Source organism: Leucobacter sp. UCMA 4100 (assembly GCF_027853335.1).
Taxonomy (GTDB): Bacteria; Actinomycetota; Actinomycetes; order Actinomycetales; family Microbacteriaceae; genus Leucobacter_A.
Genome location: NZ_JAFEUS010000002.1, coordinates 1,834,947 through 1,950,289, shown reverse-complemented (window position 1 = coordinate 1,950,289; position 115,343 = coordinate 1,834,947). Strand labels below are relative to the sequence as shown.

101 protein-coding genes and 1 tRNA gene (2 of these 102 cut by a window edge) are annotated in these 115,343 nt (G+C 63.2%); 32 read left to right on the top strand and 70 right to left on the bottom strand.

The window, feature by feature from the left end:
- The 7 genes from JSO19_RS09140 to fepB form a co-directional block, all read right to left on the bottom strand.
- Nucleotides 1-1,060: the 5' portion of a SpaH/EbpB family LPXTG-anchored major pilin gene (locus tag JSO19_RS09140; RefSeq protein ID WP_270911250.1), read on the bottom strand. It extends 413 nt beyond the left edge of the window; the window shows 1,060 of its 1,473 coding nt (coding positions 1-1,060); it begins with the start codon at nt 1,058-1,060; its stop codon lies beyond the left edge, outside the window.
- 186 nt (nt 1,061-1,246) lie between these two features.
- Nucleotides 1,247-3,655 carry a choice-of-anchor K domain-containing protein gene (locus tag JSO19_RS09135; RefSeq protein ID WP_270911249.1) on the bottom strand — a complete coding sequence of 803 codons (2,409 nt, stop codon included), beginning with the start codon at nt 3,653-3,655 and terminating at the stop codon, nt 1,247-1,249.
- Between the two features lie 518 nt (nt 3,656-4,173).
- Nucleotides 4,174-5,004, bottom strand: a complete 831-nt coding sequence (locus JSO19_RS09130) for a siderophore-interacting protein (protein WP_270911248.1) — start codon at nt 5,002-5,004, stop codon at nt 4,174-4,176.
- Nucleotides 5,001-5,876 (bottom strand): ABC transporter ATP-binding protein, encoded by an 876-nt coding sequence (locus tag JSO19_RS09125; protein WP_270911247.1) that lies wholly within the window; start codon nt 5,874-5,876, stop codon nt 5,001-5,003. Before JSO19_RS09125 ends, JSO19_RS09130 begins: the two co-directional genes overlap by 4 nt.
- 15 nt (nt 5,877-5,891) lie before the next feature.
- A complete protein-coding gene (locus JSO19_RS09120) occupies nt 5,892-6,938 on the bottom strand; it encodes a FecCD family ABC transporter permease (RefSeq protein ID WP_270911246.1) in 1,047 nt (348 codons plus the stop codon).
- Nucleotides 6,935-8,020 (bottom strand): FecCD family ABC transporter permease, encoded by a 1,086-nt coding sequence (locus tag JSO19_RS09115; protein ID WP_270911244.1) that lies wholly within the window; start codon nt 8,018-8,020, stop codon nt 6,935-6,937. The genes JSO19_RS09120 and JSO19_RS09115 overlap by 4 nt, the downstream gene beginning before the upstream one ends.
- Before the next feature lie 19 nt (nt 8,021-8,039).
- The gene (gene fepB / locus JSO19_RS09110) at nt 8,040-9,038 is read right to left on the bottom strand and encodes a Fe2+-enterobactin ABC transporter substrate-binding protein (protein WP_270911243.1); all 999 of its coding nucleotides are present in this window, start codon (nt 9,036-9,038) and stop codon (nt 8,040-8,042) included.
- Nucleotides 9,039-9,147: 109 nt separating this feature from the next.
- Here fepB and JSO19_RS09105 point away from each other — a divergent pair, with 109 nt between their 5' ends.
- The gene (locus JSO19_RS09105; RefSeq protein WP_270911241.1) at nt 9,148-10,659 is read left to right on the top strand and encodes a helix-turn-helix domain-containing protein; all 1,512 of its coding nucleotides are present in this window, start codon (nt 9,148-9,150) and stop codon (nt 10,657-10,659) included.
- A 25-nt stretch (nt 10,660-10,684) separates the two neighbouring features.
- Here JSO19_RS09105 and JSO19_RS09100 read toward each other — a convergent pair whose 3' ends face one another.
- Nucleotides 10,685-11,860 carry a hypothetical protein gene (locus tag JSO19_RS09100; RefSeq protein ID WP_270911239.1) on the bottom strand — a complete coding sequence of 392 codons (1,176 nt, stop codon included), beginning with the start codon at nt 11,858-11,860 and terminating at the stop codon, nt 10,685-10,687.
- Between the two features lie 97 nt (nt 11,861-11,957).
- Nucleotides 11,958-13,574, bottom strand: coding sequence for a putative Ig domain-containing protein (locus JSO19_RS09095; RefSeq protein WP_270911237.1), 1,617 nt, complete (start codon nt 13,572-13,574; stop codon nt 11,958-11,960).
- Between the two features lie 322 nt (nt 13,575-13,896).
- Between JSO19_RS09095 and JSO19_RS09090 the strand changes: the two genes are divergently transcribed.
- Together JSO19_RS09090 and JSO19_RS09085 are read left to right on the top strand one after the other, a co-directional pair.
- Nucleotides 13,897-14,277 carry a DUF5684 domain-containing protein gene (locus JSO19_RS09090; RefSeq protein ID WP_270911235.1) on the top strand — a complete coding sequence of 127 codons (381 nt, stop codon included), beginning with the start codon at nt 13,897-13,899 and terminating at the stop codon, nt 14,275-14,277.
- 55 nt (nt 14,278-14,332) lie between these two features.
- The gene (locus JSO19_RS09085; RefSeq protein WP_270911234.1) at nt 14,333-15,148 is read left to right on the top strand and encodes an alpha/beta fold hydrolase; all 816 of its coding nucleotides are present in this window, start codon (nt 14,333-14,335) and stop codon (nt 15,146-15,148) included.
- Between the two features lie 5 nt (nt 15,149-15,153).
- On the opposite strand, the gene JSO19_RS09080 is transcribed toward JSO19_RS09085, so the two are convergent.
- On the bottom strand, nt 15,154-16,083 hold the full coding sequence (locus tag JSO19_RS09080) for a carbon-nitrogen hydrolase family protein (RefSeq protein WP_270911233.1): 930 nt from the start codon (nt 16,081-16,083) through the stop codon (nt 15,154-15,156).
- A gap of 81 nt (nt 16,084-16,164) precedes the next feature.
- Here JSO19_RS09080 and JSO19_RS09075 point away from each other — a divergent pair, with 81 nt between their 5' ends.
- A complete protein-coding gene (locus tag JSO19_RS09075; RefSeq protein WP_270911232.1) occupies nt 16,165-17,082 on the top strand; it encodes a LysR substrate-binding domain-containing protein in 918 nt (305 codons plus the stop codon).
- Nucleotides 17,083-17,247: 165 nt separating this feature from the next.
- Here the strand turns inward: JSO19_RS09075 and thrC are convergent, their stop codons facing one another.
- Nucleotides 17,248-18,702, bottom strand: a complete 1,455-nt coding sequence (gene thrC / locus JSO19_RS09070) for a threonine synthase (protein ID WP_270911231.1) — start codon at nt 18,700-18,702, stop codon at nt 17,248-17,250.
- A 160-nt stretch (nt 18,703-18,862) separates the two neighbouring features.
- On the opposite strand from thrC, the gene JSO19_RS09065 reads away from it, so the two are divergent.
- Both JSO19_RS09065 and JSO19_RS09060 read left to right on the top strand, forming a co-directional pair.
- Nucleotides 18,863-19,246: a zinc ribbon domain-containing protein YjdM gene (locus JSO19_RS09065; protein WP_270911230.1), complete on the top strand. Its 384-nt coding sequence runs from the start codon at nt 18,863-18,865 to the stop codon at nt 19,244-19,246.
- A gap of 68 nt (nt 19,247-19,314) precedes the next feature.
- Nucleotides 19,315-20,067 (top strand): TIGR00645 family protein, encoded by a 753-nt coding sequence (locus JSO19_RS09060; RefSeq protein WP_270911228.1) that lies wholly within the window; start codon nt 19,315-19,317, stop codon nt 20,065-20,067.
- Nucleotides 20,068-20,154: 87 nt separating this feature from the next.
- Here JSO19_RS09060 and JSO19_RS09055 read toward each other — a convergent pair whose 3' ends face one another.
- Entirely contained in the window at nt 20,155-21,885 is a 1,731-nt protein-coding gene (locus JSO19_RS09055; RefSeq protein ID WP_270911227.1) for a choice-of-anchor A family protein, read from the bottom strand.
- A 312-nt stretch (nt 21,886-22,197) separates the two neighbouring features.
- Between JSO19_RS09055 and JSO19_RS09050 the strand changes: the two genes are divergently transcribed.
- On the top strand, nt 22,198-22,773 hold the full coding sequence (locus tag JSO19_RS09050) for a GNAT family N-acetyltransferase (RefSeq protein ID WP_270911225.1): 576 nt from the start codon (nt 22,198-22,200) through the stop codon (nt 22,771-22,773).
- 73 nt (nt 22,774-22,846) lie between these two features.
- On the opposite strand, the gene JSO19_RS09045 is transcribed toward JSO19_RS09050, so the two are convergent.
- Both JSO19_RS09045 and kynU read right to left on the bottom strand, forming a co-directional pair.
- Nucleotides 22,847-24,238 carry an amino acid permease gene (locus tag JSO19_RS09045; protein WP_270911223.1) on the bottom strand — a complete coding sequence of 464 codons (1,392 nt, stop codon included), beginning with the start codon at nt 24,236-24,238 and terminating at the stop codon, nt 22,847-22,849.
- Between the two features lie 40 nt (nt 24,239-24,278).
- On the bottom strand, nt 24,279-25,550 hold the full coding sequence (kynU, locus tag JSO19_RS09040; protein WP_270911221.1) for a kynureninase: 1,272 nt from the start codon (nt 25,548-25,550) through the stop codon (nt 24,279-24,281).
- A gap of 220 nt (nt 25,551-25,770) precedes the next feature.
- On the opposite strand from kynU, the gene JSO19_RS09035 reads away from it, so the two are divergent.
- Nucleotides 25,771-26,232, top strand: a complete 462-nt coding sequence (locus JSO19_RS09035; protein ID WP_270911220.1) for an Lrp/AsnC family transcriptional regulator — start codon at nt 25,771-25,773, stop codon at nt 26,230-26,232.
- Nucleotides 26,233-26,322: 90 nt separating this feature from the next.
- Here the strand turns inward: JSO19_RS09035 and JSO19_RS09030 are convergent, their stop codons facing one another.
- Together JSO19_RS09030 and glpX are read right to left on the bottom strand one after the other, a co-directional pair.
- Nucleotides 26,323-27,123 (bottom strand): CPBP family intramembrane glutamic endopeptidase, encoded by an 801-nt coding sequence (locus JSO19_RS09030; RefSeq protein ID WP_270911218.1) that lies wholly within the window; start codon nt 27,121-27,123, stop codon nt 26,323-26,325.
- 32 nt (nt 27,124-27,155) lie between these two features.
- Nucleotides 27,156-28,139 (bottom strand): class II fructose-bisphosphatase, encoded by a 984-nt coding sequence (gene glpX / locus JSO19_RS09025; protein ID WP_270911217.1) that lies wholly within the window; start codon nt 28,137-28,139, stop codon nt 27,156-27,158.
- Between the two features lie 156 nt (nt 28,140-28,295).
- Between glpX and fbaA the strand changes: the two genes are divergently transcribed.
- A complete protein-coding gene (gene fbaA, locus JSO19_RS09020; RefSeq protein ID WP_270911216.1) occupies nt 28,296-29,324 on the top strand; it encodes a class II fructose-bisphosphate aldolase in 1,029 nt (342 codons plus the stop codon).
- Between the two features lie 18 nt (nt 29,325-29,342).
- A complete protein-coding gene (locus JSO19_RS09015) occupies nt 29,343-30,185 on the top strand; it encodes a DUF6264 family protein (protein WP_270911214.1) in 843 nt (280 codons plus the stop codon).
- A gap of 308 nt (nt 30,186-30,493) precedes the next feature.
- On the opposite strand, the gene JSO19_RS09010 is transcribed toward JSO19_RS09015, so the two are convergent.
- From JSO19_RS09010 to galU, 3 genes are all read right to left on the bottom strand, one after another.
- Nucleotides 30,494-31,609 (bottom strand): hypothetical protein, encoded by a 1,116-nt coding sequence (locus tag JSO19_RS09010; protein WP_270911212.1) that lies wholly within the window; start codon nt 31,607-31,609, stop codon nt 30,494-30,496.
- 89 nt (nt 31,610-31,698) lie between these two features.
- Nucleotides 31,699-32,283 (bottom strand): GNAT family N-acetyltransferase, encoded by a 585-nt coding sequence (locus tag JSO19_RS09005; RefSeq protein WP_270911210.1) that lies wholly within the window; start codon nt 32,281-32,283, stop codon nt 31,699-31,701.
- A gap of 5 nt (nt 32,284-32,288) precedes the next feature.
- Nucleotides 32,289-33,191 (bottom strand): UTP--glucose-1-phosphate uridylyltransferase GalU, encoded by a 903-nt coding sequence (gene galU, locus JSO19_RS09000; RefSeq protein ID WP_270911209.1) that lies wholly within the window; start codon nt 33,189-33,191, stop codon nt 32,289-32,291.
- 61 nt (nt 33,192-33,252) lie between these two features.
- On the opposite strand from galU, the gene JSO19_RS08995 reads away from it, so the two are divergent.
- The gene (locus JSO19_RS08995; RefSeq protein ID WP_270911208.1) at nt 33,253-33,843 is read left to right on the top strand and encodes a 5-formyltetrahydrofolate cyclo-ligase; all 591 of its coding nucleotides are present in this window, start codon (nt 33,253-33,255) and stop codon (nt 33,841-33,843) included.
- 96 nt (nt 33,844-33,939) lie between these two features.
- Here the strand turns inward: JSO19_RS08995 and JSO19_RS08990 are convergent, their stop codons facing one another.
- The 7 genes from JSO19_RS08990 to JSO19_RS08960 form a co-directional block, all read right to left on the bottom strand.
- Entirely contained in the window at nt 33,940-35,091 is a 1,152-nt protein-coding gene (locus JSO19_RS08990; RefSeq protein WP_442915703.1) for an IS30 family transposase, read from the bottom strand.
- Nucleotides 35,092-35,245: 154 nt separating this feature from the next.
- Nucleotides 35,246-35,458, bottom strand: a complete 213-nt coding sequence (locus tag JSO19_RS08985; protein WP_270911207.1) for a hypothetical protein — start codon at nt 35,456-35,458, stop codon at nt 35,246-35,248.
- 1 nt (nt 35,459) lies between these two features.
- Nucleotides 35,460-39,476, bottom strand: coding sequence for a DUF4011 domain-containing protein (locus tag JSO19_RS08980; protein WP_270911205.1), 4,017 nt, complete (start codon nt 39,474-39,476; stop codon nt 35,460-35,462).
- 198 nt (nt 39,477-39,674) lie between these two features.
- Entirely contained in the window at nt 39,675-40,964 is a 1,290-nt protein-coding gene (locus JSO19_RS08975) for a uracil-xanthine permease family protein (protein WP_270911203.1), read from the bottom strand.
- A gap of 126 nt (nt 40,965-41,090) precedes the next feature.
- Nucleotides 41,091-42,512 (bottom strand): NAD(P)/FAD-dependent oxidoreductase, encoded by a 1,422-nt coding sequence (locus JSO19_RS08970; RefSeq protein ID WP_270911201.1) that lies wholly within the window; start codon nt 42,510-42,512, stop codon nt 41,091-41,093.
- Between the two features lie 47 nt (nt 42,513-42,559).
- Complete coding sequence (locus tag JSO19_RS08965) at nt 42,560-42,733, bottom strand: HPP family protein (RefSeq protein ID WP_270911200.1); 174 nt, start codon at nt 42,731-42,733, stop codon at nt 42,560-42,562.
- Nucleotides 42,734-42,750: 17 nt separating this feature from the next.
- Nucleotides 42,751-43,506: a CYTH domain-containing protein gene (locus JSO19_RS08960; RefSeq protein WP_270911199.1), complete on the bottom strand. Its 756-nt coding sequence runs from the start codon at nt 43,504-43,506 to the stop codon at nt 42,751-42,753.
- Nucleotides 43,507-43,603: 97 nt separating this feature from the next.
- On the opposite strand from JSO19_RS08960, the gene mscL reads away from it, so the two are divergent.
- Nucleotides 43,604-43,990 carry a large conductance mechanosensitive channel protein MscL gene (mscL, locus tag JSO19_RS08955; protein WP_217133877.1) on the top strand — a complete coding sequence of 129 codons (387 nt, stop codon included), beginning with the start codon at nt 43,604-43,606 and terminating at the stop codon, nt 43,988-43,990.
- A 26-nt stretch (nt 43,991-44,016) separates the two neighbouring features.
- Here the strand turns inward: mscL and JSO19_RS08950 are convergent, their stop codons facing one another.
- From JSO19_RS08950 to JSO19_RS08935, 4 genes are read right to left on the bottom strand one after another with little or no spacing between them, the layout of a single operon-like run.
- Nucleotides 44,017-44,187, bottom strand: coding sequence for a hypothetical protein (locus tag JSO19_RS08950; protein WP_270911198.1), 171 nt, complete (start codon nt 44,185-44,187; stop codon nt 44,017-44,019).
- A gap of 53 nt (nt 44,188-44,240) precedes the next feature.
- The gene (locus tag JSO19_RS08945) at nt 44,241-45,230 is read right to left on the bottom strand and encodes a M56 family metallopeptidase (RefSeq protein WP_270911197.1); all 990 of its coding nucleotides are present in this window, start codon (nt 45,228-45,230) and stop codon (nt 44,241-44,243) included.
- Complete coding sequence (locus tag JSO19_RS08940; RefSeq protein ID WP_270911196.1) at nt 45,230-45,628, bottom strand: BlaI/MecI/CopY family transcriptional regulator; 399 nt, start codon at nt 45,626-45,628, stop codon at nt 45,230-45,232. Before JSO19_RS08940 ends, JSO19_RS08945 begins: the two co-directional genes overlap by 1 nt.
- Nucleotides 45,625-46,191, bottom strand: coding sequence for a hypothetical protein (locus tag JSO19_RS08935; protein WP_270911195.1), 567 nt, complete (start codon nt 46,189-46,191; stop codon nt 45,625-45,627). Before JSO19_RS08935 ends, JSO19_RS08940 begins: the two co-directional genes overlap by 4 nt.
- A gap of 181 nt (nt 46,192-46,372) precedes the next feature.
- On the opposite strand from JSO19_RS08935, the gene JSO19_RS08930 reads away from it, so the two are divergent.
- Nucleotides 46,373-47,068 (top strand): DsbA family protein, encoded by a 696-nt coding sequence (locus JSO19_RS08930; RefSeq protein ID WP_270911194.1) that lies wholly within the window; start codon nt 46,373-46,375, stop codon nt 47,066-47,068.
- On the opposite strand, the gene JSO19_RS08925 is transcribed toward JSO19_RS08930, so the two are convergent.
- Together JSO19_RS08925 and JSO19_RS08920 are read right to left on the bottom strand one after the other, a co-directional pair.
- Nucleotides 47,058-47,921, bottom strand: coding sequence for a cytochrome c biogenesis CcdA family protein (locus tag JSO19_RS08925; RefSeq protein WP_270911192.1), 864 nt, complete (start codon nt 47,919-47,921; stop codon nt 47,058-47,060). The genes JSO19_RS08930 and JSO19_RS08925 overlap by 11 nt on opposite strands.
- Before the next feature lie 4 nt (nt 47,922-47,925).
- Nucleotides 47,926-48,618, bottom strand: a complete 693-nt coding sequence (locus JSO19_RS08920) for a DsbA family protein (protein ID WP_270911191.1) — start codon at nt 48,616-48,618, stop codon at nt 47,926-47,928.
- A 174-nt stretch (nt 48,619-48,792) separates the two neighbouring features.
- On the opposite strand from JSO19_RS08920, the gene JSO19_RS08915 reads away from it, so the two are divergent.
- The 3 genes from JSO19_RS08915 (at nt 48,793) to JSO19_RS08905 (ending at nt 52,029) form a co-directional block, all read left to right on the top strand.
- The gene (locus JSO19_RS08915; protein ID WP_270911190.1) at nt 48,793-49,440 is read left to right on the top strand and encodes a hypothetical protein; all 648 of its coding nucleotides are present in this window, start codon (nt 48,793-48,795) and stop codon (nt 49,438-49,440) included.
- A gap of 100 nt (nt 49,441-49,540) precedes the next feature.
- Nucleotides 49,541-50,260 (top strand): YcnI family copper-binding membrane protein, encoded by a 720-nt coding sequence (locus JSO19_RS08910; RefSeq protein ID WP_270911189.1) that lies wholly within the window; start codon nt 49,541-49,543, stop codon nt 50,258-50,260.
- 2 nt (nt 50,261-50,262) lie between these two features.
- Nucleotides 50,263-52,029, top strand: coding sequence for a copper resistance CopC/CopD family protein (locus JSO19_RS08905; protein WP_270911188.1), 1,767 nt, complete (start codon nt 50,263-50,265; stop codon nt 52,027-52,029).
- Between the two features lie 54 nt (nt 52,030-52,083).
- Here JSO19_RS08905 and JSO19_RS08900 read toward each other — a convergent pair whose 3' ends face one another.
- Nucleotides 52,084-54,996 carry an aminotransferase gene (locus JSO19_RS08900; RefSeq protein WP_270911187.1) on the bottom strand — a complete coding sequence of 971 codons (2,913 nt, stop codon included), beginning with the start codon at nt 54,994-54,996 and terminating at the stop codon, nt 52,084-52,086.
- A gap of 119 nt (nt 54,997-55,115) precedes the next feature.
- Between JSO19_RS08900 and JSO19_RS08895 the strand changes: the two genes are divergently transcribed.
- A complete protein-coding gene (locus JSO19_RS08895) occupies nt 55,116-55,580 on the top strand; it encodes an Lrp/AsnC family transcriptional regulator (protein ID WP_270911186.1) in 465 nt (154 codons plus the stop codon).
- Between the two features lie 7 nt (nt 55,581-55,587).
- Here JSO19_RS08895 and JSO19_RS08890 read toward each other — a convergent pair whose 3' ends face one another.
- The 3 genes from JSO19_RS08890 to JSO19_RS08880 all read right to left on the bottom strand — a co-directional run bounded on the left by JSO19_RS08890 (nt 55,588) and on the right by JSO19_RS08880 (nt 58,667).
- The gene (locus JSO19_RS08890; RefSeq protein WP_270911185.1) at nt 55,588-55,977 is read right to left on the bottom strand and encodes a nuclear transport factor 2 family protein; all 390 of its coding nucleotides are present in this window, start codon (nt 55,975-55,977) and stop codon (nt 55,588-55,590) included.
- Between the two features lie 19 nt (nt 55,978-55,996).
- Nucleotides 55,997-58,015 (bottom strand): NADPH-dependent 2,4-dienoyl-CoA reductase, encoded by a 2,019-nt coding sequence (locus JSO19_RS08885; RefSeq protein ID WP_270912127.1) that lies wholly within the window; start codon nt 58,013-58,015, stop codon nt 55,997-55,999.
- Between the two features lie 79 nt (nt 58,016-58,094).
- Nucleotides 58,095-58,667 carry a PadR family transcriptional regulator gene (locus JSO19_RS08880; protein ID WP_270911184.1) on the bottom strand — a complete coding sequence of 191 codons (573 nt, stop codon included), beginning with the start codon at nt 58,665-58,667 and terminating at the stop codon, nt 58,095-58,097.
- Nucleotides 58,668-58,811: 144 nt separating this feature from the next.
- Between JSO19_RS08880 and JSO19_RS08875 the strand changes: the two genes are divergently transcribed.
- From JSO19_RS08875 to JSO19_RS08860, 4 genes are all read left to right on the top strand, one after another.
- Nucleotides 58,812-60,380: a long-chain-fatty-acid--CoA ligase gene (locus tag JSO19_RS08875; RefSeq protein ID WP_270911183.1), complete on the top strand. Its 1,569-nt coding sequence runs from the start codon at nt 58,812-58,814 to the stop codon at nt 60,378-60,380.
- 88 nt (nt 60,381-60,468) lie between these two features.
- Nucleotides 60,469-62,925, top strand: a complete 2,457-nt coding sequence (locus tag JSO19_RS08870) for an HAD-IC family P-type ATPase (protein ID WP_270911182.1) — start codon at nt 60,469-60,471, stop codon at nt 62,923-62,925.
- A gap of 50 nt (nt 62,926-62,975) precedes the next feature.
- A complete protein-coding gene (locus JSO19_RS08865) occupies nt 62,976-63,599 on the top strand; it encodes a TetR/AcrR family transcriptional regulator (RefSeq protein ID WP_270911180.1) in 624 nt (207 codons plus the stop codon).
- Nucleotides 63,600-63,830: 231 nt separating this feature from the next.
- Nucleotides 63,831-66,608, top strand: coding sequence for a LuxR C-terminal-related transcriptional regulator (locus JSO19_RS08860; protein ID WP_270911179.1), 2,778 nt, complete (start codon nt 63,831-63,833; stop codon nt 66,606-66,608).
- Here JSO19_RS08860 and JSO19_RS08855 read toward each other — a convergent pair.
- The 16 genes from JSO19_RS08855 to JSO19_RS08780 form a co-directional block, all read right to left on the bottom strand.
- Entirely contained in the window at nt 66,601-67,395 is a 795-nt protein-coding gene (locus JSO19_RS08855) for a hypothetical protein (RefSeq protein WP_270911177.1), read from the bottom strand. The two genes, JSO19_RS08860 and JSO19_RS08855, sit on opposite strands and share 8 nt — an antisense overlap.
- Nucleotides 67,392-68,123: a hypothetical protein gene (locus JSO19_RS08850; protein WP_270911176.1), complete on the bottom strand. Its 732-nt coding sequence runs from the start codon at nt 68,121-68,123 to the stop codon at nt 67,392-67,394. Before JSO19_RS08850 ends, JSO19_RS08855 begins: the two co-directional genes overlap by 4 nt.
- A gap of 11 nt (nt 68,124-68,134) precedes the next feature.
- On the bottom strand, nt 68,135-68,734 hold the full coding sequence (locus tag JSO19_RS08845; protein ID WP_270911175.1) for a hypothetical protein: 600 nt from the start codon (nt 68,732-68,734) through the stop codon (nt 68,135-68,137).
- A gap of 1 nt (nt 68,735) precedes the next feature.
- Nucleotides 68,736-69,341: a signal peptidase I gene (locus tag JSO19_RS08840; RefSeq protein WP_270911173.1), complete on the bottom strand. Its 606-nt coding sequence runs from the start codon at nt 69,339-69,341 to the stop codon at nt 68,736-68,738.
- A 71-nt stretch (nt 69,342-69,412) separates the two neighbouring features.
- Nucleotides 69,413-70,015 carry an alternate-type signal peptide domain-containing protein gene (locus JSO19_RS08835; RefSeq protein WP_270911171.1) on the bottom strand — a complete coding sequence of 201 codons (603 nt, stop codon included), beginning with the start codon at nt 70,013-70,015 and terminating at the stop codon, nt 69,413-69,415.
- Nucleotides 70,016-70,084: 69 nt separating this feature from the next.
- Nucleotides 70,085-72,226: a vWA domain-containing protein gene (locus JSO19_RS08830; RefSeq protein ID WP_270911170.1), complete on the bottom strand. Its 2,142-nt coding sequence runs from the start codon at nt 72,224-72,226 to the stop codon at nt 70,085-70,087.
- Nucleotides 72,227-72,425: 199 nt separating this feature from the next.
- Complete coding sequence (locus JSO19_RS08825; RefSeq protein WP_270911169.1) at nt 72,426-74,225, bottom strand: sigma-70 family RNA polymerase sigma factor; 1,800 nt, start codon at nt 74,223-74,225, stop codon at nt 72,426-72,428.
- A gap of 308 nt (nt 74,226-74,533) precedes the next feature.
- Nucleotides 74,534-77,956, bottom strand: coding sequence for a DUF7507 domain-containing protein (locus JSO19_RS08820; RefSeq protein ID WP_270911168.1), 3,423 nt, complete (start codon nt 77,954-77,956; stop codon nt 74,534-74,536).
- A 357-nt stretch (nt 77,957-78,313) separates the two neighbouring features.
- Nucleotides 78,314-79,831 (bottom strand): SpaH/EbpB family LPXTG-anchored major pilin, encoded by a 1,518-nt coding sequence (locus JSO19_RS08815; RefSeq protein WP_270911166.1) that lies wholly within the window; start codon nt 79,829-79,831, stop codon nt 78,314-78,316.
- 116 nt (nt 79,832-79,947) lie between these two features.
- Nucleotides 79,948-80,829: a class C sortase gene (locus JSO19_RS08810; protein ID WP_270911164.1), complete on the bottom strand. Its 882-nt coding sequence runs from the start codon at nt 80,827-80,829 to the stop codon at nt 79,948-79,950.
- Nucleotides 80,830-81,269: 440 nt separating this feature from the next.
- Nucleotides 81,270-81,345, bottom strand: a tRNA-Arg gene (locus JSO19_RS08805).
- Nucleotides 81,346-81,400: 55 nt separating this feature from the next.
- A complete protein-coding gene (locus tag JSO19_RS08800; RefSeq protein WP_270911163.1) occupies nt 81,401-81,721 on the bottom strand; it encodes a transcriptional regulator in 321 nt (106 codons plus the stop codon).
- Nucleotides 81,718-82,638, bottom strand: coding sequence for a hypothetical protein (locus tag JSO19_RS08795; protein ID WP_270911162.1), 921 nt, complete (start codon nt 82,636-82,638; stop codon nt 81,718-81,720). Before JSO19_RS08795 ends, JSO19_RS08800 begins: the two co-directional genes overlap by 4 nt.
- Before the next feature lie 120 nt (nt 82,639-82,758).
- A complete protein-coding gene (locus JSO19_RS08790; RefSeq protein ID WP_270911160.1) occupies nt 82,759-83,517 on the bottom strand; it encodes a C40 family peptidase in 759 nt (252 codons plus the stop codon).
- 140 nt (nt 83,518-83,657) lie between these two features.
- Entirely contained in the window at nt 83,658-85,007 is a 1,350-nt protein-coding gene (gene gdhA / locus JSO19_RS08785) for an NADP-specific glutamate dehydrogenase (protein ID WP_270911159.1), read from the bottom strand.
- A gap of 47 nt (nt 85,008-85,054) precedes the next feature.
- On the bottom strand, nt 85,055-85,750 hold the full coding sequence (locus JSO19_RS08780) for a metal-dependent transcriptional regulator (protein WP_217133809.1): 696 nt from the start codon (nt 85,748-85,750) through the stop codon (nt 85,055-85,057).
- A 99-nt stretch (nt 85,751-85,849) separates the two neighbouring features.
- On the opposite strand from JSO19_RS08780, the gene serC reads away from it, so the two are divergent.
- Nucleotides 85,850-86,965 (top strand): phosphoserine transaminase, encoded by a 1,116-nt coding sequence (gene serC / locus JSO19_RS08775; RefSeq protein WP_270911158.1) that lies wholly within the window; start codon nt 85,850-85,852, stop codon nt 86,963-86,965.
- Nucleotides 86,966-87,069: 104 nt separating this feature from the next.
- On the opposite strand, the gene JSO19_RS08770 is transcribed toward serC, so the two are convergent.
- Both JSO19_RS08770 and JSO19_RS08765 read right to left on the bottom strand, forming a co-directional pair.
- The gene (locus JSO19_RS08770; RefSeq protein WP_270911157.1) at nt 87,070-87,708 is read right to left on the bottom strand and encodes a DUF3027 domain-containing protein; all 639 of its coding nucleotides are present in this window, start codon (nt 87,706-87,708) and stop codon (nt 87,070-87,072) included.
- The gene (locus JSO19_RS08765) at nt 87,692-88,069 is read right to left on the bottom strand and encodes a cold-shock protein (RefSeq protein WP_270911156.1); all 378 of its coding nucleotides are present in this window, start codon (nt 88,067-88,069) and stop codon (nt 87,692-87,694) included. Before JSO19_RS08765 ends, JSO19_RS08770 begins: the two co-directional genes overlap by 17 nt.
- Nucleotides 88,070-88,256: 187 nt before the next feature.
- Between JSO19_RS08765 and JSO19_RS08760 the strand changes: the two genes are divergently transcribed.
- Genes JSO19_RS08760 through JSO19_RS08750 form a run of 3 tightly spaced genes read left to right on the top strand, consistent with a single transcriptional unit; the run spans nt 88,257 to nt 92,031 of the window.
- A complete protein-coding gene (locus JSO19_RS08760; RefSeq protein WP_270911154.1) occupies nt 88,257-88,526 on the top strand; it encodes a hypothetical protein in 270 nt (89 codons plus the stop codon).
- Nucleotides 88,527-88,534: 8 nt separating this feature from the next.
- Complete coding sequence (locus tag JSO19_RS08755) at nt 88,535-90,361, top strand: helicase-associated domain-containing protein (RefSeq protein WP_270911153.1); 1,827 nt, start codon at nt 88,535-88,537, stop codon at nt 90,359-90,361.
- 11 nt (nt 90,362-90,372) lie between these two features.
- Nucleotides 90,373-92,031, top strand: coding sequence for a DNA repair helicase XPB (locus JSO19_RS08750; RefSeq protein WP_270911152.1), 1,659 nt, complete (start codon nt 90,373-90,375; stop codon nt 92,029-92,031).
- Here JSO19_RS08750 and JSO19_RS08745 read toward each other — a convergent pair.
- Complete coding sequence (locus tag JSO19_RS08745; RefSeq protein ID WP_270911150.1) at nt 92,010-93,482, bottom strand: sensor histidine kinase; 1,473 nt, start codon at nt 93,480-93,482, stop codon at nt 92,010-92,012. The two genes, JSO19_RS08750 and JSO19_RS08745, sit on opposite strands and share 22 nt — an antisense overlap.
- Nucleotides 93,483-93,492: 10 nt before the next feature.
- Nucleotides 93,493-94,188: a response regulator transcription factor gene (locus JSO19_RS08740; RefSeq protein WP_217134017.1), complete on the bottom strand. Its 696-nt coding sequence runs from the start codon at nt 94,186-94,188 to the stop codon at nt 93,493-93,495.
- 123 nt (nt 94,189-94,311) lie between these two features.
- Here JSO19_RS08740 and JSO19_RS08735 point away from each other — a divergent pair, with 123 nt between their 5' ends.
- Complete coding sequence (locus tag JSO19_RS08735; RefSeq protein WP_270911149.1) at nt 94,312-95,529, top strand: MalY/PatB family protein; 1,218 nt, start codon at nt 94,312-94,314, stop codon at nt 95,527-95,529.
- 580 nt (nt 95,530-96,109) lie between these two features.
- Here JSO19_RS08735 and JSO19_RS08730 read toward each other — a convergent pair.
- Genes JSO19_RS08730 through JSO19_RS08720 form a run of 3 tightly spaced genes read right to left on the bottom strand, consistent with a single transcriptional unit; the run spans nt 96,110 to nt 98,123 of the window.
- A complete protein-coding gene (locus JSO19_RS08730; protein WP_270911148.1) occupies nt 96,110-97,249 on the bottom strand; it encodes a UDP-N-acetylmuramate dehydrogenase in 1,140 nt (379 codons plus the stop codon).
- Nucleotides 97,246-97,677 carry a MaoC/PaaZ C-terminal domain-containing protein gene (locus JSO19_RS08725; RefSeq protein WP_217133790.1) on the bottom strand — a complete coding sequence of 144 codons (432 nt, stop codon included), beginning with the start codon at nt 97,675-97,677 and terminating at the stop codon, nt 97,246-97,248. The genes JSO19_RS08730 and JSO19_RS08725 overlap by 4 nt, the downstream gene beginning before the upstream one ends.
- A 2-nt stretch (nt 97,678-97,679) precedes the next feature.
- A complete protein-coding gene (locus JSO19_RS08720; protein ID WP_270911146.1) occupies nt 97,680-98,123 on the bottom strand; it encodes an FAS1-like dehydratase domain-containing protein in 444 nt (147 codons plus the stop codon).
- Between the two features lie 247 nt (nt 98,124-98,370).
- Between JSO19_RS08720 and JSO19_RS08715 the strand changes: the two genes are divergently transcribed.
- Together JSO19_RS08715 and JSO19_RS08710 are read left to right on the top strand one after the other, a co-directional pair.
- Complete coding sequence (locus tag JSO19_RS08715) at nt 98,371-100,137, top strand: acetyl/propionyl/methylcrotonyl-CoA carboxylase subunit alpha (protein WP_270911144.1); 1,767 nt, start codon at nt 98,371-98,373, stop codon at nt 100,135-100,137.
- Nucleotides 100,138-100,155: 18 nt separating this feature from the next.
- Nucleotides 100,156-101,454: a hypothetical protein gene (locus JSO19_RS08710; protein WP_270911143.1), complete on the top strand. Its 1,299-nt coding sequence runs from the start codon at nt 100,156-100,158 to the stop codon at nt 101,452-101,454.
- Here the strand turns inward: JSO19_RS08710 and JSO19_RS08705 are convergent.
- The 8 genes from JSO19_RS08705 to JSO19_RS08670 all read right to left on the bottom strand — a co-directional run bounded on the left by JSO19_RS08705 (nt 101,378) and on the right by JSO19_RS08670 (nt 108,164).
- The gene (locus JSO19_RS08705) at nt 101,378-101,914 is read right to left on the bottom strand and encodes a hypothetical protein (protein WP_270911142.1); all 537 of its coding nucleotides are present in this window, start codon (nt 101,912-101,914) and stop codon (nt 101,378-101,380) included. The genes JSO19_RS08710 and JSO19_RS08705 overlap by 77 nt on opposite strands.
- Nucleotides 101,914-102,522 carry a hypothetical protein gene (locus JSO19_RS08700; protein WP_270911140.1) on the bottom strand — a complete coding sequence of 203 codons (609 nt, stop codon included), beginning with the start codon at nt 102,520-102,522 and terminating at the stop codon, nt 101,914-101,916. The genes JSO19_RS08705 and JSO19_RS08700 overlap by 1 nt, the downstream gene beginning before the upstream one ends.
- Nucleotides 102,512-103,174 (bottom strand): hypothetical protein, encoded by a 663-nt coding sequence (locus JSO19_RS08695; RefSeq protein WP_270911139.1) that lies wholly within the window; start codon nt 103,172-103,174, stop codon nt 102,512-102,514. The genes JSO19_RS08700 and JSO19_RS08695 overlap by 11 nt, the downstream gene beginning before the upstream one ends.
- 20 nt (nt 103,175-103,194) lie before the next feature.
- Nucleotides 103,195-104,175, bottom strand: coding sequence for an LLM class flavin-dependent oxidoreductase (locus JSO19_RS08690; RefSeq protein WP_270911138.1), 981 nt, complete (start codon nt 104,173-104,175; stop codon nt 103,195-103,197).
- A 50-nt stretch (nt 104,176-104,225) separates the two neighbouring features.
- Nucleotides 104,226-104,609, bottom strand: a complete 384-nt coding sequence (locus JSO19_RS08685) for a cupredoxin domain-containing protein (protein WP_270911137.1) — start codon at nt 104,607-104,609, stop codon at nt 104,226-104,228.
- Nucleotides 104,606-106,063, bottom strand: a complete 1,458-nt coding sequence (locus JSO19_RS08680; RefSeq protein ID WP_270911135.1) for an NAD(P)H-quinone dehydrogenase — start codon at nt 106,061-106,063, stop codon at nt 104,606-104,608. Before JSO19_RS08680 ends, JSO19_RS08685 begins: the two co-directional genes overlap by 4 nt.
- A 72-nt stretch (nt 106,064-106,135) precedes the next feature.
- Complete coding sequence (locus JSO19_RS08675) at nt 106,136-106,810, bottom strand: response regulator (protein WP_270911133.1); 675 nt, start codon at nt 106,808-106,810, stop codon at nt 106,136-106,138.
- On the bottom strand, nt 106,788-108,164 hold the full coding sequence (locus tag JSO19_RS08670) for a sensor histidine kinase (RefSeq protein WP_270911132.1): 1,377 nt from the start codon (nt 108,162-108,164) through the stop codon (nt 106,788-106,790). Before JSO19_RS08670 ends, JSO19_RS08675 begins: the two co-directional genes overlap by 23 nt.
- A 156-nt stretch (nt 108,165-108,320) precedes the next feature.
- On the opposite strand from JSO19_RS08670, the gene JSO19_RS08665 reads away from it, so the two are divergent.
- The 4 genes from JSO19_RS08665 (at nt 108,321) to JSO19_RS08650 (ending at nt 112,985) form a co-directional block, all read left to right on the top strand.
- The gene (locus JSO19_RS08665; RefSeq protein ID WP_270911131.1) at nt 108,321-109,214 is read left to right on the top strand and encodes an ABC transporter ATP-binding protein; all 894 of its coding nucleotides are present in this window, start codon (nt 108,321-108,323) and stop codon (nt 109,212-109,214) included.
- Nucleotides 109,211-110,308, top strand: coding sequence for an ABC transporter permease (locus JSO19_RS08660; RefSeq protein WP_270911129.1), 1,098 nt, complete (start codon nt 109,211-109,213; stop codon nt 110,306-110,308). The genes JSO19_RS08665 and JSO19_RS08660 overlap by 4 nt, the downstream gene beginning before the upstream one ends.
- A 114-nt stretch (nt 110,309-110,422) precedes the next feature.
- A complete protein-coding gene (locus JSO19_RS08655; RefSeq protein WP_270911128.1) occupies nt 110,423-111,226 on the top strand; it encodes a purine-nucleoside phosphorylase in 804 nt (267 codons plus the stop codon).
- Nucleotides 111,227-111,677: 451 nt separating this feature from the next.
- Complete coding sequence (locus tag JSO19_RS08650; RefSeq protein ID WP_270911127.1) at nt 111,678-112,985, top strand: flavin monoamine oxidase family protein; 1,308 nt, start codon at nt 111,678-111,680, stop codon at nt 112,983-112,985.
- 65 nt (nt 112,986-113,050) lie between these two features.
- Here the strand turns inward: JSO19_RS08650 and JSO19_RS08645 are convergent, their stop codons facing one another.
- The 3 genes in view from JSO19_RS08645 to JSO19_RS08635 are tightly spaced (each overlapping or abutting the next) and all read right to left on the bottom strand, a layout consistent with a single transcriptional unit that may run on beyond the window.
- Nucleotides 113,051-114,226, bottom strand: a complete 1,176-nt coding sequence (locus tag JSO19_RS08645) for an acetyl-CoA C-acyltransferase (RefSeq protein WP_270911126.1) — start codon at nt 114,224-114,226, stop codon at nt 113,051-113,053.
- A complete protein-coding gene (locus JSO19_RS08640) occupies nt 114,223-114,873 on the bottom strand; it encodes a CoA transferase subunit B (protein WP_270912126.1) in 651 nt (216 codons plus the stop codon). Before JSO19_RS08640 ends, JSO19_RS08645 begins: the two co-directional genes overlap by 4 nt.
- Nucleotides 114,870-115,343, bottom strand: partial view of a CoA transferase subunit A gene (locus JSO19_RS08635; protein ID WP_270911125.1) — the 3' portion only. Its footprint extends 249 nt past the window's final position; only the last 474 of its 723 coding nucleotides appear in the window; its start codon lies off the right edge, out of view — the gene reads right to left on this strand; its stop codon occupies nt 114,870-114,872. The genes JSO19_RS08640 and JSO19_RS08635 overlap by 4 nt, the downstream gene beginning before the upstream one ends.

Sequence of the window (115,343 nt, the reverse complement as noted above, 5' to 3'; positions counted from 1 at the left end):
CATCGGTCTCGAAGACCTTGAACTCAGCACCCTGAAGCGGCAGCTTCGAGCGTGAATCGTCGTGCTTGAAGATCGACAGCTGGCCCCAGTAGGTGTAAGGAACCTTCTCGCCGGGAACGGTTGAACCGTTGAACTCGCTCGAGTAGTCGTCGTTCGGTACTGAACCGTCGCCAACCGAGTTAACCGAGGTCACGAGGCGGATCGACAGGTTCTCGCCCATCGCCTTGTCGAGTTCGGCAAGGCCGTCCTTGGTGAAGTTCCAGGTCACACCATCGGTGTCGACGGTGTAGTGAGTGCCCTCAGTGAGGGTGGTGCCGTTCACCGAAAGAGCCGAGCTCTCGTAGCCGAGGCGGCTATCGAGCACGTCACGCACCGAAGCGGTGGTGAAGGTCTCGTTGTTGTTGAGCGTTGGCACGGGAACCGTGATGTTCCAGGCAACGTTGTCGCCCACGACGAGATCTTTCTGATCGGTCTCAATCGTCTTCGAGGGCAGATCCATGATCTGGTTCTTCGGGTCGGCCACGACGTTGTAGTTCCAGCCGTTGCCGTCACCGGTCTCGGCGGTAGGAATCGAAACGTAGAAGCTCGGCACCGGCGACACAATGTTGTGCGAACCGGGGTCGGTTTCTTCGACGAAGTAAATGCCAACGGCGAGGTCGAACGTCGTGGTGCCGTCAACGGTGCTCTGCACTGCAGCTGGCTTCACGAGGCAGAAGTCACCCTTCGGAGCCACGGGGGCGCTGTCGAACAGAGCCTTGAGACCCTTCCACTGAGACGCGTCGGTGAGGTCGAGCGGTGAACAGGTGTCGCCGCTCTTCGTGCCCACCTGCGAAACGGTGAACTCGACGCCGTCGAGCAGGTTCGCTGGGTCTGGGGTTTCGCCCGCGCCAACGGGTGAGCCCGAGTACTTGTTGATGGTCAGCGTGCCCTCGGTGGGAGCGTCACGCTGGTCTGGCCCCACAGCCGCGTGTGCAGCTGTTCCAAGCGCGACAGTACCCGCAAGTGCGAGAGCCGTTGTGCCGGTTAATGCAAGGAGCCGACGGAGAGAGTTTCTCTTCATTGTCTTGTATTCCTTTTCTTTCTGTGAGTTCTGCGGCGTGCGAGAGCACGCTGTAGACAGTGAGGTGGCTTTCGTTTTCGTGCATGCCAGGAGAAGCCGGGCAGGCACGAGAGTCAAAGTGAAACGGGGAGGGGCTGCAGCGCAGCCCCGGCGGGGCAAGAGACGCCCCGCCGGGCGAACGAGGAACTAAGCCCTCGCCGCGCGCAGCTTTCGTCGGTATAGAGCTGCAACCGCAAGCCCGCCGAGTGCGGTCACGGTCATGCCCGCGATCGAGAAGGCATCACGCCCGATGCCGCCGGTCAACGGAAGCGTCGGCCCCACCATGGGGTGGTTGACGAGACCGCCGAGGTCGAAGGTCAGTGAGGGCGTTTTGGCCGTGATCTCGAACTCAATCGGGTTGCTCAGCCGGTAGTAGCCGGCGGGAGCCTTCACCTCGGTGAGCGAATACTTCCCGAAGGGCAGACCCGAGATTCGAAACTCGCCGCTCTTGACGTCTCGGTCGACGCCATCGCAGTTATCGCTGTCGCAGTCATCGATCTCGAGGGCCTTGCCCGAGGGCAGCTTGAACTCGTGAGCGAAGCTGTCGGGACCGGTGAGGGTCCACTCCGAACCCCCGAGACGGTTGCCCGTCACGTCGGTCTTACGCCAAACGACCGCCCCGAGCTGGCGCTCAGTGCTGTTCGTCACGGTCACACGCTTCGTATCGCCCTTTGCGACGACAACGGGACCATCGATTGCTGGCGCTGACCAGAGCCACGAGGTATTGGGCAGTCCTGAGGCTTCGCCCGCTGGAAGATCCGCCTCGGTTACCGAACATTCGGCACCCACCGGAATCTGGTTCGCTTTCGGCATGCCCGCGGCAGGCTTCAGCTCTGCCGGGCCTGCCCCGGTCGTCGACCAGGTGCCCGAAGCAACAGTCTTGCCCTTCAGCACACACTGGTAGTTGCCCTTGAAGTTGACGCCATCAGCGCTGTCAGGAACAGATTCGTCGAAGGCCTTCACGATCTCGAGCGCGCCCGTTTGGTACACGTTCTTCACGGTACACACGACCTGCTGACCGGCAGCAACCGTGACCTTCTCGTTCTTCGCGTCGACCGGTGCGCCCTGCTTTGTGACGCACGACCACCCGTCGGCCATCGCGTAGCCAGCCGTCGTGTTCGGGTTGTTCGCCTCTTCAGCGAGGGAGTAGGTGCCAGCGATCACACGCCCATTGACACCGCTCTTGCCCGTGAGCTTCTCGCTCGCGGTAGCGCCTTGGCCGCTCGCTGAGAGGGTCCAGTCTTGCGGGGTCGCGACGGGCGCGGTCTGCCCGGTGCTGTCTACCTGCTTCACGAGCGTGAGCTCGGCCGTCGGAATGTAGGTGTTGGTGTACGTACACGTGATTGGCGCGTTGACCGCGTTATCGGTCGTCACCTTCGGCCGAACCACGAGCTGCCCCGTCGCCAGGTTCGTCGTGATGCCCTGCACCGGTTTGCCGCCACCGTCGAGGCACTGAATATCAGTGAGCTTCCAGTCGGCGGGCAGCGGAGCCTCGGTCACCGTGAGGGTTTCGCCCGAGTTATAGGGGGCTTTACGGCTCGCTCCGTCAGTGAGTGAGAAGTTCGGCGTTGCCGCCCAACCCGAACCCGCGAGCGTCGATGCCGCGGTGAAACCGAAGGTTGGTTTGCCGGCCGGTGCTCCGTACGGAGCCTCAACCTTCTTAACAATCGTCAGGTCACGGACCTGCTCAACCGAAGCGTAGAGGCAGCCGTAGGTGGTTCTGGTCTCGGTCGTGCGGAAGAGGTTCTTCACGCTGCCAAGGTCGGTCACGATGGGCTCGCAGACATTCTGTCGATTGGGCTCCCGGAAGCCGTGCACGACGAGGGTGTACGTGATGCCGTTGTGCTGGAACGTCTGATCACTGATCTGGTTCAGGAAGTCAACGAGGTCATCGTTGTTGGGGTGCGTCTCAGGCCTGTCATTATTGGGGGTCTCATGCAATCGCCACTGATAGTGCAACTCCATACCCATGAAGAGGATCTGCATTTCGCCGCGGAACCAGCTGTTGCTGAGCCCTGCGACTGGGTTGTTGAGGTGCGCCATGCGCCCGAGGTTAAAGATTTGGCCGACCTCAAACGAGGTCACATTTGCCGGGGCGAATCCGAGCGCGCTCTGCTGGTTCAGGTCAAGCCTGCCACTACTGTTGAGCCCCTGGTTGCCTCTGCCGTGAGCCGAATACGCCGTGCTCCCGCTGTTCACCCAGCCAGAGTAGCCGTCGCTGTACGAGTTCCAAGATGTGCCCCGGATACCGTTTCCATTGTCAATGCTGCCGCTCGTCGTCGTGTTGGGTGCGACACCGTAACGCACCTGATCGGCGCCGTTCGGCTTCGCGTTGCCCCATTGGCCCGAGTAGCCGGTGTGGTACGCCATACGAGCTTGAACCCCGGTTGCAGGAATCGAAACCATGGCCCGCGGCACTGCCGCCGCGAGTTCTGCCGCGATGGGCTCGGCCGATGCGGGCTGTACCGTTTCTGCCTGTCCAGGCTGACCTGCCCGGCCTGCCTGTGCGGGTGCGCCACCCGCTTCGGTGCCAAACGCTGGCACCGAAGGAGCCACCGCAAAGCCGCCAATAAGCGCGGCAATGAGCGCAGTTTTTAGGCGTGTTCGTTCCCCAAATTTTCGTTTCTTTATCAACAAAAAGAAATCCCCTTTCTTTATCAACAAAAAGAAATCCCCTTCATTTCCCCACGGAGAAACTTACAAGGGAGAGAAGGCTAAACTACAATTGTTTGCTTATTCCATGCTACAAACATGCCTTAAATGCCGCATTCGCTGTGCTTATGCGACAAGTGTCTGATTGTTGCGGGCTTCTGGCCTCGAAATCGGGCGGTTTCTGAGCCCGGCTCGTGCGCGCTGTCAGGCGCGGCCACTTTCGGAGCCCGTGTGGTCACTTTCACGCGCTCTGTGGTCAAAAAGTGTCGAATTTCTCTCGATTTTCGACACTTTTTGACCACACGATGAGGGCGGATCGGCGCGAGCCGGTCACGAGGGCGAGTTGACGACGCGGGCGGGCGAGGCGAGGCGGCGCCGCGGGCCAGCCGACGACGCGGGCGATGCGCGAGCGCGCGCGAACCCTAAATCGCGAGCGCGAGGTCGTCGAGCTCGGTCACCGTACCACCTGAGGCGAGCGCCTCTTCGTACGCGGCGAGGCGGCGCTCGTCGATCTGCGTGTTCGTGGTGTTCTGCTTCCAGTATCCGAAGACAGCAACGTCGTCTTTCGTGAGGCCGACGGTCTTGCGAAAGAACGAGCGAATCTGCTTCATCTCGTCGCGCTCGCCGGCGCCCCAGACGACGACGTTCGAGGGATCCTCGAGCGTTTCAAGCTGAGCGCCGAAGCCGTTCCCGGGAGCGATGCGCGTGAGGTTCAGGCCGGGAACGACGGGAAGCTCAGCGAAGGCGACCTCGTCATTGGTGGCGATCCACCCGCGGCCGGGAAGCTCACCCTCGATCTGATCGAGAATTGCGTAGATCGCGGGAATCGAGGTGGCATCGGCAAACAGTACCGTCGAGCGGCCGTTTGACTCGGGGAACGTGAAGTGCGGGCGCGGGCCACCAAACGAGACGGTGTCGCCGATCGCGAGGCTTGCCAGCCAGCGCATCATGGGGCTGTCGGCTCCGTGGCGCACGACGTCGACGTCAACCGTCTTGTCGGCCTCGTTGAACGAGCGCACGGTGTACACGCGCGACTCAGAGCCGAAGCGCTCATCAAGGTAAAAACGCATGGCAACGTTGGGACGCTGCCACAGAGCATCGTCGTCAAAGCCGGGAACGTGCAGAACAATGCGGGCGAGCTCTGGCGTCACGTCGTTGATCTCACGCACGGTTGCGGTGTCGAGCTGCAGGCCACTGTTGTGGTCGTCAGACTGGATCGCGCTGGTCTTGTGCAGTGGTGTTGACTCGGTCATACGAGCTCCTCTTCTGCCATGGGCGCCTGGCCCTCGGCGGTCGATGTGGTGGTTCGGTCGGCAGCCGCACGCAGGTCGCGCGGCACGATCAGGGGTCGTCCCGTTTCGGGGTCGGCGATGACGAGCGCTTCAAGGTCGAAGACGTCGCGCAGGAGCTCTGGTGTGATGAGCTCGTCGGGGGTTCCGTGGGCTACGACAGCACCGTCGCGCATCGCGACGATGTGGGTTGCGTAGCGCGCGGCAAGGTTTAGGTCGTGCAGCACGGCGACGAGAGTTCGACCGCTCTCGTGCAGCCGCGAGCAGAGGTCGAGCACGTCAATCTGGTGGGCGATGTCGAGGTAGGTGGTCGGCTCATCGAGCAGCAAGACTGGCGTGTCTTGGGCGAGGGCCATCGCGATCCACACCCGCTGCCGCTGCCCGCCACTCAACTCTTCGACGAGGCGATCGGCGTGCTCGAGCATGCTGACCTCGGCGAGGGCGCCCGTGACGGCGGCTTCGTCGCTCGCACTCCACTGTTTGAAGATACTCTGATGTGGGTTGCGACCCCGCGCGACCAGGTCGGCGACCGTGATGGCCGAGGGGGTGACGGGTGCCTGCGTGAGCGTCGCGATCGTGCGCGCGATCTCTTTGGGCCGCATGCCCGCGAGGTCGAGCCCGTCGAGGGTCACCTGCCCCGATACCGGGCGGATCATTCGCGACAGCGCACGCAAGAGCGTCGATTTGCCACAGCCGTTCGGTCCGATGATCACGGTGAACCCGTTCGGCTCGATGTCGAGGTTCAGGTCGGTTGCGATCGTGGCAGAGGGATAGGCGAGCGTGAGCGCCTCAGCCGTCAGTCGAGAGCCTTGCGTGGGGTTCGCGGGGTTCTTCATAGTTCTTTCGGTCTCCTAGATGCGCCGCGCGAGCAGCCAGAGCAGGTATGCGCCGCCGAGCACGCTCGTGATGAGGCCCACGGGGGTGCGCATACCGATGTCGAGGTTTTGGGTGAGCAGGTCGGCGGCGACGAGCAGGAGCGCTCCAACGAGGGCCGAGAGCCCCACGAGCACGCCGGGCACCTGCACGAGACGTCTCGCGATCTGCCCAGAGGCAAACGCGATGAAGGCGATGGGCCCCGCCGCCGCCGTCGCAACGGCGGCGGCCATGACGGCGAGCAGCAGCGCAATAAATCGGGTGCGCTCAACACGCACACCGATCGCGGCGGCGCTGTCGTCGCCCATCTCGATGAGCGCAAGGTCACGGCCGAGCCAACCGAGCAGCGGGGCAAGAACCGCGAGGGCGATGATCGTAGCGGTGGCGTGTTGCCACCCACGCCCGGTGAGCGATCCCGCCGACCAGAGCTGCGCGAGCATCGCGTCGGTCACGTTGGCCCGCGCAATGAGCAGCGACGAAAGGGCGCTGACGACCGCGCCAACACCGATACCGACGAGCACGAGCCTGAGGCCTCCCGTGACGCCATCACGGCGGGCGAGGAAGTAGACGATGAGCGCGGTGACGAGGCCGCCGATCACCGCGGCGATAGCGGTTGCGAGCATTCCGCCCCGCAGCACCACGATTTGAAAGACCGCGCCGGTTGCCGCACCCGAGGTGAAGCCGATGATGTCGGGCGAACCGAGCGGGTTCTTGGACAGTGATTGAAAGACCGCGCCGCTCATGCCGAGGAGGGCTCCCACGCACAGCGCGGTGAGGGCCCGTGGCATGCGCCTGCCGAGCACCGAACGACTGAGCGACGGCCTGGCCTCTCCCGTGAACACCGAAACGAGTTCGGGCACGCTGAGTGGTTTGGTGCCGAGCATGATGGTCGCGACGATGAGCGCGAGCAGAATCGCACCGACGATCGCCGAGACGGCAAGCACGCGGGGGCGCACGCGAAGGGTGAGGCCACGGCGGCCGAGCACCGATCCGCTCACAATGCTTGGCTGGCGCACCGCGGTCATAGTGCCGACACCTTGCGTGAGCGCACGAGGGCGACGAAGAGTGGGCCACCAAAGAGTGCTGCGGCGATGCCGGTTTGCAGCTCTGAGGGCGCCGTGATGAAACGGCCGAGCGTGTCGGCGGTCACGAGTAGGGTTGCCCCAATGATCGTTGCGGCAGGAAGGAGGCGATGATGCTCATTGCCTGAAGCAAAGCGGGCGATGTGGGCAGCGCCAAGCCCGATAAAGCCGATGGGGCCGGCGGCAGCGGTTGCCGCGCCTGCGAGCAGCACGACGGCGAGCGCCGCGGCAATGCGGGTTGAAAGGATGCGCGTGCCGAGCGATGCGGCGACGTCGTCGCCGAGCGCGATCGCGTTGAGCGGCCCCGCGAGTAAGAGTGCGAAGGTAATGCCCACGAGCACGAATGGCACGACGGTGGCAATCACGTCGAAACCTCTGCTCTGCAGTGAGCCGATTGACCAGAATCGAAAGGTGTTGAAGGCGGCCTCGTTGCTCAAGACCACCATTTGGGTGAGCGCACCCAAAACGATACTCACGGCGGTGCCGGCGAGGGCGATGCGAACCGGACTCGCGGCGTTACCCCGTGCCGTGCCTAACAAGTAGACGACCACCGCCGCTACCGCGGCACCGAGAAAGGCGAACCAGATGTAGCCGCGCGGAGTCGTGATGCCAAACAGGCTCATCGCGATCACGACGAACAGCGAGGCTCCCGCGTTAATGCCCAAGATGCCGGGGTCGGCGAGGGGGTTACGCGTAACCGATTGCATGAGTGCGCCCGCAAGCCCGAGCGCGGCCCCCACGATGATGCCGAGCACGATGCGAGGGAGGCGCGACTGCACGATCACAAGGTGATCGTTGTTCGAGGGGTCATACGAGAAGATCGCCTCAATAACCGCCGAGGGGGCAATCGGGTTTGAGCCGAAGCCCAAGCCAGCGACCGCGGCGACGAAGAGCAGCAGCAGGGTCACGACCATGACTACTGCGGTGCGGCGCGCGGGAGCCCGGCGCGAGCCGGGGTGTGCACCCGTACCCGAACCCACACCGGGCCCTGCCCCGCGGCCGCTGCCGGCCGCACTCTTCGACACGACGGTCACTGGCTACCGACTACTTCGAGAAGGTGTCGACGACGAGCTCTACCGTCAGCTTCGCGCTGTAGTAGTCGAGCCTGAACGCCTGGGTTCCGAGTGAGAACACCCGATCTTCGGCAACGGCAGGCTGGTTTGCGAGCAGCGGATCGGCGCTGAAGTCACCGACCGCGTCGCCGCCGCCCATCGCCACGACGAAGATGCTCTTGGCCTTTGCGAGGCCGTTGGCCATGTTCTCGCTCGTGAGCACGTCGATCTCGCCGCCCTTTTGGCCGTCGGCTTTGAGGTCCTGGTCAACCTGCTCGTAGGTGAAGCCGAGCGACTGAATGAGCTGAGCCTGCGGGCTCGTCGGGGTGTACGCCCAGGCGCCCTCGGCACCCATGTACACGAGGCCGGTCACGGGCTGCTCGGGCAGCTCGATCTTCTTCGCCTCACCCGCGACCCACTCGTCGTACTCTGCGAGCACGTCGGTCGCCTTCTGCTCGAGGCCGGTGATCTTGCCGAGCTCGGTCGTGAGGTCTTGCCACGTGTCGTTGCCGTAGTCGAGCAGCACGGTCGGGGCGATCTCTGAGAGCTGGTCGTAGGCTTCGAGCGTTGCGTCGCCGCCATTTGACGAACCAATAATGAGGTCGGGCTCGAACTGATCGATCGCGTCGATATCGAGGGTCAGGTTGCCGTAGGCCACCTCGACGCCACGCTCGTCGGCAACGTCGGCCCACTGCGTGAAAAAGCCCTTGTCGTCGGTGAGCGGGGTGGGCGCAGCCGCACCCGTTGCGACGAGAGGTGCCTCGAGCGCGAGCAGGCTGCCCGTGATCGAGGGCGAGGTTGAGACGATGCGCAGCGGCTTCTCGTCAATCGTGGTCTCGCCCGCCTCGTGGGTAATCTCGCGTGGCCATTCGCCCTCGGCTTCGGTCGCGGGAGCGGTGTCTTCAGCTGCTTCGGGGGCAGCGGTGCCACAGCCCACGAGCAGCAACGCGGCGGCCGCCGCAGCGAACATTGCCGGCAGTGTTTTTGCCATACGATATGGCCCTTTCTTGAGGTACGGTTCTTCAGTCGCGGCACAGGGGCACGCGATACCATCAAAGTTAGCTAAGCCTTACCTAGATCAGTTGATTGAAAGTGACAACGTGTTACCAGCCTCAACCCACGCGCCCGTCCTGCTTGACGAGCCCGCGCTCTATGCCGTGCTCGTGGGCGAGGCGACCGTTCGCGTGGGGCAGGCTACTCACACTGTCACCGAGCGAAGCGGCCTGTACGTGGCGGCGGGTGAGACCGTTCACGTTGACCCGAGGCCAGGAAGCATTGTTATTCCCGTTCCTTCGGTAGGCGTTCGCGCCGCGTCGCACACTAACGTCACGATTCGTGACGAAGAGTGGCCTGGCCTCGTACACGCCTTTACCACCTCGCTTGGCCATCTCGATGGCCCAGGGGCTCCCGTCGAGGTACACGGAGACGTGACTGAGGGCCTCGCCGCCCCTACCCCACCCCGCTCGCCAGAGCTTCGCGCGCTGGCCGATGCGTTCATCGCGCACCCCTCGTCAGATATCGCCACGTGGCTCGCAGAAACCGCTCCCGGGTGGAGCAGGCGCACCGCACAACGCCGCTTCGTCGCCGAAACCGGGCTCACGATCAGCGCTTGGCTGCGCCGCTCCCGCGTGCACCGCGCGGCGCAGCACCTCACCGAGGCACGAGACCTTGAGTGGATCGCCCACCTCGTCGGCTACCAGAGCGTCGCGGGCTTCATTCGCGCCTTTGCCGACGAAGCGGGCATGACCCCTGGGCAGTGGAGAAGCGTCAGAATGAACAGCGACGCCGCCAGCGCAAGGCTTGTCTTTCGCGATACAGCTACCGAGCATCGGCAGCGCACGTGGACCCGCGTGAACGGAGCCCACGTTGCCGTCTGGGCCGCCGTGGGTGAGGCAACGCTCTGGGTTCGGGGCAAGGCGATCACGCTTTCTGAGGGAGAGGCCGCAATCATTCCAGCGGGAATGCCCAATGCGCTCGAGATTCCCGAGGGATCGCTCCTTATCCCCGTAGGTTTTCGGTCTGGGGTAACCGGCGGCCTCGGGGTCACGACGCGCGCTGCAATGCTCGGCCCACTCGGCTCGCTCGCCTCGGGCGACACCGGCATCGAAACGATCGCTTCGATGCTCGCCGCGTACACGAGTATCGGGGCGGTCGACGTGCACCCCGACCGCGGGTTCGCTACGGTACTCGCTGGGTCAGCCTTGCAAGGCGATGACAACGACGACGCGCTCCTTGCGAGCTTCGCGAGCTTCTGCTCCAAAGCACCCGACGTCGAAACCTCCATTGCGGCCCGGCACCTCGGCTGCAACGAGCGCACACTGCACCGTATCGTGGCCGACAAGACGGGCGAGGCCCTCCCCGCCTGGCGCAGGCTCTCACGCATGACCGGTGCGCGAAACCGTCTTGGCGAGGGCGCACGCCCCTCAGAGATTTCACGCGACCTCGGGTACGCACACCTGCCTGCGTTCAGCCGCGCATTTCGAGAGGTGCACGGAGCAAGCCCTGCGAGCCTTGATGTGCCGAACTTGCTCTTCTCGCGAGGAGCCTGGGGCCGTTGGGCCCCAACGCCGCGAGTGAGCGCCCGTAACGCCTCTGACGCCATCAGCTCGTAGCGCAGAAGCAGGCAGAGCACTGCAGCTACTGCTCGGTGAGCGTCACCTCGCCGCTCCCATCACCCGCAAACGCAACCGAATACTTTCGGTAGTCAGTCTCGAGGCTGCCGCCAATCTCAACGGCGCCGCTCTTTTCGAGTGATGGGCCCGTTTCGTCATCGACCTCGATAAACCCACGGTTGAGGTACATGCTGAGCGATGTGAGGTCATCGAGCCCAGCGTCGCTCGCGGCTTTCTCGGCCCCGGGTAGCAGAGCCGCCCAGGCAATATCTCGCACCGAAAATTGCTCACCCGCAGTTTCGGGCTGTATCGAGGCGGGGCCTTCGTGCGAGACGACGCCACCACGGTAGATCCATACATCGGTGTCTTGCGAGCCCGCGGCGACCGGAGCGGTGTAGTGCACGTAATCATGAGTGACTACAACAGAGACGGCATTGTCGTGGCCGGTTTCGCCGGTGAGCGCTTCGATCGCACGCTCAAGCGTGGCTGGCTGCATGACATCGGCCGTTGCCTCGCCGCGCTGCCAAGCCTCAATCGTGTTCATGGCTCCCTCACGGTATGGCAATATGACGAGCGCGGCCGCAGCAAGCAGTGCGAGAGCGTAGAGCCCGATGCGCCAGGGGCGACCCTTCGCGCCCGTACCCAAAAGCGGCTGCGTGCGTTTGCCTTCTGGCGTCAGCTGCTCCTTTCCCGGGACGCGAACCGGCCCCGCGGCAGAGGCATCAGGCACCGCAAGCTGGCCCAGTTCGTCATGCAATGCGCTGTCGTCGAGCAGTGCCACGTCTGGCTCACCGTCGGCAAGCACCGCGACCTCGTGCACGCTGCCCGGCTGATACCGCGGCACGTCAGTGACCCGAACGACCCTGCGGGTTTCGGTGCGGTACGCGGCTGCATCGCGTGGCTGAACCGTGAGCGTGAGCACGCACACGGGCTGGTCATTAATCTGCGTGCCGGTCTGCTGCAGACTGTCAATGCGCGCACAGCCAACCCTGCCCGCCTGTTTCGCCGCGAGCACGGTTTTGGGCGAGGGAACCGCCACGGCCGTGGCCGATCTCGCGACAAGCAGCAGCGTGCCGCACAGCACAGTTACACAGAGCCCAACGGGAATTGCCCAGACCGCACCAGCCGGCGGGCCGACAACCTGAACCACGAGGCCGCCGAGGCCGAGACCGATGCCGATGAAAGTGAGTAAGCGAAGCACGCGTAAGAGTTTAAGGGCCGTTTTATGGCGAAAACAAGCAACACGGCCGGTTCTCTGCGCAGAGAACCGGCCGTGTTGCTTCGAGAAGCTGCCTCGCTTATGCGATTGGCTTGCGTCGCACAAGCAACGCCATACCCGTCAAGACGACGGCACCGGCACCGGCGAGCAGCCACGCTGGCAGAGCACCACCGGTATTTGGCAGCTCAGGGCCTGGGGTAACCGGAGGCTCTGGCTTTACCGGTGGGTCTGGATTGACCGGCGGATCGGGATTCACCGGCGGGTCAGGATCAACCGGAGGGTCAGAATCAACCGGCTTTTCGCCAACGGTTACTGAATACTCGGCTTCAACACGGTTGCCGTGCTTATCGGTCGCCAACACCGTCAGGGCAAAGACTCCCTGCTCAGTGGGCACCCCAGAAAGCAGGCCGTCTGGGCCGAACTCAAGCCCCGGCACCTCGCCCGCGAGCAGCGTGTAACGATTTGTTTCGTCACCGATCGCCTCATCGTTGATGAAGCCCTCTGTGGTGGTAAACGCAAATGAGTAATCGGTTTCCAGGTGACCGGCGACAGGATCGTCATTCACGAAGGTAGCCCGCTCAACAGGGTACGTAATCACCGCCGAAAAAGGAGGGCCGTTGGGAACAATCGGTTTCGAAACGCCAACTTTAACAGAAGTGGCATTGTCGGCGAGATCGCGCCAGATTGCCCCTTCGCCGTCTTCTGTTGCCTCGGCAAGATCAGAGATGGCTTGTCGCTGGCCATATGCCATTGAGAAGCTGTCGGCCACGTCAATCTTGGTGTATTCATCAGCGCCCTCGGGCACCAGCACCGGTGCGCCGGTGACCTCTTGCGCCTGGAAGCCGACTGTTCGGAGCTTTGGCATCGTCTCAATGTACGAGAGATCACTCACGTGGTTGCGGTTGATGTTGAGTAACGTGAGCTCTTGCTTGCCCTCGAGCGGCTCAATGGTTTCAATCTGAGCGCTCGAGGCACCTACTGAGTTCAGCCCCGCTACGCCACGGAGTGGTTCAAGGTCAGACACTCCGGTGTTTTGGAAGTTGATGTCGGTGAGAGTGGTAACCCCGGTCAACGGGTCAAGGGTGGTCACCTTGGTATAAGCGACTTGCAACCACACCAGCGCGGTGTTGCCACGGAGCCCTTCAAGTGATTCAACCGCGGTGCCGTTCAGCTCAAGCCAGTTGATCTGAGGAATCGTCGAGAGCGACGAGATGTCACTGAGCTCCGGGTTGTTGCTCGCCTTAATCTGGGCAAGAGCCGGCAGGTTTCGCAGTGGCTCAAACGTTTTAATGTTGTTGTTCTGAACGTGTATGCCCTGCATACGCTCGGCATACTCAAGCCCGGTGAGGTCTGTAATGCCTCGCCCCTCACCGTCGAGCCAGTAAAGGTGCCGCACATCGCCAACCGTCAGCGTTGCTTCATCGGAGTGGGTGAGACGACTCACAACCCTTTTGAGCTCCGGATCAGGCATGTACACGAGTTCATCATCGCCCATGCGTGTCGTGGGCTCAGGGAGCTTCTCGGGCTCCAGCTCTTTTTGTAAAGCATCATTCTCTGGAATTGCCACATCGTCAGGCCCGATACTCGTGAACGTCGGCGCTTCTTCGCCGGTCGCGTGCGCTCCTGATAGCGGCAGCCCAAAGCCGCCAACCGCTAGGCCGGCGACAAGCAGTGCAGCGCTCGAGAGCGCAAGCATTTGCTTGCCTAGAGGCCTTTAGACCGACAACGGTATATGCTTCATGCAGTTCCTCTCCTGAATACCACAGACGGCAGAATCTACAGACAAGAATCGATGACCGTCTACCTCAACTATCGCATAGTTACGAACTGAAATACTAGGGGCGCAGCGCGTACCTTCGCCAAAAACGCACGCACTTCTCGACGCAAGTCGCGTAGGCGCTCTGGGGCGGTTGCGGCTTGGCGCGGGAGGTCTTCCCACCTCTCCATATGTGAAGCCCGGGGGCGCCAGCGGTATACAGCCCTGTAAGCAGCACGCCCAACGCTCTAAGATAAGAGGCATGAACAATGCCGAAGAGCTCTTCACCGCAGCCACCATCACGAGCTTCTCGGCTGTTGGCCTCGCTTTTTACATCCTGCTGGCAATCGCCGTCTGGCGCGTCTTCTCGAAGGCTGGCTACGCCGGAATTCTCGCGCTGATTCCCATTGTCAACCTCATTATTCTGGTGAAGATCGCCGGCTACTCAGGCTGGTTTGTCCTGCTCTACCTCATCCCCGTGGTCAATGTCATCATCGCAGCATTTGTCGCGGTGAGGGTGGGCGAGAACTTTGGCAAGGGCCCCGTATTTTCAATTTTCCTGCTCTGGCTCTTCCCCATCATCGGGTACTTCATCGTGGGTCTCGGCAACGCGACGTACCGCGAGCCGGTAGCCCGTTACTAACACAAGCGCTGGCGCACCCCACGGAGAAGTCAGAGGCACGGGGTACATTAGACCTGTGACCTCAGCCAGCTCTTTTTCCATTCATTCCACGCTCATTCACGAGACCCCGAGCGCGGCAAAGCGCCGTGTCGTCTTCTTGCACGGCCTCTTTGGGCGGGGCAAGAACTTCACCCGAATCGCAAACGCTTTGCTCCCTGAGGCAGAGAGCCTGCTCGTCGATCTCCCGAATCACGGCCAGTCTGAATGGACGGCCGACCTCAGCTACGAAGAGCTCGCTGACCTCATCGCCGGGCATATTCGAGAGACCAGCGGCGAGCACCTTCCCATTGACCTCGTCGGTCATTCAATGGGCGGCAAGGTCGCCATGACCCTTGCGCTGCGACATCCAGAGCTCGTGCGCCGGCTCGTGGTGATCGACATTTCACCCACCAATGCGATCTCAGGCCGAGGCCAATTTGAACATCTGCTTGGCTCGCTGGCCACCATTAACCTTGCGACGCTTGAAAAGCGCACCGACGCTGCAGCTCAACTGAAACCGCTCATTCCCGACGACGGAGTGCGGGGTTTCCTGCTCCAAAATCTACGCAGGGGTGATGAAGGCTTTGCTTGGGAACCGAACTTACACCTTCTGCGCGCAAAGCTGCCGACCATCATGTCGTTTCCCGAGGTGGGCGACGCCAATTACACCGGCCCCGTGCTCTGGGTGGGCGGCTCAGAGTCGCACTACATCAGCGACTCCGACGAGCCGACCATGCGCTCGCTCTTTCCCAAAACCATCCGCATGACGGTGCGCGGGGCTGGCCACTGGGTCCATGCCGAGAAACCAGAAGAGGTCATCGCAGCGCTGCGCGGGTTCCTGCTGAGCGAGTAGCTGCCTCACTTTCCAGAGAAAACGGTGCCCTCGTTGGCGCGAGTATTGACCGTCAATTCAAAAACGTCTGGCCTGCCATAGTGCCCCGTCGTATCAAGATCAAAGTGACCCCGTGTGCGCTGACTCAAATCAATGTCGGCATACAAGATGGTCTCCTGCTCGTAGACGGGGCCAGCAAGCACCGTTCCAAGCGGATCGATGATCACGCTTCCTCCTCGAATCAACCAGTTCTCTGTGCCCACGTGAGCCCCAAACTCCACTGTTTCGGGGTACGCCGACTTCGGCACCGCCTGGCAGGCCGCCAGAACAAAGGTCCGGCCCTCGAGCGCAATGTGCGTCATCGTCGACTGCCACACGTCACGGTCGTCAACCGTTGGCACACAGTAGAGGTCAACCCCTTTGGCGTACATTGTCTGACGAAAGAGCGGCATGTAGTTTTCCCAACAAATAGCGGTTCCCACTCGGCCAGCAGCACTGTCGGCAACGTCGAGAGTCGAGCCGTCGCCGAACCCCCAGATGAGACGCTCACTCGCTGTTGGCATGAGCTTTCGATGCTTACCGACGAGCCCCTTTTCGGGGTCGATAAGGGCAGCCGCGCAAAACAGCGTGTTGCCGTGGCGTTCTATGAGCCCCATCACAACGAACACTCCGGTATCGCGAGACGCCTCGATCAAGGCAGCAACCTCGCATCCGTCGAGATCAACGGCGGCAGCAACGTATTGCCGATATTCCTCACGACCAGCCTCAGTTCTCGTGCCTACCACCGTGTCAAAGCTCGATCCTTTCGGATACCCACCAATGAAGGCTTCGGGAAATACCGCAACCGCTGCCCCGCCAGCTCCAGCATCACGAATCAGTGATTCAGCCTTTTCGACCGTTGCCTGTGTATCGCCAACGACCGGGCTCGCCTGCACGACAGCTACTCTGCTCATCATCGTCTCCTTATGACCTGTGGCACCAAGCGTAACTTCTCTCCTCTTCCAACATCACCAATATTGATAGGTATCATGAGGATCATGAACGTGAACGATTTGCGCAGCATCGACCTCAATCTGCTCGTCGTCTTTCACGTGCTCATGCAAGAGCGCAACGTGACCAGGTCAGCGGCGAAGCTCAACCTCTCGCAGAGCGCGGTAAGCGCCGCTTTGGCAAGACTCAGAGCCACCACCGACGACCCACTCTTTGAACGCTCACAAACGGGTATGCAGCCAACGGCAAGAGCGCTCGAACTTGCAGGGCCAGTCGCACTCTCGCTCGGTAACCTCGCCAAAACGCTTGCACCGAGCACGGCATTTAACGCACAAGACTCACAACGCACGTTTCATCTGGCTATGTCAGACGACATTGAAACGGTGATTGCTCCCTGGCTCCTCGAACAAAGCTTGGCCGCCCAGTGGGGCGTGCGCTTCGCATTTCACCAAACGCACTCACATCGATACGCCGAGTCGCTCAGTGACCCAACGATCGATCTCGTGCTCTGTGCAACGCCAGCCGAGATTGGCGTGGCAACGATCCGCACACAAACGCTCTTTACGGGAGGGTACTGCTGTCTCTTCTCGCCAACACAACTTGCCGCCGGCACCCCACTCAGCGAGCAGATGTTTCGCGAGGCAACGCACCTGCGGGTTTCCCACACGGCACAGCGGGGCTTTATCGACGACCTACTCGAGTCGTCTGGCATTCAGCGAAGCGTTCCCGTCTCGCTCAGCCACTTTGCGGGAGTGACCGCGGTGCTCGCGAACACACCGACGCTCGTGACGATGCCCGATTACGCGGCGAAGGCACTCGCGAACGCGGCTGGCCTCACCACCTCGCCGACACCGATCGCGACCCCGCGATTTACCGTCTCGATGATGTGGCGGGCAACCAACGAGTCAGCACTCGATCACGTGTGGCTGCGGGAAACGGTCGCGGGGTATTCGCCAGCTAAGTGATATGCCATCACTTTTAGACGAGAACAGAAAGCAGGCCCGCGAACGTTCACTCAAAACATGTCATTCGCACACACCAGCTTTCACTGACGAAGAATTCACCGGTCACGCACGCAGCCGTGTCTCGGCGCCTGAATCACCGGCCTCTTCCGGGGAGGCCAGCCCCAACTACTGGGTCGCGTTGGCCTCGATAAACTGGCGCAGAGCAGGAGCATCATTAGGCATCTCGGTGACGCGCTGCGGCAGCTCAAGCAGCCCCGCGAGGTGCTCAGGCATGCCCAGTGCAATACCGGTGGCCTCAAGCACGATCTCAGGGAACTTCTCGGGCTTGGCCGTCTCGAGCACCAGCATGGGAACATCGGCTTCAAGGTACTCTGACGCAACCTTCACGCCATCGGCAGTGTGCGGATCGATGATGGGCCCGCCAGCCTCGTGTACCTCACGGATGGTCTGCACGCGGTCTTCGTGGGTGCTCGTGCCGCTCACGAGGCCGAACTCAGCTTCGAAGCGGGGCAGCTCCTCAGAGAGATCGAGCTCACCGGTTGCGTCAAGCTTGAGCCATACCTCGGCAAGGCGCTGCGGATCGCGACCGAGCACGTCAAAGATGAAGCGCTCGAGGTTTGACGCCTTCGAAATGTCCATCGATGGGCTCGATGTCGCATGAGTCTCGGCCGACGAACGAGGGCGGTAGATACCGGTGCGGAAGAACTCGTCAAGCACGTTGTTCTCGTTCGCGGCGAGCACCAGGCGGTGAATGGGGAGTCCCATCTGCCGTGCGTAGTGGCCTGAGAGAATATTGCCGAAGTTGCCTGACGGGACCGTGACAGAGATACGGTACGTCGCACGCTCTTCGGCGCTCACCGCGTCGGTTGCGCGCAACCAAGCCCAGAAGTAATAGGCGACCTGAGCGCTGATGCGACCGAGGTTAATTGAGTTGACCGTACCAAGGTTGTAGGCCTGTTTGAAATCGAGGTCACCCGACACGACCTTGAGTAGGTTCTGGCAGTCGTCAAACACGCCCTCGACCGCAATATTGTGAATGTTTTCGTCGGCGAGTGAGTACATTTGGGCACGCTGGAAATCGCTCATACGGCCCTGCGGTGAGAGCATAAACACCGAGATGCCCTCTTTGCCACGGAGCGCGTACTCGGCTGCCGAGCCGGTGTCGCCCGAGGTTGCACCGATAATGTTCAGCACGGTGCCCTTGCGTGCGAGAGCGTATTCCATGGACTGCCCGAGATACTGCATGGCCATGTCTTTGAACGCGAGGGTTGGCCCCTCGCTGAGGCCCACCAGCGTCAACGCGCCGGGCTTAACGGGAGTGTTCGATTCGAAGCCGAGGGGCACCAACGGCACCACGTCGTCGGCCACAAACTTGCCGTGCCCGTACGCGTCACGACACATGCGGCCAAGATCGTCACGGTCGATATCGGTGGCAAAAAGCGCGAGTACCTCGGCAGCGAGATCGGCGTAGTCAAGCCCTCGCCAGCTCTCGAGCTGTGTGGCTGTCACCTCTGGCATCGTGGCCGGTACCGCGAGGCCACCGTCGATAGCGAGCCCTTCAAGAAGCGCTTCACTGTACGAGATGGGCTGCATGCCGCCGCGAGTCGAAATGTATTTCACCGATACTCCTTATAGCTTTCCACCCATTCTATTAGCAGAACCTCTCACCCAAGGCGGCATACCTTCGCAGCAACCTGCGCAAAACACGGCATCACCTCTTCGCTCAGTGTTAAAGTGACGATGGCTGTGCCAGCCAGAACCCTAGCGAAAGAATCGTGCCGTGACTGACACCGTTGATCCTGTACTTCCGCCCTGCCCCGAGTGCCAGAGCGAATATACCTATGAGTCGGGAGCGCTCCTCACCTGCCCCATGTGCGGCCACGAGTGGGCTGTGCCTCAGGCTGGCGATGCTCCGGCTGGAGAGAACGGCGACGCCTCAGTAACGCGCGATGCGGTCGGCAACATCTTGAACGATGGCGACGACGTGACGCTCGCGAAGTCAGTGAAGATTGCCGGTGGCGGCGGTGGCACCATCAAGGCGGGAACCAAAGTGCGCGGTATACGCCTCACCGCTGACAAGGGCGACGGCCACGACATCGACGCCAAAATCACCGGAGTTGGCCGCCTGCAGCTCAAGTCGAGCGTCGTCAAAAAGATCTCGTAGCCACGCATGCCCCGCGTGGGGCCAAACTCACAGCCTGAACTGCCAATGCGCACCATACGATATTGCTTGTGAATCGTCAGACTACTCAGCATTCTCAAGAACCGCACCGCGCTTCAGGCCCGAGCGCCGCATCGCGCACCCTCGCAGGGTTTATCTTTGCGAGCCGTTGGCTCCAGGCTCCTCTGTACCTCGGCCTCATAATCGCGCAGGCGGTGTACGTCGTGCTCTTTTTCGTCGAGCTGTGGCATTTGCTGCACAAGGTGATTCTCGAGGGAACCATCTCAGAGACCGATGTCATGCTGAGCGTGCTCGCGCTCATCGACATCGTCATGATCGCCAACCTGCTCATCATGGTGATCATTGGCGGCTACGAAACCTTCGTGTCAAAGATTCGCGTTACGGGCCACCACGACGAGCCCGACTGGCTCTCGCATGTGAATGCCAACCTGCTGAAGGTGAAGCTTGCGATCTCGATCATCTCGATCTCTTCGATCCACCTGCTCAAAACCTTTATCGAGGTTGGCCGTATGGAAGACGGCCTCGTCTTCGACGCCAAGGGCAATGTCATCTACTCGAGCGAGGGCGTGTTCTGGGAGGTCATGATTCACCTTGCCTTTATCGTCTCGGCCTTGGCACTGGCGTGGATCGACCGCATGAGCCATCACGCGCCCGAGGCTCCCGCGGCTCCCGTCGCCCCAGCAGCGATTCCCGTGACGGTGTTGCCCGCAGCGACGCTACCGACTGCTCCCGCCCCCGCTGACCCAGCACATCAGTGCTCGTGCGGACATGCGGCTGAGAACGGCCAAGAAACCGGGCGCTGACCCCACCCGCTAACAACGAATGCCCCTTGTCTCACGTGATACAAGGGGCATTCGTTGTTCTTAGGCGTTCACAGGCCCGAGGGCGTTCTACTCGTGCGAGTGTCCGGCGTTGCGTTTACGAGCGACGACGACGGTCGCGAAGCCCACAACGAGCAAGGTGAGCGCTCCCGCGACAAGGCCAGCAGCCGGTGCGCCACCGGTCGCTGCAAGCCCCGACACGCTGTCGTTGGGCTGCGTAGTTTGCTCGGCACCGGGCACTTCAGGATTCGTTTGCAGCGGATCGGCCGGAGTCTTCGGCTCAGCTGGCTCGTTCGGCTCGGCTGGCGTGTTTGGCTCGGCCGGCTCATTCGGGTTGGTCGGCTCGTTCGGATCCTCTGGATCAGCCGGGTTGCCCGGCTCAGGAATGACTGGGCTTTCGCATGTCACCTTGTGAAGAATGATCCGCATGGTTGCGCTCTTCGCGTCGGCCGAAAGCGTCCATCCCTGTGCCTCAGCAAGCAGCGCGTTACCCTTCACCGTTGCGGTCACGGTCACGGTCGCGCCGGCCTTCACTTCGCCCTCAACTGAGAAGGCAACGCCCGCGGTCTTCACGAACTCGATGACCGGGTCAGCGATCTTGCCATCGTTGAGGCAAACGGCGTGAGTGATCTTGGGCGTTACGAGGTCGATCAGAGGTTCCGGATCGACGGGATCGACGGGATCAACCGGGTCGACAGGATCCACTGGGTCAACCGGATCAACGCTCGGGGGCACAGGTTTGCATGAGAAAACGTCACTGTCGAGGAACGGGAACGCGTGGAACTCGCTGCCCGCGCCCTTGTGCTCAAGATCACCCGCGACCCAGATGCGCCCGTTCGTACCGGGTGCATTCATCACGGTCGAAGAAGCGGGGTTCGCAACGAGCACTGTGCCCGGGAACTGCGCTCCGGTGCCGATCGTCACGGCGGTGGCATCGGGAATGTTCCATAGGAGGCGCTGGGTGAGCGCTCCGAACGCTGCCGCGTCAATGTTGCCGGGATCCATGGGCGTGCCGTTCTCCTTGAGCATCGACTGAAGCCCGAAGTGCGCAGTTTCGCCCGTCACGTTAACCACGACGATCGCCTCTGGGTCAATACCCTCGTACTGCAGCGAACCCATGTTCGTGAGCTCGTCCTGGGTCACGGTAAAGACCTGACGGTTCGTGGTGCCGTCGCCCACGAGCACGAGCCGGTCACCCACCGTGTTGGTGCTTCCGGTCGCTGGCATCGCCGCGTACTTTGCCGACTGCTGCTGCAGGTGCACGCCGACCTGCGCCCAATCGCCCAGCGCTTCGGTTTTACCGAGGCCCGAACGCACTTTACCCCCGTTGGCGTCGACCCCTGTTTCGGGTGGCGTGAGGGCTCCACCCACACGCACGTTGCCGCCGATACGGTCGCCGAGCAGAATACTGCCCGACGCGATGGTCATGTCGCCGCCAACGACGAGCATGTCGCTCATCGGCTCAGGGGTCATGAGTGACCCAGCACCAACGACGCCCATGTTGTACTTCGTACCGCTGTCGAATGTTGCGTCGCCCTCGACAACGAGCAAGCCCTCAAGCTCTGCACCCTTGGAGTACAGAAAGTTGCCTCCCACGTACACGTTGGCTTGCTTGTCGACAGGAAATTTCGGCTCACCGGTCGCGATGCCAGACCCATCGGGAATGCACACGGTGCGAGCCGATGCTGGCTCGGTCGTTACCGCCGGTGCGGCGCTTGCCGCGACTGGCACAGCGACGAGCGTAGCGCCCGCGAGAAAGGCGGCGCCTACCGCCTTTGAAAGCATGCTTGAAACAGACATGCAGAACCCCCAATTCTGCGCAGTACAGGTACTGCGACGTACGATTCCCCTCGATACCACTTGCCGCGAGGGCGTTTCTCTCGACGCCCGGCCTACGGCAACCCCGCATAATCTAGCGAGGAACCACAATGTGTTCAAATCGCGGTAACTCATTTTGATTATCGAACCTAAAATGAACGGCGTTTCGAGACTTTCTTAGAGAAATGGCACAGAGAGAGCCGAAAAATGGGGTTCCTGGTGAACGATGTTGACGAAACGCATTTTCCTGTGAATCATGCCAAGCGGGTTCTGTACCCTTGAAACAGAAACATCATGACGTTTTCACACCGGCTGAGCGACTCCGCCTCGCTTGAGCTTATGACCCCAGAGTGCACACCCGACATCTACGACCTCACCCGCACGAATCACTCGCGCCTGCGCGAATGGGCAGCATGGGCACAGGACGACCCGACCTTCGAGTGGGCAACCGCCTACGTGCACGGAAGGGTCGAGGCGTACTTTCAGGGCAACGCCGTTCCGTGCGTCGTGTATGAGAGCGGCAAGGCCGTTGGGTGCATCGAGCTGCGCATCGACCAGGACCGTGCGATCGGCGACATTGGCTACTGGCTCGACGCAGCCGCCGAGGGTAGAGGCCTCGTCACGCGCGCCTGCAGAGCCATGATCGAACACGGCAAGAGCCTCGACCTGCAACGCTTCGAACTGCGCATTGCGACCGAAAACGAGCGTAGCTCTGCGGTCGCAGAGCGGCTCGGCTTTGAGCTCGAGGGCGTACTCAAACAGACCACTCCAGTGCAGGGACGCCGCCTCGACACGGGGCTTTACGCGCTGCTCGTTGGCGACGAAACCAGTGAGCCGGTTGCCCAGGTAGAGGCCGCACCGGCGGCCTAGCCGGGATCCGCCACACTCGCGCAGAGGGCCCGGTGCTGAATCAGCACCGGGCCCTCTGCAGCGCGCTCACCGGTTATTCGGCAGCGCTCGCTTGCTTTGCGCGGCTTTTCTTCGCTCGCACGATCACGTACCCGATGAGGGTTACCACGAGCATGAGCGCGCCGAAGGGCAGGGTGGCCCTGAACTCGTCGGTGAAGTACGTCGAGAGCGCGATCGCCAGCATGAGACCGGCACCGAAGTAGGCACCAATGCGTGAGCCCGGGATCTTGTACGAGAGCGTCTCGCCGTCGCGGGCCACACGCCTGCGAAACGCGATGTGCGTCACGAAAATCATGAACCACGTAAACATTGCACCAAACATGGAGATGGCGAACATCATCGTGAAGGCCTCACCCGGGAAGAGCACGTAGATCACGGTCGCCACAGCAATACCGATGCACGACAGCACGAGCGCGTTGATCGGGGTGCCGTTGCCGGCGACCTTGCCGAGTGCGCGCGGAGCCTCACCCGCGCGGGCGAGCGAGAACATCATGCGGGTCGAAATGTAGAGCTGGCTGTTCATGGCCGAGAGCGCGGCGATAATCACGACGAAGTTCAGGATCGAGTCGGCAAACGGGATGCCGATGACCTGCATGACCGTCACGAAGGGACTCCCGCCCTCGAGGATCTCTGACATGGGCGCGATCGAAACGATGAGCGACAGCGTCAAGAAGTAGAACACGACGAGCCTGAAGATCGTGGCTTTGAAAGCCTTCTTGACCGCGCGTTCCGGCTCTTTTGCCTCGCCTGCCGCGACCGCGATCATCTCGATACTTAGGTAGCTGAAGATCGCGACGATGACGCCGAACCACATGCCCGAGATGCCGTTGGGCATGAACCCTCCGTCAGCACCCCAGTTCTGGAAACCATACTCCTGCTTGCCCGCAAAAAACACGAGCCAAGCGGCGACAATGATGAAGGCGAGAATAGCAAACACCTTGATCGCCGAGAACCAGTACTCAAGGGTCCCGAAGCTCTTGACGTTCATCGCATTCACGCCGACGAGAGCTCCCGAGAACACGACCACCCAGACCCACGGCGGAACTCCGGGGAACCAGAACTGCATGTACTCACCGACCGCCGTGACCTCGGTGCCGACCGCGAGCACGATGCACAGCCAGTACATGTAGCGCACCAGAAACCCGTAGACCGGGCCGAGGTAGTGCTCGGCGTAGGCGCCAAATGATCCCGAGGTCGGGTGTTTCACCGTCATCTCGGCGAGCACGCCCATGAGCATGAGCGCGATCGCGCCACCAATGAGGTAGCTCACGATCACGCTCGGCCCGGCGAAGCCGATGGCAAACTTGCTGCCCAAGAACAGCCCCGTGCCAATCGCTCCACCGAGCGCGATCATGCTGAGCTGACCCGCGGTCAGGCTCTTTTGCAGACCGATCTCGCGGGTCTGAATATCACTAAATTCTTTCATCAGTTATCCTTCTTCATTGAAGTTCCCCCCGAAACTCTGGTTAGGTTACCGCGCCGCGAACCTGGAATTCGGGGGCGCGCCACAGCTCTTCGTCAAGCACTCGGCGAAGCATCTCGACCGCATCCCAGACATCGGCGTAGCCAAGGTACAACGGGGTGATGCCGAAACGAAGCACCTCGGGCTCGCGGTAATCGCCCACCACGCCGTTGGCAATGAGCGCCTTCATGACAGCGAAGCCCTCGGGATGCTGAATACTCACGTGGCTGCCGCGCTCAGACGTTTCACGCGGAGTCACGAGCGTCAGCGGGTGATGCGCGAGCCGCTCTTCAACGAGGCGAATAAAGAGCGAGGTGAGGTTGAGTGATTTCTCACGAAGCTGCTGTTGATCGACGCTCAAGGCGATATCGATGCCGCACTCCATCGTGGCGAGCGAGATGATGGGCTGGGTTCCGGTGAGCAGCTTACGGGCGTCGCTCGCGGGGGTGTACGCAACGTCCATCTCGAAGGGCTCGCTGTGACCCCACCAGCCAGACAGTGGCTGGCGCGCGCGGGCGAGGTGATCTCCAGAGACCCAGATGAACGCGGGCGACCCCGGGCCACCGTTCAGGTACTTGTAGGTGCAGCCCACCGCGAAGTCTGCGCCTGCCGCCTCGAGGTTGATGGGAACCGCGCCGACCGAGTGGCACAGATCCCAGATCATGAGTGCGCCGGCCTCGTGTACCGTCTCGGTCACAGACTTCATGTTCCACAAGCGACCGGTGCGGTAGTTCACCTCGGTCAGAAGCACGACGGCAACGTCGTCGTTCAGCTCGCCCTCGAGCGACGCAAGATCGTCGATGAGGCGCAGCTCGTAGCCCTGATCGAGCATCTCGATGAAGCCCTCGATCATGTAGAGATCTGAGGGGAAGTTCTCGCGCTCAGAAATGATGACGCGACGCTCGGGAGCGTCTTCACGCTGCAGATTGATCGCGGCGCCAAGCGCTTTGAACACGTTAATCGAGGTGGTGTCGGTCACAACGCAGCCACCGTCGGTGCCACCCACGAGACGAGCAATCTTTCGGCCGAGACGCACGGGAAGATCGAACCAGTCGTTCGTGTTCCAGCTTTCGATGAGATCGGTGCCCCACTCCACCGTGATCACCTGCTGCGCACGAGCCGGCGCGGCACTCGGCATCACCCCGAGCGAGTTGCCATCGAGGTAAATCATGTCGGCGGGAATCGTGAACTGCTCACGAAATGAAGCAAGCACGTCAGCCTGGTCGGCTTCGACGCAGTGCTCACGGGTTTCGATAGCGCGAATGTCGATCGTCATCGTTTCTTCTTTCTCTCGGGAAAGGAAAGACCGCGCGACCACTCGTGAATCTCACACTCACTCGCCAATCGGCACGCTTCGTTCCCTTCGTTGCGACTCAGCTTGCGCTCAATGATTCTGACAAACAATAGCCACTTTGCAAACAGAACAGTAAAATATTCGAAAATAGCATGGATCGTTTTAATTTTTATCGAAGCATCGCAGCAAAAGAGGGCGCCGCATGAGTACTTTTCCACTCACCGAGATCGACCGCAAGATCATCACCGAGCTTTCCACCGATGGCAGGCTTCCGTACAAGACGCTCGCAGAACGGGTTGGCATTGCCACCTCGACCTGCCACAGCCGCGTCCAGGCACTCGAAAAGCGCGGGGTGATTCGCGGGTATCGGGCCGAGATCGATCCACTCGCAGCGGGCCAGCTCGTGAGCGCCCTCATCCTCATCGGAGTGCACCCCATGCAGCGTAGCCTCGTGCCCGTCATCGCCGAGGAGCTGCGCGCAATACCCGGCGTGCAGCAGGTCTTTCTCATTGGCGGCGACAAAGACCTCATCGTTCACGTGAGTACCGAGAGCGTGCATTCGCTGCGCAAGCTCATCGCAGAGCACATCGCCTCGAAGGAAACGCTCACCCAAACGCAGACGCAGATCGCGTTCGAGCACCTGACCGGGGTCGCACCACTCTAAGGGGTGTTGGTACTCAGCTGCGGATCGGCTTGCCCGCGGCCGGCTGGTCTCGCGGTGGCAAGGCGCGCGATCCGCCGCACACTCCCGTCGTTACCCGAAAAACTGCGGCCACCAGGCCACCGCGAGCGGATACCCCACGAAGCTCACGATGTCGAGCAGCCAGTGGGCGACAATGAGCGGCACGATGCGCCCCCAGCGGTGGTAGGCCCAGCCGAACACGAGGCCCATGATGACATTGCCGATGAAACCGCCAAAGCCCTGGTAGAGATGGTAGCTGCCGCGCAAGATCGCGCACGAGACGATCACGACCCACGGGGCGACGCCGAGCTGTTTGAGTCGATAGAAGAGGTAGGCGACGACCACGAGCTCTTCGGTCAGCGCCGCTTTGAGCGCCTGCAGAATGAGCACCGGCACCGTCCACCAGTAGGCATTCAGCGAGGTGGGAACGACCTGCAGGTTGAGGCCGATCACGAGCATCGTCACGTAGAACGCCAGCCCCGGCACTCCGATCGCCGCGGCGAGGGCGAAACCGCCGCCAACCTCGCGCAGGCGCTCGCGGGGTGTTCCACGTGCAACGCCCAGCGCCCCCATGTGTGGCCGGTGCTCCCGCCACGTCAGCCAGACGACCAGCGCGACCGGGGCAAGGCCAAACACGAACGACAGCAGTTGCATCGTGAGGTCGAAGCCCGGCCGGTCTGAAAGCGGCCGGTTGATGTGCATCTGCTGCGTGTTGAGCGCCGCCTCGCGCGTGGCAGCCTCGATGAGCTGCACGATCGCGTATACGCCAGAGGCCCCGAACGAGAGCGCGAGAACAATCGCGATCTCGAAGCGGAGCCTCGCCCGTGCGTACGGGGTCAGGGGTTCAGAAGCCGACGCTGGTGCAATCTGCATCGTGAACCCCCGCGTGTAGTTGGTGTGTCGGCTTAGGCCCAGGGACGGGGTACCGAGTCGGTCGTAACGTAGCGGATCGTGCCCGAGTACGAGCGCATAACGACGCTCTCGGTGCGCACGAAAGGCCCGCGGCGCTTAACGCCGTCAAGGAAGTCAGACTGCGTGATGCCGGTCGCGACAAAATAGGTGTTCTCGCTCGCAACGAGGTCGTTTGCCTCGAGCACGCGATCGAGGTCGTGGCCCGCGTCGATTGCTTTCTGGCGCTCGTCGTCGTCGATGGGCTTCAGGACGCCCTGGATCATGCCGCCCAGCGCCTTCACGGCGCACGCGGTGATGATGCCCTCGGGGGTTCCGCCGATGCCGACGCACATGTCGACCGAGGTGTCCCACTCAGCGGCGTTGATGCCCGCGGCAACATCGCCATCCATGAACAGGCGCACGCCGGCGCCCGCATCGCGAATCTCTTGAATGAGCTCAGCGTGGCGCGGGCGATCGAGCACGGCAACGCGAATATCAGAGGTATCGACGCCCTTCGCCTTCGCGAAGGCGCGAACGTTCTCGCTCATCGGCTTACGAATATCGACAACGCCGACACCCGCTGGGCCACAGACGAGCTTGTCCATGTAGAAGACGGCCGATGGGTCGTACATCGATCCGCGATCAGCAACGGCGATCACCGAAACCGCGCCGGGGCGACCCTCGGCGGTCAGGCGCGTGCCGTCAATCGGGTCAACGGCCACGTCGCAGGCGGCACCCATGCCGTTGCCAACGCTCTCGCCGTTGTAGAGCCAGGGAGCATCGTCTTTTTCGCCCTCGCCGATGACGACCGTGCCGTCCATCGAAACCGTCGAAAGGAAGCGACGCATTGCGTCGACAGCGGCGCCATCGGCCGCATTCTTGTCTCCACGCCCCACCCAGGGAGTAGCCTGCACAGCAGCAGCTTCAGTCGCACGCACGAGCTCCATCGCGAGGTTGCGATCTGGCTGAAGTGGGCTCAGGGTATTGAGGGTGTTCATTTCGGAAAAACTCCTTAGCGAATCGGATGCCCTCTAAGGGTACGCCATTGACACCTGAAGTTCGCAGTTCTCCCGGCTAAACTGTCAGATATACCGGCCTTTCGGCCAACCCAAACGGCCTGAGGGCCACCCACGGTGCATCAATAAGGAGATTCAGTGGCAGTCGCAACCCCCGAGCAGTATGCAGCAATGATCGATCGCGCGAAGGACCAAGCCTTCGCTTTTCCCGCCATCAACGTTTCAAGCTCACAGACCCTGCACGCGGTGCTTCAGGGACTGACCGAGGCTGGCTCTGACGGTATCCTGCAGGTCTCAACCGGTGGCGCCGACTACTTTGCTGGCCACACCACGAAAAACCGCATCGGTGGCGCCATCGCCTTCGCGAAGTACGCCGAAGAGGTCGCAAAGGGCTACCCCGTGACCGTCGCGCTGCACACCGACCACTGCCCCAAAGAGAACCTCGAAGGCTTCCTGCTGCCCCTCATTGAGGCGAGCGAGGAGCGTGTACGCGAGGGCGGCGTCGCTTACTTCCAGTCGCACATGTGGGACGGCTCAGCGATTTCACTCAAAGAAAACCTCGAGATCGCCTCGCAGCTGCTGCCACGCATGAAGGCCATCGACTCGATTCTTGAGGTCGAGATTGGCGTCGTTGGCGGCGAAGAAGACGGCGTGAGCCACGAGATCAACGACAAGCTCTACACGACCCTCGACGACGCTGCCGCCATGGTCGACGCGCTCGGCCTCGGCGAGCAGGGCCGCTACATGACGGCCCTCACCTTCGGCAACGTGCACGGCGTATACAAGCCGGGCAAGGTCGAGCTTCGCCCCTCACTCCTCAAAGATATTCAGGACGGGCTCCAGGCCAAGTACGGCACCGGCGACAAGCCACTCGACCTCGTCTTCCATGGCGGATCGGGCTCAAGCGCCGAAGAGATCGCCGAAGCTGTGCGCAACGGCGTAATCAAGATGAACATCGACACCGACACCCAGTACGCGTTTACCCGCGGTGCGCTGCACGAGATGTTCACGGGCTACGAAGGCCTGCTGAAGATCGAGGGCGAGGTCGGCAACAAGAAGCAGTACGACCCCCGCGCATGGGGCAAGAAGGCCGAGGCCTCAATGGCTGCCCGCGTCGTTGAAGCGGCACAGCAGCTCGGCTCGGCCGGCAACTCAATCACCGCGTAACGCTTAAGGAGCAGCATCATGAGCGATCAGCAGCCCACCCCAGAAGAGCAGGCCAGCCAGGCGACGACCGGGGCTCCGGTCTCGGCCGAGCCTGTGGCGCCGACGGCGCCCGCAGCTCCTGCAGCACCGGCGGTTCCGGCAGCTCCGGCGGTTCCGGCAGCTCCCGCAGCGACTCCGGCTTCGGCGACTGCGCCAGCGCAGCCGCGCTACGGTGAGATGGCTCCCGAGGGATGGGTCTCGCCGGTCGCAACCCAGCAGAGTGGCACCTCTGGCGCTGGAGGCGCGGCAGGGGCTGGATCCGCTGGAGCTCCGCGCACCCCCGGCGTTCCGCATAATCTTGGCGTCGGTTCAGGAGCCGGGCAGCAGGCCCCTGCGGCAGCCCCCGTGGCGCCGAACGCGACCACGGGCGGGCCCGGTGCACCCCAGGGAGCACCGCTTCCACAGGGCCAGAAGAAATCGAGCTCGACCGGCGACAAGATCGTGACGATCATCCTGCTCGTGCTCGGAGCCTTCTCGGCAATGCAGTTTGCCCTCGGAATGCTCACCCTTGGCTCCCAGCTCGAGATCATCGGCGAAGCGCTCGGGGCCGAGAACCTCGAGATCCCCTCGTCAATCACGGTCATCCAGTCAATCGGTGCACTGCTCATGCTGTCGATCTATGCGGTTGCCCTGCTCTGGAGCATCCAGCGCCTGCGCCGCGGCAAGCTCACCTTCTGGGTTCCGCTCTCGGCTGGCGTGCTCGCCCTGATCGCACTGTTCGTCGTGGCGACGATCGCTATCGTCATGGTGCCCGAGCTGCTCGAATACTCAACACCAGAAAATGTCGAGCTCCTGCTCGACCAGTTGGGACAGAACGCGTAGCGTTCCTCACCCACTGCCGTGCGAAGGCCCCGCCCCCTCTTCAGGGGTGCGGGGCCTTCGTGTATGTGCTGGGCTGTGCTAGCGGGCTGGCTGCCCGGCCTGCGCTGCCAGGGGCCGGGCGCCTCCGAGCACCAAATTGTTTGCACTTTTGGGGCGAAAACACCCGAATTTAGGCAAAAAGTGCAAACAATTTGCCGGGGACGCGGGGCGCCGGCCGGAGGCGGGTGGGCAAGCGAGGCCGGCAGGTACATGAACCGGCACGCGCATGAAACAGCAGGCACATGAACCGAGCCAGCCGCAGCCGACCGTTAGCTCACGTTGCGGCGGCGGCGCAGCGCGTCTGCAATGTTGGGCGCACCCTGGGCGGTGTCGCCGACAACACCCATCGAGCGCAGGCGCTCCTGGGCAGCGAGGCGCTTGGTCTTCGCCTCAACGTCGAGCATCGGGCGAGAATCGCGCTGCGCCTCAGCGGTTGAGCCCGCGCCCGAAGCGGCAGCCCCGGCGGCACGAGCGGAATCTGCAGCCCCAGCAGCGGGAACGGCAGCGGCGCTAGCCGGAGACTCGCTCGGGGTGGCTGATGCGGGGCGATCCGCGGCGAGGTTTTCAGCAGCGGCGCCAGCCGTGCGGGGCTTCAGATCGCCCTCGCGCAGCAGGATCGAGTTGGTCTGATTCACGCGTTCAGAGGGCTGCGAGACCTGCTTGCGGGCCTGCGACATTGCCCTCGCGCGCTCGCGCTGGGCGCGGGCACGGGCTTGCTGGGCGAGGTACTCTTCGTGCGAGGTGTCAGGCTCGGGAGCTTCGGCCTCGAGGTCGAGCAGCGGCTGCTGCGGGCGGGCGGCAGACTGCACTGGTGCCGGGGCCTGCTGGGTCTGCTTCGCGGCCTTGCCGGGAGCCAGCACAACGAGCGTCGTAAGCCCGAGCCCTGCCGAGGCGAGCGCAACAAGCAGGGTTGCCGGGCCGAGCCCGCCGATGGCCATGCCGGCACCGATGAGAATGCCGACCAGGCCGAGCACGGTCGCGAGGGCAGCCACGAGCCGCACCGGCTTCAACCGGGGGTGGCTCAGCTTGGCGCTTCTCAGCTGTGCTTTCTGCATGGCGACTTCTCTCTTGAGCTCGTATTCGGCGAGGCGGCCGGCGGCACGCAGCTTCTCTTGCTCGATTTTCTCTGCTGCGGCCTCCTGGCTGCGCATTTGCTTTAACATCTTCTGGTGCTGCAACGCAGTTTTGGCGGTGGCCTCGACGACGTGCTCTTCGGGCAGTTCAGAGGTCTCGGCAATCATGCGTAGCGTGCGCTGAATGTGGGCGGTATGTTTCTCGGCCGCGCGATACTGACGATTGCGCGACCAGGCGGGAATCAACACCACGACCCAGAGCAGCGCGAGCACCACGAGCAGAAGCCCTCCGCCAAACACGCCGCTATCCATGCAACAACCGTAAATGGTGCGCGGGCAAGGCGAACCGCGGCACGCCGAGCGTCATGCAAACACACAGCATGACAGGGTGTATGGGAACGTTAGCCGAGGCCGAGCGAGTGCGCCCGTTCTTCGCGGGTTACGGCGAAGCAATCGTGGTCGCGCCAGCCCCCGTCAATGTAGATGTAGCGTTCGCGCAGACCCTCGGAGCGCAGGCCCAGCTTGTCGACGACGCGGCGCGAGGCGACGTTTTCGGGCCTGAGGCAAATCTCGATGCGGTGCAGATCGAGCGCAAAGAGGGCGTGATCGATGAGCAGTTGCACGGCGGTCGGCGTGATGCCGCGGCCGGCGTACTCCCGCGAGATCCAGTAGCCGATTTGGCCCGAGCGCACGGCTCCCCATGCGATGTCGGCGATGCTGAGCTGCCCCACGACCTCGCCGCGAAACAGCACGACGCAGGGCACACCGTGGCCCTGACGCATGCGCTTGCGCAGATAGCGGATCACCGGGCCAAGCGGCGCCTCACCCGGAGTCTCGAACGTTGCCCCGGGAATCGAGGCCTCCCACGGTGAGAGCCACGCGCGGTTTTCGGCGAGCATTCGTCGCAGCGGCTCTGCGTCGCTGCGACGAATCACTCTCACCTCGACGTCACCCTTGGTGAGCGAGAAGCGCGGATTAAAGGGCACGAAACCTACTCGAGCGTTTGTGCGAACTCACGAACCCACTCGCGCAGGTCGTCACCGAGTTCTGGGTGATCGACGCCGAGCATCAGGTTTGCCTTAATCCAGTCGGCGCGGTCGCCCGTGTCGTAGCGGCGGCCGCGGAAGACGACGCCGTACACGGGGCGCTCTCCCCCACCCTCGGCGAGGGTGTGCAGCGCGTCGGTGAGCTGAATCTCGCCGCCGCGGCCGGGGCCCTGATTTTCGAGAATGTCAAAGATCTCGGGGCGCAACACGTAACGGCCAATAACCGCAAGGTTCGAGGGAGCCTCTTCTGGCGACGGCTTCTCGACGAGCCCGGTGATCTTCACCACGTCTTCGGCATCGGTCGCCTCGACAGCGGCACACCCGTACAGGTGAATGGCCTCTTTCGGGACCTCCATGAGCGCGATAATCGTCGCCTCACGCGCATCGTGCTCTTCAACCATGCGGGTCAGCAGCGGATCGCGCGCGTCGATCAAGTCGTCACCAAGCAAGACCGCGAACGACTCATCGCCCACGTGAGCACGAGCACGGCCTACCGCGTGGCCGAGGCCGAGGGGCTGGCCCTGGCGCAAGAAGTGCACCTCGCCAAGGTCGCTCGCCGCGTGAACGCGATCGAGGCGACCATCGTCGCCCTTGCGCTCGAGCGCAAACTCCAGCTCGGGAACCGAGTCGAAGTGGTTGAGCAGGTTGTCTTTGTTGCGCCCGGTGATGATGAGCACGTCTTCAAGCCCCGAGTGCACGGCCTCTTCGACCACGTACTGAATGGCTGGCTTGTCGACGAGCGGCAGCATCTCTTTGGGCATCGCCTTTGTCGCAGGCAGAAAGCGGGTGCCAAGACCAGCGGCTGGGATGACCGCCTTCGTGACGCCTGAAGTTGACTTCTTGTTCATGAGGGCAAGCTTAACCCGCTTTTCTGGGCGCAAACAAACGATCAACAGTAGACTGAAATGCATGACAGCCGATATAGACGCTCGCAAACGCGAAATTCGCGAGCGGGTGCGTGTTCAGCGCAGGCAGGTAACCGAAGAGCAGAGCAACGTCGAGGCCCACGGCCTCACCGAGCAGCTGCAGCGCCTCGTCGAGGCTCGCGAGGCTCGTTCTGTCTCGTGCTACTTTCCCGTCGTCGGCGAACCCAACACGCTGCTCTTTCTTGAGTGGGCCCGCGCCCATGACGTCGACGTCATGCTGCCGATCTCGCGCGAAGACGGTCTGCTCGACTGGGTCGCCTACAGCGGCCCCGACGCTGAGCCCGGCCTCTTTGGCATTCCCGAGCCGCAGGGTACGCCGCTCAGCCCCATGGCTGTGAACGACGTTGACCTCATGATCATCCCGGCCTGCGCCGTTGACGAGTCGGGCAACCGTCTCGGCTGGGGCCGCGGCTACTTCGACAAGTCGCTCGGATCCATGGACCAACGCCCGCCCGTCTTCGCGGTCGTGCGCGAGAACGAGATCTTCGCCGAGGTGCCCGCCGACCTGCACGACGTGCCGATCACGGGCGCGGTGACCCCGGAGGCGATCCACCACTTCCGTTTCGAGGACTGACGCGCGCGACCGGGCCGGCTCGCTCGCTCGGCGCCCGCGCCGATCCGCCCAGCGTGTGGTCAAAAAGTGTCGAAAATCGAGGGCGGTTTCTAGCGGTCAGCGCAACAGTATCTCTTCGATGACCTCGGCCGGCTTCGCGAACGCTAACCGTTTCCGGGGCCGGTCGTTCATCTCCCACTCAACATAATCGAGATCTGCCTGACTGAACACACTCAGATCAGTGCCCTTGGGGAAATACTCCCGCAGTAACCCATTCGTGTTCTCATTCGTCGGCCGCTGCCAGGGCGAGTGCGGGTCGCAAAAGAACACATCAATATCAGCTCCCATAGCGACTTCTTGATGCTTACTCATCTCTTTGCCCTGGTCCCAGGTGAGAGTCCGACGAAGCACATCAGGTAACTCTTTCATCTTCGCGATAAGCCCCTCAGTGACTGCTTCTACCCGCGGTAACGAGGGGTCTAACCAAACAAGGAATAGATAGTTCGAGTGGCGTTCAACGACCGTCCCGATAGCGCTCTTGCCATCTTTCCCGATAATTAAGTCACCTTCCCAATGCCCAGGAACAGCCCGATCAAGTGCTTCTGCGGGACGGTCAACAATGTTCACCATCCCAGCAATTCGGCCCTGCCTAGACTGGCCAGAACGGTGACTGTGTCGGATCTTCCTCCCCGTACGAACCCGAACCTCAAGCTCGCGTTTGAGCCCACCCCTGGCAAGGAGATAGATCGCTTGATAGATCGTTTCGTGTGACACTCGCATCTCCGGCTGATCCGGAAACTCGCGCTGTAGCCTGCCCACAACCTGTTCCGGTGACCGCTTCAACGATAGTTCAGCCTCCACAAAACGCCGTAACCGCGGATTCGTTACCAGCTTCGACGGTTTCGGTCTGCGGGCGCGCTGAAACGTTTGCGATTGTGCCTGTGTTGCCCGATACCTCGGCCTACGAGCCCGTTCAGAAGAAAAGAACGCGTTCCGCCGAATCTCACGACTCACTGTTGACGGGGCACGCCCCAACTTCCTCGCGATCTCACGAATCCCAGCCTTTGCCGTCCATAACGCCTGAATCTCGATACGCTCCTCGAACGATAACGACGACACCCGGGCTACTCTTCGGGGTCTCACCCCGCCCTGCGAATGAATATGTGACAAGATCGCGGCTTCGCTCTTGTCTACCCGTTCACCAATCTCTCGTGCGGTGAAGCCAGCAGCTCGCATATCCCAGATCGTGTTCACATGCTCAGCAAGCATGTTCCTTGAGAACTTCATGTCAGTGTCCACCCTTGTATTGTCTCGGGTGTTGCAACCACCGTTAGAACCCGCGAGCGAATTTCGACACTTTTTGACCACACGGGGTGCGAAAGTGACCACAGGGCGCGCGAAAGTGACCACACGCGGCCGGCGCTCAGCCCCAGTGCGGGGGCTTGTCGTTTTTGAGGCGCTCGTCGTTCTCGCCGGCCCCGCGAGCACCCCGCGGTGCCGCGTCAGTCTCGCCCCAGCGCTCGGGGTGGCCGTGCGCCGCCGGTTGCGGATCGCTGCCCGCGGGTGGCGGCGTCACCACCCGACGGTTGCGACGCTTGGCTGGCTGGGCAGGCTTCGAATCGTCGGGGGTAGCCATATTAGTGGTCGTCAGAGACGATGACACCGGTCTCGTCGTAGTCTCCGGCGGCGTCGCCTGCCGGAGCGCCTTGAACGCCGTTGGCGGCGGCGGCTCCGGGCAAGTCGGCCGAGGCCGATTCGACGGGGGCCGCGGGCGGCAGGGGCTCAGGGAGCGTGTGCGCGTCGGCCGGGGCGACCGAGACGGTGCCGGTGAGGTTCACCTGGCCGGTGTCGTTGTGCTCTTCGGTGTGCTGGGGCTCGTAGCCGATCGTTCCGGCGATGCGCAGCGCGACCTCGGCGGGGTTCGCGAAGAGGTCGAAGCTGTGCACGCGGTTGTAGTGCCAGCCGAGGCGGCGCAGCACGGCGGGGCGCAGCCGCAGCGTCTCGCGCAGTGAGCCCTCGCGCACGTCGGCGTCGAGGTCGATCGCGATGGCTTTGCCGTTGTAGGCCACGGCCAGCGGAATCATGCCCTGGTAGTCGAGCGCCACCGCGAGGCCGAGGGCCTCGAGTTCGGTCGCGAGCTCGGTGAGCATGGGGTCGCGCTCTGAGGGCAGCACCTTGGGCATCGACGGGGTGATCTTGGCCGAGAGCACGTCGAGCAGTTCGACGAGGCCGTGGCGCACGCGGGTCGTCTCGAGGTCTTCGGGCATGAAGCTCGTGACGATCGACATGGCACGGCGGGCCCTCGTCATCGCGACGGCGACGAGGCGTTCGCCGCCGGGCTCGGTGAGGCTGCCGAAGTTTGAGAGCACGCGGCCATGCGGGGTGCGGCCGTAGCCGACCGAGAAGATGACGCGGTCGCGGCTCTGCGCAATCGCCTGCTCGAGCGTGAGTACGACGAAGGGTTCGGCGCGCTCGCCGAGCAAGAAGTCGCGGTACTCGGGAAACTTCGCGAAGGCCCGCAAGACCGCCTGCTGCACGCGCACGGCGTGCACGGGGCTCGCGGTGATCACCATGAGCGATTCCTGGGCGTGCTCGCTCGCGTGACGCAGCACGAGCTGCACGACGCGGGCGACTTCGCCATCGGGGCTCTCGACAGCGCCGGCCTCACGGTCGGGCAGCCCCTGCCCCTCTTCGACGAACTCGTGCGTGATGCTCGAGTGCCCGAGGAAGGTTCCTGCCCACGGCAGCGAGGCGATCTTGCCCTGGTAAAAGCGTTCGTTGACGAGCTGAATGAGGTCAGCGCCACCCGCGCGGTAGCTCTGCGTGAGCGCGAACTCCGGCAGCACCTCGGCGAGATCGGTGAAGGCCGAGCGGGTCTCTGGCTCTTCGGCGACGGGCTCGCCCTTGGCCTTCGCCGACCTGCTGAACAGGGCCTGCGGGCTCGAGGCCGCGGCCGCGCTGGTGTCGCTTGCGGGGGCATTCTTGGCGGATCCGCCAGAGTGCACCGCTGCCACAGATCCAGCCGCGCCAGCCGCTGCGCCCGAGACCCCGATGGTGAAGGGCGAGGGATGCTGCACGACGGGGTCACCGAAGGCGACCACCTGCTGGGCCCTAGCGACCGCGCTCAAGGATTCGGCGAAGGTCATCGCGCTCGCGTCGACGAGCAGCACGGTGTCGAAGCGCAGGTCGCGCGGCAGGCTCGGTACTTCGTAGGGCGAGACCGCCCACACCGGGGCCAACGTTTCGAGCAGGTGAGGTGCCGAGGCCGAGATCTCGGTCGGGGTGACCTCGCCCGCGCGTAGCGACTGCCTGAGGGCCTGAGCCTCGGCCGGGTGGTCGAGCACCGCGACCTTCCACGCGTGGCCGAGCTGGGCCGCGAGGGTCGGGCCGTTGGCGCGCTGGTGCGCGTCGTCGACGAGCCTGAAGTCTGATTCGAGGCGCTCGATGACGCTCGTGTTGGCGTTGAGCAGCGACTCGTTCGTGCGCAGCATGTACTCGAGCGCCGACTGCCACCACGCCTGCTCGAGCTCGTTGGCGACCTCTGAGGCCGGCACGTGGCGCATCGAGAGATCTTCGAGCAGCGCGCTCAGATGCGCCTGGCCGAGCCGCTCGACGAGGGCCGTTCGCTCCTGAATGTTTTGCAGCACCTCTGACTCACGTGACAGCTCGGTCATGAGCGCCGCGAGATCGGGCATGGGCATGTTGCGCAACCGCTCGCCCTGCTGCTCGGGATCGAGCACGACGTCGAGACGGTCGAGGTCTTGGTACGTCTTCTGGAAGGCGACGACGAGGTCTGAAATGCCCACGGGCACTTCGGGGCGAGCGCCAACGACCTCGCTGTACCGCTGCCACAGCACGCGCTGCTGCTGAATTTGCACGAGGCGGGAGTACATGTCGGTGACCGTGACGCCGGGGCGCACGAACTCGCGGGCGAGCTTCTTGAGGCGCCGGCGGTTGGCTCCCGACATCTCGTCGCTGCCTCGCGGCGCATGGGCCGCGATGATCTCGGTGAGTGAGCGGTCGAACACCTCTGGCACGAAGCGGTCAAGCGTCTCGCGAATGCCGCTGAGGAGGCGCAGGTAGATGCCGAGCTCGGCGACCGAGTTGTAGGGGCGCATCGAGGTTTGCGAGACCACGTCGCCCGCCATCTGCGTGAGCCTTGGCAACTCGGTCTCGGCGAGCTCAACCGCGAGCTGGTAGGCCTCGTCAGCCTGATCGCGCGAGGTGAACGAGACGCCGTACCAGGGAGAATCTTCGGGACCGAACTCGAACTGGCCGAGGCGGGCAACCTCGGTGAGGTCTTCGGCGACGGCGCTCCGGTCGAGCGCGAGCTGCGCGAGGCCCTCGTCGTCGAGGCGCACGGCTGTCGTGGGAACAACATCCTGGCGGGTGAGCCGCGACAGGGCGTGCAGCGCGTCGAGCGGCGAGACGCCAAGCTTGCGGTCGGGAGTGACGAGCGCACCCTGGTAGTCAGTCAGCACCGTGCGCAGGCGCACGAGCGCCTCGTCGACGTCGCGGTTCATGCCCGGCTTCGCGTTCTCGGCCCGGCTGATCGACTCGACGAGGTTGCGGCGCAGCGTGCGGGGTGAGGCGGCGAGGCCCGGAAGGCCCACGCGGCCGAGCCGGTAGCTGATGCCGTCGAGGGTCGCACGGCGAGGCGAGACGACGAGCACGCGCTTACCGGCGTTGACGAGTGCGCCAATCGCGTTGACCACGGTTTGCGTGCCGCCCGTTCCCGGTAGCGTGCGCACCACGATTGAGTTGCCCGCCTTGACCTGCGCGAGCACCTCTTCCTGCTGGCTGTCGGCACTCGAGAGGTGCGAGTCGGTCTCGGGGGCGCGCTCATCGATCGGGGTGCCGGTCGCCTGGCCGAAGGACTTCGCGAGCTGGGTTTGCGCGGTCTCTGAACCGCACACCGCGTCAATGACGGGGTGATCAAGCTCGCCGAGTGAGGTGAGGAGTTCGTGGGCAACATCGTGGAACGTTGAGACCACGAGCCGTGGCTGCACCGTGAACCCGTCAACGCCCGCCGCCACCTGGCGGAGGCGGTCGATGACCGGTTGCGGCTTGAACACGCCGGCCGAGTGCGAGAGCTGCAGCAGTTCGGTCGCGTCAACGCGCACCCCAAACTGTTCTTGCAGGGCGCGCACGAGGGCCACGTTCACGAAGGGGCGCTGCTTGAGCTTCAGCTCGAAGTCGCTGCCATAGCGGCGAATCGCGAGGGGGCGCAGCAAGACCGGGGCGCAAAACTCGTCGCCCTCGAACTCCCACTTGGCAATGCCGATCGCGAGGTGCACGGTCTCGAGACCACGCTCGGTGCGCATCTCGACCGCTTTATCGGTCACCCGCCCGGCGCCAACCTTCGCCTGGCGAAGTGCCAGGTCGTCACGAATGAGCGCCGAGAGCAGAATTTTGTTGCCGCTGATGAACTGCGGCAGGCCGCCGGGGTGCGTGGTCGAGAGCTCGATCTGGTCGCGGTGGGCGTCGGTGAAGTGCAGAAGCGAGTTCGTGCCGCCGAGCATGCCGATCTCTTCACGCCACTCGGCGTGCTCTGCGGCGAAGCGTTCGACCGGGGCGAGACTCGCTTTTCGAGTGAGCTCGGCCTCGGCGAAGTCGGCGTCGTGAAGACTCTCGGTCTTGTATTCTTCAGTCATTTCTTCCCCGTTCACCTCGGGTTGAGTCGTGCTCGTGGAGGGGTCGCTGACGGCACGCCCGCGTACGGTCTCTTCATCGAGACCGCTCGGGTTCACGCTATTCTTGCGTTTTTTATCTGCACTCCACACACCGCCACCATAAACGCTGCCGCCATTTTTCGCGGTTTGCCGCACGGTGTGTGGGTGTTTTCACAGGAACTATTTGCGGAGCTTCGTGATGCCCGACATGAGGTGGTACACGACGATTGCCGAAATCGTTCCGAGCGCGATGCCGTTGAAGATCACCGAGCCGAACTCGAAGGTGAAATCGGCGATGCCGACGATGAGCGCGACCGCCGCCGTGAACTGGTTGACGGGCTTCGAGAAATCGACGCCGTTATCGATCCAGATCTTAATGCCGATGAGGCCGATGAGGCCGTAGAGCGCGACCGTCACGCCACCGAGAACCCCCGGCGGAATCGTGTTGATGAGCGCCCCAACCTTCGGCGAGAAGCTCAGCGAGAGGGCAAAAATACCGGCGACCCAGTAGGCCGCGGTCGAGTACACCCTGGTCGCTGCCATCACGCCGATGTTCTCACCGTACGTGGTCGTACCCGATCCGCCACCAAAGCCCGCGAGCACGGTCGAGAGCCCGTCGGCAATGAGTGCGCGGCCGGTGAGCGGATCGAGGTCGCGGTTGATCATGAGACCAACGCTCTTCACGTGCCCCACGTTCTCGGCAATGAGCACGAGCACGACGGGCAGGAACGCGGGCAGGAGGCCCCAGAGCGTCGGATCGGCAAACGGGTTGCCCGGCGTGTGGAACTCGGGCAGGCCGAACCAGTCGGCCTTCTCGACGGCCTCCAGGTCAACGGCGCCGTAGAGCAGCGCTGCAATGTAGCCCACAAACACCCCGAGCACGATCGAGAGTCGACCGATGAGGCCCTTAAAGAGCACCGTGATGAGCAGAATGGCGCCGAGCGTGATGAGCGCAATCGGGGTCGAGTTCGGGTGGTCGGGGTTCGACATGAAGTTGTTCTTCACCGCGGGCGCGAGGTTCAAACCGATGAGCGCAACGACGGCGCCCATGACGACCGGGGGCATAAGCGCGTTGATCCACCCGGTTCCGGTCTTCGTCACGATGAAGCCGATGAGCGCGAAGAGAATACCGGTTGCGAGAATACCGAAGGAGGCGCGCGAGAGATCGCCCTCGGGGCCCGCGGCTTTCGCAGCCATGATGGGCGCGATGAAGGCGAACGACGAGCCAAGGTAGCTCGGCATCTGGTTGCGTGTGATGAGCAGGAAGAGCATCGTGCCGATGCCCGAGAAGAAGAGGGTCGCCGTTGGCGAGAAGCCCGTGATGAGCGGCACGAGGAAGGTCGCACCGAACATGGCGACGACGTGCTGCGCGCCGAAGCCGATCGTGCGGATCCAGCTCAGTCGTTCTTCTGGCAGAACAATCTCGTCTTGCGAAACGACGTTTCCGTCGCCGTGCAGCTTCCAGGCCATGGGCGTACTCCGTTGGTGTGAGGCGGGGTGGTGTGCGGGCACACGAGGCTTCGCCTCAGAGGTACCTCACATATTCTGGCCGAAAAGATGGCACGTTGGCAACGCCACGCGGCTTGAGTGCCGCGTCTACGAGTCGAAGCCCAGCCCGAGCGCATCGAGGGTTTTGAGCAGCGGGTTGCGCTTGCCCTCGCGGTGGTCGGCCTGGTTGAGCGACCAGCGCGTGAACTGGATGCCCATCGAGGCGGCGGGTTCTGGCGGGAAGGGGAGGGGCACCTCACGCACCATGGGCAGTTCGGTGCGCTCGGTGATGCGACCGTGAAGGCGGTCGACAACGACGTCGGCCGCGAAGTGCGTCGCGCCGACGCCGAGGCCGGTGAAGCCCGAGACGTACTGCACGCGGCCGCCGAGCGCCTGACCAAAGAAGGCGCAGAAACGGGTGCTTGTGTCGATCACTCCAGCCCAGCGGTGGGTGAACTTCACGCCGGCGAGCTGCGGGAAGGTCGTGAAGAAGTGACGTGCGAGCTTTTCGTGGCTCTCGATGCGATCTTCGTACTCTGACTTGATCTTGGCGCCGGCGAAGTACACCGCGTCGTAGCCGCCCCAAAGAATGCGGTTGTCGGCCGTGAGCCGCGAATAGTGAAACTGGTTGGCCATGTCGGCGAGCCCCTCGCGCCCCTTCCAACCAATTGATGCGAGCTGCTCGTCGGTGAGCGGCTCGGTCATGAGCACGTAGTCGTACACGGGCACCGTGTGCCAGCGGTAGCGCTTGAGGAGCGACGGGAACACGTTGGTGCACAGCGCCACGCGCTGAGCGGTCACGGTGCCGAGGTGAGTGTGCAGCGTCACAGGGCCGTCAGTTTTGCCGTCGAGCTTCGTGACGCGCGACTCTTCGTAGATTTCGACCCCGAGCTCGCGCGCGTGCCGAGCAAGCTCAAGCGCGAGCTTCATGGGGTGCACGATCGCGCAGCCTATGGCATCGAAGTCGGCCCCGAGGAAGGTGGGCGATGCGATGCGCTCTTGCGTCTCGCTCGCACTGAGGGTCACGACGCCCGGGTTCGGGTCTTCGCCGAGCCACTGCGTCTGGTGGTCTTCGTTTGCCACCGAGATTTGGCCCGTGCGTTCCCAATCGACGTCGAGCTTGTGCTCGGTGATGAAGCGTTCCATCGCGTCAAGGTTCTCGTGGCCGGCCTGGCGAAGCTGCTCGGTGTGATCTGGCCACCGCGCCTCGGCGTTTGCCTCGCCGTGCGTAATGCTGGCCTCGCAGAACCCACCGTTACGGCCGGAGGCGGCCCACCCGACTCGGCGGGCTTCGAGCACGACGACCCGCGCATCGGGACGCTCTTCTTTGAGCTTGATCGCGGTCCACAGACCCGCATAGCCAGCGCCAACGACGATGTACTCAGCGCTCAGATCTCCGCCGAGTACCGGGTATCTCGTGGTCTGGGGTTTGACGTCGTCGATCCAGAAGCAAGAGAGCTTGGTGTCACGCAAGGCATCTTCAACGATCTTTGCGGCCGGGCGCTGACGTTCGAACACGGTTTGCTGCACGTCGTCACTCTCACTTTCTGCGGGCCCCCATTTGCCCGCACCTTACGTTACTTCTGCGCGGGTGGCTTCATGAGCATGCCGCTCGCCAGCCCCAGGATCATTCCGGTCGGGAGCCACCACCAAAACTGCGTGAGCGCACTAATGATGACACCGGTGACCGCACCTGACACGAGACCGACGATAATCTGCTTTTTCCTGGCCCGCGCATTGATTTCAGACATACCCCCAGCATATTGCGTCAAGCCTCAAGATTGCGTGCGATCTTTCGGAGCTGAGCGACGCGCGCTGCGTCGTCTGCCGCCTCGGGGAACGCGGCCAAACGATCGGCCGCGTCAGAGACCGCGAGGGCCGCGAGCTGTTCTGGGCTGTCGCCCCTTCGCGCTGCCGTCTCAAAGGCGGTGCCCATCGCCCTTCCAATTTTAGACTCGCTGAGCGAGGGCCTAGCCCCGGCAGCGGTGAGCTCGGGCTCGAGCAGGCCGAGCAACGACTCGTCGGCGCCTGGCAGCAACTCTGCCTCCCACTCTCGCCAAACCCGGGCAACGTCGCGTACGCCGTCGTGAGCCCTCACGAGGTCGTCGACCACCTCGACCACGTCGACGCCAGCGGCATCACGCAGGACGATGCTCGTGCGCACCGTCGAGATCGTCGCGATGGGACGGAGCTCGTCAACCCTGCGGCCCACGAGTTCGGCAAGCGCGTCGAGCAGCTCGGCCGGTGCCTCATCGCTCACCGGCCATTCCATCTCGTGTACGCCCTCGGTGCCGCGCGCCTTGATGTGCCAACCCGCGTCGGTACCGCCGGTTCGCCTGCGCACAGCAATACGGTGCCTCGCGAGCAAGAACTCAGCGGTATCGCAGTAGACCGCCTCAAGTTCGAACACTTCGGGGTTCGCTGCTTCGAGCCCCGCAGGAACAAATGAGCCCGGCATCTTTGCGTCGAGGCCGACCTCATACTTGCGTTCAATTTCTAGGTGTTCACGGGCTTCGCTCTTCATGCGAAAAGTCTACTGACTACCACCGACATTCTTGATTAAGATTCTTAAGAAGGGGAGTGCCGCAGAACCGCTGCTGCACCCGAACGAAGGGGATTCGATGTTCAAGGGTTTTAAAGACTTCATTATGCGCGGCAACGTCATTGACCTCGCGGTTGCCGTTGTCATCGGCGCCGCGTTCAACACCGTTGTCGAGCGCGTCGTCGAGTCGCTCATCAACCCCATCATTGGTGTGGTGTTCAAGGCCGACTCACTCGACAACGCACTCATGGTGCCCATCGGCGACAGCGCTATCGCGTTCGGCGCGCTCATCGGCGCCATCATTAACTTCCTCATCGTGGCTGCCGTGGTGTACTTCATCTTCGTTCTGCCGATGAACAAGGCACGCGAGTCACGACCGGCCGCCGAGATCGAAGAGGCGCCGTCACAAGAAGACCTGCTCACCGAGATCCGCGATCTGCTTCGCGCGCAGCAGACCAAGCAGTAACACTCGGCAATGCCGGGCAGGGCGCCCTAGCCCAGCCCGGTCACCGTCGCGGGGTACACGCAGGTCACGCAGTAGGTTGTGACCGCGAGCAAACCCGCTCCAAAGACCGTGGCCCCGAACGCGACAAAGGCGACCTCTGAGAGCCGCCGCCTCGGGCGATCGACCTGGTGGTTGCCGGTGGGTGTATGAACAGTCATCGCTCGCTCACTCTCGGTTGGTACGGCGCGACGTTCGCGCCTCATCATTGGCATCAGCATCCCGTCAGCACCGCCAGAACGTAGGGCAGGTGCACCGCGCTCACCGTCGCCACGAGCATCACGGCATAGAGACCAGCAGCGACGGCGAGCGCCCTGCTCGCGGGCGGCAACGGCTGCCCCGTAAGGTGACGAATGCGCTCAGAGCCAGCGGCGTGCAGCACCACGTGTGGGGTCGTCTGCCCCGTCGCTCGCGCGGGCTGCAGGTCAGCAGGCTGGCCGAGTTTGAGCAGGGCCGCGGCGAGTGCCGTGGTGCCCGTCTCAGCCTTCGCCGCCTGATCGGCTGCGATTTCAAGGTAGTGCGGAACCGCATCGCGCACGGCGCGAATACCGGGCACAGATCGAAAGAAGTGGGTCACGCCGCGAAGCACCGTGAGGCAGCGGTGATGGTGCTGACTGAGGTGCGCCCGCTCGTGGGCGAGCACTGCCGAAAGCTCAGCCCCGTCGAGCAGTTGCACCGTTGCGCGGGAAATGACGATGCCACCCGACCTCCCCGGAAGCGAGAAGGCAACGGGCGCCTCATCGCTCGTGAGCAGCACACTGGTGCCCAGCAGCCTGCACGGCTCTGCCTGTGCCGCGAGCGAGGTAGCGAGTGACGCACGTGCCCGCCGTACCGCGAGGCCCTCACGAATGAGGCCCGCAGCGACGGCGGCGAGGCCGAGCAACGGCAGAGCAAGCGGCAGAACCGCGGGAATCGCGAGCGTGACCGCGCTCTCACCGAGCGGCGATGCGGCGCTTAGGCACCTGCTGCACACGGCGGCCGCCTGCTCGGGAAGCCACGCGGGCCCGGTGCTGACCCAGGCGATCACGGGCCCGATCGCGACGAGCGCGGCAACCCACAGGAGCGCGGTCGACATGAGCGCGAAAGTCGCAAAGCGCGGCGCACGCGCGAGCGCCGGTGCCGCGTGACGCAGCAGCCGTGGGGCCCCGACTGCCGCCACCAGCAGCAGCGCTGGCAGGCTCACGACCATGACCGCGGTCAGCATTAGTCAGCCTTTTCGCCCAGCAGCAGTTGCTTGAGCAACGCGACGTCGTCTTCGGGCATCGTGTTCACGAAGTGCAGAATCGAGGCGGCCCGGTCACCGCTCGCGGTCAGGGCATGATCCATAATGTTGGCGGCGTGCTCTTCGCGACTCTGGCACGCACCGTACAGCGTCGCGTGGCCGTCTTTGCGGGTGCACACGAGCCCCTTCTTGCGCAGGTTTGTGAGCACCGTTGCGATCGTCGTGTAGGCGGCAGGGGCGGCGAGCTGCTCGATGATCTCGCGAACCGTCTGCGGCGAGGCCTGCCAGAGCACCTCCATGACCTGCGCTTCGAGCGCGCCGAGCCTCACGGGTTCACCGTCAGCGCCCCGTCGGTGTGCTTCGTGATTCACGTCGTTCATACTGAGACCTCTTCGCGGTTACGCTGGTCGGGGTTTGGGGTGACCGGGCAGGCTACCTGGCCGCGCAGCCGCCAGATGAGCGCGAGGCAAGTGAGGGCCAGCGCGACAACCGCGAGCACCGGCTGCAGCGGCGCAAACCAGGTGATCGCGCCCGAGTAGCCGAGGGCGAGGAGCGCGATCTTATTGCAGACGGGGCAGCCAACCGCGAACCAGGTGAGCAGGCCACCGGCAACGCCCATGCGAGCGTTACGCTTCTCGGCCTTCGAAGCGAGGGCTGCGTCTGGCTCGACTTGCTGAGCGGAAGGCGGGCGCACGTAGGTTGCCGCCAGCATCCCTGAGCCGACGGCGGTGAGGGCGAGCACCGGATAGTTCCACCACACCGTCTCGATATCGCGAGCGAACCAGGGGTTGGGAATGAGAACGGTAACGATGCCGACGAGCAGCGCAAAACCGAGTGCGGTTGCCGCCGCGACACCGTACTGCCGGGGTGTCCAAGCCCGCAGCGCACGCCCGGCCAGCCGCAGCTCGCGGCGCACCCTGGCGACCACCCCGTGTTGTGACATTGCACTGCCTTTCATTCAACCACTAGCCTGGCACCTTGCACCTTTTCGCGACCAACGTTTCATCGCTGAGCACTCAAGGACGGCACCACATAGTTTACTATGCTACATAGTCATCGTGTCGATAAGGGTCGCACCCCGACCTGAGAACATGCTCAGCACAACACCGCATTGGAGACCAAGCTTGACCGGCCCGACAACCCGTTCATACACCGTCAACGTTGGCGTTCCTCTCGCCTTTCTCGTCATCATCGCGCTCATCGTGGGAGGCTCGTTTCTCGCCGATCGCGGCTGGGAACCCAAGCCCGACGAGGTCTCGACCACCCAGCAAGAGGAAACCTGGCGGGCCCTGCGCAACCCGGCGGCCGATCCGCTCACCTTTGGCGACGCGGCAGCGCCGGCCGAACTCACGGTGCTCACCGACTACCAGTGCCCGTTCTGCTCGCACTGGAGCCGCGACACCCTGCCCGCACTCTTGCCGTACGTTGAGAGCGAGCAACTGCGCCTCGTGTTTCGCCCCGTGAACCTCTCGGGCGAGGGGTCGCGCACCGCGGCGAAAGCGCTCTACGCCGCTGCCCTGCAGGGCGAAATCATCGCGATGCACCAGGCACTCTCGAGCGACGCACGGGGCATGAGCGAGGAAGCGCTCGAGGAAGACGCGCTCGTCGAACTCGCGGCGGAGCTCGGGCTCGACCCAACGCGATTCAGAGCTGACCTCACCGCCGCCGAAGTACAGCGAAACGTCGAACGCAAAGAGCGCGAGGGGCTTCGCCTCGGGGTCTCAGAGACCCCCTCGTTCGTGTTCAACGGCGAGTTCATCTCTGGAATACGCCCCACAGAGACCTTCGTGCAGAACCTCGAAGCAACACTCACCGAGTAGCGTTCGAGCTTTCACCCTCGGGCTCACGCTCCCGGCGATGCCTCATGAACCACCATGCAAGCAGCGCCCCCGTAGCGAGCAACACCACCGCGATGGCGTCGAAGACGGGGCCGCCGAGCGCTGCCCCTTTCTCGCCAGCCCAGGCCTGCACCGAGGTCGGCACGAGCGAGGGCAACGACACCAGCCCGTTCGTGAGCCAGAACAGCACCCCGACGGCGATGATGACGAACCCCGTGATGACCTGGGTCGTGTGCCACTGCCTGCCCCACAGGGTGAAGCCCCTGCCCCGAAGCAAGCGTTGGCCCCGCGACCCCATGCGCTCCCAGAGCGCCGCGATGATGACAAGCGGCACGACCATCCCCGCACCGTACACCGCGAGGAGCGCACCCGCGGTGAACGCACTACCCTGCCCCATCGCGAGCGTGAGTACCGCGCCAAGAATGGGACCAGCGCAAAACCCAGCGACCCCGCTCACCGAGCCAAGCAGCAGGGTGCGCACGAGGCCACTGCGCTTCGTGGCCCGCTGCTGCAGTCGGCCCGCTCCCGGCAGCACGCGCGCGAGATCGAAACCGTAACCGAACAGCTGCATCACGCCAAGCACGATGAGCACGAGCGACGTACCCGCGATGACGAGCCCACGCCTTTGCATGAGCACCGAGCCGAGCGCACCCGCACCAAGGCCAAAGGGCACGAGAGTGAGCACGAGGCCCAGGTAGAAGACAGCACCGTGCACGAGCAGGCGCAGTTTCGTGCCGACGGTCGAGGCGAAGAATGCGGGCAACAACAGGGCGCTGCAAGGGCTCAAGAGCGCGAGAACTCCGCCAAGAAAAGCGGTGAGGTAGCCGATACTCACCGCGTTACCTCACCTCGGCGAGCTTACGATCGACGAGGTCGACAAACACGCTCTCGGGTTGCGCCCCGACGAGCGGCTCACCGCCCAGCACAAAGGTCGGCGTGCCCGAGACCCCCAGCTCGCGCCCCTCTGCTGCAAAGCGCTGCACCGCCGCGAGCGACGCCTCTGCCCCGAGATCGGCCGTGAACCGTTCGACGTCAAGCCCGAGCGAGCCCGCGAGAGCACTCAGCGACTCGGCCGAAAGCTGGTCGGGGCTGAGGTGCTCACCGCCAGGAAACAGCGCTTCGTGAAATTCCCAGAACGCGTCTTGCTGACCAGCCGCGTGCGCAGCAAGAGCCGCGCGCTCTGAATCTGCCCCGTACTGGTTCACGTCACGCCATTCAATGCGCAGCTCGCCCCGCTCGGCGTAGTCGAGCATGAGCGGCAGCACCTCGTTCGACCACCGTGCGCAGAAGGGGCACTGATAGTCGGAGTACACGACGAGCCCGACCGGTGCATCGACAGGGCCGGCGGCCTGCACATCAGTTTCTTCGCGAGCCTCAACAAAGCTCAAGTCGACGGCCTCGTCCTCTCTGCCCTGGGTCGCGGCCCCCGCCCCACCGTTCTTCACCTGCAAGACTATAAGGGCGATGAGCAGCCCCGCGATGACGATGATGCCGAGCGGCACGAACCACGAGCGGAGTGTGCGTGCGGTCATGAGATACCTCCTGTTCATGCGTAGGCCTCAATCGCCGAACGCATCCTTCATTACTATGCCACATAGTAAACTATGCGCCCTAGTAATGCCGGAGAAAAACCGAACCACTTGCCCACTCGGCGATCCGCCGCATACTGACGGCTCAGCTCAGCGCGATCTGCGATACTTGGGCTCATGGAAACACGTTCGCGAATGCCGCACCTCGTGCGTGGTTCATTTGCGGCGGTCATCGCGACATTCGGGGCGCTCTTCGCCCACGTGCTCGGCGGCGGTCACGTGCCAGGGCCGCTCGGCCTGTGCGCCCCCCTTATTCTTTCGCTCGCCGTCTGCGTGCTGCTGGCGGGACGCACCCTGTCGCTCACCCGGCTCAGCATTTCGGTGCTGCTCAGCCAAACGCTGTTTCACGTTCTCTTCGTGCTCGGCACTCCCGTCGCCAGGCTCACCTCAGGTGACCCTATGCCGAGCGGCGCTCACCACCACGGGCACGGCGCCGTAGAACTCGCCGCCGCGTCAGGCCAGGTCATGACGCACGTGCACGGCGATGCCACGATGTGGTTCTCACACTTCATTGGCGCAGCGATCACCGTGGCCTTTCTACACCGCGGCGAGCGCACGCTCATGCACCTCTGGGCGCTCGCGCAACGCTTCGTCACCCGGCTTAAGGTCTGGGTCGCTCTCTTGCCTGGCCCCGTGGTGCCTCCCGAAACGGCAAGGCCTGGAGCCCAGCACACCGTCACCTGGAGCGTGCTCACACGCCTCAGCAAAGCAACCCTCATCAGGCGTGGGCCTCCCGCCGTTCTGCTACCAACCGCGAAAGCATAGGCTCTCGCCATCACTACACGCCCTCTGAGCGAAGAGCGGCGTGCACATTTTTGCGCGCGCACAAGCGTTGCGCGCGCCAGCAGAACCAGAAAGAAGACCCATGTCTCACACCACTTCATCACGCAAGCGCACCCTCATCACCGCCTCGGCGGCGTCACTCGGGGCGCTCGCGCTCACCTTTGCGGGCGCCGGTGCCGCGCAGGCGCACGTCGGAGTCAGCACCAACACGAGCGAGGCTGGCGCCTACGCGATTGCGACCGTGAGCGTTCCCCACGGCTGCGACGCCTCGCCCACGACGCAAATCTCGATCAAGATTCCCGAGGGCATCGACGCCGTCACGCCGACGCGCAACGCCTTCTACTCGGTCGAAAAAGTCACCGAAACGCTCGACACCCCCATCACCGACGGGCACGGCAATGAGGTCACCGAGCGCGTCGCCGAGGTCGTGTACACCGCGACGACGCCGCTGCCTGCCGATCAGCGCGACTCATTCGAGCTCTCGTTGCAGCTTCCCGAGAACGCCGCCGGCAGCACCCTCTTCTTCCCGACCGTGCAAACATGCGAAGAGGGAGAGGCCGCCTGGGTACAGATTCCTGCAGAGGGCCAGGACGCACACGAGCTCGAGCTTCCCGCCCCCGCTGTCGAGATCACCGAGGCGGGCGCATCGTCGCACGACACCGAGGAAGCAGAAACCGCAGAGGCAGCCGACCAGAGTGACGAGGGTACCGGCGGGCAAAGCGCCCTCGCGATCACGGGCGTGACGCTCGGCGCGCTCGGCCTCATCACGGGAGCCTTCGCGCTCCTGAGAAGCCGTAAATAACCATGCGCCTCACCCGAGTGAGGCGCGAGCAGCGCCCCCTGCACACCGCGGGGGCGCTGCTCGCCACAGCCCTCAGCGCGCTCCTGCTCGTACTCGGCTTCGGCGCTTCGCCGGCCCTCGCCCACGCCGACCTCTTGGGCACCGTACCTGAAGACGGGGCGGTGCTCGATGAGACTCCGACGATGATCGAGCTCAACTACAACGAGCCGGTGCAGCTCATCGACGAGGCGATGCGACTGTACACGAGCGACGGAACCCAGACCGTGCTGAACGCCACGACGCACAACGCCACCGTGCACGTCGAGCTGCCAGAGTCACTGCCAGAGGGCGCCTACACGCTCTCGTACCGCATTGTCTCGGCTGACGGGCACCCGGTCGGCGGCGTGCTCAGCTTTCAGGTGGGCGACGGCGACTTCGCCGAACCTGAGATCACCGCGTCGCAGGCCGAGGCGACGAGCACCGAGGTCATCGTTTCGGTTCTCACGGGGCTGCAGTACTTCGGCCTGCTCGCACTCGCTGGCATCATCATGTTCGGCGCATTCATCGCTCCGAACCGAGCATCGCCAGCTGGTCGCAGCGCTCCCGCCACCGCATCGCCCCAGATGCGGCGTCTCGCGCTCGGTGTCACCGTGACGGCGGGCATCGCGAGCCTCGTGCTCATTCCGGCCTCGGGAGCGAGGGTCGCTGGTAAGGCCTTCGCCTCGTATGTTCCGGGCAGCGGATCGATCGACTTCTTGTCGTCGAATGAGTGGCTCCCCTCGGTCACCTGGCCCGTCGTCGCGACCGCGGCGGCCGCGGTCGGCTTCGGGCTTATCGCGTGCTTCGCGGCTCGAGTGCAGGGGCGAGCGGCCAGGGTGACGGCGCTCGTCGCGGCGGGGCTGGCCCTTGCCTCTCCCGTGCTCGTGGGTCACACCCAAACGGTGCAGCCCATCGCGGCGATGATCGTGGCCGATCTCGGTCACCTCGCGGCCGGGGCCTTCTGGCTTGGCGGCGTGCTCGGGCTGTTGCTCGTCTTCGCCGAGCTGCGTCGGGTGCGAACGTCGACCGATCCCACCGCGAGCGTTGCTGGCGCGATCGACACGGTCGAACGTTTCTCACGGCTTGCCCCGTGGAGCGTCGCGGTGCTCGCCCTCAGTGGCGGCCTCATGGGCGTGCTCATTCTCGGCTCGGTGAAGGCCCTCTTCACCACCGGGTACGGGCTGCTGCTCATCGCGAAACTCGCGCTGCTGCTCATCGTGGTGGCCGTGGCGGCGTACAACCGATTCTCGCTGCTGCCGCGCATCGCGCGTCACGATGAGCCGGAGCGCAGAGCGCAGCAACTGCGTTCGGTGCTTCGCATCGAGGCGGTCGTACTCATCGCGATTCTCGCGGTCACGGGGTTTCTCACCAATTCGAGCCCGAACGAGTCGACGCCACCTGGCGGCGAGTCAGCTCCCACGGCCTCAGAACCACAGCGCTTTGAGACCGAGTCTCAGGGCCTCACGGTTCGTGGCGAGATTTCGCCGGGCAGAAGCGGCGAGAACGAGCTGACATTCGCCCTCGAGTACGAGGGCGAGGAAGTCACGGTCGAAGAGGTAACCGTCGAGGCTCGGCTCCCAGCCGAAGATCTCGGCCCGCTGACCGCAACGGCCACCCGCGACGAGCAGGCTGGCGATTACGCGGCAACGCTCTCGCTGCCTCTCGACGGGGAGTGGAAGGTGCAGCTCATCGTGCGCATCGACACCTACACCCAGCCCATCGCGGTCGTACCGGTCACGATCGGAGGGTAGCGGATCTGCCGGCCCGTCTCCGCTCGCTGTGAGCGGGCGGGCCGGCAGTTTCTTCTAGGCCTCGGCACCCTTCGCTTCGAGCTCTTCAAGCGTGAGGGCGAGTGCACGCAGGAAGGTCGCGGCATCGGCCTCGGTGAGCGTGAGTGGCGGCTTCACCTTGAGTACGTTTTGCCGCTCAGAGGTTGCCTGCATGATCACGCCGTGGTCGAGCAGCCGCTCGCACACCCAGGCGGTCTCTTCGGTCGCGGGTTCGAGCGTCTCGCGATCACGCACGAGTTCGACTCCCTGGTAGAGCCCACTGCCGTGCACTGTGCCGATGATCGGGAAGCGGTCGGCGAGCGCCTCGACCTGTTCGGTTAGGTAGGCCCCCACCCGTTCGGCGTTCTCTTGCAGGCGCTCGTCACGAATCACATCGAGCACCGCCGAGCCAGCAATCGCGCTCGCGGGCGCCCCTCCCGCCGACGAGAAAAACATGCCCTCGCTGCGCAGCGCGTCAACGATCTCGCGCCGGGTGATCACGATTCCGAGCGGGAACGCGTTGCCCGCAGCCTTCGCGACTGCGAGAATGTCGGGCACCGCGCCCTGCATCGTCGATCCCCAGAAGGCCTTGCCGAGGCGGCCGTAGCCCACCTGCACCTCATCGGCGATCGCGAGACCGCCCTGCGCGCGAATGCCCTCGTACGCCTCAGCGAGGTACCCCTCGGGCGGCATGACCCCGCCCGCGTTCCCGAGCACCGGCTCGCAAATAAACGCTGCGGGAGGTCGCCCCTCATTGCTCAGCGTTTTGGCGACGTCTGCGACCTGGCGGGCATACTTGGCGCCAGCGTCGGCGCCGCGATGCGGGCCACGGTAACTGTTCGGCGCGTCGACGAGGTGCACCCAGTCGGGCCTGGAGGCGAGCGCATCGGGGTTGTCGAACGCCGAGGTGCTTACGGCGTCTGACGCCATCGTCCAGCCGTGATACCCCTCGCGGGCGGTGATCACGTCGCGGCGACCCGTCGCAACCTGCGCGAGGCGCAGGGCGAGGTCGATCGCCTCCGATCCGCTGTTGACGGGAATCACGGTGTCAAGCGAAGGGTCGGGCGAGTGCTCAAGCAGTTTCTCGGCAAACTCGGCATACGCCTCATAGAGAAACCGGGAGTTGGTATTGAGCAGGTGCAGCTGCCGGCCAACTGCGTCGCCCAGGCGCGGGTGCGAGTGGCCGATGGCGGTGACGTTGTTGACCATGTCGAGGTACGAGCGCCCCTCGGTGTCGATGAGAAGCGTGTTCCAACCGCGTTCCATCTGCGGCGGGTTCTCGTAGTAGCGCTCGGCCGCGCCGCCCATCGAGCGGTCGCGGCGCAGGCGCTCGGCCCGCAGCAGCACGACCGGATCTTCGACCGGGCTCACGCCAAGCAGCACCGAGGGATCTGCCGAAGCCTGGGTTTCGTACTCCTCGCCCGAGGCGCCGAAGGCCTCGCCCGGCTGCTCGCCGAACATCGAACGCATGATGCGCACGCTGCTCGCTCCCGTGGGTGTGGTGCGCAGCCGACCGATCACCTCGCCTGAGGCGACCTTCTGGCCGCCCTCGACGCCAACCTCGATGCCCTCAAAGCGCAGGGTGACGCCGCAATCGCGAAGCGTGACGGCGCCATCAGCCGCGGTGACCGTGCCCGCAAACGGCGCGCGCACGGCGATTCCCGGCCTCGCCCACACATCGATGCAGCGGGCCTTCGTGGCGGCGGGGCTCATGACGTCGGTTGAAACCCGTGAGAGCCGGCTCTCACCAAACCGCATGATCGCAACGGGCGCGGTCGCGAGCGCCTCGCGGGCGAGCTCGGCCTCGACGCCGGGAGCTGCCCAGCGGCCCCGATCGAGCGCCTCGCTGCGAAGCCCAAGGTCAATGACGGCAGCCTCGCGCATGCCCGCGATCGCCTCGGCGTACGCGAGGCCAGCGCGGTGCGGCTTACCCGCCGCGAGGCGCAACTGCGCGGTCACGGTCTCGGTGTCAAAGGCGAGGGCGCGCTCGAACACCTCCCACTCGTGCTCGATGCGCTCGCGCGCATAGTCATTCTGCGGATCAATGCGCAGCTGGCTCCACCCGCTGACCGCGAGCACCGCACCCCGCAGCACCACGAGCGGCCACAGCGCGGCCGTCTCGGCGTCGGTGAGGGATATCTTGCGGCTGAACCCGCTCACCGCTCGAGCGACGATCGCCATGTCGCCGGTGCGGCCGATGAGGTCGGCGAGCAGCACTGCGAGCTCGGCCGCACGCCACGATTGCACTGTGTCGCCGAGGTCGATGACCCACTTCGTGCCGTCTGACGCGCGCATAATGTTGTCGCTCGTGAGGTCGCCATGAATGATCTGCATCGGGAGCTCGCCCCGCAGCGCGGCGATGGTCTCGTCGGCCCGCACCGTCGCCTCGAGGCAGCGCTCGCGGCGCTCGTCGGGCAGGTCATCGATGAGCTGTTCGACGACGGTTCTCGCCTGGCTCAGCTCCCACTGAATCGCCCGCTCGGCGTCTGGATTGTCGTAGCCTTCAAGCGCCAAGAGCGTCTCGGCGGTGAGCAGACCCAGCTCTTCGGCGAGCGCGCCATCAATGTCGCTCGAGTCGGCGATCGTGGCGCCGTCGACGAGCTCAAACGCGCAAACCCGCAGCACTTCACCGGCCTCGTTCGTGATCGTCGTGCTGCGTTTCCCCTGGCTCGTTGTGAGCACCCTGGGGCTCAAGACTCCCCGAGCGCGCAAACGGTCTGACACCGACCACTGGAGGGAGAGCACGCTTTCGGGCACCGCGGGGTGGTTGACCTTAATGAGCGCCCCGGGCCCCTCGACGGGGCGCACCATGAAGTTGCGGTCTTGCTGGCTGCCGAGCTCCTGGGCCTCGCCCCGAACCCCGTACGCCTCATGCGCGCACGCAAGAATGTCGTTCGTGCTGACCTCGGGCCTCGCGAGCATCCACCGAGAGCGTTCCTTCTTCGTCACAATACCCTCCACGCAGTATCGATTTACTTCCTCTTTCCCCCCACAAGAGTAATGAAATATTACCAAAAAGAAAAGTATGGTGATGTTTCGTCACCGAAACTGCGAGATAGGATGGGTATATGCAACAGGAGACGCCCGAAGAACTCGACGCCATCGACCGCGCCCTCATCACGGCGCTGCAAGACGACGGGCGCCTCGGCTACGCCGAACTCGGCACCCTCGTGGGCCTCACCCCGGGCGGCGCGCGCAAGCGAGTCATCAGGCTTGAGCAGCGCGGCATACTGCAAGTGGTCGGCGTCACCGATCCGCTCAAACTCGGCTACCACAGCATGGCCATGGTCGGCATCGTTGCCGATGGCGACCTCGAGGTCGTCGCCCGGGCGCTCGACGCGCTCGACAGCGTCATTTACGTCGTGCTCACGGCCGGCCGCTACGACCTGCTCGCAGAGGTCATCGCGACCGACCAGGAGGCTCTCTTTCAGGTGATCAACAGCGAGCTTCGGGGCATCGAGGGCGTCACCCGGGTCGAAACCTTCACCTACTACGGCATTCGCACCCACCGCTTCGGGTGGGGCACCCGCTAGGCGTTCGTCATGAGGCGGCGTCGGCCTTGATCTGCTCGAAGCGCGCGCCCATCTCTTCGGCGAGCGCCTGAGCCGCACTCAGCGGCCGCACCATAACCATGAACTCGCTGATGAGCCCCTCGTCGTTGAAGCGCAAAAAGTCACAGCCCGTGATGCTCTTGCCCTGCACCGTTGCAGTGAACACGAGCCCCTGATCGCGCGCGCCCTCTTCGCCGAGCACGCGCTCGTAGGTGAAGCCCTCGAGCACCTGAATGACCTGCTTCAGGATGGCGATCGTGATCTTCTTGCCGGGGTACGGCGTGAAGGCGACGGGGCTCACAAACACGACGTCGTCGGCGAGCAGCGCCTCGATCGCGGCGAAGTCTCGAGCCTCAACGGCCTCTTGAAATGCTTTCATGATGATTCTTTCCTTTCGGTTACAACCGGGCGGCGAGCCTGGTTCCTTCGTCAATCGCGCGCTTCGCGTCGAGCTCAGAGGCGACGTTGGCGCCGCCAATGACCGTTGCCTCGATGCCCCGATCGGCGCACGCGGCCGCGAGGTCTCGGTTGGGCTCCTGCCCCGTGCACAGCACAACGTTGTCGACCTCGAGCAGGTGCGTCTCGTCACCGATGCGCACGTGCAGGCCGTCGTCGCCCACGCTCAGGTACTCGGCGCCGGCAATCATCTGCACGCCGCGGTGACGCAGCTCGGTTCGGTGAATCCACCCCGTGGTCTTGCCGAGCCCCGCACCAACCTTCGTGATCTTGCGCTGCAGCAGAGCAACCGACCGCGCCGGGGTCTCGTGCTGTGGCTGCGTGATGCCGCCGCGCCCCGCGTAGTCCCGGTCAACACCCCACTGCTCGCTGAACTCTTCGGCCGTGGCCGTGAGCTTCTCGGGGCCGGTGAGAAACTGTGCGACGTCGAAGCCGATACCGCCAGCACCCAAAATGGCAACGCTCTGCCCCACCTCGCGCTTATCGCGTAGCACGTCGAGGTAGCCGAGTACCGAGGGATGGTCGATGCCCTGAATCTCGGGGGTGCGCGGTTTCACGCCGGTCGCGAGCACGACATCGTCGAAGCCCTCGAGCACCTCGGTGGTCGCCTCGGTCGAGAGCCGCACCTCGATGCCGAGCTCATCGATGCGGTACTGGAAGTAGCGAAGCGTCTCGGCGAACTCGCCCTTGCCGGGCACCTGGAGCGCGACATTGAGCTGCCCGCCAATGATCGCCGAGCGCTCAAAGAGCACCACCCGGTGCCCGCGCTCGGCCGCCGCGACCGCGCAACTGAGCCCCGCCGGTCCCGCGCCGACAACCGCGACGCGCTTCACGGTTTTCGTGGGTGCGAGGGTGAGCTCGGTCTCGTGGCAGGCCCTCGGGTTCACGAGGCACGAGGTGATCTTCATCGAGAAGGTGTGGTCGAGGCAGGCCTGATTACAGCCGATGCACGTGTTAATCGCGTCGGGCCTACCCTCGCGAGCCTTGCGCACGAAATCAGGGTCGGCAAGAAACGGCCTCGCGAGCGACACCATATCGGCGTCACCGTGCTCGAGCACGAGCTCTGCCGCCGCCGGGGTGTTGAGACGGTTGCCCGTGACGAGCGGCACCCGAACCTCACCCATCACTCGCTTCGTCACCCAGGTAAACGCGCCGCGCGGAACCGAGGTCGCAATCGTCGGAATGCGCGCCTCGTGCCACCCGATGCCCGTGTTAATGATGCTGGCTCCGGCCGCCTCGATGAGCTTCGCGAGTTCGACGACCTCTTCGATCGTTGATCCGCCGGGCACCAGATCGAGCATCGAGAGCCGGTACACGACAATGAAGTCTTCGCCCACGGCCTCGCGAATGCGACGCACGATTTCGACGGGAAAGCGCACGCGATTTTCGAACGATCCGCCCCACTCATCTTCGCGCTGGTTCGTGCCCGGGGCGATGAATTCGTTGATGAGGTAGCCCTCTGAGCCCATAACCTCGACGCCGTCGTAGCCTGCCTCGCGGGCGAGCAGTGCGCAGCGCACGAAGTCGTCGATCGTCGCCTCAACCTCGGCGCTCGTGAGCGCGTGCGGAACGTGTGCCGAGATCGGCGCCTGCAATGCGCTCGGCGCAACCAGGCCCGGGTGGTGCGCGTAGCGCCCGAAGTGCAGAATTTGCAGCGCGATGAGGCCGCCCTCTTCGTGCACGGCATTCGTCACCACCCGATGCTCGGCCGCCTCTTCGCTGGTCGTGAGCTTCGCACCGCCGGGGTACGGCCTCGCCGCCTCGTTCGGGGCTATGCCACCGGTCACGATGAGCGCCGCGCCACCGCGGGCCCGCTCCCGGTAAAACTCTGCCATGCGGTGAAACCCGTCGGGCGCCTCTTCGAGCCCGACGTGCATCGAGCCCATGAGCACACGGTTTGGCAGCGTCACGTGCCCGAGATCGAGCGGCGCCATGAGGTGAGGGAAAGTCGTCGTTGACATCATGAACCCTTCATAATCAATTATTTGAATATGAGAAGAGCGGATCGCTCCGCCCCTGTCCAACCGAGTCGCGGCGGCTTCACTGCCCCGCCGGCTCCCGTGCCGCGCGAGCCTTAAGCGCGTCGATCGCACGCTCGCACCAGGCGATATTTTCCTGCTCGAAGGCGATGCCCCGCATGAGCGTGAGGTACGGGCCGACGCGCTCCGCCTGCGCGAGGTACTCACGCTCGGGCAGGCCGTTCAGCAGGTGATCGCGCCGCTTGAGGTAGAGGCGCAGCTTGACGTGCGCCGCCTCACCCCGAGTGGCAAGCGTGCTCATCACCGCGTCGCTCGGGGCGACGTCTGAGGCCTGCACGAGTACGAGAAGGTCGTCGCGAATGGCGCTCGGCTTCGGTGCTGTTGCGGCGAAGCCTTGCAATACGGCAAGGCCAGCGTCGGTGATCGAGTAGAGCCGCTTGTTGGGGCGGCCGCTCTGCACCACGAGGTCGGCCTCAATAAGCCCCGCGGCGCACATTGAGTCGAGCTCGCGGTAGAGCTGCTGCGGGGTCGTCGTCCAAAAGTTTGCGACCGAGGCGTCGAAGCCCTTGGCGAGGTCGTACCCAGATGCTTCGCCGTCGAGGAGCGCCGCCAGAATCGCGTGTTTAAGGGCCATGGGCTCAAGCGTACGGCACCCGGTGGCGCCCGCCAAGCGTCCCGACCGTTTGCCAAGATCACTAACTTTGAATACTATTCAATTACTTTAATTTCAATGACGAAATAGAGACGGGGCTTTGGGGCTCGTCTCAGGAGGTTTTCTATGCTCAATCTAGCCACGGTTCTCGAAGATTCGGCCCAAAACTACCCAGACCGCACAGCCCTGGTGATCGGCGAGACGCGACTCACCTTTGCCGAGGTCAACGCCGCGGCAAACCAGGTCGCCTCACTGCTCGTGAGTCGCGGCATTGAGCCGGGTGACCGCGTCGCGCTCGCTGCGCCGAACATTCCGTGGTTTCCCATCTTCTACTACGGCATTCTCAAGAGCGGAGCGATCACGGTGCCGCTCAACATTCTCTTGCGCAGCCACGAAATCGAATACCACCTGCGCGACAGCGGGGCCAAAGCCCTCATCGCGTTCGAGGGCACCGCTGAGCTACACATGGGCGAGCAGGCACGCGAGGCATTCGACCGCGTCGACGCATGCGAGCACTTCTTCGTCATCGCGGCGCCGGCAACAGCACAAGGCTCAGCGCCTCTCGCCGAGCTCGCAGACACCATTCCCCATGCACTCAACGGTATGCCGCCCGTGTTTGAAACGAAGAGCACCGAGTTCGACGACACCGCGGTGATTCTCTACACCTCGGGCACCACGGGCCAGCCAAAGGGAGCCGAGCTCAGCCACGGCAACATGATGCTCAACGCCCTCACCGCGCACCGCCGGTACGGCAGCGGCGAGGCCTGCGACACACACCTCATCGGGCTCCCGCTCTTTCACTCATTCGCGCAGACCCTCCAGCTCAACACCGCGTTCGTGAGTGGCGCGACCGTCGTACTCATGCCAAGGTTTGACCCGGCCGAGGTGTTGCGGCTTTTCAAGCAAGAGCGCGTGACTCACTTCGCGGGGGTGCCGACCATGTTTCAAACCCTCGTCGCCACCGCACAGCAGACGAATCTCGACCTCATCGAGGCGGTCAGCCACCTGAAATTCGTTCTCTCGGGAGGCGCAGCGCTTCCCGTCGAGGTCATCGAGCAGGTGCGGCTTGTGCTCGGCGTGCAGGTACTCGATGGCTACGGGCTCTCAGAGACCTCACCCGCCGCGGCGCTCACGCCGCCAGGAGGGGTGACGAAGCCGGGGTCGATCGGCCGCCCGATCTGGGGCGTGCAGATGAAGCTCATCGACGACGACTGGAACGAGATCGAGGCGGGCCCCGAGGCGATCGGCGAAATCGCGGTTAAGGGCCACCCCGTCATGAAGGGATACTTCGGCAAGCCCGAGGCCACCCAAGAGGTCCTGCGCGACGGCTGGTTTCGTACGGGTGACCTCGCACGCCAAGACGAAGATGGGTACTACTTCATTGTCGACCGCGCAAAGGATCTCATCATTCGGGGCGGCTACAACGTCTACCCCAGAGAGCTCGAGGAAGCCTTGCTCACGCACCCGGCGGTCGCGATGGCCGCGGTTGTCGGCGTCGCACACGACACCCTGGGCGAAGAGATCAAGGCCGTGCTCGTCGCCCGCGACGGCGAGAGCATCGATCATGACGAGTTGATCGCGTGGGGGCGCGAGCGCTTCGCCGGCTATAAATACCCACGCATTATCGAGGTGCGCGAGAGCCTCCCGCTCACCTCGACCGGCAAGATCCTCAAGCGCATGCTCGTAGACGCATAAAGCACTGCCGGGGCGCCCTTGCTGGGCGTCTGTGCGCTTTCACCCAGATCACAGCGGTTGTGACGCTTTCATCTGAAAATATATAAGCATGCACGTCTCAGAACCGCAGCAGGGCACCCCGGCCGAGCCCGGTGATCCATCTCGGTCGCTCACCGATGCCCACCCGCTCACGAACGACGAGGTGCGTGACCGCGTCGAGCGCGGCGAGACGAACACCATCGAGTCAAAAACGAGCCGGAGCTTCGGCGACATCTTTCGGGCGAATGTCTTCACGCGGGTCAACATAATCTATGCGGTGCTTTTTGCGCTCGTCATGGGAACCGGGCACTTCATCGATGGGCTCTTCGGGTTCATCATCATCGTTAATAGCACCGTCGGTATGGTGCAAGAGATTCGGGCAAAGCGCACGCTCGACCGCCTCGCGCTCTTAGGCAAGAGCCCCGCCCGCGTCGAACGGGCCGACGGTGTTCAGGAGATCGCCCCAGAAGAGATCGTTTTGGGCGATATCGTGCTCCTCGCCGCTGGCGACCAGATTCCCGTCGATGGCACCGTCATCGACGAGGTGGGCCTCGAGCTTGACGAGTCGCTCCTCACGGGCGAGTCAGACGCGGTGCAGGGGCACCCGGGGTTCGCGGTGCTCTCGGGCAGCTTCGTTGCCGCCGGTTCGGGCCGCTTCGTCACGACCGCCGTGGGTGCTAACGCCTACGCCACAAAGCTCACAAATGAGGCGAGCGTTTTCAAGAAGCCCGCCTCGCAACTGCGCGAGGGCATCGACCAGATTCTCAAATACATCACGTGGATCCTCGTTCCCGTCGGCGCACTTTCTATCTGGAACCAGCTTGCCGGTGGCCAGGAATGGCGCGACGCGATTCGCGGGCTGGTGGCAGCCCTCGTGCCGATGATTCCCGAGGGCCTCGTACTCATGACGAGCGTTGCCATGGCCGTTGGCGTTATTCGCCTGGGCAAGCACCAGTGCCTCGTGCAAGACCTTCCCGCAATCGAGCAGCTCGCTCGTGTCGACATCGTATGCACCGACAAGACCGGCACCCTCACCGAGGACGGGATGCGGGTGAGTCGCATCGAAACCGCTGCCGATGCCCCTGGGACCCACAGCGCCAATGACACCGTCGAGACCGTGCTGTCGACCATCGGCGCCATCGAAGAAAAACCCAACAGTAGCATGGCCGCCATTCTCGAGCACCTGGGCCACATCGCCCCGCTCGAGGCTGCACAACAGATCGCGTTTTCATCGGCGCGCAAGTGGGCGGGCGTCGAACTCGCGGCCCCCGTGCCATTGCCCGCTGAGGGCAAGAACCCCGAGCGTGAGGGGCTCAGCTGGTTTCTTGGCGCCCCCGACATCCTCCTGCCCGAGGGCGACGCAGCCCACGCTCACGCGGCGGTTCTCGCCGAAGAGGGACTCAGGGTACTGGCGCTTGTCTCGGCGCCCGCCTCGATTGAACACGAGCAGCTGCCGCAGAACATCACCGCCGAGGCACTCGTGGTTCTTGACCAACGATTGCGCGCTGAGGCTCCGGGAACCATTGACTTTTTCACGAAGCAGCGGGTCTCGCTCAAGGTCATCTCGGGCGACAATGCGGCAGCGGTCGGCGCAATCGCCGAGCAGGTTGGTGTGCCCCACGGCCGTGACGCCGTCGACGCCCGCACCCTCGACCCTGAGTCAGAGAGCTTCGGCAGCGAGGTCGCACACCACACGACCTTCGGCAGGGTCACGCCCGACCAGAAACGCTCGATCGTGCACGCGCTCCAAGAAGAGGGACACGTCGTCGCCATGACCGGTGACGGCGTGAACGATGTGCTCGCGCTCAAAGATGCCGACGTGGGCGTCGCGATGGGCTCGGGATCGCCAGCAGCCCGAGCGGTCTCACGCATCGTGTTGCTCGACAACTCGTTTGCGACCCTGCCACACGTCGTCGCCGAGGGCCGCAGGGTCATCGGCAACATCGAGCGCGTGGCGACGCTCTTTCTCACGAAGACCCTCTACTCGGCTTTACTCGCACTGCTCGTCGCACTCATTGCGGTGCCCTACCCGTTCCTGCCTCGCCACATCACCCTGATCGCCTGGTTTACCATCGGCATCCCCTCCTTCTTCCTTGCCCTTGCCCCGAACGCGGCACGGGCACAAGACGGTTTCGTGCGCAGGGTGCTGAGCGAGGCGGTGCCCGGCGGCATCGGCGCCTCACTCGCGGCCTTTGGCGCCTATGTCACCGCACGTCAGGTGTTCGGCGTCAGCGACGCGACACGGGTCATGAACTCGTCAACCTCGTTTCTCGCCCTCATCATCGTCGCGTTCTTCGTGCTCGCAATGGTTGCGCGCCCCTTCCGGCTCTGGAAGGTGGGCCTCGTCGGCACTATGATCGGCTGCTTACTCGCGATCATGATCACGCCGCTCGGCAGCCTCGTCTTTGATATCGAGCTGGGCGACTGGCGAGCCATTCTCATCGCCCTGGGCTTTGGCGTCGCAGGCATTGCAACCCGCTCGCTCATCTGGCGCGGCATGCGGCGTTTCGTACCACCCACCCGCTAGCCGACACCCGTCGCCCGTGCACGCAGCGCCACACCGGTACTCTGCTATACATGACCGCAACCTCCCGACAACGGGCCGTTCGTGAAGATCACCTGCGCAACCATGAGCGATTGCTCGAGGCCGCGATCACGCTATTCGACGAAGAAGGCCCGACCGCTCCACTGCACCGCATTGCAAAACGTGCCGGGGTGAGCGAGGCCAGCCTCTACCGCCACTTCTCGGGGCGCGACGAGCTCGTGTACCGAGTCTATGATCGGCACGCCACAATGCTCGAAGAGATCGCGGTTGACGCGTTCGAACAGCACGCAGCCGAGGCCGCAGCGGTCAGACTAGAGCAGCTCTGCACCGCACTCATCACCACCATGGTGCGCCACCCGAGCTATACGGCACTCACGCTCTGGGTGCTCCGAACGCACCCTCCCAGAGCCATCGGCGAGGCCTTCGTGAACGCGGTGAGAGCACTCGCTCAGAGCTGTCGCGACGAAGGGGCGCTCGCAACCGACATCACCCCCGGCGACATCATCGCCCTCACCGTCATGGTCGCCTCGACCGCGCCACTACAGCCACTCATGGGCGATGGCTCGTGGCACCGACTGCTCGAAATTGGTCTGAGAGGGTTCACCCCTCAGGCGGCAAGGGCGGCCGAGCCGACGGGGGCCGAACACGTAAACTAGACAAGAGCTTAACGCTAAGCGTAGAGTTACCTTCATCTAGGGATGGGGCCTCCCTCGGGCAGCCCCATGGGGAAATGAATGAGGAACCATGGGTCAATTGCACCCCACGTTCGCGTGCGTCCTGATGACGCTTCCGCGGGCGAGCTACACACACAACACCACCGGCGTAGGCACGCCGCAGGCACAGCGCACCAGGCAGCACCCGCTCACGGCGGGGGCCTCAGCATGATCATGAACACGAAACGGGCACGCGAGGCCGAGATTTACCTTGATGCCGCGCGCGCGAGCGACGGCGGCCTCCTCCTCCTTTTCGGCGAAAGCGGCACCGGCAAAACGTTCTTCTTAAGCAGACTTCGCGAGGCAGCCGAGACTGCGGCCGTCGGCCCTATTCACGCCGCGGCGGCCGACGAGTTCGAGAGCGAAATACCGTACAGCTTCATCGAACGCCTTATCAGCACGACCCCAGCTGCCCGCAGCACCATCGACCCCTCGCGCTCGCAAGTCGAGATCGCGAGGCAGGTGCTGCTGGCGCTCTCGGGGCACCCGCAGGGCACGATCCGCACCGTTCTTCTCGACGACGTACACTGGGTCGACGCCGCGTCAGAGCGGGTGCTGCGCTACGTCGCGCCTCGGCTCGTCAGCCAGGGCGTATTTCTCGTGTGCTCTGCCAGACCGCAGCCGGGCGTCGAAACGCTCGCATGGCACCTGAGTGATGAAGCGCAATTGCACGCCAACTGGCGCACCATCGAATTCACGAAACTCTCGGTCAGCGATATTCGCGAGATGGCCCTCGAACGCTTTGGCACGGGCATCTCGGCGAAGACCGCAGAGCGCATTCAAACCGTCACCGATGGATCGTTCTCGCGGGTGAGCTCGATGTTCGATGGGCTCAGCCCCGAAGAGATTCAGGGCCTTCACCTGCGCTCTGACCTACCCGCGAGGCTCTACCAACAGCACGACGGCGAGCAGCGCCTCCTGCCCGACTACCAGGTGCTCGGTGACGGGGGCAGGCTCGCGGTCGAGATCGTCGCGCTCGCCGCCGAAACCATCGACTCAGCGACCGTTTCGCACGTGGCCGAAACGCTCGGCGACCCGATTGACGCCGCTGAAGCCGTGCGGCAGGGGCTCCTCGTCGAGGTTGACTTTGGCGACAGGCTCGCGGCCGCGCACCCGCTGCTCACCGCGTCGGTGATCGAGAACCTCAGCGAAAGCCGCGCGCAGGCAATACTGCACGCCCTCGCGAGCCGCAGCCAGGGGCACCGATCACTCATGTTCGAGTTGCGTGCCGCAACCGCGCTCACGCCCGAACTCGAGGCGAGGGTGCGCGCCGATGTCGACGCCTCCCTCAACCAAGGCGACCTCGCCTTCGTCGGCGAAACACTCAGGCGATGCCTCGAACTCACGACGGGCGACGCCCGCGACGAAGTACTCATCGACCTCACGCTGCACTACCTGCAGCACAAGGCGGGCTTTCTCGTGCTTGACCTCTTGCCCGAGGTCGAGGCACTGCCAGCAACGCCACTGCGCGAGTGCATCGCGATCTTGTTGCGCGTGTACCGCTTCGAAGACCAGGTGCCGAGGGAACGCATCGACGCGCTGCTCGGGGTCGATGACGCCTCACCCGAGATGCGCACGATCCAAGCCTTCGTCTCGTTTCTTGCGGTCATCGCCATCATGCGAAGCCGCGACGCCGAGGGCCTTCTCGAATTCATTCCCCGAGCAAAAGAGCTCTGGGCACTCGCCCCCGAGTCGCCCGATGAGCTCAGTGACGGGCGCATCACGTGGATGGTCGCCCCACGAGAGTACGAGCTCATCCTCGACGGCTACTCGCTCGTGCCACTCATGATCGAGGCGCGCGCCGAGCACCTCGCCGCACTCCTGCCACAGGCCATCGAACGTGCCAAAGCGCTCCGACCGAGCGAGCACAAGATCGACGCGATCGTCTCGCTCGTGGGCACCCTTATTTCGTTGAACGAACTCGACACCGCATACGAACTCGCTCGCGAGGGCTACGACCTTCTCGCCGGGAGACCGCGCCCATGGGCGGGTGGCGGCATGCGCATCACCTACGCGCATCTACTCGCACTCAGGGGTGAGCTCGCCGAGGCGCTTCGTGTCGTGAGTGACGCCGAAGCACACGCCCACGAGTTTCTCGACGCAGAGGTGCGGCTTACGCTCTCGGCCTTGCACGCATGGCTCGCTGCCATCACCGGTTCCGAAGACCCCGCCCCGTACATGCTCGGGGCGCAGCGGCTCTACCAGCTGCACTGGGAGGGGTACGGAATCGACCTCGTGCTCATCGCCGAGGTCGAAATTGCCTCGCTCGCGGGCAACCATCGCGAGGTCATCGCGCTCACCGAGCCGGGTCGCTACCGCTCGTTCACCTCGACGAGGCACGGCTTTCTCACCTACCGAGCGCTCTCGCTCATCGAACTCGCCCGCTTCGACGAGGCCGCAGCACTCATCGAGCACCTGCGGGGCCTCGCCGGGGTCGAGTGGCACGAGACCTACGGAACGATCGCCTGGCTCGAAGCTCGCCTTGCCGAGTCATGCCCGGGAGGCCACGCAATGTGGGCCGAGGTCGATGCGCTGTATCGCACCGCCGCCGAGACCACCGAGCTGCCGCTCTACCGGGCACGCACCCTCCGCGACCACGGCCAGGCCCTCGCCTCTCATGGAGAGCCCGGCAAAGCCGCCCCGATCATTGCCGAAGCGAGGCGGATCTTCACCGCGCTCGGCACCGGACCCGATCTCGAAGCGCTCGAAACCCTGGAACGTCGCTTACGCGACGCTCTGCATACGCAAGAAGCCGCCGCGGCTATGAGCTTGACCCCTCGCGAACGCGAGATTGCCGAGCTCATCGCCAACGGCGGCTCAACGAGCGACATTGCTCAGACGCTCGTGATCTCACCCGCAACGGTGAGGTTTCACGTGTCAAACGTTCTCGCGAAGCTCGGGCTCACCTCGAGGGGCGAGATCGCGCACGCGCTTCGCGGCCCGGTTAGGTAAGGCGCCGACGCAGGAGCGCGATCGCCGCCCCGATCAGCACGAGGGAGCCCGCGCCTGCGATGATCCACGGCTCAAACGTGCCGCCGGTCATCGCGAGCGGTGGACGTTCTGCCCCGGGGCCAGGCTTTGGCTCTGGCTTTGGGCCGGGCTTCGGTTCAGGGTCGACCGGCGTTACGCCCTCGGTGTCGCCCTCGAGCGTGAGCAGCACGTCGAAGGACGCCGAGCGATCGGCCACGTTGGCAGTGTTCCCAGAGGTTGCGGCCACATCGAAGTCGTAGCTGAGCGTCAGGGTCTGCTGCTCGCCGCGCTTCACGGCGACCTCAAGCACCTGAGTGCTTCCCTGATCGTGCAGTGCGGTCAGGCTCGCGCTCTCAGCGCCCCAACCGATGAGCACGTCATCGTAGAAGTCGCCCTGGTCGCCAGCCCCGCCATAGTGATCGCCCGCGGGCTTCACGTGGGCCGGATTATTGTGCACATCGGCTGCGCCCGGCGAGAGCAGCTTCACCCCGGTAATCTCGGCACGCAGCACGGCGTCACCGGGGCCAGCGTTCGTCACCGAGATCGAGCGCTCGGCGTGATCGCCGGGAACCGCGACAGGAGCACCGAAGAACGTCTCGGTGGCATTTGCCGGGCCATCGTCGTGCCACTCGAGCACCAGAGCGCGGCTATCGTTGGCCGATTCACCCGAGTCGGCGTGCGCCGGCGTCGCCGCGAGCACCATGCCACAGGCAAGCGCAGCCGCGGCGAGCACCCCCGAGAGCCTGGTCATTGCGTGTTGCTTCTTCATGGGGTCTCCTGCCCTGGCCTAAAGGTTTCGTAGCTGAAGGTCAGCACACGCTCTGACTCATTACCCACGTCAAACGATTCGAGAACCCGCGCCGACCAGTCATCAGAGTCGGTGACCTCAAGGTTTTCGTCGTCAACCGCAGTCACCGTCGCCGTGTTCATGTACGAGCCAACTTCTCCGGGCTCATCGAGGGTCGCAACAAAGCACCAGAACTCGGTCGTTGCCTGCTCACTCGTCGAATAGTCGGCGCTCACCGGCGTTGAGGTGACTCGATCGTCAGCGGCGTTCATCGGTGTCACCGTCGCCGTAGCCGCAGCCTCGACCGTGCACGATGCTGCATCGGCCACCTTGAACACGTTTGATGCTGAGTGCCCTAAGGCACCGTCGCCCCAATCTGGGCTGGCGAGCGTATACCAAAGGCCTTTATTGCCCTGGCTCAGTGACTGCGTTTCAAAGGGGATCGCTACCGACCCATCGGCGATCAAGCGCGTCACCGCGTCGGCTCCGATCGGCACGTCAATGCTCGAGCCCGTCGTCTGCGAGACCGCGCCTGCGTGCCCCGCGGCAAACCCCTGGACTCCTTCGCCGACCTTGATGTCAGCCGTTGCACTGTGAGTCCAGAGTGCCGCCGTCGCTCCAGCGACAATGGCGACGCCCGCGCAGAACGATACCGCCGCGATGGTCAATGCTTTCAACGGAATTGCCCGCCGAACCGTTTCGTTTTTCATGATCAGCTTCCTCACCTTCGAATCTGATTCAGCTCGAGCTCAAACGAGGTGACAGCGTCCAAAACCTTCTGCTGTTCTTCACTCATGTCAACCGTGCGGTCGTCGATCCCGTCAAACTTCACGTCAAGTTTCACAAGGAAATACTTGAAGCCATCGTCATAATCGCTCTTGATCACGGGCGTTGAGAGGGGCGCTGTGCCAACGGCGGCCGAAGGGGTCAAAAAGATCGGGCCTATTGAGGAGCTTGCCTGGTAGGTCGCGGTGACCCCGTCAGGAAGCACAAGGTCATCGGGCCAAGTGAGCCGCGCCTCGGCAACCATGTTGTCGCCCTGCAGTTCAAAGTCAAACCGGTAAGAGGCATGCAGTGTGTCGCCCTTTCGCACCAAGAACGTCGCTGGGTCGATCTCGGTTTGCGGTGTAGTGACATCGCTCGAAGTCTCTGACCATACTGGAGCCGTAGGCTTCACCTTCAAGTTTCCAGAGGTCACAACCGTTCCGGGAGCCACACCAGCCGACCCCCAGAGAGCAGTCGTCGCCCCTGTCGTGCAGGCACCCGCGATGAGCGCCGCCGCCGCGATAGCGGGCAGTGGCCATGTTCGCTTTCTTCCCACGTCATCCTCCAAAATGTTGTGGATCGCGCGCAAGCGCGATGTCGTCTTCTTGCTGGGCGAGTTCGTCAGGGCCGGCATTGCGGCGCTTACTCGCGGCTGCGAGACTGAGTGTGACGGCTCCATAGCCGAAGAGCAGCGCGCCAGCACCGTACAGCAGCGTGAGCCGGTGTTGCCCGAGGAACGAGGCAAGGTGACCGATGTACGGTACGTGGTACCGCACTTTGCCCATAACCTGAGCCGCCACAATGGGATCGTCATCTCGGGTGTTGGCGTCGCCCCGAGTCACGTATTGCGCCCCATCAGCACTCGCACGCACCGCAACAACACGGTGCGTCACGAGGGTTGGATCGCCTGACACCGGCTGAAACACGACAACGTCGCCAATGGCATACTGCTCCTGAGGCGTGGCAACCACCATGTCTCCAGGAGCATACGTCGGTTGCATCGAACCGGTGAGCACCGTCAGTGCGGCGCCGCCGAGCGCACGCGGCACGACCCCTATCGCGAGAGCAATGCCGAGGCAGAGTACGAGCATGCCGAAACCGATGCCTTTCAGCATCGAACGCCACACGCCGGGCTCCTGCTCTCTCACGCTCTTCGTTGCCATGATCATGCTTTCGTATCGAAGCGTTCTCGAGGGCGCGGGTTCTTACCCCGCCCTCGAGAACTCAGCACACTCTACTGACGAACCTGCACGAGCTCGATCGCCGAAGTCTCGAGTGCGGCTGCTGCCTCTACGAGATCGCGATCTTTGGTCTCTGCGTTGAACGTCACGGCTACCTTGACCGTGAGGTCTGCAGTGCCATCGATCGATGCAGGAACCGCAACCGCGTTGCCCGGCGCCCGGTTCTTCAGCGAGACGAGGTCGAGGTTAACGCCCGAGCTGTTGCCCGAAAGCACCTCGTTGCCCGCCGCATCTTCAACCGAGTAGCTCACGTTGATGAGCCCCGCGGCGAGCGCACCACTGAATGCCTGCCCGCCTGCAAGGCGCAGCTCTGCTGCGAGGTTGTCACCCTGCAGCGCGAGATCAACATCGAATGATCCCTCGATGGTGTCGCCCGGAACGACCTTAAAGTCAGCGAGGGTAATCTCGCGCCCCGTGTCGCTACCTGCTGAGATGTCGTTCCACTGTGAGCCGGTGACAGCAACCTCGAGGTTGCCCGACTGAATCTCGCCACCCGGGGCCTGGACGCTGTCGCTCCAGAGCGCGAAGGTTGAGCCGCCAAGAAGAAGCGCTGCACCGGCGGCCCCGGCGATAAAACCGGTTGTTGATTTTTTCATGATTTCTCCTGGTCTTTCGTTCTGTGAGGTTGGAGTGATTTGTGGTGGTTCTTGAATGCACATGCCGCATCAGGGCAGCGCAGTTACCAGGCCTGAGGCGAGGCACGTTGTGGAAGCTCCCGGGGCCAACGTGGTTTCAGGGCATACGACCGCCGCAAATGCCAGCTGGTCGTCTTCGACTCGAACGTCTCGAAGCGTGGTTTGCCCGGTGTTCGTCACACGGTAACTCCAGTGCACCGTGGTGCCCGAGGCGACGTTCGTGCCGGCAGCGATCTCGGTTTTGTGATCAGCCGCTGTCCAAGCCTTCTTTTCAAGCAGGATGCTCGATGCCAGCGTCTGCTCGTTGATGAACGTGCACTTCACGGTGTCACCGGGGCCAACCAAAAGCCTGGCTTCGTCAAGGCTCTGCGGGTTCGTGGGTTCGTCGTTAATCGAGCAGCTGAGACCCGCGAGCTTCCATCCCTGTGAAACCTGCGTAGCATTCATCTCTTCATGAACCGAGACCTCTGCACCGACGGCATTCGGTGAGTCAAACTCGAGCGCATACGAAACCTTGCCCTCAGCATTCGTGTTCTGCTGCGCTTGTGTTTTCAGTACGGCTCCGTTCGCTGCCGCAGCAAACGACCAGCCTGATCCACCATTGCTCGCTTCTGCCGCACCATACGCCTTGGTGAGCTTGGTGATCTCGACGTTCGCTTGGCAGGTGGCGCCAAGGGCAAGCCCTTCGAGCTGAGCGGCGAGCTCCTGCCAGTCAGACTGGAAGTAATCGGCATCGTTAAAATTTGATCCGGCCGCATAGGAATTGACCCCAGAAACTGCGCGCAGATTACCGGCGCTGCCCTTCGCGCCGCTGCCCGCGCCAATCGCAACCACACGGGTTCCCTGAGCTTTCAGCGCATTAGCTGCGAAAATGGCTCGTTCAACATCAATAAAGTACGTGGTACTGCCGCTACCGCTGTTGTTGCCACCACCGTAAAACGTAGGCATGCCATCGGTCACCATGATCGCAAGATCAAATGTTGTGGCGCTCTCAGCAGCACGATAAATACCGGCGTCCCAGTTTGTACCACCGTCAGCGGTATACGAGTTGATCTTGTTGGTGATGGTCTGGAAGTTTTGACCCTGATCAATCTTCGTAAGCGCTAGGTCTGCATTGTTCGATGCGGGTGCTGTATCGGAATACGTAAAGATCGCAACCGATGAACCCGTTCCTTTAAGCGCCTGGACCATACGATTCGCAGAGGCTTTCAAGGTGTTGAGGCCTTGACTTTTGTTGTCGCCCATTGATCCTGAGAGGTCAAGCACCAGCGCAACATTAAGGGTTGCCTGGCAGGTGGGCTGCAACCGAGGGTTCGAGCGTGAGACAGCCCAAGACCCTCCCGAGTCATCGCCCATAAACGTGTTGCCAGAGGCGTAGGTGTTGCCTTTTCTCAATTGCTTACCTGTTTGAAAGACATAATGAGAGCTGACACCGTTGCCACTCCCAGTCTCAAGAGCTGGGTTCACATACCAGTCTTCAGGTGCAGCTTCAGCTGCAACCCAAAAGCGTTTGTCATAATTCACGCCCTGAGCCTGGTCTACACGCCACTGTTTACAGGTCAATCCCAAGAAGCCCCACTTGATGCAGCTCCTGAGCTGAGGCTGGGTCTCTGGAACAACAAACGAGCAATCGCCCTGCGCATCTGAAACACATGTGGCCCAGGGCTCAGCCACGGGGGTGAGCGATGAAGCGTTGCCTCCGGTGTTCAGGCGCAACGCCACACCGGCCACTCCGCTGCGGCCGTTACCCTGCCGGTCACCGCTGACCTTGACGGTAATCACCGCGGTATTGCCGCTGGCTGGGGGAACGGCAAAGGGTCGAATCGCCTGCTGAGCAGGTTCTTCGGCTTCTGGTTCAGAGGCAGGCTCACCCGGGTCGTTCATCTCATCGGGTTCAGCACCGACCCCGGCCCCAGGTTCACCACCAACATCAACGTTGCCTGGAGCGTCGGCCTCGCCAGCGTCTTCTTCGGGTGAAGTCTGCTCTGCAGTTGAGGTCTCTACCCATTGCTGTTCACCCTCGGACTCACTCCCTTCGAGCGCTAACGCAGCGCTCTGCCCTAGCGCGCCAAAGAGCAGCACAGCGGTTATCGCTGCGAAGCCGCGCATCAGGCGCGGCTGCTTCGTCGCATGCTTCGCCTGCCGCACCTCGGCAATTCTACGATCGCTCACGCGTTCCCTCCCCTACTGTTCGCGAACCAACCGATAGCGATTGGCCGCAAGGGCTTCATGCCACGATGCGAAACGTGACAGAGAGCCCTCCCCTGCAAGCAAATCTAAAGGCCTACGAACGCCAGCACACCGGTCATATGACGGGGCTTTGCGTTGGGAAAACGTTGGGGTGGTGTTGGGGAGTGTTGGGAGTGACTGGTTACAGGATGCGCCACCACACTCTGCGGGGGCCTTCAGCGCTTACCCCTTGCCAGTAGTACAGGTCTCCGAGATCAGCGCGTGCGTACGGCACGGTGATTGTGACCTCGCCAGGAGCTGTCGCTCGCTGCTGGTATGCAAGGGCGCCGATCGACGTCGAGGTCACATTCACTGCCTGGTTCGTCGTATTGCCCACGAGTCCAGTCACCCGAATCGTGGTTTGCTGCGCGCTGATCGCGTCAACCTCAATGGAAAGGCCTCTGCCTACCGAATAGGTCCCTACCATGACTTCGGCGTCAACGACCCCTTTGCCATCAATCACATATTCCTGATGGCCCCTGACCGTGAGTTGGCCCATCAGCGCAGTCGGCGTGTACGCCCAGCGCCCTTGTGCGTCTGCGTAAACCGTGGCGCTCGAGGTTTGCCCCGCCTCGTTACTCATGGAGAGGTAGACCGTCGCGCCCGCTGTCGCGAGGCCGGAAAGTCTCGGGTAAATGCCGGTCTCGATGCCGTCAAGAGGGGAGCCGGATAGGGGCACAGGAACGATGCGAGCCGGGCCGCTGCCGGTGTTGGTATTCGTGCCTGAAGCGTCAGCTTCTCCGTTTGGTGGAACAGCGGTGGTTTCAGGGGGCTGGCTGCCAAGTTCGCCGTCTCCCGCGGCCTGGTTCTCGAGCTCGTCTTGGCCACTCTCTTCAGTTTTAGACGCACCTGACGTCTGCTCTGATTCTTCTCCGTCGGGCGAATCACCTTCGGGGCCTTCACTGTTCTGACGGGCGTTCTGATGCACCTCTTCAAGAGGGCTCTGGTCTGGGCCTTCAGGCCGTAGGGGATGAACAAATGCCGTAGCAAAGAGGGACAGGCCGAGGGCACCAACGGCAACAACAGCAACCACGTTCGCGGCGCGACTCAGTGTTCCGCTTGCCTGCAACAAACTGTCCGTGGGTACGTGCGCAGGCAGAGGAGTTGCGCTTTGAGTAATTCCTGCGGCGTAGGTCGCCTCTGTTAGAGGGTATGCCCCTGCGAGGTATTTTGTCGCGCCTGCAGCACCCAAGAGACCTGGCAGGAGAATCGTTGCGAGTTGCGAGTGCGCTTTTTTCGAGTCGTGAGATAAGTCGGTGCACCGCTCGCAGGCCTGAAAGTGTCGTTTCATCTTGCGTTGAGTGCCCGGTGTGGTTTTCCCTCGGAGGAGCTGCGGCAGCTGCCCAACGACCCATTCGCACTCTCCGGGCAGCCCTTCGACCGGTTCAAGGCTCGCGGCGATCCACGCTTGCTTGAACCCTTCTTTCGCTCTCCTCAATAACGCTGAGGTCGCATTTGGGCTCATTCCAAGGTAGGTTGAAAACTGTTGAACCGGGAGGTCTTCAACTTCCCGGTACCACAGCACTTCTTGCCATCTGATCGGCAACGAAAGAAAAACCTGACGCGTAAAGATATCGTCGATCAGGCGTGACTCGGTGTTTTCTACGGGTTCGGTTGCTTGCTCAAAAATCTCATCGTCGACACCGGTGACTTCGCTGCTGCTTCGGGTGCGGGCCATGTTCGTCGCAACATTTCTCGCGGTCATAATCGCATACGCGCGAAACGCCGTTTCTGGGCCGCCGCCCGCCTGAATCTGTTTGAGAATGCGCAAAAACGTTTCTTGTGCAACATCATCGGGGTCGAAGCCTGTGAAGCTTCGTGTCGCGATAATTACGGCAGGCTCATGTCTCTTCCATAGCTCTGCAAATGCCCGTTCAGACCCGTGACGAGCCAGCTCAACCAGCGCTACATCAGACTGTTGAGCAAGTTTTTTATCATTCACCGAGGCCCCCTCCCCTTTGACACGAGCCGAAGCGAAACCGGCGAAACTATCTTTAGCTACGTGCAACTGGACGCCGTGTGTATCTAGAGACCGTGTATCGCGGTGCAAGAAGCCACAAGTTTCGCTCGGATCGTGACGTTTGTTTTAAGTTGTATGTCTAGCTGTCACCGACGTGCAGGCCTGCTGGCATATCGCCGCTCATTTATTTCTGTACACACGCAAGACGAAAAGCCATGAACGCTCCTGTGGCAGACCCGCTGTATGCGGGGTCTTCTCAACATGAGTGAAGACCCCGCATACAGCGAATGTTAGCTATCGTTGAGGCTCATTCTGGAACGACGTCGCTGCACCGCAAGCGCAGCTAGAGCTAGGGCTCCGGCCCCTCCTGCGCCGAGGAAGATCGCCAGCGTTCCTACGCCACCGGTGAGTGGCAGATGAGGCACCTCTGACTGCTTGTTTTCAATCGCTTTCTCGAAGCTCGTTTCACCAAGCACATCAATATATCGAGGCGTCGGGTCTAACTGGTACCCAGCAGGAGCACGTGTTTCTACGAGCCTGTATCGGCCGTCGTCAAGCGGATCGAGCAAGAACTCACCGGCACTCGGGTTACGGTCTGGTCCCTTGCACTCGCTCGCTGCGTCGGCAATACAGTCTGCAACAGCGATTGATTCACCGGTGGGCTTGTCATTAGCGTCGACAGGGGTCAGTTCCCATTCAGAGCCCGCCAAGTATTCAGTGTCGGAGGTTCCGGCCGCAACCTTTTTCCAGGAAAGCGAAGAGGGCAGTACCGTGATGCCCGCGGGGTCACAGTCTTCTTCTGCTGGTGTCGTCCCTTCCTCGGGTTCGCCGGGATCGGGAACCACACAGGCGGTGTTCACAAGGCTGCCAGTCTCGGTTCCGCTTGCGAGAACCACCGAGTACTCGATCGTTACCTGGTGATCTTCACCGGGTAGCAGTTCACCGATAACCGCTTTCCCGTCAACGAGCGTAAGCCCGTTCGGAAGAGGTTTCAGCCCAGCCAGATCAACACGGTCGTCTTCGACAACAAGGTTCTTGAGCGTCTCATCACCCGTGTTGGTCACCACAAGACGGTATGGCACGGTGTCACCCGTACGGTACGACGGATAGTCGTCGATGTCGTTTGCATCATGCCATTCGCCTTTTTCACTTTGCACGTATTTCTTAATCGTGACCGAGTTAGCTGCACCGATGGTAAAGCTGTCAGAGGTACGCATCTTCAACTGATGCCGGTCTGAACGAGCTTCAGCTCTATTCACGTAACGATCGTCGTGCTCGGCACCTGCAGTGACCACGGAAACAGTAAATTCTTGCTGTTGTGAGGGACGAAGTTCGGGACCAATCACTCGTACCGCAGTGGCTTCTTTCGTGAACGTTGTCGACCAGTGAACCGTGTTTCCAGTGACCGTGCCGCGCTTACCGTTCGACGCATGGTCGGGGTCATCGTTCAACGTTTTGGGGTCGTCTGTTGTGTAGTACACCTTGGCGCCACTGACCGCTTGAACCGGCGCTTTCAGCACGTATGCGCCTGCGAACTCGGTACCACGGCCGTCTCCATTAAAAGGCAGTACATCGATGGTGTCGGTGAAGGAGGTAGCCTTCGAGTCGTGCGAGGTCACGCGTACCGTCCACGAGTTTTCTGCGACGCCACCGTTATGAGCCACTTTTCGAGCGGCTGAGGTTTTCGTCAACTGCACGTAACCTCCGTCACGAACTTTAACAGTGTCTGCCGCAGCGGCAGTCAGGCCGTTTAGCTCGGCAACAATATCGTTCGTATAGCTCGAACCCGGTTCTGCATCGTCAGCGATACGTGCTTTATAGGTGAGGACGTACTCGGTATTACTAGACACATTCTGGAGGTTCCAGGTCACCTTTTTACCCTTTACAGAGCTAGGTTCGACCGACGCACTTCCCGGCACATATTCCATGCCCGCAGGGAGAGTATCGGTAAGCGTGTAGAGCGGAAGCTTCATATCGGTCGTGCTCTCTGCACGGTATTTCACCGTATATTGAACAGTCGCACCAGGCATCACTACCGACTGGTCTGCCTCTTTAGAAACGAACGGCCTAGCTGAAACGACCCTAAGAATATCGCGTCCACCACCTGTATAGGGGTATCGCGTTCCCGGTGTGCTTACTCCTGAAGCAGGACCGTCATTTGGCTGCATCGTTCGATGAGGGTCTGTCCATCCGGAAGACGCTGTTCCTGTCATGTTATACGACGTCCATTGCCATATATCTTGACCTGCTGAAGCATTGAGTTTAATGCGAGAGTCAACAAATGACCGCGCCAGTCCCGCAGCATCGTGCTCAGAAACTCCGGCTGCCGCTGAATAAGGAATGTGGATCCTCACGGCCTTAACCGAGCTCAAGTCTTGAGGCGGAACACTCACCCAATCTGAACCGCCCCAGCCAGTGTCGCACGTAAAGCTGTTCGGGTCGTAGTTAGCATGCTTAGGGTTTACGTTATTGCCTACGCCGTTGCCAACATAAAACCAGTATTTAATGCCTTCCCCACCGGGGTAAGGCAGAACTTCCCCGCCTTTCCGATAACCAGTCTGCACCCCGACAAAATCAACATATTTGGTGTCGAGTACACTACAAACTCCACTCGTTGCTCCTTGAGCGCTCGGTGCAGCTACTCCTGCGGATGCGCGAACAAGATCCCCGGGTCCAGCGCGCGAAGTATCAACCCAAACACTCCCGGGGAGCCCAACTTGCCCAAGAACCCACCCACCTGTCCAACTACCGCGGGTATAAGCCCGAGAGTTCTCGTTGTTCGTGCCGATGTCTTTTGAGGTAGTTCCAGTGACTGTTCCGATGTATGTAGGTGCTGAAGCGACAAATCCTAAGGTTCCAGCTTTGTCATATGTAAATGAAAGGCGAACCTCACCAGCGGCAACGACATCCCATTCGCTAGGAAGCGCGGTGCCTTCCGAATCATAAGTTGGTGTTTTATCTTTGCCATAATCAATACCTGAGATTGATAGCTTAAATTTGTTCGAGGTTCCTACACGCGTAAACGAGCAGTTTCCGGGGAAAGGAGCGGTACGTTCAGCTACGTGCGCGGTGTCTGAGAACGGATGTCCTGCCCGAGCGTTTGTGATGGCTTTACAAGCATCAGTAGGGGTGACATTAAGGCCGCTCCCAGAAGTGTTCGTAAACGTGAGGGTGTACTCGACAGTATCCGGCCCAGGCTCTCCTCCTGGGGAATGCCTAAGCGACCAGGGAAAGGAAACCTCTTGCAGCGCGCCATCCCGTGTACTTGCGCTACCACCGTCAAATTTCATATCCATTGCGAACACGTTAAGAATAGGAAGTGGTGGGAGCTGGGCTTCTACCCCACCAATCTCTGCCTCGACAAAGGTGACGTCTCCGCTCTCGCCAGTCACTTGGAGCCCCGTTAGCATGAGTTCAGCGCTTCCCTGTTCCCTCGTGCCGATATTGCACACGAGCGTCTTACCGCCGTCGGTAATCTCAGAGACAGGAGAGAGGGGTACTGCGGTGTCGGCGGCTTGCGTGAGGCACGCCTTTGGTACATCTTGGAAGACGCCACCATGTGCAGTAAAGGTAACGGTCACATTATCGACGGGGTCATTCGACGGGACGGGTCCATCATCGTTGATATTGAACCGCCAAACCGAGGACACTTTGTCGCCCTTTTGTAACGGGTTGTGAGTGCCTTCATGCCACTGACCCACGATTTCATACACGGTCTCAGCGTGAGCAGGTGACGTTTGCACCCAGCCCAATGAACCGAGGAGCGCTACGACCATGGTGGTAGCACTCAGGCGCTTGCCCAAACCTTTTAGCAGCGTTGAAGGACGACGCCTGCCGGGGAGCCGTGTTCTTTCCCTCTCCCTCAGATCTATAGCTTTGTCACGTTTCACGGTATTCCTCCCCTTTGCGCATCATCATTTGACGCGCACACGCTTTCTCGTTCTTATACAAGCGGTTGAGTATCTGCTTCGACAGTCCCGTCCAGCAGCTGTTGCCCGGATGCACTCTAGGCTATGAATCAGCGTTGCGAGGTGTCCCTATCTCTGGGATAGAGACACCCCGACGCAGGCTTACACCTCTGCTGATTGACGGCGACGATTCACGAGCACGAGGCCCATGGCAATCGCCACCGCAGCGATGCCACCGATAATAAGCAAGATCTGGCCTGCTGCACCGGTCAACGGCAGCTCAGGAACATCCTGCTGAGTGTTCACGATTTCAACGTTGTCAGAAACAGTCGTCTCTCCGACCTTGACCGTCACCGCGGTGAAGGGGTCAGCGGGAAGAACGAAACCAGCTGGTGCTGCAATCTCTTTCAAGACGTAGCAACGTTGCTGAGCATCAATAACGGGGTTCACGCTATCGCTCACAAAAAGACCAGCGATTGAAATAACACCCGTGCCAGCTGAGGTAAAGCTCGTTTTGCCTTCAACAGTCACTGGATCACCAGCGGCTTCAGCAGCCGAGCAATCTGCGGCATACGGATCAGCCGCGTTGTACACCTCAAAGGTCGCTCCGTTGAGTTTGCCCTGTTCACCGCTCGTACCGGCTGCTCGCTTCTGAACCTGCAAGTTGCCCCAGTGGGTCTCGACCTCGTTTGAAGGGACCGGCGGCTTCAAGCTTGGGTCAAAACCAGGGTTATTGGGCCAGAGCTCAGCCTGGTTCGTGATCGTTCCATTGCCAAGTTTGGTAACGGTACCGGCAAAAACAACCTGAATCTTCTTACCAGCCTGAGCATTCGGGCCTTCGTTCAGCCAGACAAGGCCCGTTTCGGTGAAGTTCATCGTGATCTGCTGGCCAGCAACAGTCAACGTGTAGTACGACGAATCAAGCTTCTCACCGTTAACGGTTACCGGCATGTTCGCAGCGTCAACTGGGGTAAGCCGTTCGTCAAGAGTGTCGCGAAGAGCGAACCCGGTCCACTTATCACCGGTGGTCGGCACAGGGGCGGTCACCGGGAATTTTACGACTGATCCAAGCCCTGTTTCCTGCTGCTGCTCAATCGTCTTCTCGACGGTCGCTTCACCATTCTTCGGGTAGGCGTGAACGTCATAGACCCAGCCGTTCTTGTGGGGCATAGGAACCGTGACGATGAACGGTGATGCTGCGTCAATGATCTGCGATGGTGCAGACGTCTCACACACTTGGAAAGCGCCAATGGGCAACGTTACGGTTGCTGTTCCTTTGGCATCAGTAGCAGGCAGAGTGATTGGGCTACCCAGTGCATAACCAGCGGGGGCAGTACAACCCTCGCCAGCGGCCAGAGAGCCCAGCGCGTTCCACTCAGCAGCATCTTTAAGGTTCAGTTGCTTACCGTCTTTCAACAGAGGATAAGCCGTGAAGATCACGTCCGAAACCGGGTCAGCGTAATCGCCCTCGGCAGGAGCCTGACTAATGTCTCCTTCTTTTGGGTTGACCTGGTGCAGGTACTTGTGAACCGTCAATGAACCGTCACGGCCAAAGTCGATGTCGCCAAACCCCTGAGGCGCGGCAAATGCAGCACTGCCCGCTCCCATGAGGGTGGTCACACCGATGGCAGCCGCGCCAAGCATGGCAACCATACGTAGCCTCGTATTGCGTTCAGTCATCTGAACGTCTCCTTTCATTTGCAAGACCGGTATGGTCCCGTTCAAGAGAAACCCCAAAGCAAAAGCTCTGTGTCCCGAAGATTTAGACACGGCGATCATCAGGCATCTGACGCCCGTTACTGATTTGTTATATTTCGCGCTCGTATCGCTTCACGCTTTGCATTCGCACCCCTCGCATCTACGACACCCTGCCGATATGCATAGGCCGCAATCAGGAGAACGACACCTGAACCGATAACGGCCCACCACGGGAAGCCTGGAATGACCGGAGCCTTCCCTGCAGCAGAAAGGTCTCCCGGAGGCGTTGGCGTGATTCTTTCGCCCGTGACAACAATGCGTTGTGAATTAACCCCGAGTGGCGTGCAGGTGATGAGCGTGACAAGATCACGACCGGCCTCGGGTCGCAGTGAACTTGTCTCACTCGGGTCGATAACCTGAATATCGAATACGCGATAGGTCAACACTTCGCCCAGAGTTTCGACGGTAAAAACGTCACCTTCAGCAACATTGTTCAGATTCGTGAACATTGTCGAGTTGGCAAGCCCCCTATGCGCAGTGATAACCGACCGCGTTCCCTCACCACCAACCGGCAGGTGCGAGCCCTCAAGGTGCCCTGCCCCTTTAAGCAATGTGGCATCAGAAGTACCGTGGTAGATAGGCAGATCAACATCAATCCCAGGAATCTTAATGCGGCCCATTAGGCCCTCACTATTGGCCACGAGCATCTCGTCATAGTTCAGGTCAGTACCGGCTACATTGCCGGTTCCCACCGGAACATTCGCCCCCGACTCAAGTTTGACTCCCGCAGCAAGCGCCTCGTTATACAGCCTCGCCGCGTCAAGTTGAGCTTCTGGTTTCGGCGTAATCTCGTCGAGGTTTAAGAGCGTGTTTTCTATGACCCTCGACTGGTTATAGGACGAGAGCCATGCTGCGGTCATCGGGTATAGCGCCGCTATCAACCCTCCGAGGGCAAAGAAAACAATCATCAAGGTAAGCACCGTCGGCCTCCAGCGATATTGTCGCTGCTTAGTCCCTTGTCCCACAGTTTTCGACACTCTCCAACCCTCGTCGCTTTGTCACTTCGAGAGTACAACTTACCCTCCTTTTAAAAGACACATCTGGACCACGGAATCTGACGCGAAACTAGTAAGAAAAGGGCCTGCTCGCCTATTGGGGGAATGGACAGCGAGCAGGCCTTGGTCGATCCGCGCCAGAACAAAGTTCTTGCGCGGCGTGCGTACCATGCAGAACGGATTTTTCTTGGGGGTATTCACCGCCTGCACTAATAGAGACACCCCATCACGCAACAATATGACGCACGCCAGCAAAGTCTTTTGAGTACCCCTTAGTCCACCCCTGAGCCCCACTCCAAATCATCGATGTTGCCCTCTGAGAAAGCGTGTCTCGTACAAGAAAGACTCATGCCACCGCATGAGCATGGTGCCCCAGATAGGAATCGAACCTACGACACCTTCTTTAGGAGAGAAGTGCTCTATCCACTGAGCTACTGAGGCATTGATGCATAACTGCACCACTCAGACAGCTTACAACACCTCAACGTCCCGCACCTTACGGCAGCTCTGTGATTCCCTCGGCAATCTTCTTGAGCGCAGTAAGGTGACGGGCGAATGCCCTCGATCCGCGTGCTGTCACAAGAACGCGGGTTCGGGGCTGCTGCACGATCGCCGTCTTGCGTACAACCACGTACTCCTGCTGCTGCAGGTACGTAATGGCTTTACTCAGAGTCGAGTCATTTGCTTCGAGGTTCGTTCGCAACGTCACAAAGTCGATTTCAAGCCCCGGCCGCAAAACCGCCATGAGCGAGAATCTCAGTGGTGTTTGAAAGGCTGCATCAAGGTCGTGACGGGGGTGCCGCTGTTCGCCGCTCACGGCCTGCGGGCTCCGGGCAGCAGCGTAGCCACGACGAAGAGCATGAGCGTGAGCGCCGCGAGCACGATATCGACCACCATCACGGTCGCCGGGTCAAACAACACATGTCCGTACTGCACCATGATCGCGGCAACAAAGTTCGACGCCACCGCAACGCTAAACACCGACCACTGTGCTTCACCCCACTCGTAGCCGACCCTCGCGATATTGCCAGGCGAGTGCTGGGAGATAAACATCATGAGCATCATCACCATGACGATCGCCATTACCGCGAAGTGCACGTAAGCAGCCACCATCGTGAACGGGCTCGAGGCAAGCAATGCCGCGAAGATCACGCCGATAAGCACGGTGTTGCGCTTCACCGGGGCCGAAAGCCGTTGCGGGCTGAGGTACGCTCTGCGCCCCTTGCGCCCCCGAGGCTGCCCCTCTGTGGCGTCGCGATACGACCGCTCCCTGAGCAACGCCATGATCGGTTCGAACGACAAGGCACCGAACACCGCGAACGGAACGAGAAGGTTCGCCACGAAGTCACCGTGGTCGCCCTGCCGCATGGCAACGAGGTATACGAGCACAAACACCACAATCGCAGCACAGACCACGATTGTCGTCCGTTTCACATCGACCCGCGTTCGCACCCCGAAGCGCTCACGCGCCCCAACCGCTAGCGCCGTGAAGACGATGATAGGCATAACAAGCAGTGCAGGCTGCGCGCCGGGGTGCGCTGTAAACGAAGCGCGAACCGTCAGCATGAAGACCGCGATATAGCCGGCTGCCATCACGGCACCGCAAAGCATCAGAAACCAGTACCCAGGGTCTGGCCGCACGCTGCCATTCAACGCAGTAAACTGATCGAGTTGCTGCTTTGCTGCGGTGCTATCGCCAGAGGTCACTGGTGCACGACCATCCTTACTTTCCATATGGAAAGTCTAGGCTGGGAAACACCGCACCCGCAACACCGGTGCGCCCACTGCACGGCTCTGTGCCAGCAATGCAAAAGGCCCGAACCGGAAAACGGTTCGGGCCTTTTGGGAAAGAACTTAGAAGGGGCGAATTGCGCCAGTGAGGGGCTCCCACGCAGCGTGAACGCCAGCACGCACGGTTCCACCAGGGAAGCCGCCGTGAATAGCCATTCCGTTACCCTCGTAAATTGCAACGTGTGCGCCTGAGCGAGCGTTGCCGTAGATGAGGATGTCGCCGGGGGCAAGAGCGTCGGTCGAGACGCGAGTGCCGTAGGGGTCGTACTGCCAGATTGCGGTACCGAGGTCGCCAACGTTGTGGCCAATAGCGCGCAGTGAGCGCTCTACGAGAGCGGTGCAGTCCTGCTGGTCACCGAGCTGCGAGATTGCAGCCGCGAGAATGCCCTGAGCACCTGCGCCAGAAGGAACATCGTTGTAGATGACCGACTCTGAAGTGACAGCGCCGGTCGGATCAACGTTGCGTGCCGCTGCGAGCGACTCAGCCTCAGCTGCCTCTGCTTCGGCCTTAGCGGCCTCTGCCTTCGCCTCTTCGGCATCCTTCTCACGCTTCACGAGAGCAGCGTCTTCTTCAACGCCTGGCACGTCTACGACGAGGGGGACAGCCTCGATATTGTCGGTACGAAATTGCTGCGTCTGCGCTGCAGGGGCAACGCTCGCGACTGCTTCGTCGGGCTGCGCTGCTGCGAACGCGGGGAAAGCGACGGTACCGATGAGGCCCATGCTCATCACGCCCGCGAATACGGTACGTGAGATTTTCTTCGTCTTGCTTTCGCTGGTCGTCGACCGGATGGCCAACTCAGTTCCAGTAGTGTTCGTCAAAATCAAGCCTTACATGTGTTTTGTGTATCACAGAATCGCGAGCCGCAATTCCGAACCTTGACCAGGCTAGCTCAATGTAACGAATTTGTCACGCTCCGCTTACAAATTGCTCAACGCCTGGTTGAAGCTTTAGTGCAAAATCAGCACACACCCTGGGCAATCATGGCGTCAGCAACCATCACAAACGAGGCAGTGTTCGCGCCAAGCACGTAATCACCAGGCTGCCCGTACCGTTCTGAAGCCTCGTACGTCTTGTCATGCACGTTACGCATGATTGCGTGCAGGCGTGACTCGCTCTTATCGAAGTCCCAGCGCGAACGTGCCGCGTTTTGACTCATCTCGAGCGCAGAGGTTGCAACACCACCGGCGTTCGCAGCCTTGCCGGGGGCAAAGAGCACCTTCGCCTCGTGAAAGAGGTCGAATGCCTCAGGGGTCGTCGGCATGTTGGCCCCCTCGACAACGGCGATCACGCCGTTCTTCAAGAGCGTGCGCGCGTTCTCTTCTGAAATTTCGTTCTGCGTCGCGCATGGGAAGGCAAAGTCTCCCGCGACATCCCACACCGATCCGCCCTCGACGTACCTTGCCGATGGCTTGCGTGCGGCGTATTCGGTGAGGCGAGCGCGTTCGACCTCTTTCACCTGCTTGAGCAGGTCGATATCAATGCCGCTCTCGTCAACGATGTACCCATTCGAGTCTGAGACGGTGATGGCCTTGCCGCCGAGGTGCTGAATCTTTTCGGCAGCGTAGATCGCGACGTTACCCGAGCCTGAAACAAGGGCCGTGCGGCCGTGGATGCCGTAGCCCGCCTTTGCGAGCATCTCTTCGGCGAAGAAGACGGCGCCGTAGCCGGTGGCCTGCGTGCGCACCTCTGCGCCGCCCCAACCGGTTCCCTTGCCCGTGAGCACGCCCGACTCGTAACGGTTGGCGAGGCGACGATACTGCCCGAAGAGGTAGCCAATCTCGCGGCTTCCCACCCCGATATCACCAGCGGGAACGTCGGTCTGCTCGCCAATGTGACGACTCAGCTCGGTCATGAAGCTCTGGCAAAAACGCATCACCTCTGCGTTACTGCGGCCACGCGGATCGAAGTCGGCACCGCCCTTGCCCGCCCCGATGCCCTGCATGGTGAGCGCGTTCTTGAAGATCTGCTCGAAGCCCAAGAACTTCACGATGCCCACGTTCACGCTCGGGTGAAACCTGATGCCGCCCTTGTACGGGCCGAGTGAAGAACTGAACTGAATGCGGTAGCCGCGGTTCACATGCACGCGGTTGTTGTCGTCGAACCAGGGCACGCGAAACATGATCTGGCGCTCTGGTTCAATGAGACGCTCGAGCACCCTGTTCTCAATGTACTCCGGGTGTTCGTGCAGCACGGGAAGAAGAGAGTCGAACACCTCGTCGACGGCCTGCAAGTATTCGGGCTGGTGGCGATCTCGCTTGTGGGCGAGCGTGCGCACCTCGTCAAGGTGTTCTTCTGGACTCTGTAACATCACGTGCTCTCCTTTAAGCGTGTAACTGAAACCTGTTCGTCAGTCGATCATGAAGCGCGTTCGACGAACACGAACGCGGCGATCTCTGGCGAGAGGTCAAGCGCTTCTTCAGCACCGTCTGTGTGCACCCGCACGTGGCCGTCGACCTGGCTGAGCGTTGCGTAGTTGCCGGGAATCACGCCGGCTTCAGCGAGCTGCAGGAGAAGCTCTGGGTCAACCTGGGCCGGTTCGGCGAGGCGGCGGATCAGCACCCGCACCTCTGCCCCGCCCTGAGCAACGTGCGTTGCGGGGGCCGTGGGGGCCTGCTGGCGCCCCTGCGGCTCGATGCCGAGCTCGGCGAGGCCTGGAATGGGGTTGCCGTAGGGCGACTCGCTCGGGTTGCCGAGCACCTTGAGTAGCTTGCGCTCGACCTGCTCGCTCATCACGTGCTCCCAGCGGCATGCCTCTTCGTGCACGTACTCCCATTCGAGCCCGATCACGTCAGAGAGCAGTCGCTCTGCAAGGCGGTGCTTGCGCATCACCTGCACGGCCTTCTGTTGTCCCTCTTCGGTGAACTCGAGTCGTCGATCTTCGGTCACCACCACGAGCCCGTCGCGTTCCATACGCCCAATGGTCTGCGAAACCGTCGGGCCTGAGTGGCCAAGCCGCTCTGAAATGCGCGCGCGCAGCGGCGGCACACCCTCCTCTTCCAACTCGAGGATCGTGCGTAGATACATTTCGGTTGTATCGATCAGGTCCGCCATTGCTACCCCTGTCACTGTTCTCAGCAAGAATTGCCATGCACTAGCTTACCGCCTAGATAGCGTCTCATTTCACATCTGCGCTCAGACTACAATTTGCTTATGGCAGATATTTCCATTCCACAGGCCCTTCTTCCCCTCGATGGCCGCTTCGGTTGCGGCCCCTCAAAGGTGCGCTCTGAGCAGCTCACTTTCCTCGAGAGCCTGCAGCCAGGTGTCATCGGCACCTCGCACCGCCAGGCCCCCGTGAAGAACCTCGTGCGCAGCGTGCGCGAGGGCCTCCTCGAGCTTTTCAACGCTCCTGAGGGGTACGAAATCATTCTCGGGAACGGTGGCGCGACCTCGTTCTGGGACGCGGCGGTGCACTCGCTCATCGAGCGCCGCAGCCAGCACCTCACCTTTGGTGAGTTCGGTTCGAAGTTTGCCAAGGCCGCCGAGGCCGCCCCGTTCCTCGAACAGCCCGACGTGCGCAATGCCGAGGCAGGGAGCCTCGCGAGCGCTGAGCCAGTCGCAGGAGTTGACGTATACGCGTACCCCCACAACGAGACCTCGACGGGTGTGATGGCTCCCGTCGTTCGTGTGAACGGCGATGAGGGCGCACTCACGGTGGTCGACGCTACGAGCGCCGCCGGCGGCATCGACTTCGATCCCAGCCAGGTTGACGTGTACTACTTCTCACCCCAGAAAAACTTCGCCTCTGACGGTGGTGTCTGGTTCGCGCTCGTCTCGCCCGCTGCCATCGCGCGCATCGAGCGTGTGACCTCGTCGGGTCGCTACATTCCCGAGACCCTCAACCTGCAGGTTGCCGTTGAAAACTCTCGCAAAGACCAGACGCTCAACACTCCCGCGGTCGCGACGATCGCACTGATGGACGAGCAGGTGCGGTGGATCAATGCCCAGGGCGGCCTCGCGTGGGCCTCGTCGCGCACCGCGCAGTCGTCGGCATTTCTGTACGACTGGGCCGAGCGCCGCGAGGGCCTCTCGCTCTTCGTCGAGAACCCTGATCACCGTTCACAGGTCGTCGTCACGATCGATTTCGACGATTCGATCGACGCCTCGGCGATCTCGAAGGCGCTGCGCGCCAATGGCGTCGTCGATACCGAGCCCTACCGCAAGCTCGGCCGCAACCAGCTGCGCATCGCGACCTTCACCGCGATCGAGCCCGATGATGTGCTCGCACTCACCGCGTGCATCGACTACGTGATCGAGCGCCTCTAACCCCCCCCTGGGCACGGCCGAGCCTCGTGCCGTGCCTCGGAAAAACACGAACGCCCCTTCCCTCACGGGTTGGGGCGTTCGTGTTTCACGGCACCGTGGGCGCTTTAGTCGTCGCCCTCGATGTCGTCATCATCGTCATCGTCATCGTCATCGTCATCAGCGTCGGTGTCGGCGTCAAGCTCTTCGTCAGCGAGCGCGTCAATATCGACCCCGTCGACCTCTGAATCGAAGTCAGAGTAATCGTTGTCCATGACATCGTCTTCGTCATCATCGAAGTCGTCGTCTTCGTCGTCGAGCTCACCCTCGGCATCGTTGGAGGCCCGTTCTTCTTCGGCAAGCTGCGCCTGTGACTCGCGGTACGCAGCGAGTCGCTCGGCCCAGGGAACCCACTCGGGCGCAATGAGAGAGTCGTCACCGGGCAGCATTTCAACCTCGAGCACCGTCACGGGATCACTAGAGCTCACCTGGGCGAGACTCGCGGCCCAACGCCAGCCGGGGTACCCGGGAAAGAGGCACTCGAAGAGCAGCGTCGCGGTGGTTTCGTCTTCGGCCACGTGACCGACAAACGCACCGATGGTCTCGACATCGGTGACCTCTTTGAGGGCGGCGAGCGCGAGGTCGGTCGACTGCAGAATCGCAGGCGCGACGGCCACCTCGGCGACCTCAGGCAACGCTTCGCGCGACGGCTCGACCGGAGCCTCGGTGCCGGTTTCAGTTGCGGTTGTTTCAGGCGTCGAAGTCATCAGCGACCCTTCTCAGCAGTGCCGCGACCTGGCGCGACTGTTGGCGTTCGGGGTATTGGCCGCCCTTAAGGCGCCCACCAATACCGTCAAGCAGTTTCACGAGGTCTTCAACGATCACAGCCATGTCGTCGGCCGGCTTACGGTTGCGCCGCGAAGCGCGCGGGGCGTCAAGCACCCGAACCGAGAGCGCCTGGGGGCCACGCCTGCCGTCGGCGACGCTGTACTCGACGCGGGTTCCCGTGGTCACCGTGGCGTCATCAGGAATCACCGATGCGTGCAGGTACACCTGCTGCCCGTCTTCGCCCGAGATGAAACCGAATCCCTTTTCTTCGTCGAAGAACCTGACCTTGCCGCTTGGCATGCTTGTTCCTTTCTTCGTGACCGCAGCCGCCCTTGCGAAAGCAAAAGCATCACAAACCGTGAGGCTTGTGGGCCGCCGTGTGCGCGTGTTCGGGCCTATCGTCACCCGTGCGCGGTATTCACTTCTGTAATGGGCTTCAGTCTACCGGTTATGCCTTGATTCAGCTTTGACGGGTATTCTTAGTCTGATGTCAACTGAAACCAATAACCCGAGTCTTGTCGAGAAGGTTCTCGCGTATTCGTCACTGTCGATCATTGCGCTCGCGATCATCTCCTTTTTCGCCACCCTCATCGCGGCTCTCGTCGGAGTCGAGCGCCAGGTCTTGGCCGAGGGTTTCTGGCCGGTTGTCACGTGGATCGGCTACGTTGGCCTGCCCATCGGCTTTGTGCTCATCATGACGTTGCTCATCCTGACGCGCCGCCGCCGTAAGCGCGAGTTCCTGAACGAACAACGCTAGAACCGGCCATGCTCAGTACGGTTCGGCTTGCGCAAACCCTCGCGGGCTTTGATCGTGCGGCATTGGAACATCTGCTTCTTGAGCGGAGCCTCGACGGTGAGGTTCCGCATCTCACTGAACTCGCGATCCGCTTGCTCAATGAGACGAGTATCACCCGAGCACTCCGTCATCTCACGCTGCTCGAGCTCACCGTGCTCGACCGCCTCGGGAGCGAGCACCGCGCCGCTGCCGACAGCCCCGAGATCTTCGCAAAGCTCAAGGCGCTCGGACTCTGCACCGACGAAGGAGCCCTTCCCGAGGTGCAGGAGGCGCTCGCAGGCCTCATCGAGACACACGGCACGCTGCCGGAACCCCGAGACTTTCTCGCCCTTGATGAGAGCGACTACGCCGAGGCTGAACCCGCGAGCGATTGGCCCCAACGTGCTTTCCTTGAGACGCAACGTGCCGTACTCACCCTGCAGTTTGCACGCGAGACACCGCTGAAACTCACCCGAGCACGCTCAATGACGAAAGTTTCTGAGCGCGCCCTCTGCGAGGCGACGTTCGCGCCTGAGAGCTCGGTTGCGTTCACGACCGCTGCCCTGACCCTGCTCGGCGCCCTGCGCCCCGAAGCGCAGCAACTCACCGTGACCGAGAACGCCGGCGGGTGGGCAACGCTTCCCCACCCCACGCGCTGGGTCGCGCTCGCCTCGGCAATCGTGAAGAGCATGCCCCAGCTGCTCCGCTCCGCCCTCTCAGTGCCAGGCCGCAATCTTGCTGCCATCATCAATCACACGACCACGGTCACCTACCCCTTCATGAGCGAACCCGAGCGCGAGGCGCTCTCACTGTTCGCCGAGCATTGTGAGCACTTCGCCATCACGTCGAACGGCGTCTTCACTCCCGCCGCAGAACGGCTGCTCGCTGAGCCAGCCGATATCTCGGGGGCGATCCGCCTCGCTCATGAGCACTTTCCCGCGGCCGTTGCGGGGGTCTATCTGCAGCCTGACCTCAGCGTTATCGCGCCGGGCCCGCTCGACCCGCGGCAGGGGCTCGCGCTGCTGCAGCTCGCCGATCTCACCGCGCCGGGTCTCGCGACCACGTTCATGCTCAGCGAGCGCTCGCTCACGGCCGCCCTCGAGCGCGGCTGGAGCGTGCCCGAGATGCGTGAGTTCTTTGCAGAGACCGCGCTCACCCCACTGCCTCAACCGCTCGAATACCTACTCAAAGACCTTGCCGAGCGGCACGGAACCCTCGAGGTTCAGCCGCTCAACAACACCGACGGCGCGACGATCGTGCGCGTTCGTGACGAGCGACTCGCGCGCGAACTGCTCGCCGATTCGCGGCTGCAGCTACTTTCGCTCACCGCAACCGAGAAACCGACCGAGCTCTTCACCCGGTTCAGCCAACCGCACGTCATGGCGCTCCTGCTCGACGCGAGATATCCGGCGAGCAACGCCAACCGCTCGCGAGCACGCTCTGACGACGCGGCCGCGCACGCTGACCGCGACGAGGCAGAAACGGTGCGCCTCATCGAACAGATCGCGCCAGCCCACCGCCACGACGAAACCCAAACGCAACGCGCGTGGGCCGAGCAACAAGCGGCCCAGCTCACCGAGGGCACTCAGGGCGGCGCCGGCCTCGACATCGTTCCCGTGCTTGAACTCGCGGCGCGAACCGGCGAGACCATGCGTATCACCGTGAGCGACGGCAAACGCGAGCACCTGCTCGACCTGCAGCCGGTCTCGGTCTCGCAGGGCCGTCTGCGCGCGATCGACCCGAAAGCGCAGCTCGAACGCACCGTCTCGGTTCGCGCGATTACGGCAGTCGAGCCCATTCACAAGACCGAGGGGTAAACTAGGCCGCTATGGAACTTGGCCCCCTCATCATTCAGAGTGACCACACCGCGCTGCTCGAAGTCGCTCACCCCGACTCTGAAAACGCTCGCCACGATCTCGCCGTGTTTGCCGAGCTCGAGCGTGCCCCCGAGCACGTGCACACCTACCGCATCACGCGGCTGGGCCTGTGGAACGCGCGCGCTGCCGGCCACACCGCCGACGAGGTGATCGCGACGCTCACCCGCTACGCGAAGTTCCCGATGCCCTCGAACGTCGAGCTCGAGATTCGCGACTCTATGGATCGCTACGGCAACCTGCGCATCGAACGCCGTGACGACCAGCTCGTGCTCACCGCCCAGAACCCGCTCGTGCTGCGCGAGATGTCGCAGTCGAAGGCCGTTGCGCAGTTGCTCGGCCACCAGATCGATGACCTCACCTACGAGATCGAGCCGCTCACGCGAGGCGAGCTCAAACAGGCGCTGCTCAAGCGCGGCTGGCCGGCCGAAGATCTCGCGGGCTACACCCCCGGAACCCCTCACGACATCGAGCTACTCGAGACCGACTGGGCCATGCGCGACTACCAGCGCACGGCCGTCGACACCTTTGAACGAGGCGGATCAGGCGTCGTGGTGCTGCCCTGCGGTGCCGGCAAGACCATCGTTGGTGCGGGAGCGATGGCTCGCGTCAAGGCGCAGACCCTCATTCTCGTGACCGGCGCCGTCTCGGCTCGCCAGTGGCGCGATGAGCTGCTCAAGCGCACGAACCTCACCGAAGACGAGATCGGCGAGTACTCGGGCCAGGTCAAAGAGGTCAAGCCCGTCACGATCGCGACCTACCAAATTCTCACGAGCAAGCGCGGCGGGGCCTACCAGCACCTCTCGCTGCTCAGCGAGCACGACTGGGGCCTCATCGTCTACGACGAGGTGCACCTCTTGCCCGCCCCGGTCTTCAAGCTCACGGCTGAACTGCAGGCCCGGCGCCGCATCGGCCTCACCGCGACGCTCGTGCGCGAAGACGGCCGCGAGGGCGACGTGTTCAGCCTCATCGGCCCGAAGCGCTACGACGTGCCCTGGCGCGAGATCGAGGCACAGGGCTTCATCGCCCCGGCTGCCTGCTACGAGGTGCGCGTCTCGCTCGATGATGATGAACGGCTACGCTACGCCTCTGCCGAAGACTCAGAGCGCTACCGAATCGCCTCGAGCGCGCCCGTGAAACAAGACATCACGCGCGAGATCATCGAACAGCACCCTGGCGAGAGCGTGCTCGTGATCGGCCAGTACATCGAACAGCTCGAAGAGATGGCCGAGGCACTTGACGCCCCGCTCATCACCGGCAAAACCCCGGTCGACGAGCGTGAAGAACTCTTCGGGCAGTTTCGTCGCGGCGAAGTCACGACGCTCGTGGTTTCGAAGGTCGCAAACTTCTCAATCGACCTACCCGACGCCTCGGTCGCCATTCAGATCTCGGGCTCGTACGGCTCACGCCAGGAAGAGGCACAGCGTCTCGGCCGGCTGCTTCGCCCGAAGAGCAACGGCATGCAGGCCTCGTTTTACACGATCGTCACGGCCGACACCGTCGACCAGGACTTCGCGCAAAACCGGCAGCGCTTTCTCGCCGAGCAGGGCTACGCCTACACGATCGTTCGAGCGGGCGACCTCGCGTCGCTCTACTCTGCCGCCTCGGCGTAGAACTCGAGCGGCAGCTCGACCCTGAACGTCGCGCCGCCCCCGTCGGTCTCGTGAGCCGACACGGCACCTCGGTGAGCCTCGGCAATCGACTTGACGATCGCGAGGCCGAGCCCCGATCCGCCGGTCTCGCGATTTCGGGAATTGTCGGCGCGGTAAAAGCGATCGAAAATCTTGTCGCGCAGCTGCTCTGGAATGCCGTCGCCGTGGTCGACGATCTCGAACTGACCGGTCGTTTTGCCGGGCAGCGCCGAGACGACGACCTCGATCGGGCTGCCGTCAGGGGTGTGCCGCATCGCATTGGCGATGAGATTCGTGAGCACCTGCCGCACCTTCATCTCGTCGGCGCGCACGATCACGGGATCGTCATCGATCACGACCTCAATCTCGCGGTCGGGCTCCTGGGCCCTGGCATCCATCGCGGCGTCCTGTGCGAGCGGCACGAGGTTGACCGGCTGCAGGTCGAGGGGGCGTTTCTCGTCGAGTCTGGCGAGTGCGAGCAGGTCTTCGACAAGGTCACCCATGCGAATCGCCTCGCTCTCGATGCGGCCCATCGCCTGCGCAACGTCTTCGGGCGTTTGAATCGCGCCCATGCGGTAAAGCTCGGCGTAACCGCGCACCGAGACGAGCGGGGTGCGCAACTCGTGGCCGGCATCACCCACGAAGCGACGCATTTGCTCGATCGTCTTCGAACGGTCGTTGAACGAAGCGTCAATCTCGTCGAGCATGACGTTGAGCGACTGGCCGAGGTGCCCGACCTCGGTGCCGGGGGCGCGCACCTGGATGCGCTTCGAGAAGTCGCCGTCGGCGATCTCGAGCGCGGTGCGCTCAACCTCGTGCAGCGGCTCAAAGGTCGCGATGACGAGCAAGCGCGTGAGGGCGGCGCCAAGCAGAATTACGGCGATGCCAAAGCCCGTGAACACCGTGAGGTACTGCGCCATGACCTGGTTGACGTTGTCGGTCGAGACGGCGAAGAGCATCGACCCGACCGGAGCAGCCGATGAGCCCTGCGGCCTCAACTCTGCGGCGACGGCGCGCCACTGCGAACCGTCTCGCCCGTCGAGGGTGAACGGCGTATCACCGTTTTGCTCGACCCAGTGGGCGCTGATCTCGGGCACCGAGGGTGAGACCCGGCTACCGCGAGACTGGAAGTTGTCGAAGAGAATATTGCCGGCCTCGTCGAGCACGGCAATATAGTACTGATCAGAGGCGAAGAGCACGTCTTCGCGCCTGATCTCTTGCGGGTTCGCACCCACCGCGAGCTCAGAGGTCGGATCGACGAGCAGCTGCTTGAGCTTCTCGTCTTCGTTCACCGCGAGCTGCGGTTTCAAAAACGCGAGCGTTCCCGCGCCCGCCACGAACAAGCCGAGGGTGAGGATAAAAACCGTCACCGCCGTGATCTTGCTGAGCAGCGAGACGCGGGAAAGGCGCTCTGCGAGTGTTGTACGGGTCACACCCACTAGGTTACTTGGTTTCAGAAACCTTCAGCATGTAGCCGAAGCCGCGCTTGGTGTGAATGAGCGGCTCTTCAGTGAGCGGATCGAGCTTGCGTCGCAAGTACGAGATGTACGACTCGACGATGCCCGCGTCGCCGTTGAAGTCGTATTCCCAGACGTGGTCGAGAATTTGCGACTTCGAGAGCACTCGGTTCGGGTTGAGCATGAGGTAGCGCAACAGCTTGAACTCGGTTGGCGACAGCTCGATCGGCGTGCCGTTCACGCTCACCTCGTGGGTGTCTTGATCGAGGCTAATGACGCCGACGGCCAACGTTGACTCTTCGTCTTCTTGAATCGTGCGGCGCAAGATGGCCTTGATGCGAGCAATGATCTCGTCAAGTGAGAAGGGCTTCGTGACGTAGTCGTCGCCGCCGACCGTGAGGCCCTGGATCTTGTCTTCGACATCGTCTTTCGCGGTGAGAAAGAGAATCGGGGCGGTGTAGCCCGCCGACCGCAGTCGCTTGGTGACGCTGAAGCCGTTCATATCTGGCAACATAACGTCGAGAATGATGAGGTCGGGTTCTTCTTCGAGTACGGCGGAGATAGCTCCGGCGCCATTAGCGATGGCGCGCACGCCGAACCCTGCGAAGCGAAGGCTCGTGCTGAGCAGTTCGCGAATGCTGGGCTCGTCGTCGACGATCAGAATGCGTGGTCCCTTGTTCATGTCCTCAGTATCTGACTGTTTGCTATGAATCGGCTGAGCATGCTGGCGACTCATGCTGTTTCCTTACCCGTAACAAACGAAACATTATTGGACATTCGCGAAACATAACGCGACCATATGCATATGACTGATTTCACCGCCGAAACCGAAGCCCTGCACTGCCAGCCCGCAGAGACCCTGCGCCAAGAGCGCACGAGCATCAAGTGGGCCGGCTGTCAGAGTGGCGTGCTTCCCATGTTTATCGCCGAAATGGATTTCACGGTCGACGAGCGCATTCGCGAGGCACTCATCGCGCAGATTGAGCGCTCTGACCTCGGCTACTCGGGCGACCTCAGCGGGCTCGTGGGAGCCTTCGCCGACTTCGCAGCGGATCGCTGGGCCTGGCAGCCCGAACGCGAGTTCTTTTACGGCGCCCCCGACGTCAGCTTCGGGGTCAAGGCCGTGCTGAGGCACCTGCTGCCCGAGGGCGCCCGCGTTGCCCTCGCAACCCCGAGCTACCCCTCGTTCTTCGGCTACCTCACCGAGCTCGGCGTCGAGTGCGTCGAGATCCCGCTCGCAGGCTCGGGCGAAACCCTGCACCTCGACACCGACGCGATCGACCGCGCTTTCGGTGCCTCGGGAGCCGACCGCGTGCACGCCATGGTGCTCTCAAACCCCCACAACCCGCATGGCATCGCCCACTCGGCCGCCGACCTCGAGGCCCTTGCCGCCTCGGCCGCCCGCCACGGCGCCATCGTCATCGCCGACGAGATCCACGCACCGCTCGTGCACCACGGCGTCACCTTCACCCCCTTCGCCCCCATCGCGGCCGCAGCCGGCGCCACCTCGGTCACCGTCACCTCGGCCTCAAAGGGCTGGAACATCGCCGGCACCAAGTGCGCCCTCATCTACGCACCCCCGGCAACCTCGCCCGACTCACTGCGCGAATACCTCACCGTCGCCCTCAGCGGATCGACGAGCATTCTCGGCCGCACCGCCTCGCAAGTCGCGTTCGCCGACTGCCGCGACTGGCTCGACCGCGCCATCACCCAGGTCAGCTCGAACGGCCGCCTGCTCGCCGAGCTCCTTGCCGAGCACGTTCCCGGCGCGCGCTACACCCCGCCCAAGACGAGCTACCTCGCATGGATCGACCTCAGCGACGCCGGCCTCGGCCCCACCCCTGCCTTCACACTGCTCGAAAAGGCCGACCTCATCGTGAGCGACGGCGCCACCTTCGGGGCCAACGGTCACGGCTGCATTCGCCTGAACCTCGGCTGCTCCGAGGAGGTGCTGCGCGAGGCGGTGGCCCGCATGGGGCGTGCGGCTGCGCCGGCTGCCGCCCCGGCTGGCCTCCCGCGCTGACGCACGGCCTTCAGCTTCATCGAGCGATACTCGATCCACTTGACGAAAAGCAGGGTGTTTTGGCTCTACAACCCTGCTTTTCGTCAAGTAAACGGGAAAAGTACGGGCAGAAGACCCACAAAGCGCGAACCCATGTCACGGGACGCGAGCAACAGCGCCAACCGACACGCAACAGCGCCGGCTGACTCTCGCCAGCGCCAGCTGACACTCGACTGCGTTAAACGGCACGCGAGACCGCCGCGATGGGGGTGAAACCAATCCGAGGGCGTCGCTTCGCTCCTGGCGGTTTGGCATAGGGACGTTGTTCAGCCCAGATGCAGCATGAGCTCGAGATGGCGCCCCCGCCCGCGCCCTACGGGATCTACTTGACGAAAAGTAGGGTTGTAGGGCTGAAACACCCTGCTTTTCGTCAAGTGGGCGCGAAAAACGCAGGCAAGCGGGACTGGACGTAAAAAACGCAGGCAAGCGGGACTGAACGCGCAACACAGCGCGCCGCCCAAGACTCAGAGCAGCACACAACGGCCGGCGCACCGCGCCGACAGCATTCTCCCAAGGCGTCGCGCCGCTGCGCGACGGCGCGCTAGAGCTGCAGGCCGTAGATGTTCGGCTCGGGAACCAGCAGCACCCCGAACTCCGACTGCACGCGGGTCGTGATGTACCGGGCCAGCTCGGCGACGTCGGCGGCTGTCGCCGATCCGCGGTTGGTGATTGCGAGGGAGTGCTTTGTCGAGACGCCCGCGCCCGAGCCGGGAATGCGGTAGCCGGGTTTCACGCCGGCGTGCTCGATGAGCCAGGCGGCCGAGAGCTTCACGCGGCGGTCGGCCGCCTGCGGTGGCAGGTAGGCCTCGAGGTTTGCGGCGTCTTCGAGCGGGACCGCGATGGGGCGCTCGGGAGCCGGCTCCATCGGGAAGCGAGGAGCATTGCCCGGAAGCGACTTCGCGAAGTCGGCGCTCACGATGGGGTTCGTGAAGAACGAACCGGCAGACCAGGTGTCGTGGTCGGCAGAGTCGAGCACCATGCCCTTCGAGCCACGCAGCGATAGCACGCTTTCGCGAACGTCGCGGCCCGAGACGATGGCTCCGAGCTTGACGCCGAGGGCCTTCGCGAGCTGCGGGAAGACGACGGGGGCGCTCGCGGCTGAGCCGTCGGCTCCGCGAGTGAGCACGAGGTCGATCGAGAGCACGACTCCCTCGAGGTCGCGGCGCTTCAGGGCCGAGTCGCGGTACCCGAAAGCGAGCTCTTCGGCCGAGACCATGCGCACCTCTTCGGTGTCACGCTCGAGCAGCTCGATCGAGACGAGTACGTCGGCGATTTCGCAGCCGTAGGCGCCAATGTTTTGCATGGGGGCAGCGCCAGCGCAGCCCGGAATGCCCGAGAGCGCTTCGAGGCCGCCCCAGCCACGGGCGAGGGTGGTGACGACGACCGAGTCCCAGTCTTGGCCAGCTTGCACCCGAACTCGCACCTTGTTGGCGGAAAGCGAGGGGTCGTCGATGACCTCGATGCCCTCGCTGCGGGCAAGCAGGACCGGCCCGGGGTAGCCTTCATCGCTGACGATCGTGTTTGATCCGCCGCCAAGCAGCAGCCAGTCGTCGCCGTCGGCCCAGAGCTCAATCGAACGCTCGATGAGCTCCTCGCGCGACCGGGCGACGAGTACGCGGTCAGCGTGGCCGCCAACCCTCATCGTGGTGAGCGACGCGAGCGATGCGACGCTCTCGCTCACAGGTCGCCCTTCGTGAAACGAACCACGACCTGGCTCTTACCGAGCACCGTCTGTTCATTGAACACCACTTTGAGGTCGATACGAGCCTCCTGGGCCTCGTCATCGAGCTTGCCGACGGTCGCAGTGACGCTCACCTGAGCGCCCTCGGTGGCATCGACGGGAACCGGCTTCGTGAAGCGCGACTGGTAATCGACAATGATGCCGCTCGCGCCGATCCACTCGGCAACGGGGCTCGCAGCAGCGCCCATCGTGAGCATGCCGTGAGCAAGCACCCCGGGAAGCCCGACCGACTGGGCGACATCGTCGCGGTAGTGAATGGGGTTGAAGTCGAGCGATGCACCCGCGTAGCGCACGAGTGAGTCGCGGGTGAGGGTGAGGTCGCGGGTAACGACGACGTCACCGACGCTGAGGTCTGTGTACTGGGGCATGACTATTCTTCTCCTCTGACAACGAGCGTCGAGATCGCGGTCACGACGTGCTCGCCGTGCGCGTCAACAATGTTGCTCGAGGCGGTGACCATTGAGTGTGCGCCGAGCTGCTTGACCGAGGCGACCGTGAGCGTCGCGGTGAGCGCGTCGCCCGCGACGATGGGCCTGGTGTAGCTAAAGCGCTGGTCGCCGTGCACGACGCGCGAGAAGTCAACGTCGGCCTCGTCGTCGGCGAGCAACTGCTGCAGCGTCGCATCTTGCACCACGACCGCGAAGGTCGGCGGCGCTACGACATCGGCAAAGCCGGCCGCACGTGCCGCGTCAACGTCGTGATGCATCGGCGCTTCGCTGAGCACAGCGCGCGCGAACTCACGAACCTTTTCGCGCCCCACGAGGTAGGGCGCGGTTGCCTCGTACTGTTTACCTTGAACCGCTACATTAACCACGCTCGGTAGTCTACCGTGCCCGACCGACACGGCCCGAGCGAGTGTGCATCGCTCTCGCGGCGAAACGGGCAGATCGCCCAGCGCTCGAGAGCGTCGAACGCCAAGCGCTCAAGAGCACCGACCGCCCAGAGCGCAAGGCCGTCGAACACCAAGAGGCAGCGCAATGGTATGAAAAATCAACGAAAACCCTCAAGCTTTGTCGTGTATATCTCGCTGACCGGGTGCGGGCTCGAATACACTTGAGATCATGTCGCGACTCAACAAAGTACTCATTGCTAACCGTGGTGAGATTGCAGTTCGTATTATCCGTGCAGCAACTGACGCTGGAATCGCCTCGGTCGCGGTCTATGCAGACCAAGATCGTGATGCCCTTCACGCGCAACTCGCAGACGAGGCCTACGCGCTCGATGGCACCACGAGTGCCGAGACCTACCTTGTCATCGACAAGCTGCTCGCCGTTGCCCGCCGCTCTGGCGCAGACGCGGTGCACCCCGGCTACGGCTTTCTCGCTGAGAACGCCAATTTTGCCCGCGCGGTGATTGATGCGGGGCTGACGTGGATCGGCCCCAGCCCCGAGGCCATCGAACGCCTCGGCGACAAGGTTTCGGCCCGTCACGTGGCTGAGAAGGTGGGTGCGCCGCTCGCGGCCGGCACGAGTGACCCGGTCAAGAACGCCGACGAGGTGCTCGCCTTTGCCGACGAGGTCGGCCTGCCTATCGCGATCAAGGCTGCGTTTGGCGGCGGCGGTCGCGGCCTCAAGGTCGCGTACGAGCGCGACGAGGTCGCCGAGCTCTTCGAGTCGGCCACCCGTGAGGCGGTTGCCGCCTTTGGTCGCGGTGAGTGCTTCGTCGAGAAGTACCTCGAGAAGCCCCGTCACGTCGAGACCCAGTGCCTCGCCGACCAGCACGGCAACGTCGTGGTCATTTCGACGCGCGACTGCTCTCTGCAGCGCCGTCACCAGAAACTTGTTGAAGAGGCACCGGCGCCCTTCCTCACCGAAGAGCAGAACGCCGAGCTGTACCGCGCTTCGAAGGCGATTCTCGCCGAGGTCGGCTACGTCGGCGCCGGCACCTGCGAGTTCCTCGTGGCACAAGACGGCACGATCTCGTTCCTCGAGGTCAACACCCGCCTGCAGGTTGAGCACACCGTCTCTGAAGAGATCACGGGTATCGACCTCGTGCGCGAACAGTTCCGCATCGCCGAGGGCGGCGTCATTGACTACGCCGACCCCGTCGCGCACGGCCACTCGTTCGAGTTTCGTATCAACGGCGAAGATCCGGGCAACGGCTTCCTGCCTGCCCCGGGCACCGTCACCCAGTTCACCATGGTCAGCGGCCCCGGCGTTCGCATCGACACCGGTGTTCAGGCTGGCGATGTCATCTCGGGTGCTTTCGACTCAATGCTCGGCAAGCTCATCGTCACGGGCGCGACCCGCGACGAGGCACTCGCCCGCGCACGCCGCACCCTCGCAGAGTTCGAGGTGCAGGGCATGCCAACCGTGGTTCCGTTCCACCGCAAGATCGTCAGTGACCCGGCCTTCACCGCCAAAAACGGCACCTTTGGCGTGTACACCCTGTGGATCGAGAACGAGTGGGTCAACGACATCGAGCCGTGGCAGGGCCAGTCGGTTCTCGGCACCGCCGGCCCGCAGCGCCACAGCGTTGTCGTTGAGGTCGATGGCCGCCGTATCGAGGTTCGCATGCCGACCTCGCTGCTGCCGCTCTCTGACCAAGAGGTGACTCGCGGCCCCGCTCCGAAACGCACGAAGAGTGCGAGCCTCTCGGGCGGCAGCGGCACGACCGTCTCGGCCCCGATGCAGGCTACCGTCGTGAAGCTCGCGGTCGAAGAGGGTCAAGAGGTTTCTGAGGGCGATCTCGTGGTCGTGCTCGAGGCGATGAAGATGGAGCAGTCGATCTTCGCGCACCGCGACGGTGTCATCGAAGCGATCGACGCTCCCGTCGGTTCGACGGTTCCGAGCGGCCACGTGCTGCTCTCGATCGTCGACCCCGCCTAAGCCCACGCGAGGCTGGCCATGCTCACGCTGCTTCGGCTCACGGTATTCCTGCTCTGGAATACGTGGCCGCAGCTCGTGGCATGGTTTCTCGCGGGCACCATCATTCGCTACTCGGCTATCGAGGTCGCAGGTTTCGTCGGTGCCCATAACCCAACCGCAGGAATGCTGCTCTTGCCGCTCGCGGTGCTTGGCCGGCTCGGCGCGCTCGTAGCGATGTTGCTCGTGCTGCGTTCCGGAATCGATGTCTATAACGACATAGAGCCTCCCGGGCGCGAGCAGCGCAACCGCGATTTCACCGCCGCGTTGCTCGCAGGCCTGCTGCCCTTCGTGGCGTTCTATGCGGCCCGGGGCTACCTTGGCCAGGACGTTGCCGCCTACACGAACCGAGTGCTCGACGTCTCTGCTGCGAGAACGTTGAGCAAGGCGGTCACTGCCCCGGGCCAAGACGTCGTTGCGGGCGAGATGTTCACCGATGGTGCGCTCACCCTCACCCCGCTCACGGTCGCGATCATCGTCGCGGCCTTCTCGTTGCGCTGGCTCTGGGGCAAGTTTCGCGACCGTCTGCACCGCAGCTTCCAGGTTTTCGCCGTGTACCTCGAGCTCCTGTGGGTCTACCTCACCGTGACGCTCATCGCTGACGGCCTCGCCCTGCTCACCGGGTGGATCGAGACGCGGCAGGCCATCGCCTGGCTTGATGCGGCGCGGCTCGCTGTGACCGAGTGGTTTGCTCCGCTCATGGTGGCGTGGGACACGCTCGTGATCGTGCTCGCGTTCGTGGCGAAGGTCACGTTGGAGCCGCTCGCGTGGCTGACGATTGCCGGCGTGATTTACGGCCAGACCCTCGAGGCGAAGGCTCCCGTCATCACCGACTACCGCGCGGTCAAGGCACGCAAGCGCTACGAGGCTGTTCCCGAGCAGGTTCGTCGCCGCTTCACGGACCTCTCGGGTGGCGTTACCTCACGTTTCAAGCCGATCTGGAACGCGATCATACTCATGTGGCGTGCGGGTCCCGCGCTCATCGGGGCGTACGTGCTCGCGTTCACCGCCGTGCTCATGGCGCAGCAGCTCCTTGAGATCGCGGTCGTGCGCGTGATCGGCCCCCATGACCTGCACAGCTTCTGGATGGTTGCCGACACACTCATTCTGCTCACGGTTCCTCTCGTGATCGAGCCGATCCGCATGGCAGTTGTCGCCAGCGCCCACGCCGAGGCGACCTCAGCGCTCGCGGTCACTACCGTGGTCAGTACCGCTCCCGAACCGTTTCAAGATCTTCAGGAAGCGGCAGACGAGCAAAGCTCGGCAGCTCCTCGGCAATAACCACGTCGATCGTGAAGGGCCCCTGCGCGTCTTCGGGCACGGCGTACAGCGCTCGAAGTTCGTAGGGCACGGTGATTCCCGGCCCCGCGCACAGGCTCTGCGGCATCGAAGCGCCCACGAGACGAAGCGATGCCTCAGACCATTCTCGGCCGGTTGACGCCTCAACGAGTGTGGGCGCTGAGCAGCTCACCCCGTCATTCGCGGGCTCGACGTGAACGGTCACCTCGATCGCACGAACGCCCTTCGGCAGTGTTTCTGGTTGTGGCCGCATGAGGGTCGTGTCGAGCAGCGAGAAGTGGGTGTCGCCAAGCGATATCTGGCCTGACGGGTCAGGCATGATCGGGTCGACTGGGCGCCCCGTCGTGTAGTCGCGCCACTCGTTTCCCCCGATGACGAGCGCGGTCGCCGGCAGCAGCACGGCGACGGTCGCGAGGGCGATCCAGTTGCGTTTGATCCACATCAGTGTTCACCCCACTGCACATCGGTGAGCTCGCGCTCTGGCACGCGTTGAACCTCGTCGAGGTCAATATCGAAGGCGATCACCGAGTCGACGCGCGGGTCACCGTTGACCCCGAACAGCAGGGTTGCGGGGCCGCTTGCCCCCTGGGGAAGCTCAAAGACGACCTGCCCGTGCAGGGCCGCGCCGAGCGTGAGCGACTCCTGCAAGAGGGTCTGCGTCACGCGTTCGCTGGCCCGGTACTCGGTTGGCCTGGCCGCGCCGCCTTGCCCGCCGTCCATACGAAGCATCACGTATGCGAGCGTAGTGCCCGGCTCACTGCGCTTGGCTTCAACCGAGGCGTCGGCGACGAGCCAGGTTGACTCGCCCGACCACGGTCCCGAGCGCAGCTCAGTCGCGATTTCGACGTCGCTCACTCGCACCTCAAGAGCCCGGCCAACACCGGTCTCACCGATGGGCGTGCGAACCTCGAAGGGGCGTTGCGTCACCTCGGAGTTGGGAATGAGTACGAGCAAGACGCCCGCGAGCACGAGGCACACGAGCCCCGTGATCCACTGCCAGGTCGTCGGCCCGCTGCGCTGATCGGCGACGAGTGCGTGCTTATTCGGCATCGTCAGCACCCCTTGTCAGCGCTACATCGGTTGCCGGCAGCAGCACTCGCGCCGCAGGCTTCGCGTCGACCCAGCTTGCCCCGTAGGTCACCGCCTTGCCGGTAAAGAGCGTAGCGTCACTCACCACGACCTCGACGTCGTCGCCATCAGCAAAGAGGTCGTCTGGCACGACCCAGGTCACGACGAGTTCAGCCTCAACCCCGGGTTGCAGCCACGGGCTCGTCGTCGCGTCGTCCATGCGCGCGACTGCCGCGGGGCTCTGGTCGCCGAACTTCTCAAGGCGCAGGGCCTGCGACACCGACTGCTCGGCCGTCGTAATGACGGGTGATGTCCACACATTCTTCGCGTGGATCGAGAGGGCAAGCACCCGCTCGCCCTCACCGGCAATCGCGCCCGCCTCGGGAAACGAGTCCATAAGCACCGCGCGGTCGAGGCGCAGCGAGAGCAGATCGTTGACGTGCTCCTCGCCAGGTTCGAGCGTTGCGAGCGCCGGCGTCGGAGCGGGAGCCAGCCCGCCGAAAGCGGCGGTGACGGCGAGAAAGATAGCGGTCGCCCCGCCCGTGATCCACCCCGTGGGAACCTTCGCGATGAGCGCGCGAACGGGACCGGCCTTCGTGCCTGCGCGTGGCTGCTTCGTGGGGGCATCTGTCACCCCTTCATTCTAAGCCTTGACTAGGCGGCAAGCGTCGAAAGTCGAATCGATTCGAGTCGCTCTTCGTGCGTCGGTGCAGCGTGCACGAGCACGAGTTCATCGGCACCTACCTCGTCGGCGAAGGCCTGCATCTGTTGCTGCACCTCGCTCGCGTCGCCAACCGCAGTGTGCTTGAGCATGCCAAGAATCTGCATGCCCGCCGGGGTATTCATGAGCATCTCGGCCTCTTCGGTCGTGAGCATCGTGTCGCGCCCGCGCGAGAGGAACTGGCGCACGCGGCTCACCTTGACCCGTTCGTAGAGCTCGGCTGCGGCACCGTTCGTCTCGGCCGCAACGACGTTCATACCGATCGAGACATACGACTCTGGGTGTGCCTCGCTCGGGACATAGTTATCGCGGTAGTGCCTCACGGCGCTGCGCAGGGCGTCTGGCGCAAAGTGCGAGGCGAACGAGTAGGGCATCCCGAGCTGGGCAGCAAGGTTCGCGCCGAAGAGGCTCGAACCAAGAATCGTGAGCGGCACTTCGGTCCCGCGCCCAGGGTAGGCGTTCACTGCCGACCGCGGCAGGTCGTTCGAGAGGTAGCGTGCGAGCTCGAGCACGTCGTGCGGGAAATTGTCAGAGGCGTTCATGGGGCGGCGAAGGGCGCGAAAGGTCTCACCGTCGGTTCCCGGTGCTCGCCCGAGGCCGAGGTCGATGCGCCCGGGGTGCAGCTCTGCGAGCATGCCGAACTGCTCGGCAATGACGAGTGGCGAGTGGTTCGGCAGCATGACGCCGCCCGCTCCCAGCCCGATCGTCTGGGTGTTCGCCGCGACGTGCGCAATGAGCACCGAGGTCGCACTCGACGCGATGGTCGGCATGTTGTGATGCTCGGCGTACCAGACCCGGCGATACCCCGCTCGTTCGGCAGTCTGCGCCACCTCGACGCAGTGACCGAGGGCGGTGCCCATCGGCTCATCTACCTGTACGGGGGCAATATCAAGAAGCGAGACAACAGTATCCATGCTGAGTGCAACCCGCCCAGCCCCGGCTTTATTCCCGGGGTTCAGCACTATTATTCAACGATGACGAGACCGCGCATCTCGGGGTGAACCGAGCAGATGTACGAGTACTCGCCGGGCTCATCAAAGATGTGCGTGTAAGTGCCCTCGTACTGCAGCTCTGAGACGAAGCTACGGTCGTTCGCGACGACGTCGTGGCGGTCTTTCGACGCCCACTCCCACCGCACGGCCTGGCCCTTCTTGATGGTGACCTTGTTCGGTGAGTAATCATTATCGACGATGTACACCTCTGCCCCGATGTTCTCGGCGTTGTCGTCAGACGGCACAATCACGAGCTCCTGCTGGCAACCGGCGAGGGCAAAGGTTGCCCCTGCTGCGGCACCGATCGTGAGCATGCCTCGCAGCATGCCCCGGCGAGAGATCTCTGGCTTACTCACTCATTTCCTCCTGGGCGCACGTGCAGCGCACGCGACACGTCGATGATTGAACTCGAGAGCGATGGGTACACCGCAAACGCATCTGAAAGCTGGTCGACCGTGAGCCTGCGCAAGACCGCGAGCGAGACGGGAAGAATGAGCTCGCTCGCTTTGGGGGCCACGATGACGCCGCCGCGAATCACGCCCGAGCTTCGTGAGGCATAGAGCTTCACGAAGCCCTCTTTAATGCCGATCATCTTGGCGCGGGGGTTAATGCTGAGCGGCAGCATGTGCATGACGGTGTTGTGCCCATCGGCGCCCGCCTCACGCACGTCGTCTTCGCCGAAGCCCACCGTTGAGATTTCGGGCTGGGTGAAAATGTTCGAGGCCACATTGTCGAGGTCGATCGGGCGCACGAAGTCGCCGAGGGCGTGCATGATGGCCGTGCGGCCCTGCATCGAGGCGACCGAAGCGAGCGGGTAGAAGTCGGTGCAGTCGCCCGCGGCGTAGATCGAAGGAACCGAGGTTCGAGCGACCTTGTTGACGCGAATGTGCCCGCTGTCTGAGAGCTGAACGCCCGCCTCTTCGAGCCCAAGCCCGTGGGTGTTGGGAATCGAGCCAACCGCCATGAGGCAGTGTGAGCCCTCGACCTCGCGACCGTCTGACAGAGTGACGATCACTCCCTCTTCGGTGCGCTCAACCTTCTCGGCGCGCGACTTCGAGAGCACCGACATGCCGCTGCGCTTGAAGGCGTGCTCGATGACCGAGGCCGCGTCGCTGTCTTCGCCAGGAAGCACCTGGTCGCGGCTCGAAACGAGCGTCACCTCGGCGCCGAGATGACGGTACGCGCTCGCAAACTCGGCGCCGGTGACGCCAGAGCCAACAACGATGAGGTGCTCGGGAACCGAGGTGAGGTCGTACAGCTGCTTCCACGTCAGGATGCGCTCACCGTCGGGCTTCGCCGAGTCGAGCTCTCGCGGGCTCGCGCCCACGGCAAGAATCACGGTGTCAGCCTCGATGCGGTCGAAGTCAGTGCCCTCTTCGCCCTCAGAGGTCGCGACCATGATGGCGTTCGGGCCGTCGAGGCGACCGAAGCCCTGCACGATGCGCACGCCAGCGTCTTCGAGCGAGTGCACCATGTCGGTCGACTGCGCGCCGGCCATCGCGATGAGTCGCTTGTTAATCGCGGCGAGGTTCACCGCAAACTCGGGGCGCACGGGCTTGCCGTTTTCGCCGGGCGCAAAAGCCTGAACCCCCACCATCGCGCTCTCGCGAATGGTGTTGACCGCCTCGGCAGTCGCGATGAGGCTCTTCGAGGGCACGACATCGGTGAGCACCGCGGCGCCACCCACACCGGCGCGCTCGATGAGCGTCACCTCAGCCCCGAGCTGCGCTGCGGTCAGTGCGGCTTCGTAGCCGCCGGGACCCCCGCCGAGCACTGCGATTCGATGCTTGCGTTCAAAGACTGTAGCCATGACTCACAGTCTACGCGTTTTGCGAAAGCCCGGCGCCGCCAGAGAGCGCACGAATGTTTCAAGCCTTGCGGCCTAGCCAAGACCGTGCGTATGCGCCCACACAACGGCGTGAATGCGGTCACGAACGCCGAGCTTGCGAAGCACATTCGAGACGTGTGTTTTGACCGTCGACTCCCCCAGAAAGAGGGCCTTAGCGATCTCGGCGTTCGACTGCCCCTGGGCAACGAGCACGAGCACGTCGGCCTCACGTTCGGTGAGCCCCGCCGAAGTCAGCGCCTCGACCGGGTCGGCAGAGCGCTGCTGCATTTCAGCGGGCAGCTGCAGGTCGGCGCTTTGCAGCTTGTCGATCACGGCGCGGGTCACGTCAGGGCCGAGCAGCGCTTGGCCCGCGGCAACCGTGCGCACGGCGTCGATGAACTGCTCGGCGCGGGCGGTCTTCAAGAGGAACCCGCTCACCCCTGCGGCGAGCGCCGAAAACAGGTACTCCTCGTGACCGAAGGTCGTAAGAATGAGCACCCGAGGTGAGGTCTCGCCACTCACGATTGCTTTCGCGGCGTCGATGCCATTCATGACCGGCATCTCAACGTCCATGCACACGACGTCGGGCTTGAGCTCTGCCGCGAGCTGGACCGCCTCGGCGCCGTTCACGGCCTCGCCCACGATCTCAAAATCGTCTTCGGTCTCGAGAATCGTTCGAAACCCCGAGCGCACCAGCTCCTGGTCATCAACCAACAAGAGACGAATCATCGCCACGCACCCCGTTCACCCTGTGTTGTTCTTCTCGTTCGACCACTTCAGCTTCGGCCACCGTCGTGCCCGACGCTTCGCGCTCTCCTTGCCCGAGCGCTACGCTCGCGCGCACGAGAAAGCCCCCGCGCTCACGGCGAAGCGATTCGAGTGTACCCCCGACCGCTCCCATGCGTTCCCGCATCCCGCGAAGCCCGAGGCCACCGAGCCCGGCGGCAGTGCCCTTGGCCCCGGGTGCCGAGAGCTTTTGCACGACCCCGTCGTCGCTCACCTCGATGTGCACCTCGCGTTCGGTGAAGCGTAGCCGCACCTGCGCCTGCGCTCCGGTGCCGGCGTGCTTGCGAACGTTCGTGAGCGCCTCCTGCGCCACCCGATAGAGCGCGATGTCGATGAGCATGGGCAGGGGTCGTGGCTCCCCAGCGATAATGAGCACCGTGGGAACCCCGGCGAGGTTTGAGTGCTCGACGAGCTCAGGCAGTTGGGCAACGCCGACCGTCTGCGCCTCGTGCTCGCGGCCTGGTTCGCGTAGCGTGTGCACGATCTGCCTCAGCTCGGTGATCGAGGCCTCGGCGCTCTGCTCCACGATTTCGAGCGCCGCCTGCGCCTTGACCGGGTCGCGCTCGAGCGTGCGCCGCGCGGCCGCCGCGTGCAGCCCCATGACCGAGACGTGGTGCGCAATCACGTCGTGCAGTTCGCGCGCAATCGCGATGCGGTCGAGCGCAACGGCCTGCACCGCGCTCGTCTCGCGCTCTCGCTCGAGCTCCCGCCCCTGTGCCTCCAGCTGCGCGAGGGTGCGGGCACCGCGCCACGACTTCTCGCCGAAGTACCACGCAGCCCCAAAAAAGAGCAGGTTCGTGATGATGTTGATCGTGATGTAGGTCGCGTACTCAGAGAAGAGCGAGGCCCGCGAAAGCCCCGGCAAATAGTCCATGTCGTCACCGGCAATGAGCAGCGTGACGACGAGCCACGTGATCATCGCCACGACGACGCCGACGCGTGACCAGAGGGCAAGCACCCGGTTCGACGACCACGCCCCCACCGTGTACACGGCGAGAAACATCGCGATGTTAATCACGAGCACCTCGGGAACCCCGAACTGCCCGCACACATAAAACGCGGTGGCAACGACCACCATGACGCTCACCGGGTACCGTCTTCGCAACGCGAGTGGCAGGGTTGCGAAACCAATGCCGGCGGCCCAGATCCACGCTTCCGGCGGATCCCCGAGAAAGCCGATGCGCGCGTACAACTGCGACGTCGCGGTTGCGGCGAGCGCGAGCACGAGGGCGAGCAGCGCGTCGCCCTTGATGGCGTTCGAGGCAGGGCGCGGCCGCACCCAGGTTTCTGTGTTCACGCTTCTACGGTAGCCGGAGCGGGCGACAACGAACAGGGGTGGCACACCGAATATCCCCCTCGAGGGGGAGGCGTTTCAGCCGCTATGGGGAGGGCAAGCACCCCACCTGGCCCATAGCGTGTATTGCATGATGAACCAGATTCGAAGGGAGCGCTCATGATTGAGATTCGCTCGGTCAACCGCAGCTTTGGCGACCGCCAAGTACTCAACGACGTCTCGTTTAGCGTGCAGGGCGGCCGCATGACCGGCTTCGTCGGCTCAAACGGCGCAGGCAAAACGACGACGATGCGCATCATTCTCGGCGTGCTCGAGGCCGACTCTGGCGAGGTGCTCGTGGGCGGCAGCCCCATCACGCCGAGCGAGCGAGCACGGTTCGGCTACATGCCCGAGGAGCGCGGGCTGTACCCCAAAGAGAAGGTGCTCAACCAGCTCGTCTATCTCGCACGGCTGCACGGGGTCGACACCGTGACGGCCAAGCGCAACGCCGAGAGCCTGCTCGAGCGCCTCGGCCTCGAAGAGCGCGGCGGCGACATCATCGAGAGCCTCTCGCTCGGTAACCAGCAGCGCGTGCAGATCGCCGCGGCCCTCGTACACGAACCAGAGGTGCTCGTGCTCGACGAGCCGTTCTCTGGCCTCGACCCCTACGCGATCGAGGTCGTGCTCGGGGTGCTGCGCGACTACGCCGCCAAGGGCGTACCCGTGCTCTTCTCCTCGCACCAGCTCGACGTCGTCGAGCGCCTGTGCGACGACGTCGTTGTGATTGGCGGCGGCACCGTGCTCGCCCAGGGCTCACGCGAAGAGCTGCGCACGCGGCACGCACAGCCCACCTACGAAATCGAGCTCGAGGGCGAGGCGGCCGATGCCGGCTGGGTCGGCGACCTCGACGCCGTCACCCTCGAATACCTCGACGGCGGCTACGCCCGCTTCACCGAGACGACCCCCGGCACCGCCCAGAGCGTGCTGCGCGAGGCCCTCACACGCGGCGACGTGCGCCAGTTCGCCCCAGTCGTGCCAACGCTCGCCGAAATCTTCAGGGAGGTAACCCAGTGACTCAGAACCCCATGCAACAGACCTGGCTCGTCGCCGAGCGAGAGATTCGCACGCGGCTCTCGAGCAAGGCGTTCGTCTCATCGATCGTCATCATGCTCGTGCTCATTCTCGCGAGCGTCGTCATCTCGGGCCTCGTCTCGAAGAACTCAGGCGACGATGTGACGCGGGTCGCGGTTCCAGAAGCCGCCGTCTCGTCACTCGCACAGCTCGACCAGCCGTTCATTGAGATCACCGAGACCGCGGGAACCGACGAGGCGAAGGCCCTCGTCGAGTCGGGCGACGTCGAGGCGGCCGTGTATCTCGACCCGAGCGTCGCGAGCGGCATGCACGTGATCGCTGACGAGGAGCCTCCCGGCCTCATCATGCAGCTGCTCAGCATCCAGCCAGAGGTCACCCTTCTCAACGGTGACGGCGGCGGTTTCGACTTCATCGCGTACTTCCTCGCGATCGGCTTCGGCCTCGTCTTCTTCATCACCGCGATGACCTTCGGCAACACCATCGTGCAGAGCGTCATCGAAGAAAAACAGACCCGCATCATCGAGATTCTGCTCGCGACCGTGAAACCCCGAGTGCTCCTCGCCGGCAAGGTCATCGGCAACAGCCTGCTCGCCCTCGCGACCGTCGCCATCGCCGTGGCCCTCGTCTCGGTCGGCATGCTCGCGACCGGCCAAGACCTGCTGCTCGGCGCGCTCGGCTCATCACTCATCTGGTTCGGCGTGCTCTTCATCTTCGGATTCCTACTCACCGCAACGATGTATGCCGCGGCAGCCTCGCTCGTGTCACGCCTCGAAGACGCCGCATCGGTCACGACGCCGGTGATGATGCTCATCATGATTCCGTACATGCTCATCATCTTCTTCTTCGACAACCCGACCGTGCTCACCATCATGAGCTACGTGCCGTTCTCGGCCCCCGTCGGTATGCCCATGCGCCTCTACTATGGCGACGCCATGTGGTGGGAGCCCATCGCATCACTCGGCATCATTCTCGCCACGACGGCCATCGCCGTCTGGCTGAGCGCGAAGATCTACGAGGGATCGATTCTGCGCACCGGCCAGCGCGTCAAGCTCGGCGAAGCACTCAAGAAGGCCTAGCTTCTCACTCACGGGGGCGGATCGGGGCGCGTGGCGACACGCTTGCCCCGATCCGCCCCCGTCTTTTTCTCGCCCGCCGCCCTTCGTTCACGCGGGTGTGGCACACTATTTTTTATGACGAACAACGACCCCAAAGCCCTCGCCCAGCAGGCGGCAACACGCATCGCCGAACTCAGCGGAGTCGCAAAGCACGACATCGCCCTCACCCTCGGCTCAGGCTGGGGCAAAGCAGCCGAACTCATCGGCGAGACCGTCGCCGTTATGGACGCCGCAGAGGTTCCCGGATTCCGCTCCTCTGGCGTGGTCGGCCACTCGGGCACGCTCACCTCGATTCGCCTCGCAAACGGCAAGCACGCGCTCATCATCGGCGCCCGCACCCACCTCTACGAGGGCCACGGCGTGCGCTCGGTCGTGCACGGGGTGCGCGCAGCCGCCGCCGCAGGGGCCGAGATCATGGTGCTCACGAACGGCGCCGGCGGGCTCAAGCTCGAGCACACCCCCGGCCGCCCCATCATCATCAACGACCACCTCAACATGACGGCCCTCTCACCCATCGAGGGCGCCAACTTCGTCGACCTCACGAACCTCTACGACGCCGAACTGCGCGAGGCTGCCCGCTCGGTCGACCCCACGCTCGCCGAGGGCGTCTACGTGCAGATGCCCGGACCCCACTACGAAACCCCCGCCGAGGTGCGCTACCTCGCCCAGGCCGGCGGCGACGCGGTCGGCATGTCAACCACCCTCGAGGCGATCGCCGCCCGCGAAGCCGGCATGCGCGTGCTCGGCTTCTCGCTCATCACCAACCCGGGCGCGGGCCTCGCAGCCGACCCCCTCAGCCACGCCGAGGTCATCGAGGTCGGCAAGGCCTCGGAGGGCGCGCTCGGCGAGCTGCTGGCTGGGGTCGTCGCGAAGCTGTAGGGGGTGGGGGCTGGCGCGATCGGCTCGGGGCTGGGGCTGCCGCGATCCGCTCGTGGCTGGGACTGCCGCGAGCCGCTTGAGTCTCGGGGACTGGCGCGATCCGCCTCAGCCGACTGCTTCTGCGATCTACTTGACGAAAAGCAGGGTGTTTTCGCGTTTACACCCTGCTTTCTGTCAAGTGGATTGGGCGTGCGCGGGTTCTGGCCCCGCCTGGCGCGCTGATGTCTCCTCTTTCGGCATCTACTAGACGAAAAGCAGGGTGTTTGGGCCGAAACACCCTGCTTTGCGTCAAGTGAACGAGTTTGGCGGCGGCGCGGGCGGCAGCCCGAACAGCGAGCACCGCGGCAGCGGCAAGCCCGACCGAGCAGCGGCAGTCGCCGCACCCCCGCACCGTAGCGGCCGCGCCCCAAACGTGACACCCTAGAACGAAACCCACCACGAAGGAGTGCGCATGCCAGTCGAACAGGTCGACGTCGTCGTTATTGGGGCCGGGTTCGCCGGGCTCATCGCCGCGAGAGAGCTGGGCGGTGCCGGGCACACGGTGCTCACGCTCGAGGCACGCGACCGGGTCGGCGGGCGCACCTGGACCGACCACCGGCTGGGGCACGACCTCGAGCTCGGCGGAACCTGGGTGCACTGGGTGCAGCCCCACACGTGGGCAGAGATGACCCGGTACGGCCGCGAGATCGTGCGCAGCCCGGCGGCCGAAGAGGCCAGGTGGTTGGGCGAAGGCGGCGAGCCGCGGGTCGCGACGCTCGACGAGTTCATGCAGCTCATCAGCCCCGGGCAGCAGCTCATCGTCGACGATGTGGCGCGCGTGATGCCCCGCGGGGTTGATCCGACGGGCGGCAGTATTACCGAGCTCGACCACCTCACGATTCAAGACCGCATCGACGAGCTGGGGCTCCCGGCCGAGGCGAAGAGCACGAACGAGTCGGTGTGGGTGGGGCACGTGAACGCTCCACTCGACGAGACGGGGCTCTCGAGCGCGCTGCGCTGGGTTTCGGCGACGGGCGGCCACTGGCAGCTCATGCACGAGGCCTCGGCGACCTACCGCGTGGTTGGCGGCATGAGCGATTGGACGGCACGTATCGCCGAGAGCGTTCCCGGCGAAATACGGCTTGGCGCCACCGTCACGCGCGTCGTGCAGCGGGGCGGCGAGGGCACGCACCCCGTCATCGTGACGACGGCCGAGGGGCACGAGGTGCACGCCCGCGCCGTGGTTTCGACGCTTCCGGTGAATGCGGTGACCGGCATCGAGTTCAGCCCCGAGCTGCCCGAGGCGTGGCAGCGGCAAAACCGCGAAACGGTGGCCTCGCAGGGCACCAAGGTGTGGATCGAGGTGCGCGGATCCCTGCCCCGGTTCTTCGGCTACGCCACCCCGCAGCACCCGATCTCGGTGCTCAAGAGCGAGTTCATCGGCGATGATCGCTCGGTGCTCGTGGGCTTTGGCCCCGATCACACCGCGCTCGACGTGAGCGATCTTTCGGCGGTGCAGCGAGCCGTCGACGCGATCAGGCCGGGGCTTGAGGTGCTCGCAGCAACGGCCCACGACTGGATGGCCGATCCGCTCTCGCGCACGACGTGGATGACCCACCGCCCAGGCCAGCTCACCCGAGACCTCGCCGAGCTGCAGCAGCCGCATGGAGACGTGTTCTTTGCCACGACCGACAACGCGAATTTGTGGGGCGGCTTCATTGACGGCGCGATCGAGAGCGGCCTGCGCGAGGCACGCCGGGTCGCGGATCGGCTGCGCTAACCGCCCGCACCGCACACAGCGGCCGCTCGCGCCGACCCCGTGAGGCCCGCGCGAACGAGTCGCCGCTAGAGTGAGCGCAGCACGAGCGCCGTGCCCTGGCCGCCGCCGCCGCAAATGCCGATGGCGCCGAGCTTGCCCGGGCCGAGGTCTGCGAGCTGGCGTGCGAGCGAGCCGACGATGCGTGCGCCAGAGGCGCCGATCGGGTGGCCGAGGGCGATGGCGCCGCCGCGGGGGTTCACGATCTCTGGGGCGATGCCGAGGTCGCGCGTCGACTGGAGCACGACCTGCGCGAAGGCCTCGTTGATCTCGACGACGGCGAGGTCGCTAGCTGAGGCGCCGCCCGCGACGCGGCCGAGTGCCGCCTCGATGGCGCGCGAGGGCTGCGAGTGCAGGTGGGTGTCGGGGCCCGCCACGAGGGCGTGCGCCTCGATCGCGGCGATGGGTGTGAGGCCGAGGCGGGCCGAGGCGGCCTCACTCACGACAATCACGGCAGCGGCGCCGTCGGTGATTTGCGAGGCGTTGCCCGCGGTGACCGAGCCGTCGGGGGTGAAGGCTGGGCGCAGTGCCGCGAGGGTCTCGGCGGTGGTGCCGGGGCGAATCCCGTCGTCGGCCGAAACGACGGTGTCGCCGCGGCGCGAGCTGATCGTGACGGGAGCGATCTCGCCGGCCGTGAGCTCGGCCGATGCCTCGGCGAGCTGATGCGAGCGGGCCGAAAGGGCGTCCTGCTCTTCGCGGGTGAGGCCGTGGGTGGCGTTGCCCTCTTCAGTGAGCTGCCCCATCGAGATGCGGCCAAACGCATCACTCAGACCGTCGTGCTCGACGGTGTCGATGAGTGTCGCGTTGCCGTAGCGGTGCCCGGCGCGCATGCCGACGACGTGGGGCGCGAGCGACATTGACTCCTGGCCCACGGCGACGACCACGTCGGCCTCGCCGGCGTTGACGAGACGTGCGGCCTGCGTCACGGCCTCGGCGCCCGAGAGGCACACGGCGTTGATCGTCATGGCGGGCACGTCGAACGAGATGCCGGCGCCGACCGCGGTCTGGCGTGCAGGGTTCTGCCCCGCACCCGCCTGCAGCACCTGTCCCGCGACGACCGTATCGACGTCGGCAGCCGCGACACCGGCGCTCTCGAGCGCGGCGCGAACGGCGTGGGCCCCGAGCTCGGTCGCCTTGAGCGAGGCGAGCTGGCCGTTAAAGCGGGTAAAGGGGGTGCGGGCGTAGCCTGCGATCAGTGCGGTCATCGTGTGTCCTCCTCGAGTGCCACCTGAAATGATGCGCCGGTGAGCTCGCGCAGGCTGTCTACGGTCTGGTCTGGGGCCATGCGCTTGAGCACGAGGCCGCCCTCTTCAACATCGAACACCGCTCTGTCGGTGATGATGCGGTTCACGACGCCCGCCCCGGTGAGCGGCAGCGAGCATTGCGTAACGACCTTTGGCGACCCGTCTTTGGCAACGTGATCGGTGAGCACGATGACCCGAGGGGTTCCGGCGACGAGATCCATCGCGCCGCCCATGCCTTTCACGAGCTTGCCGGGAATCGTCCAGTTGGCGAGGTCGCCGTTGCCCGCAACCTCCATCGCGCCCAGAATCGCCGTTTGCACGTGACCCCCGCGAATCATGCCGAACGAGGTTGCCGAGTCAAAGATCGAGGCGCCGGGAACGAGCGTCACCGTCTGCTTGCCGGCGTTAATGAGGTCGGCGTCTTCGTCACCCTCCAGCGGGAACGGGCCCATGCCGAGCATCCCGTTCTCGCTCTGCAGCATGACCGAGACGCCGTCGGGCAGGTGGTTGGCCACGAGCGTCGGAATGCCGATGCCGAGGTTCACGTACTGCCCGTCTTCGAGCTCTGCGGCCGCGATCGCGGCCATCTCGTCACGGCTCCACACTATGCACGCTCCGTCTGCGCTGCTGCCCGTGGCCGGGTGGTGCGCTGCTCGATGTCTTTCGTCTGGTCTTCGGCGACGACGAAGCGCTGCACAAAGACGCCGGGAGTATGAATCGATTGCGGATCGAGGTAGTCGGTCGCCAGGTTCTCGACCTCGGCGACCGTCACGCGTCCCGACATAGCGACGAGGGGGTTGAAGTTTTGTGCCGTGAAGCGGTACCTGAGGTTGCCCTCGGCGTCGCCCGTGTGGGCGCGAACGAGGGCGAGGTCGGCGACGATGCCGCGCTCAAGAATGACGCGCTTGCCATCAAACTCTGCCTCAGGTTTGCCCTCGGCGACCGGGGTGCCGACGCCCGTTGGCGTGTAGAAGGCGGGAATGCCCGCGCCCCCTGCCCTGAGGCGCTCTGCGAGGGTGCCCTGAGGCACGAATTCGACGTCGAGCGTGCCGTCGAGGTACTGCTTGGCGAAGAGCTG

Excerpts from the sequence above, each read along its gene's own strand:
- JSO19_RS09130 (WP_270911248.1), bottom strand. The coding sequence starts at position 5,004 with ATGACCGAGTCAACACCACTGCACAAGACCAGCGCGATCCAGTCTGAC.
- JSO19_RS09125 (WP_270911247.1), bottom strand. The coding sequence starts at position 5,876 with ATGAAGAACCCCGCGAACCCCACGCAAGGCTCTCGACTGACGGCTGAG.
- JSO19_RS09120 (WP_270911246.1), bottom strand. The coding sequence starts at position 6,938 with ATGACCGCGGTGCGCCAGCCAAGCATTGTGAGCGGATCGGTGCTCGGC.
- fepB (WP_270911243.1), bottom strand. The coding sequence starts at position 9,038 with ATGGCAAAAACACTGCCGGCAATGTTCGCTGCGGCGGCCGCCGCGTTG.
- JSO19_RS09095 (WP_270911237.1), bottom strand. The coding sequence starts at position 13,574 with ATGCTTGCGCTCTCGAGCGCTGCACTGCTTGTCGCCGGCCTAGCGGTT.
- JSO19_RS09090 (WP_270911235.1), top strand. The coding sequence starts at position 13,897 with ATGAACAATGCCGAAGAGCTCTTCACCGCAGCCACCATCACGAGCTTC.
- JSO19_RS09080 (WP_270911233.1), bottom strand. The coding sequence starts at position 16,083 with ATGATGAGCAGAGTAGCTGTCGTGCAGGCGAGCCCGGTCGTTGGCGAT.
- JSO19_RS09075 (WP_270911232.1), top strand. The coding sequence starts at position 16,165 with ATGAACGTGAACGATTTGCGCAGCATCGACCTCAATCTGCTCGTCGTC.
- JSO19_RS09055 (WP_270911227.1), bottom strand. The coding sequence starts at position 21,885 with ATGTCTGTTTCAAGCATGCTTTCAAAGGCGGTAGGCGCCGCCTTTCTC.
- JSO19_RS09050 (WP_270911225.1), top strand. The coding sequence starts at position 22,198 with ATGACGTTTTCACACCGGCTGAGCGACTCCGCCTCGCTTGAGCTTATG.
- JSO19_RS09045 (WP_270911223.1), bottom strand. The coding sequence starts at position 24,238 with ATGAAAGAATTTAGTGATATTCAGACCCGCGAGATCGGTCTGCAAAAG.
- kynU (WP_270911221.1), bottom strand. The coding sequence starts at position 25,550 with ATGACGATCGACATTCGCGCTATCGAAACCCGTGAGCACTGCGTCGAA.
- JSO19_RS09035 (WP_270911220.1), top strand. The coding sequence starts at position 25,771 with ATGAGTACTTTTCCACTCACCGAGATCGACCGCAAGATCATCACCGAG.
- JSO19_RS09030 (WP_270911218.1), bottom strand. The coding sequence starts at position 27,123 with ATGCAGATTGCACCAGCGTCGGCTTCTGAACCCCTGACCCCGTACGCA.
- glpX (WP_270911217.1), bottom strand. The coding sequence starts at position 28,139 with ATGAACACCCTCAATACCCTGAGCCCACTTCAGCCAGATCGCAACCTC.
- JSO19_RS09015 (WP_270911214.1), top strand. The coding sequence starts at position 29,343 with ATGAGCGATCAGCAGCCCACCCCAGAAGAGCAGGCCAGCCAGGCGACG.
- JSO19_RS09010 (WP_270911212.1), bottom strand. The coding sequence starts at position 31,609 with ATGGATAGCGGCGTGTTTGGCGGAGGGCTTCTGCTCGTGGTGCTCGCG.
- galU (WP_270911209.1), bottom strand. The coding sequence starts at position 33,191 with ATGAACAAGAAGTCAACTTCAGGCGTCACGAAGGCGGTCATCCCAGCC.
- JSO19_RS08995 (WP_270911208.1), top strand. The coding sequence starts at position 33,253 with ATGACAGCCGATATAGACGCTCGCAAACGCGAAATTCGCGAGCGGGTG.
- JSO19_RS08990 (WP_442915703.1), bottom strand. The coding sequence starts at position 35,091 with ATGCTTGCTGAGCATGTGAACACGATCTGGGATATGCGAGCTGCTGGC.
- JSO19_RS08985 (WP_270911207.1), bottom strand. The coding sequence starts at position 35,458 with ATGGCTACCCCCGACGATTCGAAGCCTGCCCAGCCAGCCAAGCGTCGC.
- JSO19_RS08980 (WP_270911205.1), bottom strand. The coding sequence starts at position 39,476 with ATGACTGAAGAATACAAGACCGAGAGTCTTCACGACGCCGACTTCGCC.
- JSO19_RS08975 (WP_270911203.1), bottom strand. The coding sequence starts at position 40,964 with ATGGCCTGGAAGCTGCACGGCGACGGAAACGTCGTTTCGCAAGACGAG.
- JSO19_RS08965 (WP_270911200.1), bottom strand. The coding sequence starts at position 42,733 with ATGTCTGAAATCAATGCGCGGGCCAGGAAAAAGCAGATTATCGTCGGT.
- JSO19_RS08960 (WP_270911199.1), bottom strand. The coding sequence starts at position 43,506 with ATGAAGAGCGAAGCCCGTGAACACCTAGAAATTGAACGCAAGTATGAG.
- mscL (WP_217133877.1), top strand. The coding sequence starts at position 43,604 with ATGTTCAAGGGTTTTAAAGACTTCATTATGCGCGGCAACGTCATTGAC.
- JSO19_RS08950 (WP_270911198.1), bottom strand. The coding sequence starts at position 44,187 with ATGACTGTTCATACACCCACCGGCAACCACCAGGTCGATCGCCCGAGG.
- JSO19_RS08945 (WP_270911197.1), bottom strand. The coding sequence starts at position 45,230 with ATGCTGACCGCGGTCATGGTCGTGAGCCTGCCAGCGCTGCTGCTGGTG.
- JSO19_RS08940 (WP_270911196.1), bottom strand. The coding sequence starts at position 45,628 with ATGAACGACGTGAATCACGAAGCACACCGACGGGGCGCTGACGGTGAA.
- JSO19_RS08935 (WP_270911195.1), bottom strand. The coding sequence starts at position 46,191 with ATGTCACAACACGGGGTGGTCGCCAGGGTGCGCCGCGAGCTGCGGCTG.
- JSO19_RS08920 (WP_270911191.1), bottom strand. The coding sequence starts at position 48,618 with ATGACCGCACGCACACTCCGCTCGTGGTTCGTGCCGCTCGGCATCATC.
- JSO19_RS08915 (WP_270911190.1), top strand. The coding sequence starts at position 48,793 with ATGGAAACACGTTCGCGAATGCCGCACCTCGTGCGTGGTTCATTTGCG.
- JSO19_RS08910 (WP_270911189.1), top strand. The coding sequence starts at position 49,541 with ATGTCTCACACCACTTCATCACGCAAGCGCACCCTCATCACCGCCTCG.
- JSO19_RS08905 (WP_270911188.1), top strand. The coding sequence starts at position 50,263 with ATGCGCCTCACCCGAGTGAGGCGCGAGCAGCGCCCCCTGCACACCGCG.
- JSO19_RS08895 (WP_270911186.1), top strand. The coding sequence starts at position 55,116 with ATGCAACAGGAGACGCCCGAAGAACTCGACGCCATCGACCGCGCCCTC.
- JSO19_RS08890 (WP_270911185.1), bottom strand. The coding sequence starts at position 55,977 with ATGAAAGCATTTCAAGAGGCCGTTGAGGCTCGAGACTTCGCCGCGATC.
- JSO19_RS08885 (WP_270912127.1), bottom strand. The coding sequence starts at position 58,015 with ATGTCAACGACGACTTTCCCTCACCTCATGGCGCCGCTCGATCTCGGG.
- JSO19_RS08880 (WP_270911184.1), bottom strand. The coding sequence starts at position 58,667 with ATGGCCCTTAAACACGCGATTCTGGCGGCGCTCCTCGACGGCGAAGCA.
- JSO19_RS08875 (WP_270911183.1), top strand. The coding sequence starts at position 58,812 with ATGCTCAATCTAGCCACGGTTCTCGAAGATTCGGCCCAAAACTACCCA.
- JSO19_RS08870 (WP_270911182.1), top strand. The coding sequence starts at position 60,469 with ATGCACGTCTCAGAACCGCAGCAGGGCACCCCGGCCGAGCCCGGTGAT.
- JSO19_RS08865 (WP_270911180.1), top strand. The coding sequence starts at position 62,976 with ATGACCGCAACCTCCCGACAACGGGCCGTTCGTGAAGATCACCTGCGC.
- JSO19_RS08860 (WP_270911179.1), top strand. The coding sequence starts at position 63,831 with ATGAACACGAAACGGGCACGCGAGGCCGAGATTTACCTTGATGCCGCG.
- JSO19_RS08855 (WP_270911177.1), bottom strand. The coding sequence starts at position 67,395 with ATGAAGAAGCAACACGCAATGACCAGGCTCTCGGGGGTGCTCGCCGCG.
- JSO19_RS08850 (WP_270911176.1), bottom strand. The coding sequence starts at position 68,123 with ATGAAAAACGAAACGGTTCGGCGGGCAATTCCGTTGAAAGCATTGACC.
- JSO19_RS08840 (WP_270911173.1), bottom strand. The coding sequence starts at position 69,341 with ATGGCAACGAAGAGCGTGAGAGAGCAGGAGCCCGGCGTGTGGCGTTCG.
- JSO19_RS08835 (WP_270911171.1), bottom strand. The coding sequence starts at position 70,015 with ATGAAAAAATCAACAACCGGTTTTATCGCCGGGGCCGCCGGTGCAGCG.
- JSO19_RS08815 (WP_270911166.1), bottom strand. The coding sequence starts at position 79,831 with ATGACTGAACGCAATACGAGGCTACGTATGGTTGCCATGCTTGGCGCG.
- JSO19_RS08795 (WP_270911162.1), bottom strand. The coding sequence starts at position 82,638 with ATGGAAAGTAAGGATGGTCGTGCACCAGTGACCTCTGGCGATAGCACC.
- gdhA (WP_270911159.1), bottom strand. The coding sequence starts at position 85,007 with ATGTTACAGAGTCCAGAAGAACACCTTGACGAGGTGCGCACGCTCGCC.
- JSO19_RS08780 (WP_217133809.1), bottom strand. The coding sequence starts at position 85,750 with ATGGCGGACCTGATCGATACAACCGAAATGTATCTACGCACGATCCTC.
- serC (WP_270911158.1), top strand. The coding sequence starts at position 85,850 with ATGGCAGATATTTCCATTCCACAGGCCCTTCTTCCCCTCGATGGCCGC.
- JSO19_RS08770 (WP_270911157.1), bottom strand. The coding sequence starts at position 87,708 with ATGACTTCGACGCCTGAAACAACCGCAACTGAAACCGGCACCGAGGCT.
- JSO19_RS08765 (WP_270911156.1), bottom strand. The coding sequence starts at position 88,069 with ATGCCAAGCGGCAAGGTCAGGTTCTTCGACGAAGAAAAGGGATTCGGT.
- JSO19_RS08760 (WP_270911154.1), top strand. The coding sequence starts at position 88,257 with ATGTCAACTGAAACCAATAACCCGAGTCTTGTCGAGAAGGTTCTCGCG.
- JSO19_RS08755 (WP_270911153.1), top strand. The coding sequence starts at position 88,535 with ATGCTCAGTACGGTTCGGCTTGCGCAAACCCTCGCGGGCTTTGATCGT.
- JSO19_RS08750 (WP_270911152.1), top strand. The coding sequence starts at position 90,373 with ATGGAACTTGGCCCCCTCATCATTCAGAGTGACCACACCGCGCTGCTC.
- JSO19_RS08740 (WP_217134017.1), bottom strand. The coding sequence starts at position 94,188 with ATGAACAAGGGACCACGCATTCTGATCGTCGACGACGAGCCCAGCATT.
- JSO19_RS08735 (WP_270911149.1), top strand. The coding sequence starts at position 94,312 with ATGACTGATTTCACCGCCGAAACCGAAGCCCTGCACTGCCAGCCCGCA.
- JSO19_RS08725 (WP_217133790.1), bottom strand. The coding sequence starts at position 97,677 with ATGCCCCAGTACACAGACCTCAGCGTCGGTGACGTCGTCGTTACCCGC.
- JSO19_RS08715 (WP_270911144.1), top strand. The coding sequence starts at position 98,371 with ATGTCGCGACTCAACAAAGTACTCATTGCTAACCGTGGTGAGATTGCA.
- JSO19_RS08710 (WP_270911143.1), top strand. The coding sequence starts at position 100,156 with ATGCTCACGCTGCTTCGGCTCACGGTATTCCTGCTCTGGAATACGTGG.
- JSO19_RS08705 (WP_270911142.1), bottom strand. The coding sequence starts at position 101,914 with ATGTGGATCAAACGCAACTGGATCGCCCTCGCGACCGTCGCCGTGCTG.
- JSO19_RS08700 (WP_270911140.1), bottom strand. The coding sequence starts at position 102,522 with ATGCCGAATAAGCACGCACTCGTCGCCGATCAGCGCAGCGGGCCGACG.
- JSO19_RS08690 (WP_270911138.1), bottom strand. The coding sequence starts at position 104,175 with ATGGATACTGTTGTCTCGCTTCTTGATATTGCCCCCGTACAGGTAGAT.
- JSO19_RS08680 (WP_270911135.1), bottom strand. The coding sequence starts at position 106,063 with ATGGCTACAGTCTTTGAACGCAAGCATCGAATCGCAGTGCTCGGCGGG.
- JSO19_RS08675 (WP_270911133.1), bottom strand. The coding sequence starts at position 106,810 with ATGATTCGTCTCTTGTTGGTTGATGACCAGGAGCTGGTGCGCTCGGGG.
- JSO19_RS08665 (WP_270911131.1), top strand. The coding sequence starts at position 108,321 with ATGATTGAGATTCGCTCGGTCAACCGCAGCTTTGGCGACCGCCAAGTA.
- JSO19_RS08655 (WP_270911128.1), top strand. The coding sequence starts at position 110,423 with ATGACGAACAACGACCCCAAAGCCCTCGCCCAGCAGGCGGCAACACGC.
- JSO19_RS08650 (WP_270911127.1), top strand. The coding sequence starts at position 111,678 with ATGCCAGTCGAACAGGTCGACGTCGTCGTTATTGGGGCCGGGTTCGCC.
- JSO19_RS08645 (WP_270911126.1), bottom strand. The coding sequence starts at position 114,226 with ATGACCGCACTGATCGCAGGCTACGCCCGCACCCCCTTTACCCGCTTT.